Annotated in this window: 79 protein-coding genes, 2 tRNA genes, 1 pseudogene and 1 riboswitch; of the genes and pseudogenes, 43 read left to right on the top strand and 39 right to left on the bottom strand. The window is 72.3% G+C overall.

Going from position 1 to position 87,904, the window contains the following annotated elements; genetic code table 11:
• Nucleotides 1–248: 248 nt before the first annotated feature.
• The gene (locus tag ACZ58X_RS13710) at nucleotides 249–1,328 is read right to left on the bottom strand and encodes a TOMM precursor leader peptide-binding protein (RefSeq protein WP_470333872.1); all 1,080 of its coding nucleotides are present in this window, start codon (nucleotides 1,326–1,328) and stop codon (nucleotides 249–251) included.
• Nucleotides 1,329–1,661: 333 nt separating this feature from the next.
• On the opposite strand from ACZ58X_RS13710, the gene ACZ58X_RS13705 reads away from it, so the two are divergent.
• Nucleotides 1,662–2,354 carry a M48 family metallopeptidase gene (locus ACZ58X_RS13705; protein WP_470333837.1) on the top strand — a complete coding sequence of 231 codons (693 nt, stop codon included), beginning with the start codon at nucleotides 1,662–1,664 and terminating at the stop codon, nucleotides 2,352–2,354.
• Between the two features lie 68 nt (nucleotides 2,355–2,422).
• Here the strand turns inward: ACZ58X_RS13705 and ACZ58X_RS13700 are convergent, their stop codons facing one another.
• Both ACZ58X_RS13700 and ACZ58X_RS13695 read right to left on the bottom strand, forming a co-directional pair.
• The gene (locus ACZ58X_RS13700; RefSeq protein WP_470333836.1) at nucleotides 2,423–3,010 is read right to left on the bottom strand and encodes an NUDIX hydrolase; all 588 of its coding nucleotides are present in this window, start codon (nucleotides 3,008–3,010) and stop codon (nucleotides 2,423–2,425) included.
• Complete coding sequence (locus tag ACZ58X_RS13695; protein WP_470333835.1) at nucleotides 3,007–4,557, bottom strand: zinc-dependent metalloprotease; 1,551 nt, start codon at nucleotides 4,555–4,557, stop codon at nucleotides 3,007–3,009. The genes ACZ58X_RS13700 and ACZ58X_RS13695 overlap by 4 nt, the downstream gene beginning before the upstream one ends.
• Nucleotides 4,558–4,757: 200 nt before the next feature.
• Between ACZ58X_RS13695 and ACZ58X_RS13690 the strand changes: the two genes are divergently transcribed.
• The 4 genes from ACZ58X_RS13690 to ACZ58X_RS13675 all read left to right on the top strand — a co-directional run bounded on the left by ACZ58X_RS13690 (nucleotide 4,758) and on the right by ACZ58X_RS13675 (nucleotide 8,133).
• Nucleotides 4,758–5,906: an NAD-dependent epimerase/dehydratase family protein gene (locus tag ACZ58X_RS13690; RefSeq protein WP_188303064.1), complete on the top strand. Its 1,149-nt coding sequence runs from the start codon at nucleotides 4,758–4,760 to the stop codon at nucleotides 5,904–5,906.
• Nucleotides 5,907–6,099: 193 nt separating this feature from the next.
• Complete coding sequence (locus ACZ58X_RS13685; protein ID WP_470333834.1) at nucleotides 6,100–6,540, top strand: molybdenum cofactor biosynthesis protein MoaE; 441 nt, start codon at nucleotides 6,100–6,102, stop codon at nucleotides 6,538–6,540.
• A gap of 246 nt (nucleotides 6,541–6,786) precedes the next feature.
• A complete protein-coding gene (locus ACZ58X_RS13680) occupies nucleotides 6,787–6,978 on the top strand; it encodes a hypothetical protein (protein WP_470333833.1) in 192 nt (63 codons plus the stop codon).
• A 42-nt stretch (nucleotides 6,979–7,020) separates the two neighbouring features.
• Nucleotides 7,021–8,133, top strand: a complete 1,113-nt coding sequence (locus ACZ58X_RS13675; RefSeq protein WP_470333832.1) for a YlbL family protein — start codon at nucleotides 7,021–7,023, stop codon at nucleotides 8,131–8,133.
• 30 nt (nucleotides 8,134–8,163) lie between these two features.
• On the opposite strand, the gene ACZ58X_RS13670 is transcribed toward ACZ58X_RS13675, so the two are convergent.
• Nucleotides 8,164–8,736, bottom strand: a complete 573-nt coding sequence (locus tag ACZ58X_RS13670) for a PPA1309 family protein (protein WP_470333831.1) — start codon at nucleotides 8,734–8,736, stop codon at nucleotides 8,164–8,166.
• Between the two features lie 212 nt (nucleotides 8,737–8,948).
• Between ACZ58X_RS13670 and ACZ58X_RS13665 the strand changes: the two genes are divergently transcribed.
• From ACZ58X_RS13665 to ACZ58X_RS13650, 4 genes are all read left to right on the top strand, one after another.
• A complete protein-coding gene (locus tag ACZ58X_RS13665; RefSeq protein WP_470333871.1) occupies nucleotides 8,949–11,963 on the top strand; it encodes a UPF0182 family membrane protein in 3,015 nt (1,004 codons plus the stop codon).
• Between the two features lie 66 nt (nucleotides 11,964–12,029).
• Nucleotides 12,030–12,103: transfer RNA gene (locus tag ACZ58X_RS13660), tRNA-Met, on the top strand.
• A gap of 158 nt (nucleotides 12,104–12,261) precedes the next feature.
• Nucleotides 12,262–12,335, top strand: a tRNA-Met gene (locus ACZ58X_RS13655).
• 366 nt (nucleotides 12,336–12,701) lie between these two features.
• Nucleotides 12,702–14,675, top strand: a complete 1,974-nt coding sequence (locus ACZ58X_RS13650) for a tetratricopeptide repeat protein (protein ID WP_470333830.1) — start codon at nucleotides 12,702–12,704, stop codon at nucleotides 14,673–14,675.
• 19 nt (nucleotides 14,676–14,694) lie between these two features.
• Here the strand turns inward: ACZ58X_RS13650 and ACZ58X_RS13645 are convergent, their stop codons facing one another.
• Nucleotides 14,695–15,120: a Fur family transcriptional regulator gene (locus tag ACZ58X_RS13645; RefSeq protein WP_470333829.1), complete on the bottom strand. Its 426-nt coding sequence runs from the start codon at nucleotides 15,118–15,120 to the stop codon at nucleotides 14,695–14,697.
• Nucleotides 15,121–15,225: 105 nt separating this feature from the next.
• On the opposite strand from ACZ58X_RS13645, the gene ACZ58X_RS13640 reads away from it, so the two are divergent.
• Nucleotides 15,226–16,701, top strand: a complete 1,476-nt coding sequence (locus ACZ58X_RS13640) for a catalase (protein ID WP_470333828.1) — start codon at nucleotides 15,226–15,228, stop codon at nucleotides 16,699–16,701.
• An 81-nt stretch (nucleotides 16,702–16,782) separates the two neighbouring features.
• Here the strand turns inward: ACZ58X_RS13640 and hisN are convergent, their stop codons facing one another.
• The 5 genes from hisN to ACZ58X_RS13615 form a co-directional block, all read right to left on the bottom strand.
• The gene (gene hisN / locus ACZ58X_RS13635; protein ID WP_470333827.1) at nucleotides 16,783–17,580 is read right to left on the bottom strand and encodes a histidinol-phosphatase; all 798 of its coding nucleotides are present in this window, start codon (nucleotides 17,578–17,580) and stop codon (nucleotides 16,783–16,785) included.
• Nucleotides 17,581–17,624: 44 nt separating this feature from the next.
• Entirely contained in the window at nucleotides 17,625–17,948 is a 324-nt protein-coding gene (locus tag ACZ58X_RS13630) for a DMT family transporter (protein WP_188303055.1), read from the bottom strand.
• A gap of 129 nt (nucleotides 17,949–18,077) precedes the next feature.
• A complete protein-coding gene (gene rsgA, locus ACZ58X_RS13625; RefSeq protein WP_470333826.1) occupies nucleotides 18,078–19,133 on the bottom strand; it encodes a ribosome small subunit-dependent GTPase A in 1,056 nt (351 codons plus the stop codon).
• 15 nt (nucleotides 19,134–19,148) lie between these two features.
• Nucleotides 19,149–20,480: a 3-phosphoshikimate 1-carboxyvinyltransferase gene (aroA, locus tag ACZ58X_RS13620; RefSeq protein ID WP_470333825.1), complete on the bottom strand. Its 1,332-nt coding sequence runs from the start codon at nucleotides 20,478–20,480 to the stop codon at nucleotides 19,149–19,151.
• 228 nt (nucleotides 20,481–20,708) lie between these two features.
• Complete coding sequence (locus ACZ58X_RS13615; protein WP_375894136.1) at nucleotides 20,709–21,434, bottom strand: M50 family metallopeptidase; 726 nt, start codon at nucleotides 21,432–21,434, stop codon at nucleotides 20,709–20,711.
• A gap of 264 nt (nucleotides 21,435–21,698) precedes the next feature.
• Here ACZ58X_RS13615 and ACZ58X_RS13610 point away from each other — a divergent pair, with 264 nt between their 5' ends.
• From ACZ58X_RS13610 to ACZ58X_RS13565, 10 genes and pseudogenes are all read left to right on the top strand, one after another.
• A complete protein-coding gene (locus ACZ58X_RS13610; RefSeq protein ID WP_470333824.1) occupies nucleotides 21,699–22,451 on the top strand; it encodes an SOS response-associated peptidase in 753 nt (250 codons plus the stop codon).
• An 18-nt stretch (nucleotides 22,452–22,469) separates the two neighbouring features.
• Complete coding sequence (locus ACZ58X_RS13605; RefSeq protein ID WP_470333823.1) at nucleotides 22,470–23,108, top strand: alpha/beta hydrolase family protein; 639 nt, start codon at nucleotides 22,470–22,472, stop codon at nucleotides 23,106–23,108.
• Between the two features lie 204 nt (nucleotides 23,109–23,312).
• A complete protein-coding gene (locus ACZ58X_RS13600) occupies nucleotides 23,313–24,218 on the top strand; it encodes a sigma-70 family RNA polymerase sigma factor (RefSeq protein WP_375894128.1) in 906 nt (301 codons plus the stop codon).
• Nucleotides 24,215–24,508 (top strand): annotated as a pseudogene (gene rsrA, locus ACZ58X_RS13595) (mycothiol system anti-sigma-R factor); the annotation flags it as partial. The gene ACZ58X_RS13600 and the pseudogene rsrA, both read left to right, overlap by 4 nt.
• A gap of 618 nt (nucleotides 24,509–25,126) precedes the next feature.
• Nucleotides 25,127–26,560, top strand: a complete 1,434-nt coding sequence (locus ACZ58X_RS13590) for an HD-GYP domain-containing protein (RefSeq protein WP_470333822.1) — start codon at nucleotides 25,127–25,129, stop codon at nucleotides 26,558–26,560.
• A gap of 128 nt (nucleotides 26,561–26,688) precedes the next feature.
• A complete protein-coding gene (locus ACZ58X_RS13585; RefSeq protein ID WP_470333821.1) occupies nucleotides 26,689–28,155 on the top strand; it encodes an HD-GYP domain-containing protein in 1,467 nt (488 codons plus the stop codon).
• 340 nt (nucleotides 28,156–28,495) lie between these two features.
• Entirely contained in the window at nucleotides 28,496–29,482 is a 987-nt protein-coding gene (locus ACZ58X_RS13580; RefSeq protein ID WP_360233351.1) for a tetratricopeptide repeat protein, read from the top strand.
• Nucleotides 29,483–29,534: 52 nt separating this feature from the next.
• On the top strand, nucleotides 29,535–30,173 hold the full coding sequence (gene def / locus ACZ58X_RS13575; RefSeq protein ID WP_470333820.1) for a peptide deformylase: 639 nt from the start codon (nucleotides 29,535–29,537) through the stop codon (nucleotides 30,171–30,173).
• A gap of 541 nt (nucleotides 30,174–30,714) precedes the next feature.
• Entirely contained in the window at nucleotides 30,715–31,554 is an 840-nt protein-coding gene (locus ACZ58X_RS13570) for a tRNA-dependent cyclodipeptide synthase (RefSeq protein WP_470333819.1), read from the top strand.
• Between the two features lie 41 nt (nucleotides 31,555–31,595).
• Complete coding sequence (locus ACZ58X_RS13565; RefSeq protein WP_470333818.1) at nucleotides 31,596–32,840, top strand: cytochrome P450; 1,245 nt, start codon at nucleotides 31,596–31,598, stop codon at nucleotides 32,838–32,840.
• Nucleotides 32,841–32,909: 69 nt separating this feature from the next.
• Here ACZ58X_RS13565 and ACZ58X_RS13560 read toward each other — a convergent pair whose 3' ends face one another.
• Nucleotides 32,910–33,953 (bottom strand): ferritin-like domain-containing protein, encoded by a 1,044-nt coding sequence (locus ACZ58X_RS13560; protein ID WP_470333817.1) that lies wholly within the window; start codon nucleotides 33,951–33,953, stop codon nucleotides 32,910–32,912.
• Between the two features lie 144 nt (nucleotides 33,954–34,097).
• Complete coding sequence (locus ACZ58X_RS13555; RefSeq protein ID WP_470333816.1) at nucleotides 34,098–34,739, bottom strand: TetR family transcriptional regulator; 642 nt, start codon at nucleotides 34,737–34,739, stop codon at nucleotides 34,098–34,100.
• Between the two features lie 83 nt (nucleotides 34,740–34,822).
• Here ACZ58X_RS13555 and ACZ58X_RS13550 point away from each other — a divergent pair, with 83 nt between their 5' ends.
• On the top strand, nucleotides 34,823–35,755 hold the full coding sequence (locus tag ACZ58X_RS13550) for an oxidoreductase (protein ID WP_470333815.1): 933 nt from the start codon (nucleotides 34,823–34,825) through the stop codon (nucleotides 35,753–35,755).
• Between the two features lie 299 nt (nucleotides 35,756–36,054).
• Here ACZ58X_RS13550 and ACZ58X_RS13545 read toward each other — a convergent pair whose 3' ends face one another.
• On the bottom strand, nucleotides 36,055–36,201 hold the full coding sequence (locus ACZ58X_RS13545; protein WP_470333814.1) for a hypothetical protein: 147 nt from the start codon (nucleotides 36,199–36,201) through the stop codon (nucleotides 36,055–36,057).
• A 174-nt stretch (nucleotides 36,202–36,375) separates the two neighbouring features.
• Nucleotides 36,376–37,677, bottom strand: a complete 1,302-nt coding sequence (locus tag ACZ58X_RS13540) for a helix-turn-helix domain-containing protein (RefSeq protein ID WP_470333813.1) — start codon at nucleotides 37,675–37,677, stop codon at nucleotides 36,376–36,378.
• Nucleotides 37,678–37,859: 182 nt separating this feature from the next.
• Between ACZ58X_RS13540 and ACZ58X_RS13535 the strand changes: the two genes are divergently transcribed.
• The 3 genes from ACZ58X_RS13535 to ACZ58X_RS13525 all read left to right on the top strand — a co-directional run bounded on the left by ACZ58X_RS13535 (nucleotide 37,860) and on the right by ACZ58X_RS13525 (nucleotide 39,007).
• The gene (locus ACZ58X_RS13535) at nucleotides 37,860–38,048 is read left to right on the top strand and encodes a hypothetical protein (RefSeq protein WP_470333812.1); all 189 of its coding nucleotides are present in this window, start codon (nucleotides 37,860–37,862) and stop codon (nucleotides 38,046–38,048) included.
• 22 nt (nucleotides 38,049–38,070) lie between these two features.
• On the top strand, nucleotides 38,071–38,277 hold the full coding sequence (locus tag ACZ58X_RS13530) for a hypothetical protein (protein WP_470333811.1): 207 nt from the start codon (nucleotides 38,071–38,073) through the stop codon (nucleotides 38,275–38,277).
• Between the two features lie 307 nt (nucleotides 38,278–38,584).
• A complete protein-coding gene (locus ACZ58X_RS13525; protein ID WP_470333810.1) occupies nucleotides 38,585–39,007 on the top strand; it encodes a cupin domain-containing protein in 423 nt (140 codons plus the stop codon).
• A gap of 57 nt (nucleotides 39,008–39,064) precedes the next feature.
• Here the strand turns inward: ACZ58X_RS13525 and ACZ58X_RS13520 are convergent, their stop codons facing one another.
• Both ACZ58X_RS13520 and ACZ58X_RS13515 read right to left on the bottom strand, forming a co-directional pair.
• Nucleotides 39,065–39,346, bottom strand: a complete 282-nt coding sequence (locus ACZ58X_RS13520) for a hypothetical protein (RefSeq protein ID WP_470333809.1) — start codon at nucleotides 39,344–39,346, stop codon at nucleotides 39,065–39,067.
• Nucleotides 39,343–39,756, bottom strand: coding sequence for an ATP-binding protein (locus ACZ58X_RS13515; RefSeq protein ID WP_470333808.1), 414 nt, complete (start codon nucleotides 39,754–39,756; stop codon nucleotides 39,343–39,345). The genes ACZ58X_RS13520 and ACZ58X_RS13515 overlap by 4 nt, the downstream gene beginning before the upstream one ends.
• A gap of 215 nt (nucleotides 39,757–39,971) precedes the next feature.
• Here ACZ58X_RS13515 and ACZ58X_RS13510 point away from each other — a divergent pair, with 215 nt between their 5' ends.
• Together ACZ58X_RS13510 and ACZ58X_RS13505 are read left to right on the top strand one after the other, a co-directional pair.
• On the top strand, nucleotides 39,972–40,826 hold the full coding sequence (locus tag ACZ58X_RS13510; protein ID WP_470333807.1) for a helix-turn-helix domain-containing protein: 855 nt from the start codon (nucleotides 39,972–39,974) through the stop codon (nucleotides 40,824–40,826).
• Nucleotides 40,827–40,843: 17 nt separating this feature from the next.
• The gene (locus tag ACZ58X_RS13505) at nucleotides 40,844–41,032 is read left to right on the top strand and encodes a DUF397 domain-containing protein (protein WP_470333806.1); all 189 of its coding nucleotides are present in this window, start codon (nucleotides 40,844–40,846) and stop codon (nucleotides 41,030–41,032) included.
• A gap of 53 nt (nucleotides 41,033–41,085) precedes the next feature.
• Here ACZ58X_RS13505 and ACZ58X_RS13500 read toward each other — a convergent pair whose 3' ends face one another.
• The 3 genes from ACZ58X_RS13500 to ACZ58X_RS13490 all read right to left on the bottom strand — a co-directional run bounded on the left by ACZ58X_RS13500 (nucleotide 41,086) and on the right by ACZ58X_RS13490 (nucleotide 45,101).
• Entirely contained in the window at nucleotides 41,086–41,562 is a 477-nt protein-coding gene (locus tag ACZ58X_RS13500) for a hypothetical protein (RefSeq protein ID WP_470333805.1), read from the bottom strand.
• A 117-nt stretch (nucleotides 41,563–41,679) separates the two neighbouring features.
• Nucleotides 41,680–42,696 carry a ribonucleotide-diphosphate reductase subunit beta gene (locus ACZ58X_RS13495; protein ID WP_470333804.1) on the bottom strand — a complete coding sequence of 339 codons (1,017 nt, stop codon included), beginning with the start codon at nucleotides 42,694–42,696 and terminating at the stop codon, nucleotides 41,680–41,682.
• Nucleotides 42,696–45,101, bottom strand: a complete 2,406-nt coding sequence (locus ACZ58X_RS13490) for a ribonucleoside-diphosphate reductase subunit alpha (protein WP_470333870.1) — start codon at nucleotides 45,099–45,101, stop codon at nucleotides 42,696–42,698. Before ACZ58X_RS13490 ends, ACZ58X_RS13495 begins: the two co-directional genes overlap by 1 nt.
• 194 nt (nucleotides 45,102–45,295) lie before the next feature.
• A riboswitch (cobalamin riboswitch) is annotated at nucleotides 45,296–45,436 on the bottom strand.
• A 451-nt stretch (nucleotides 45,437–45,887) separates the two neighbouring features.
• Here ACZ58X_RS13490 and ACZ58X_RS13485 point away from each other — a divergent pair.
• The 5 genes from ACZ58X_RS13485 to ACZ58X_RS13465 all read left to right on the top strand — a co-directional run bounded on the left by ACZ58X_RS13485 (nucleotide 45,888) and on the right by ACZ58X_RS13465 (nucleotide 52,128).
• A complete protein-coding gene (locus tag ACZ58X_RS13485; RefSeq protein ID WP_470333803.1) occupies nucleotides 45,888–46,820 on the top strand; it encodes a hypothetical protein in 933 nt (310 codons plus the stop codon).
• A gap of 139 nt (nucleotides 46,821–46,959) precedes the next feature.
• The gene (locus ACZ58X_RS13480) at nucleotides 46,960–48,414 is read left to right on the top strand and encodes a glycoside hydrolase family 26 protein (protein WP_470333802.1); all 1,455 of its coding nucleotides are present in this window, start codon (nucleotides 46,960–46,962) and stop codon (nucleotides 48,412–48,414) included.
• 122 nt (nucleotides 48,415–48,536) lie between these two features.
• Nucleotides 48,537–49,376 (top strand): hypothetical protein, encoded by an 840-nt coding sequence (locus ACZ58X_RS13475; protein ID WP_470333801.1) that lies wholly within the window; start codon nucleotides 48,537–48,539, stop codon nucleotides 49,374–49,376.
• Nucleotides 49,377–49,466: 90 nt separating this feature from the next.
• Entirely contained in the window at nucleotides 49,467–50,918 is a 1,452-nt protein-coding gene (locus ACZ58X_RS13470; RefSeq protein WP_470333800.1) for a glycosyltransferase family 2 protein, read from the top strand.
• A 16-nt stretch (nucleotides 50,919–50,934) separates the two neighbouring features.
• The gene (locus tag ACZ58X_RS13465; protein ID WP_470333799.1) at nucleotides 50,935–52,128 is read left to right on the top strand and encodes a glycoside hydrolase family 113; all 1,194 of its coding nucleotides are present in this window, start codon (nucleotides 50,935–50,937) and stop codon (nucleotides 52,126–52,128) included.
• Nucleotides 52,129–52,362: 234 nt separating this feature from the next.
• Here the strand turns inward: ACZ58X_RS13465 and ACZ58X_RS13460 are convergent, their stop codons facing one another.
• Both ACZ58X_RS13460 and ACZ58X_RS13455 read right to left on the bottom strand, forming a co-directional pair.
• Complete coding sequence (locus tag ACZ58X_RS13460) at nucleotides 52,363–54,498, bottom strand: acyltransferase family protein (RefSeq protein ID WP_470333798.1); 2,136 nt, start codon at nucleotides 54,496–54,498, stop codon at nucleotides 52,363–52,365.
• 193 nt (nucleotides 54,499–54,691) lie between these two features.
• A complete protein-coding gene (locus tag ACZ58X_RS13455; protein ID WP_470333797.1) occupies nucleotides 54,692–55,186 on the bottom strand; it encodes a GNAT family N-acetyltransferase in 495 nt (164 codons plus the stop codon).
• Between the two features lie 421 nt (nucleotides 55,187–55,607).
• On the opposite strand from ACZ58X_RS13455, the gene ACZ58X_RS13450 reads away from it, so the two are divergent.
• Nucleotides 55,608–56,567, top strand: coding sequence for a helix-turn-helix domain-containing protein (locus ACZ58X_RS13450; protein ID WP_470333796.1), 960 nt, complete (start codon nucleotides 55,608–55,610; stop codon nucleotides 56,565–56,567).
• A gap of 38 nt (nucleotides 56,568–56,605) precedes the next feature.
• Here the strand turns inward: ACZ58X_RS13450 and ACZ58X_RS13445 are convergent, their stop codons facing one another.
• The 4 genes from ACZ58X_RS13445 to ACZ58X_RS13430 form a co-directional block, all read right to left on the bottom strand.
• Nucleotides 56,606–57,463 (bottom strand): histidine phosphatase family protein, encoded by an 858-nt coding sequence (locus tag ACZ58X_RS13445; RefSeq protein WP_470333795.1) that lies wholly within the window; start codon nucleotides 57,461–57,463, stop codon nucleotides 56,606–56,608.
• A gap of 155 nt (nucleotides 57,464–57,618) precedes the next feature.
• Nucleotides 57,619–59,229 (bottom strand): monocarboxylate uptake permease MctP, encoded by a 1,611-nt coding sequence (mctP, locus tag ACZ58X_RS13440; RefSeq protein ID WP_470333794.1) that lies wholly within the window; start codon nucleotides 59,227–59,229, stop codon nucleotides 57,619–57,621.
• Nucleotides 59,226–59,489: a DUF3311 domain-containing protein gene (locus tag ACZ58X_RS13435; protein ID WP_470333793.1), complete on the bottom strand. Its 264-nt coding sequence runs from the start codon at nucleotides 59,487–59,489 to the stop codon at nucleotides 59,226–59,228. Before ACZ58X_RS13435 ends, mctP begins: the two co-directional genes overlap by 4 nt.
• A gap of 312 nt (nucleotides 59,490–59,801) precedes the next feature.
• Nucleotides 59,802–60,593, bottom strand: coding sequence for a GntR family transcriptional regulator (locus tag ACZ58X_RS13430; RefSeq protein ID WP_375894047.1), 792 nt, complete (start codon nucleotides 60,591–60,593; stop codon nucleotides 59,802–59,804).
• A gap of 337 nt (nucleotides 60,594–60,930) precedes the next feature.
• Here ACZ58X_RS13430 and ACZ58X_RS13425 point away from each other — a divergent pair, with 337 nt between their 5' ends.
• The 7 genes from ACZ58X_RS13425 to ACZ58X_RS13395 all read left to right on the top strand — a co-directional run bounded on the left by ACZ58X_RS13425 (nucleotide 60,931) and on the right by ACZ58X_RS13395 (nucleotide 70,795).
• Nucleotides 60,931–62,214, top strand: coding sequence for an extracellular solute-binding protein (locus ACZ58X_RS13425; protein WP_470333792.1), 1,284 nt, complete (start codon nucleotides 60,931–60,933; stop codon nucleotides 62,212–62,214).
• 90 nt (nucleotides 62,215–62,304) lie between these two features.
• Entirely contained in the window at nucleotides 62,305–63,333 is a 1,029-nt protein-coding gene (locus tag ACZ58X_RS13420) for a carbohydrate ABC transporter permease (protein ID WP_470333791.1), read from the top strand.
• Nucleotides 63,330–64,157 (top strand): carbohydrate ABC transporter permease, encoded by an 828-nt coding sequence (locus tag ACZ58X_RS13415; protein WP_470333790.1) that lies wholly within the window; start codon nucleotides 63,330–63,332, stop codon nucleotides 64,155–64,157. Before ACZ58X_RS13420 ends, ACZ58X_RS13415 begins: the two co-directional genes overlap by 4 nt.
• Before the next feature lie 6 nt (nucleotides 64,158–64,163).
• Nucleotides 64,164–65,717, top strand: a complete 1,554-nt coding sequence (locus ACZ58X_RS13410; RefSeq protein WP_470333789.1) for a glycoside hydrolase family 3 protein — start codon at nucleotides 64,164–64,166, stop codon at nucleotides 65,715–65,717.
• A 418-nt stretch (nucleotides 65,718–66,135) separates the two neighbouring features.
• Complete coding sequence (locus ACZ58X_RS13405) at nucleotides 66,136–67,449, top strand: extracellular solute-binding protein (RefSeq protein ID WP_470333788.1); 1,314 nt, start codon at nucleotides 66,136–66,138, stop codon at nucleotides 67,447–67,449.
• Between the two features lie 287 nt (nucleotides 67,450–67,736).
• Nucleotides 67,737–68,795 (top strand): SIS domain-containing protein, encoded by a 1,059-nt coding sequence (locus tag ACZ58X_RS13400; protein WP_470333787.1) that lies wholly within the window; start codon nucleotides 67,737–67,739, stop codon nucleotides 68,793–68,795.
• 479 nt (nucleotides 68,796–69,274) lie between these two features.
• A complete protein-coding gene (locus ACZ58X_RS13395; protein WP_470333786.1) occupies nucleotides 69,275–70,795 on the top strand; it encodes a sensor histidine kinase in 1,521 nt (506 codons plus the stop codon).
• A 489-nt stretch (nucleotides 70,796–71,284) separates the two neighbouring features.
• Here the strand turns inward: ACZ58X_RS13395 and ACZ58X_RS13390 are convergent, their stop codons facing one another.
• Nucleotides 71,285–71,536, bottom strand: a complete 252-nt coding sequence (locus tag ACZ58X_RS13390) for a WhiB family transcriptional regulator (RefSeq protein ID WP_014138019.1) — start codon at nucleotides 71,534–71,536, stop codon at nucleotides 71,285–71,287.
• A gap of 370 nt (nucleotides 71,537–71,906) precedes the next feature.
• The gene (locus ACZ58X_RS13385; protein WP_470333785.1) at nucleotides 71,907–72,878 is read right to left on the bottom strand and encodes a diacylglycerol/lipid kinase family protein; all 972 of its coding nucleotides are present in this window, start codon (nucleotides 72,876–72,878) and stop codon (nucleotides 71,907–71,909) included.
• Nucleotides 72,879–72,928: 50 nt separating this feature from the next.
• On the opposite strand from ACZ58X_RS13385, the gene ACZ58X_RS13380 reads away from it, so the two are divergent.
• Nucleotides 72,929–73,345: a hypothetical protein gene (locus ACZ58X_RS13380; protein ID WP_470333784.1), complete on the top strand. Its 417-nt coding sequence runs from the start codon at nucleotides 72,929–72,931 to the stop codon at nucleotides 73,343–73,345.
• Between the two features lie 83 nt (nucleotides 73,346–73,428).
• On the opposite strand, the gene ACZ58X_RS13375 is transcribed toward ACZ58X_RS13380, so the two are convergent.
• The 7 genes from ACZ58X_RS13375 to sodN form a co-directional block, all read right to left on the bottom strand.
• A complete protein-coding gene (locus tag ACZ58X_RS13375; protein WP_360233449.1) occupies nucleotides 73,429–74,421 on the bottom strand; it encodes an RNA polymerase sigma factor SigF in 993 nt (330 codons plus the stop codon).
• A gap of 154 nt (nucleotides 74,422–74,575) precedes the next feature.
• Nucleotides 74,576–74,986, bottom strand: a complete 411-nt coding sequence (locus ACZ58X_RS13370) for an ATP-binding protein (protein ID WP_360233452.1) — start codon at nucleotides 74,984–74,986, stop codon at nucleotides 74,576–74,578.
• 137 nt (nucleotides 74,987–75,123) lie between these two features.
• Complete coding sequence (locus ACZ58X_RS13365; RefSeq protein ID WP_470333783.1) at nucleotides 75,124–75,600, bottom strand: GNAT family N-acetyltransferase; 477 nt, start codon at nucleotides 75,598–75,600, stop codon at nucleotides 75,124–75,126.
• A gap of 59 nt (nucleotides 75,601–75,659) precedes the next feature.
• The gene (locus ACZ58X_RS13360) at nucleotides 75,660–76,655 is read right to left on the bottom strand and encodes an ABC transporter substrate-binding protein (RefSeq protein ID WP_470333782.1); all 996 of its coding nucleotides are present in this window, start codon (nucleotides 76,653–76,655) and stop codon (nucleotides 75,660–75,662) included.
• 27 nt (nucleotides 76,656–76,682) lie between these two features.
• Nucleotides 76,683–77,483 carry an ABC transporter ATP-binding protein gene (locus ACZ58X_RS13355; RefSeq protein ID WP_470333781.1) on the bottom strand — a complete coding sequence of 267 codons (801 nt, stop codon included), beginning with the start codon at nucleotides 77,481–77,483 and terminating at the stop codon, nucleotides 76,683–76,685.
• Nucleotides 77,480–78,532 (bottom strand): FecCD family ABC transporter permease, encoded by a 1,053-nt coding sequence (locus tag ACZ58X_RS13350; RefSeq protein ID WP_470333780.1) that lies wholly within the window; start codon nucleotides 78,530–78,532, stop codon nucleotides 77,480–77,482. Before ACZ58X_RS13350 ends, ACZ58X_RS13355 begins: the two co-directional genes overlap by 4 nt.
• A 342-nt stretch (nucleotides 78,533–78,874) precedes the next feature.
• Complete coding sequence (gene sodN / locus ACZ58X_RS13345; RefSeq protein WP_045699892.1) at nucleotides 78,875–79,270, bottom strand: superoxide dismutase, Ni; 396 nt, start codon at nucleotides 79,268–79,270, stop codon at nucleotides 78,875–78,877.
• A gap of 210 nt (nucleotides 79,271–79,480) precedes the next feature.
• Between sodN and sodX the strand changes: the two genes are divergently transcribed.
• Entirely contained in the window at nucleotides 79,481–79,924 is a 444-nt protein-coding gene (sodX, locus tag ACZ58X_RS13340) for a nickel-type superoxide dismutase maturation protease (RefSeq protein WP_360233467.1), read from the top strand.
• Nucleotides 79,925–79,941: 17 nt separating this feature from the next.
• Here sodX and ACZ58X_RS13335 read toward each other — a convergent pair whose 3' ends face one another.
• From ACZ58X_RS13335 to ACZ58X_RS13315, 5 genes are all read right to left on the bottom strand, one after another.
• A complete protein-coding gene (locus ACZ58X_RS13335) occupies nucleotides 79,942–80,529 on the bottom strand; it encodes a CGNR zinc finger domain-containing protein (protein WP_470333779.1) in 588 nt (195 codons plus the stop codon).
• Nucleotides 80,530–80,665: 136 nt separating this feature from the next.
• Nucleotides 80,666–81,469: an amino acid ABC transporter ATP-binding protein gene (locus tag ACZ58X_RS13330; protein WP_470333778.1), complete on the bottom strand. Its 804-nt coding sequence runs from the start codon at nucleotides 81,467–81,469 to the stop codon at nucleotides 80,666–80,668.
• A complete protein-coding gene (locus tag ACZ58X_RS13325) occupies nucleotides 81,466–82,440 on the bottom strand; it encodes an amino acid ABC transporter permease (RefSeq protein ID WP_470333777.1) in 975 nt (324 codons plus the stop codon). The genes ACZ58X_RS13330 and ACZ58X_RS13325 overlap by 4 nt, the downstream gene beginning before the upstream one ends.
• Nucleotides 82,441–82,477: 37 nt before the next feature.
• Nucleotides 82,478–83,407, bottom strand: coding sequence for an ABC transporter substrate-binding protein (locus ACZ58X_RS13320; RefSeq protein WP_470333776.1), 930 nt, complete (start codon nucleotides 83,405–83,407; stop codon nucleotides 82,478–82,480).
• 465 nt (nucleotides 83,408–83,872) lie between these two features.
• A complete protein-coding gene (locus tag ACZ58X_RS13315; protein WP_470333775.1) occupies nucleotides 83,873–84,799 on the bottom strand; it encodes an ABC transporter substrate-binding protein in 927 nt (308 codons plus the stop codon).
• A 582-nt stretch (nucleotides 84,800–85,381) separates the two neighbouring features.
• Here ACZ58X_RS13315 and ACZ58X_RS13310 point away from each other — a divergent pair.
• Complete coding sequence (locus tag ACZ58X_RS13310) at nucleotides 85,382–86,575, top strand: NAD(P)-dependent malic enzyme (RefSeq protein ID WP_470333774.1); 1,194 nt, start codon at nucleotides 85,382–85,384, stop codon at nucleotides 86,573–86,575.
• A gap of 278 nt (nucleotides 86,576–86,853) precedes the next feature.
• Nucleotides 86,854–87,816, top strand: coding sequence for a zinc-binding dehydrogenase (locus ACZ58X_RS13305; RefSeq protein WP_470333773.1), 963 nt, complete (start codon nucleotides 86,854–86,856; stop codon nucleotides 87,814–87,816).
• Nucleotides 87,817–87,904: the final 88 nt, after the last annotated feature.

Raw genomic sequence — 87,904 nt, 5'->3', positions numbered from 1 at the left:
ACCTTCCCCCCCCCCCCCCCCCCCCCCCCCCCCCCCCCCCCCCCCCCCCCCCCCCCCCCCCCCCCCTCCCCCCCCCCCCCCCCCCCCCCACCCCCCCCCCGGGCCATGGGCTCACTTGGCCATGGGCTCACTTGGCCGGGCGTCTTGCCCGTGTCGGCCCCGGGCGTCGGGTCGGGTGGCTGCTGAGCCCCGCAGCCGCCCGGGCCCGTGCCCGGTGCGTTCCTCGTACCTCCTGTCCTCCTCGCGTCTCAGCCCGGCGGCAGCGGTTGCCACAGGCAGCCGCAGTCCGGGTGTCCTCGGAGCCGCAGGCGGCGGGGCATGCCGTCGCCCGCGGAGATCTCGCACCAGCCGTCGACGCTCGGCGGTCGGCCGCCGTCCAGGTACACCTGGACGTGCAGCGCCGCCAGTCCGGCGACGGCCGTGGCCAGCGCCGTGTCGCAGGCCGGGGTGCGGGCCCGGCCCGGGCCGTCGTCCGCCAGCTGGGCGAGGACCCGCGGCCAGGCGGTGTCCTCGTCCTCCCGGCGCAGTACCAGGCAGTGCCCGCAGGCCGACCGCCCGGGGATCACCAGCGGCCCGACGATGCCGAACTCCTCGACCACGCCCACGTACAGGTGCGGCACCCCGGCCCGGAGCAGCAGCCGAGCCTCGTACGTTCCGCCCGCGAAGGCGGCGCTGCCGTCCCGGGGTGCGAGGACCACGAAGTCGGGCGGTGGGTCGTCGCTCTTGGGGCGGGGCACCGGGGCCAGCGGGCGGCCGGTGGCGCGTTGCACCGCCTCCCGGGCGACCGTTGAGCGCAGCCGCCCGATGTCCGAAGGCGGCAGCCCGGCGGGGGAGCAGTCGTCGGGCCGGACCCGGCCGCTGTCGGCCACGGTGACGGTGCCGGCGCCGCCGGCGGCGAGCACGGCCGCCACGGCCGCGCCGACCCGGCCCGCGCCGCGCACCTCGATCCTGGCCCTGGCGCGCCGGACCAGGACGGCCGGTGCGGCGCCGGGCCCGGAGTGGACCAGGGAGAGCGAGGCGAGGTCGGGCCCGAGGACGTCCTGGTGGGGCCGGGGGAAGTGCGACAGCGCCCGGCCGGTCGCCTCCGCGTCGTCCAGCAGCCCGGTCTCCTCCAGTTCGCTCAGCAGGGTGTCGGTGGGCTCGCGGCCGAGCCCGATCCGTTCGCCGGCGGAGAGGAGCTCGGGTCGTTCGCGCGTCCCGTCGAGCAGGTCGAGGAACTCGCACAGCGTCTTGTCGGCGTTGCCGAGCACCCCGGCGAACCGGGTGACGGTACCGAACTGCAGGGTCTCGGAGTCCCGCCAGCTGCGGGACAGCGCGGGCTTGAGCATGAGGCGCACGGTGGTCTCCCTTCCGATCGTTTCCGGACGGCTGACCGCAGCATGCCCCATGGCGGCGGGGGCGTGCGGAAAGTTATCCACAGGACCGGGCGCATGATCAGACCATCTGTTCGCGAGCCCTGTGGATAACTGCCCATCCTTCCGGGCGTCGGTTTCCGGACACCCTCCGTCGGCCTTTCGTTCCCGATCGCTCCATGAAAGATTTCGGCCACGGCACCGGACTTCTGTCAGTGGTACCGGGTAACGTCGTGTGCCATGGCAGCCGAGCGGGACTCCCATCCACCGGCGTCGCGTCGGCGTGCCCGTGCAGCGTCCGGGTCGCAGATGGCGGCGCCGAGCACGCGCGGGCGCCCGGACGAGAAGCAGCGCGAGAAGCCGCACGACAAGCAGCAGGCGAGGCCGCAGTACCCGCCCGCCGGGGCGGTGCCCCCGGAGGCGCACGACCGCAGCCGGGTCGAGGTGCGGCGCAGCGCCCGGCGCAGCCGTACGGTCTCCGCCTACCGCGAGGGCGACCGCACCGTCGTGCTGATCCCGGCCCGGATGTCGCACGCCGAGGAGCAGCGTTGGGTCGCGCAGATGCTGGAGAAGCTCGCGGCCCAGGAGCGTCGGCGGATCCTCGGGGACGACGCCCTGATGTCACGGGCCCGGGAGCTGTCGGCGGCCTACCTGGAGGGTCGGGCCCAGCCGGTGCAGGTCCGCTGGGTGACCAACCAGAATTCGCGGTGGGGTTCGTGCACTCCCAGCGAGGGGACGATCCGGCTGTCGCACCGGCTGCAGGGCATGCCGGAGTACGTGCTGGACTACGTGCTGCTGCACGAGTTGGCGCACCTGCTGGTGCCGGACCACGGTCCGGCGTTCTGGGCGCTGCTGGAGGCCTATCCGCGGACGGAGCGGGCTCGCGGCTACTTGGAGGGTGTGGTGTCGGCGGCCCGGCTGCCGCACATTCCGGGGGCCCGGCACGGCGCGCCGGGTCCGGGGGAGGGTCCGGGGTCGGATCCGGGGGCTTCCTGCGGGTGAGGGTGGACGACGAGAGGGGGCGCGGACCGTAAGGTCCGCGCCCCCTCTTCGTGTCGCACTTCGGTCGGTCAGGCGGTGAGCCGCCGGGCCCGGGCGACGAGGTCGCGCACCGAGTGGTCGGTCAGCTCCGGCAGCCGGTCGTAGTCGAACCAGCGCAGGTCCAGCGACTCCTCGCTGATCAGCTCCTGGGCCCCGGCCGGGGCCAGCGCGATGTACTGGACGTCCAGGTGGGTGTTCTCCGGCTGGTCCTTGCCGGTGCAGCGGACCTGGTGGCGGTCCAGCTTGGCGGGGACGGGCACGCCGTCCTGCCGCAGCAGGGTGAGGTCGGGGATGCCGGACTCCTCGACGGCCTCGCGCAGGGCGGCGGAGGCGAGGTCGGCGTCGCCGGGCTCGCAGTGCCCGCCCATCTGCAGCCAGATGCCGACCTTGGGGTGCAGGGTGAGCAGCACTCGCCCGGCGGAGGGGTCGACGACCGCCGCGCTCGCGGTGATGTGGGCGGGCAGGCAGGACCGGTAGAGGCCCTCGGGCTGCTCGGCGAGGTGCGCGAGGTAGTCGAGGCGCAGCTGTTCCTGGTCCTGGTCGGCGGGCCGCCAGTCGGTCAGGGTGCGGACGGCGTCCGCGTGGAGGGTGGACGTGCCCGTCCCGGTGGCCGTCATGCGGTGGGCTCGCCCTTTCCGTCGGTGCCGTCCTGGTCGCCCTTCGGAGCGTCGCCCTTCGGCGATTCGCCCTGGGGCGGGTCGTTCTTGGTGAGGTCGGGCTTGCCGGCCGCGGCCTCGCCGAGCAGCTTGTCGAGGGCGTCGAAGTCGAAGCCGCCCTCCAGGTCGCCGCTGCCGCGGTGCACGAAGGCGTCCGGGTCGTCCAGGTCGGCGGCGGTGGGCAGCATGTCGGGGTGCTCCCAGAGCGCGTCGCGGCCCTCGACGCCGCGGGCGTCGGCGAGCAGCGCCCAGAGCCGGGCGGCGTCGCGCAGGCGGCGCGGGCGCAGTTCCAGGCCGACCAGGGTGGCGAAGGTCTGTTCGGCGGGCCCGCCGGCGGCGCGGCGGCGGCGGACGGTCTCGCGCAGCGCGCCGGCCTGCGGCAGGTGGGGTTCGGCGGCGGCGTGCACGACGGCGTCGACCCAGCCCTCGACCAGGGCGAGCGCGGTCTCCAGGCGGGCGAGCGCGGCCTTCTGCGCGGGGGTGTCCTCGGGCTGGAGGAGGCCGCCGGCCAGTGCCTCCTGGAGGGCCTCCGGGTTGCTCGGGTCGAGCTGGCCGACGAGTTCCTCCATGCGGGAGGTGTCGACCTTGATGCCCCGCGCGTAGGCCTCGACGGCGCCCAGCAGGTGGGCCCGCAGCCACGGGACGTGGGCGAAGAGGCGCTGGTGGGCGGCCTCGCGCAGGGCGAGGTAGAGCCGGACCTCGTCGGCGGGCACGTTCAGGCCCTCGCCGAACTCGGCGACGTTCTGCGGGAGCAGGGCGGCCTTGCCGGCCGGGGCGAGCGGCAGGCCGACGTCGGTGGAGCCGACGACCTCGCCGGCCAGGGCGCCGAGCGCCTGGCCGATCTGGGTGCCGAACATGGCGCCGCCCATGGAGCGCATCATGCCCATCAGCGGGCCGGCCATGGCCTGCATCTCCTCGGGCAGGACGCCGCCCATGGCGTTGCCGACCCGCTCGGCGACCGGGTCGACGAGGTCCTTCCAGACCGGGAGGGTGGCTTCGATCCACTCGGCGCGGCTCCAGGCGACGGCGGTGCCGGCGCCGGAGGGGAACTCGGTGACACCGTCGAGCCAGAGGTCGGCCAGGCGCACGGCCTCGACGACGGCGGAGCGTTCGGCGTCGCCGACCGAGCGGTCCTTGCTCTTGCCCTCGGCGGGTTCGGCGACGACGCTCTGCCGGGCGATGTTCTGGGCGAGTTCCCAGTTCACCGGGCCGCCCTCGAAGGAGAGCATCTGGCCGAGCTGCTGGAAGGCGGCACCGAGGTCGCCGGGGTTCAGGCCGCCGAACATGGCGGCGAAGGGGTTGTCGGCTCCGGCGCCGCCGGGGCCGCCCGGGGTGCCGGGCAGGCCGAACATCGCGCCGAAGGGGTTGCCGGTTCCGAAGCCGAACGGCTGGGCGCCGCCGGTGCCTTCCTGGCCCTGCTCCTTCTTCTTCTGCGCGTCGTCGGGCTTGGCCTTGCCGTCCTCGGGCTCCTCGGGGGGAACGCCGAATCCGAAGGGAAGGTCGCTCACGGGGTCCTCGATCCGGTCGGCCGTCATACGGGTGTGGCGGGCAGTGCGGTCCGCCCGGGTCTCCGGTGGAGCGGGGGACTCGTGGGCGGCTCCCGAGGGCCAGGCCCGCGCCGGGTGCACCGCCGGGCCTTCGCCTCGGGCAGGATGGACGTACGTGACACACGTCCGTACGCACATAAGCTAACCGTGGAGGATGGCCGGTGAGTTCCCCGCCTTCGGACGTTCGCTCTGGGCTGACCGCTGGAGAGGACGATCCGGACGCCACGGCGTCGCCGCCTCCAGCCTACGGCGGGCGGCCGTTGACCGTGGCCGTGACCGGTGCGGCGGGGGTGCTGGGCGAGCGGGTCGCCGCCCGGCTGGTGGCCTCCCCGCACGTGCGCAGGGTGCTGGCGGTGGACGACCGCCGCGGTGAGGTCCCGGGCGTGCAGTGGCGGGTCCTGGACGTGCGGGACCCTGCGGTGGCCGAGCGGCTGGCCGGGGTCGACGTGGTGGTGCACCTGGCGATGGACTTCGGCATGGAGTCCGATCCGCGGGCCCGCAGCGCCTACAACGTGCGCGGCGCCCAGACGGTGCTGACCGCGGCGGCGGCCGCCGGGGTGCACCGGGTGGTGCTGTGCACCTCCGCGATGGTCTACGGCGCGCTGGCCGACAACGAGGTGCCGCTGGCCGAGGACTCGGAGCTGCGGGCGACCGAGGAGGCCTCGCTGGTCGGGGACCTGCTGGAGATCGAGCGGCTGGCCCGGCGGGCGCCGCGCGCCCACCCGGGGCTGCAGGTGACGGTGCTGCGCCCGGCCGTGGTGGTGGGCCCCGGTGTGGACACCGTGCTGACCCGGCACTTCGAGGCGCCCCGGCTGCTGGTGGTGGCCGGTTCGCGCCCCTGCTGGCAGTTCTGTCACGTCGACGACCTGGCGGCGGCGCTGGAGTACGCGGCGCTGGGCCTGGTGGAGGGCGAGGTGACGGTCGGCTGCGACGGCTGGCTGGAGCAGGAGGACGTGGAGCGGCTGTCGGGGATCCGGCGGATGGAGCTGCCGGCGGCGCTGGCGCTCGGCACCGCGGCGCGGCTGCACCGGCTGGGGCTGACCCCGGCGCCGGCGGGCGACCTGGCGTACACGATGTACCCGTGGGTGGTGTCCGGGAGCAGGCTGCACGAGGCGGGCTGGCGTCCGGAGTTCACCAACGAGCAGGTGCTGGCCGAGCTGCTGGCGCAGGTGTCGGGCAAGCACGCGGTGGCGGGGCGCCGGCTGGGCGGCAAGGAGGCCGCGACCAGTCTGGGGGCGGCCGGGGCGACGGTGGCGCTGGTCGGTACGGCGGCGCTGGTGCGCCGGGCCCGCAAGCGGCGCCGCTTCTGAGCCGCCGCTTCTGAGCCGCTTCCGAGTCACCGCTTCCGAGTCGATGCTGTCGGGGTCCCGCTGCCGGGGCGCCGCCCGGAGGTGACGCTCGGAGGTGCCGCCCGCGGGCACTGGTTCTCACGATGCGAAATTTCGAAATCGTGATGCGGAAGACCCTTGCCCCGATCGGCCCCCGATGAGGAATCATGGGGTCATGTCCGAGAACCACGACCCCATCCGCCTGCTCGCCATCCGCGACACCCCGCTCTCGCTGGACGAGGTGTACGAGGCGGTCGGCGACGACGCGGCCGGCGGCACCACCGTCTTCGTCGGGACGGTCCGGGACCACGACGGCGGCAAGTCGGTCTCCGCGCTGGAGTACAGCTGCCACCCCACCGCCGAGGCGGAGATGCGCCGGATCGCCGAGAAGGTCGTCGCGGACTTCCCGGTACGGGCGCTCGCCGCGGTGCACCGGGTGGGCCGGCTGGAGATCACCGACAAGGCCGTGATCGTCGCCGTCTCCTGCGCCCACCGCGGTGAGGCCTTCGCGGCCGCCCGCCGGCTGATCGACGACCTCAAGCACGAGGTGCCGATCTGGAAGCACCAGGTCTTCGCCGACGGCGAGGAGGAGTGGGTCGGCGCCGGGAGCTGCTGACCGGGCTCCCGGTCCCGGGGCGGTGAGCGGCCGTCCGTCCGCGCGGGCGCGGTGCAACCGCCCGCACACGGAGCACGTCCTTCCGGGCAGGCGCGCCGCGGCCTCACCCGAACGGGTCCGGCCGGGGGCGCCGGATACTCCCTGGAAGTGAGCCGATCGGCCGTCCCGTAACCCGGATGGCGCCGGCCGCGTTGTCCGCCGGAGTGGTTAATCTGCTCATAGACCCGAGGAGCTGGGAGTACTGACATGGGTGCGCTCGCCTGGCTGATCATTCCGGTTGTCGCCGTCCTGGTCGCGGCCGCCTGGGCGGGGTGGGCCCAGCGGGCCCCGAGGGCCACCGGCGATCCGGCCTCGCTCGCCGAGCACCGGCGCTTCATGGCCGCGATGGAACGGACCACCGCGGGCTCGGCCGCCCCCGGGGAGCCCTCCGGCCGGTAGCCCGGCGGGCGCCGCGTCACGGGCGTCCCGTACTGTCGAGGCATGCCACGCCGCTCCGCGACGATGCTCGCTGCCACCCTGCTGCTCATAGCGCTGCTCTGCGTCTCGGTGCTGATGAAGGTGCCGTACACGGAGATGAGCCCGGGCCCGACGTACAACACGCTCGGCGAGCAGGGGGGCAAGCCGGTGATCACCATCACCGGCCACGACTCGTACCGGACGAGTGGTCACCTCAACATGACCACCGTCCAGGTCACCGGCGCCAAGTACGAGCCCAGCCTGGTCAATGCGGTGGTCGGCTGGATGCGGGACGACGTGCTGGTGGTGCCGCACGACAACGTCTACCCCAAGGGGCAGTCGGACGCCGACGCCAAGAAGCAGAACGCCGAGGAGTTCGCCTCCTCCGAGGACAGCGCCCGCACCGCCGCGCTCAAGCAGCTGGGCGTCCCGGTCGGCAACGAGCTGATCGTGAAGTCGGTCACCGCGGGGGCCCCGGCCGAGGGTCGGCTGCACGCGGGGGACCAGATCGTCGCGGTGGACGGCGCCGCCGTCGACTCGGTGGACCAGGTGGTCGCCGCCGTCACCAAGCACAAGCCCGGCGAGTCGGTGGTCTTCACCGTGGTGCCGCGGGCCAAGGACACCTCCGGCAACGGCTCCGCCACCCCGGGGACGAGGACCGACGTCACCGTGCCGACCGTCCGGGCGAAGGACCTCGACCCGAAGGCGCCGGCCGAGCGGGCCGAGCTCGCCGTGGTCGGCATCGGCACCGGGATCCGGCACACCTACCCGTTCCAGATCGACATCGGCCTGCAGGACGTCGGCGGCCCGAGCGCCGGGCTGATGTTCTCGCTCGGCATCGTCGACAAGCTCACCCCGGGCGGCGACCTCACCGGCGGCAAGTTCGTCGCGGGCACCGGCACCATCGACGACGACGGCAAGGTCGGCCCGATCGGCGGGATATCGATGAAGCTGATCGCCGCCCGGGACGCCGGGGCCGAGTACTTCTTCACCCCGGCCTCGAACTGCGCCGAGGCCACCAAGAACGTGCCGTCCGGGCTGACCCTGATCAAGACGGACACTCTGGACGGCGCGCTCAAGTCGCTGGAGCAGATCCGCTCCGGGCAGGCTTCGGCGCTGCCGTCCTGCCCCCGCTAGGCGGGGCCTCGGCGGGGGCGGGAGCGGGGGTCAGGAGAAGGTCGCCAGCAGCGCGTCGGTCAGGCCGGGCACCAGGTCCGGGCCGGTCAGCACCTCGCGGGCGACGTCCTTGGAGCGCAGCCGCAGGGCGATCTCCTTCTTGCCGTCGCGCAGCACCGCGGCGGTGATCCGCACCTCCTCGCGCTTGGGGTGGTTGGCCACCCACTCGGCGAGCTGGGCGTCGCTGGCACCGCGCGGGCGGGACTGCTCGGCGCCCGGCGGCAGCATCAGCCGCTCGACGACCAGGGCGCAGCCGGCCACCGCGTCGGGCCAGGCGATGGTGCCGAGGAACTTGTCGAGCTCCATGCCGGCCGGGAGTTCGTCCTGCTCGACCGGGGTGAGGCCGGGCTGGTCGCTGTCGGCGAGGCCGAGCTGCTTGGCGATGCGCGGGTCGGCCTTGCGCAGGGCGGCGCTGTCCACCAGGGCGAACAGCCGGGCCGGGAGGTCCCAGCCGAGGGTGGCGGCGTACTCGTCGATCTCCAGCGCGGCCCGGGTGAGGGGGGTGGCGGCGGGGAGCTTGGAGACGTCGTCGGGGGAGTTGTTCAGATCAGGCGCGTCGGACATGACTCAATCCTCACACGCCGGGCGGCGCCCGCTCGCCGGGGCGGCCCCGGGGGGCCGGGGGCGGGGTATCGGGGCGGGGCCGCGGGGGGTTGCGGGGGAACGGCGTCGTAACCGTCTGCTAACGATGGGAACTCGGTCGAAGACTGGTTAAGTTGCTCTGACGACCGACCGATTCCAGACGACACAGCTGAGGTGCCACCGTGGTATTCCAGATGCCGGAACGCTCAGGGCCGGGTTTCCGGCGGAGGGTGGGCCCGCCCTCCCGGCGGGCGCGGGTGGCCCTGCTGACCCTGGGCGTACTCGCGGTGCTGTTCCTGTTGTTCGTCATGTTCGCCGGGTTCTGGACGGACTGGCTGTGGTTCAGGTCGGTGCGCTACTCCTCGGTGTTCACCACCCAGCTGTGGACGAAGGTCGGGCTGTTCGGGGTCTTCGGCCTGCTGATGGCGGTGATCGTCGGCTTCAACGTGTGGCTGGCGCACCGGCTGCGGCCGCCGCTGTCGGCGATGTCGGTGGAGCAGCAGAGCCTGGACCGCTACCGGGCGGGCCTGGCGCCGTTCAAGCGCTGGGCGCTGATCGGGGTCTCGCTGGTGATCGGCCTGGTGGCGGGCGCGGCGGCGTCCGGCCAGTGGCGGACCTGGCTGATGTGGACGAACGCGACGTCCTTCGGTGAGAAGGACGCCCAGTTCGGCATGGACGTCTCGTTCTACGCCTTCGACCTGCCGTTCTACGAGTTCGTGCTGGGCTTCGCGTTCAGCGCGGTGATCGTCTCGCTGCTGACCTCGGCGCTGGTGCACTACCTGTACGGGGGGCTGCGGCTGCAGGGCCCGGGCCGCCGGGCGAGCGCGGGCGCGCAGGGGCACCTGGCGGTGCTGCTGGGCGTGTTCGTGCTGTTGAAGGCGGTGGCGTACTGGCTGGACCGGTACGCGCTGGCGGTGAAGACCGGCGCCTACAAGGGCGTCTCGGGCTGGACCGGCCTGCGCTACGTGGACGCCAACGCGTTCCTGCCGGCGAAGACGATCCTGTTCTTCGTCGCGATCATCTGCGCGGTGCTGTTCTTCCTGACCCCGATCCGCCGCACCTGGGCGCCGGCCCTGATCGGGCTGGGGCTGATGGTGCTGTCGGCGGTGCTGATCGGCGGGCTGTACCCGGCGATCGTGCAGCAGTTCCAGGTCAAGCCGAACGAGCAGGCCAAGGAGACGCCGTACATCCAGAAGAACATCGACGCGACCCGGCAGGCGTACGGGATCGCGGACGCGCAGACCACCCCGTACAGCCCGCAGGGTTCGACCACGGGTGACGCGTTGAAGCCGGACGCGCAGACCATCGCGGACGTGCGGCTGCTGGACCCGAACATCGTGTCGCAGACCTTCCAGTCGCTGGAGCAGCAGCGCAACTACTACGCGTTCCCGAGCACCCTCTCGGTGGACCGCTACAGCACGCCCACGGGCAAGCAGGACACCGTGATCGGCCTGCGCGAGCTGGACCTCAACGGGGTGCAGCGGAACTGGATCAACGACCACTTCAAGTACACCCACGGCTACGGCGCGGCGCTGGCCAAGGGCAACCAGGTCGACGACAAGGGCGGGCCGGTGTTCACCGAGTCCGGCCTGCCGGCCACGGGTGCGCTGGGCGACTACGAGCAGCGGATCTACTACGGCGAGAAGACGACGACGTACTCGATCGTCGGCGGCTCGAACAAGGAGATCGACTACACCGACGTCAAGACCGGTCAGAACGTGGAGTACACGTACACCGGTGACAGCGGTGTCTCGCTGGACAACCCGATCACCCGGGCCGCGTACGCGGTGCGCTTCGCCGAGCCGCAGATGCTGTACGCGGGGGCGATCACCGACGGCGCGAAGGTGATCTACAACCGGACGCCCAAGGAGCGGGTGGAGAAGGTCGCGCCGTGGCTGTCGATCGACGCCGACCCGTACCCGGTGGTGCAGGACGGCCACGTGGTGTGGGTCGTGGACGGCTACACCACCTCGGACGGCTTCCCGTTCTCGTCGAAGACGACGCTGGGCACGGCGACCAAGGACTCGCTGACCAACCAGCGCGGTGAGCTGCTGACCGCCGCCAACCAGGTCAACTACATCCGCAACTCGGTCAAGGCCACGGTGGACGCCTACACCGGCGAGGTGAAGCTCTACCAGTGGGACGAGAAGGACCCGGTCCTCAAGACCTGGATGAAGGCCTTCCCGGGCACGGTGGAGCCGAAGGCGGACATCCCGGCGACGCTGCTGCCGCACCTGCGCTACCCGCAGGACATGTTCAAGGTGCAGCGCGACCTGCTCGGCCAGTACCACGTGACGGACGCCAACTCCTTCTTCAACGGCAGTGACATCTGGCAGGTCCCGGTGGACCCGACCAGTGACACCAAGCAGGTCCAGCCGCCGTACTACGTGACGGTGCGGATGCCGGACGCCCAGGCCGCGAGCTTCTCGCTGACCAGCACCTTCGTGCCCAACCAGCGGCCGAACCTGGCGGCCTTCATGGCCGTCAACGCGGACCCCGGGGACGACTACGGGAAGATCCGCATCCTCAAGATGACCGGCGAGAGCGGCGCCCCCGGCCCCGGCCTGGTGCAGTCGAAGTTCAACTCCCGCCAGGAGGTGGCGAACCAGATCTTCGCGTTGAAGAGCGGCGGTGACACCGAGCTGGAGTACGGCAACCTGCTGACCCTGCCGGTGGGCGGCGGGCTGTTGAACGTCGAGCCGGTGTACGTGCGCGGACGCGGCGCCAAGTACCCGACGCTGCAGAAGGTCCTGGCGGTGTACGGGGACGACAACGTGGCGTTCGAGAACACCCTGGACGACGCGCTGCGCAAGCTGTTCGCCGGTCAGGCCCCGCCGGCCACGCCGGTGGCGCCGTCCAGCCAGGGCGGGGTGACGCCGGGCACCGGGACGTCCCCGGGCACCGGGACGACGCCCGGCGGCGGCAGCACGCCCACGCCGACGCCCACCGCGCCGGGCACCCCGGCGCCGGGCGGGACGATCTCGCCGGAGCTGCAGAAGGCGCTCGGGGACGCGGAGAAGGCGTACAACGACAGCCAGACCGCGTTCAAGAACGGCGACTGGGTGGCGTACGGCAACGCCCAGAAGGCGCTCGGCGACGCCTTGAAGGCGGCCGAGGCGGCCCGGGCGGGCGGCCAGGCGCCGGCGCCCCCGCCGGCGCCCCCGACGGCGACGCCGACCGGCTCGGGGGCGGCCAGTCCGCACCCGTAGTCCCCGCTGAGCTGCGGTGACCGTTTTTGGTTCCACCCCGCGTCCGTGCTACGGTTCTCTTACCGACGCGGGGTGGAGCAGCTCGGTAGCTCGCTGGGCTCATAACCCAGAGGTCGCAGGTTCAAATCCTGTCCCCGCTACTCAGTAGCAGGAAGCCCGGAGGATCATTCCTCCGGGCTTCTGTCGTTTCCGGGCTCCTGCCGTCCCGGGGGGCGGTGGCTGTGATGGCCGCGGTGGCCGGGGGTCAGGGCCGGTGGCGTCGGGCCCCGTCGAAACCGTGCTAAGGTTTGATCAACGACGCGGGGTGGAGCAGCTCGGTAGCTCGCTGGGCTCATAACCCAGAGGTCGCAGGTTCAAATCCTGTCCCCGCTACTCGGTGTCAGAGGCCCGGAGGATCATTCCTCCGGGCCTCTGTCGTACCCGGACGTTTCCGTCCGGAAGCGGCGGGAACCGCTCCGGTACTATCGACCGTCGCCAACGGGGACGGCACCGGGGTTTGTGGGGCGGGAGTGTCGGGAAATCGACAAAGCGCCGAAGCAATTTCGTCGGCTTCGGGTCTGCCCCACCCGAATTCGGCCGGGGCAGGTGTACGCGGGTAGCGGGTGATGCGACGATGGGACACATGGGGGACGGTGCACGGCCGCTGACGGGCCGTCCGGTCCGGCGCCTCTCCTGGGAGTCCCCCCGGCCGTCGGCCGGGGCACGATGCCGCGACACTCTGGGGGAGCGGGAGTCGGCATGAGGCTGATCGGCAAGTCAGGCACCAAGTCCGGTGCGGCCGTCGAGGCGGACACCGACGCCTGGGCGGAGAGCGCCGAGAGCCCCGAGAGCCGTCCCGGAGCCCTGCCCGCCCAGCGCACCAGCGGGCTGTCCGAGCGCCCCGCGGTCGGCGGCTCCGGGCCCGACAGCCTCGTGCACGTCTCCACCCGGCAGTTCTCCGCCGCGGTGGGCCCGTACGGGGCGGGCGGCGAGGAGGCACCGGCCGGCGCCGCGCTGGACCCGGCCGGGCTGGACCCGACCAGCTTCGAGACCGCGCTGGCCGCCCGGGAGTCCGCCGCCCTGGAGGCCCGGCACCGGCAGGCCGCCGACGACGGCGACCCGGACGCCGCGAGCCGCCTGGGCACCCTGCTGCTGCGCCGCGGCGACCTGGAGGACGCCGAGCCCTACCTGCGCGCCGCGGCGGCCGCCGGGGTGCGGGCCGCCGCCAACAACCTGGGCGTCCTGCTGCACCAGCAGGGCCACCGGGCCGAGGCCGGCCAGTGGTGGCGCCACGCGGCGGTGGCGGGCAGCGCCCCGGCCGCGCACGCGCTCGGGCTGCAGCTGCGCGACCAGGGCGAGGAGGAGGCCGCCGAGTACTGGCTGCACTACGCGGCCGACCACGGCCACCCGCTGGGCGCCTACGCCCTCGGTGATCTGATGGAGCACCGGCGCGACGTGCGGGCCGAGCGCTGGTTCAAGGTCTCCGCCGACGCCGGGCACCGCGAGGCCGCCTACCGGCTGGCCCGGATGCGCGAGGCCGCCGGGGACAAGGAGACCGCCGAGGCCTGGTACCGCACGGCCGCCGCCCGCAGCCACGCCCGGGCCGCGCTGCGCCTGGGCGTGCTGCTGGAGGAGCGGGCCCGCACCGACCGGGCGCTGTTGGAGGAGGCCGCCCGCTGGTACCGGCAGTCCGCGCAGAACGGGGAGCCGCGGGCCGCCTGCGCGCTCGGCTTCCTGCTGCGCGACTCCGGTGACGTCGCCGCCGCCGCCGAGTGGTGGCAGGAGGCCGCCGAGGCCGGTGACGGCAACGCCGCCAACGCGCTCGGCGCCCTGCACGCGAGCCGCGGCGAGGCCAAGGCCGCCGAGCACTGGTACCGCACCGCGCTGGACGCGGGCGACCACAACGGCGCCTTCAACCTCGGCCTGCTCTGCGCCGGCACCGGCCGCGACCAGCAGGCCGAGCAGTGGTACCGCCGGGCCGCGTACGCCGGGCACCGGGAGGCCTGCAACGCGCTGGCCGTGGTGCTGCTGCAGCGCGGCGACGAGTCCGGTGCCGAGCCGTGGTTCTCCAAGGCGGCCGAGGCCGGCAGCGTGGACGGCGCCTTCAACCTGGGCGTGCTGCACGCCGGGCGCGGCGAGGCGCGGCAGGCCCAGGAGTGGTACGCGCGGGCGGCGGCCGAGGGGCACGGCGAGGCGGCGCTGCAGCTGGCCGTCGCCCAGGAGCAGCGCGGCAACCTGTCCGGCGCGCTGGAGCGCTACCGGCAGGCGGCGGCCGGCGGTTCGGCGGAGGGCGCCTTCCGGCTGGCCTCGGTGCTGGACCGGCGGGGGGACGCGGACGCCGAGGCCGAGCACTGGTACGCGCTGGCGGCCGACGCCGGGCACCGCCGCGCCCAGGTGCGGATGGGGGTGCGGGCGGCCGAGCGCGGGGCGCTGGAGATCGCCGAGAGCTGGTACCGGCGGGCGGCCGAGGCGGGCAGCCGCAGTGCCGCGTTCAACCTGGGGCTGCTGCTGGCCCGGCAGGACAGCGAGGCGGAGGCGATGCTCTGGTACACCCGGGCCGCCGACGCCGGGCACGGGCGGGCGGCGCTGCGGCTGGCGCTGCTGGCGCTGCGCCGGGGCGAGCCGGTGCAGGCCGAGAACTGGTGCCGGCGGGCGATCGACTACGGGCCGGCCGAGGTCGCGGAGCGGGCCGGGCGGCTGCTGGGCGCGCTGCACGCCGAGCTGAGCGCGTAGGGCGCGCCCCGGCGGGTAGTCAACTGTCTTGCCGGGCGCGGCAGTCGGGGCACAGGCCGCGGTAGGTGACCTCGGCGGTGGTGACGGCGAAGCCGAAGCGTTCGGCCGCGGGGAGCGCGGCGAGCGGGTCGCCGTGCGGGTGGACGTCGCGGATCGCGCCGCAGCCGGAGCAGATCAGGTGCTGGTGGGCGCGGTGGGCGTTGGGGTCGTAGCGCTTGGCGCGGCCGTCGGTGGCGACCTCCAGCACCTCGCCGAGGGTGACGAGTTCGCCGAGCGTGTTGTAGACGGTGGCGCGGCTGATCTCGGGCAGGCGGGCGGCGGCGCGGGCGTGCACCTCGTCCGCGGTGAGGTGGACGTGCTCGCCGTCGAGGACCTCGGCCACCACGCGGCGCTGTGAGGTCAGCCGCCAGCCGCGTCCGCGCAGTCTCTCCAGCAGATCACTCATGGGACCAGAATAAGTCACGCTCCGAGATTAGGACCAGTGTTGACTTAGACGAAGTCCAAGTTAGGATCGTGTCATCACGATCGGATCCCCCGGAGGCAACCCGCCATGACCACGCAGGACGAGCTTCGCCCCACCCTCACCACCGAGGCGGGTGCCCCCGTCGCGGACAACCAGAACACCGAGACCGCCGGCCTCGGCGGCCCGGCCCTGATCCAGGACCAGCTGCTGTTCGAGAAGCTCGCGCACTTCAACCGCGAGCGGATCCCGGAGCGCGTGGTGCACGCCCGCGGCGCCGGCGCGTACGGCACCTTCACGGTGACCGCCGACGTGACGCCCTTCACCCGGGCGGCGTTCCTGTCCGAGGTCGGCAAGCAGACCGAGGTCTTCCTCCGGTTCTCCACGGTGGCGGGCAACCTCGGCGCGGCCGACGCGGTGCGCGACCCGCGCGGCTTCGCGCTGAAGTTCTACACCGAGGAGGGCAACTACGACCTCGTCGGCAACAACACCCCGGTGTTCTTCATCAAGGACGCCATCAAGTTCCCCGACTTCATCCACACCCAGAAGCGGGACCCGTACACCGGCTCGCAGGAGGCCGACAACGTCTGGGACTTCTGGGGCCTGTCGCCCGAGGCCACCCACCAGGTGACCTGGCTGTTCGGCGACCGCGGCATCCCCGCCTCGTACCGCCACCTGAACGGCTACGGCTCGCACACCTTCCAGTGGCAGAACGAGGCCGGCGAGCACTTCTGGGTCAAGTACCACTTCAAGACCGACCAGGGCATCCGCAACCTCACCCAGGCCGAGGCCAACCGGCTCGCCGGCGAGGACCCGGACAGCCACCAGCGCGACCTGCGCGAGTCGATCGAGCGCGGCGAGTTCCCCAGCTGGACGGTGCAGGTCCAGATCATGCCGGCGGCCGACGCGGCCGGCTACCGCTTCAACCCCTTCGACCTGACCAAGGTCTGGCCGCACGCCGACTACCCGCCGATCGAGATCGGCCGGCTGGAGCTCAACCGCAACCCGGAGAACGTCTTCGCCGAGGTCGAGCAGTCGGTCTTCTCCCCGGCGCACTTCGTGCCCGGCATCGGCCCGTCCCCGGACAAGATGCTCCAGGGCCGGCTGTTCGCCTACGCGGACGCCCACCGCTACCGCGTCGGCATCAACGCCGACCACCTGCCGGTGAACCGCCCGCACGCCACCGAGGCCCGCACCAACGGCCGCGACGGGTCCCTGTACGACGGCCGCCACGGCCGGCAGAAGAACTACGAGCCCAACAGCTTCGGCGGCCCGGTGCAGACCGGCCGTCCGCTCTGGGCCGCGACCGCGGTCGACGGCCTCACCGGCACCCACGCGGCGCCCTCGCACGCCGAGGACGACGACTTCGTGCAGGCCGGAAACCTCTACCGGCTGTACTCGGAGGACGAGAAGCAGCGGCTGATCGCCAACCTGGCCGGTTTCATCGCCAAGGTCTCGGCCGACCGCGAGTCCATCGTGGAGCGGGCGATCGACAACTTCCGCAAGGCCGACGCCGACTACGGGCAGCGGCTGGAGACGGCGGTCCGGGAGCTGCGCAAGCAGTAGGACGGGCCGGAACGAGCGGCGGGCCCTGTGACCAGCTCCCACTGGTCACAGGGCCCGCACCATTGCCCGCCCGGGGGCGACTCAGACGGAGAGCCGCCGCAGGGCCTCGTCGTGCAGCAGGCCGTTGGTGGCCACCGCGTCGGCGCCGCCCGGGCCGGGGACGCCGTCCAGGCCGGTGAAGCTGCCGCCGGCCTCCTCGACCACGATGCAGGGCGCGGCCATGTCCCAGAGCGACAGCTCGGGCTCGGCGGCGATGTCCACGGCGCCCTCGGCGACCATCATGTAGGACCAGAAGTCGCCGTAGGCGCGGGTGCGCCAGCAGGCCCGGGTGAGGTCCAGGAACGGGTCGAGCCGGCCGCGGTCCTCCCAGCCGGTCAGGGAGGAGTACGAGAAGGACGCGTCCTCGATCCGGGACACCCCGGAGACGTGGATCCGGGAGGCCTTGGCCAGGCTGCGGCCGGCGTAGGCGCCCAGGCCCTTGGCGGCCCACCAGCGGCGCTGCAGCGCCGGGGCGGAGACGATGCCGACCACCGGGCGCTCCACGCCGTCCGGGCCGTCCTCCAGCAGGGCGATCAGGGTGGCCCAGACCGGGACGCCGCGGATGTAGTTCTTGGTGCCGTCGATCGGGTCGATCACCCAGCGGCGCGGGCCGGAGCCCTGGAGGCCGAACTCCTCCCCGAGCACGGCGTCGCGCGGGCGGGCGCGCTGGAGCACGCTGCGCACGAGTTCCTCGGCGGCCTTGTCGGCGTCGCTGACCGGGGTCAGGTCGGGCTTGGTCTCGATCTTCAGGTCGAGGGCCCGGAAGCGCTCCAGGGTGACCGAGTCGGCCGAGTCGGCGAGGACGTGGGCGAGTCGGAGATCGTCGTGGTAGTCGGCCATGCCCGAAACCCTAGCTCAGCGGGCCGGCCGGGAGGGGTGGGCGCTCAGTGGGCGGAACCGCTGAGCTGGAGGCCGATCACGCCGGCGATCACCAGGGAGATGGAGACCAGTTTGAGCACCGAGGTGGTCTCGTCCAGGAAGGCCATGCCGTAGATGGCGGTGCCGGCGGCGCCGATGCCGGTCCACACCGCGTAGGCGGGACCGACCGGCAGGCTCTTGAGCGAGAGGGTGAGCAGCCCGAAGCTGCTGAGGGCGAACACGCAGAAGCTGATGGTGGGCCAGAGCTTGGTGAAGCCCTCGCTGAGCTTGAGGTTGATCGCGAAGCCGGTCTCCAGCAGGCCGGCCAGGATCACCAGGGCCCATGCCATCGCGCGCCCCTCCCTGTTGATCGACGGACGGGCCGTGTCCGGCCCGACTTTCCTATGATCGCCAGGGAGGGGCGGTCCGACACCTCGAACGGGCCACGAGCCTCGGGGAAGGGCGGGGTCCCACGGGGCTCAGTCGCCCTCGCGGGCCTCCTTGCTGGCCAGCAGACGGCGCAGCGAGTAGAGCCGGGCGGCCTCGGCGTGGCCGTCGGCGACCCAGGCGTCCAGGGCGCAGTCCGGCTCGTCGTGGCTGCAGGCGCGCGGGCAGTCGACCGTGCCCGGCTCCAGGTCCGGGAAGGCGAGGATGACCCGGGACGGGTCGATGTGGGAGAGGCCGAAGGAGCGGAAGCCGGGCGTGTCGATCACCCAGCCCGGGTCGAGCGCCTTCTTGGAGCCGGGCTTGACGCCGGGCGGCGGGGGCAGCCGCAGGGCCAGCGCGGAGACGGTGGTGTGCCGGCCGCGGCCGGTGACGGCGTTGACGTGGCCGGTCTGCCGCCGCCGGTCCGGGACGAGGGCGTTGACCAGGGTGGTCTTGCCGACGCCGGAGTGGCCGATGAACACCGTGGAGAGCCCGCGCAGGTGCTCCCGGACGGCCTCGGCGCCGGCGGTCTCCAGCTCGTCCCGGCGGGTGACGACGTAGTCGATGCCGAGCGGGGCGTACGACTCCAGCAGCGGTTCGGCCGGGGCGAGGTCGGCCTTGGTGAGCACCAGCAGCGGTTCCATGCCCGCGTCGTAGGCGGCGACCAGGCAGCGGTCGATCAGCCGGGGGCGGGGCTCCGGGTCGGCCAGCGCGGTGACGATGGCCAGCTGGTCGGCGTTGGCGACGACGATCCGCTCGTACGGGTCGTCGTCGTCGGCGGTGCGCCGCAGTACGGAGCTGCGCTCCTCGACCCGGACGATCCGGGCGAGGGTGTCGTTGTCCCCGGAGAGGTCGCCGACCAGGTTGACCACGTCGCCGACGACGACGCCCTTGCGGCCCAGCTCGCGGGCCTTCATGGCGACGACCTCACGCTCCTGCTTCGTCCCCGGGTCGACCAGGCAGGTGATCCGGCCGCGGTCGACGGTCAGCACCATCGCCTCGTCGGCGTCCTCGTGCTTGGGCCGGATCCGGGTCCGCGGCCGGGAGCCCCGGCGGGCGGGGCGGTTGCGGATGTCGTCCTCGTCGGCGTCCTTGCCGTAGCGGCGCATGGTTCAAGTCTCCGCTCAGGCGTCCGCGGCCGCTCCGCCGAGCAGCTCCGCCCACATCTTGGGGAAGTCGGGCAGGGTCTTGGCGGTGGTGCCCACGTTCTCCACCTCGACGCCGGGCACGGCCAGGCCGAGCACCGCGGCGGCGGTGGCCAGGCGGTGGTCCTCGTAGGTGTGGAAGATGCCGCCGTGCAGCGGGCGGGGGCGGATCCGCAGGCCGTCCTCGGTCTCGCTGACGTCGCCGCCGAGGTCGTTGATCTCCTTGGCGAGGGCGGCGAGCCGGTCGGTCTCGTGCAGGCGCAGGTGGGCGATGCCGTACAGGTGGGACTCGGAGTCGGCGAGGGCGGCGACGGCGGCGATCACCGGGGTGAGCTCGCCGACGTCGTGCAGGTCGGCCTCGATCCCGTGGATCCGGCCGGTGCCGGTGAACTGGAGGCCCTCGTCGGTGGACTCGCAGGCGCCGCCCATCCGGGAGTAGAGGTCGCGCAGCTGGTCGCCGGGCTGGGTGGTGTGGCGGGGCCAGTCGCGCACGGTGACCCGGCCGCCGGTGACCAGGGCGGCGGCGAAGAACGGGGCGGCGTTGGACAGGTCCGGCTCGACGACCAGGTCGCGGCCGAGCAGGGCGCCGGGGGTGACCCGCCAGACGTCCTTCTCACCGCCGTCCTCGGGGGCGTCGACCTGGGCGCCGGCCAGGCGCAGCATCTCGACGGTCATCCGGATGTGCGGCAGCGACGGGACGGGGCCGCCGACGTGCCGGACCTCGACGCCGTGGTTGTAGCGGGCGCCGGAGAGCAGCAGGGCGGAGACGAACTGGGACGAGGAGGAGGCGTCCAGCTCGACCGGGCCGCCGTCGAGGCCGCCGGTGCCGTGGACGGTGAGCGGGAAGCTGCCGCGGCCGCCGTCCTCGATCCGGGCGCCGAGCGCGCGCAGGGCGTTGATCACGCCGTGCTGGGGGCGCTCGTGGCTGCGCGGGTCGCCGTCGAAGTGGACCGGGCCGTCGGCGAGGGCGGCCAGCGGGGGCAGGAAGCGCATGACGGTGCCGGCGTTGCCGACGTCGACGTTGGCGGGGCCGCGCAGCGCGGGGGCGGGGATGACCCGCCAGGCCTCGCCGCCGCCGGTGCCGCCGGAGTCGTTGTTGACCTTCTCCTCGATGGTGACCCCGAGGGCGCGCAGGCCGTCGGCCATCAGCTGGGAGTCGCGGCTGCGCAGCGGGCGGCGCACCCAGCCCGGTCCGTCGGCGAGGGCCGCCAGCACCAGGGCCCGGTTGGTGACCGACTTGGAGCCGGGGATGGTGACGGTGGCGTCGACGGGGGCGGTGGCGACGGGGGCGGGCCACAGGGTCTCGGTCATGGGGGCCAGTCTAGGGGCCGTACCGGAACGGCCCCTGCTGCGGCCGGATGGCGGAACGGGACCGGTCTAGGGCGTGTCTGACAATTCGCGTCGGATCAGCGTGCGGCGTTGGGGTGCGTGCATCGCAAGGCGGAGGAGGGAGTCCATGCGGAGCATCGGCGACTGACGACAACGCGGCGAGGTGCGTGCCCCGGCGTCGCGCGCCCGGCGGGAATTGTCAGACACGCCCTAGTGGAGGGGTTGCAGCAGCCAGGTGGCGCCGAGGGCGAGGCAGGCCAGGGCGGTCAGCAGGAAGACGGTGACCCAGGCCAGGGCCGGGACGTGGGTGAGCCGGGCGAGCTGGTCAGCGTCGGAGTCGCGGGCCCAGCCGGTGCGGCGCTGGTGCTGGAGCTCCAGGACCGGGCGGACCGCCCCGAACAGCAGGAACCAGCAACCGAGGTAGGCGAAGCCGGCCTGGACCTGGGCGCTGCCGAACCAGGAGACCAGGAAGAAGGCGCCGCCGGCGACGAGCACGGTGAACAGGCCGAAGGCGTTGCGGATCCGCAGGAGCAGCGCCAGCAGCAGGGCGATGGCGAGCCAGAGCAGCAGGGTGATCCGGTCGGCGGCGAGCAGGGCGGCGCAGCCGAGGCCGAGCAGGGCGGGGGCGGTGTAGCCGGCGGCGGCGGTGAGGACCATGCCGGGGCCGGTGGGGCGGCCGTAGGAGAGGGTGAGGCCGGAGGTGTCGGAGTGCAGCCGGATGCCGGCGAGCTTGCGGCCGGTGGCGAGCGCGGCGAGGCCGTGGCCGCCCTCGTGGGCGATGGTGACGGCGTTGCGGGTGACGTGCCAGAGCGGGCGGGCGAGGACGGCGAGCAGGGCGGCGCAGCCGGTCGCGAGGACCAGCCAGCCGGGCGGGGCGGCCTGGGTGCCGGTGACCCGGTCCCACAGTTCGCCGAGGTTCTGGTTGTTCGGGTTCATCGGCGGGCTGCGCCTCCGTTCGCTGTGCTGGGCTGTGTTCCGTTGCCGCGTTCCGTGGCTGCGTTCCGTCGGGTCGGGCCGGTCGGGCCGGTCGGGCCGGTCGGGCCGGTCGGGCCGGTCGGGCCGGTCGGGCCGGTCGGGCCGGTCGGGCCGGTTGGGCCGTTCGGGGCAGCCTCCCATGCGGGGACGGGCGGAGGGGAGCGGGCGGTTCTGCTCCGTGGATGAGGAAGTCCTGAGCGCGCCCGGTGTGGTTGGCTGGCCCGCATGTGCGGTCGCTTCGCAGCCAGCAGCAAGCCGGAGGACGTCGTCGAGCTGTTCGACGTGGAGTTCTGGGACCCGGAGGAGTCCCTGGACCCGAACTGGAACGTGGCGCCGACCAACAGCGCGTACGTGGTGCTGGAGCGGTTGGCCAAGGGGGCCGAGCGGCCGGTGCGGCAGTTGCGGGCACTGCGCTGGGGGCTGGTGCCGCAGTGGTCGAACTCCGCCGAGACGGCGGTGAAGATGATCAACGCGCGATCGGACACGGTGCACGAGAAGCCGGCCTACCGGCAGGCCTTCGCCGCGCGCCGGTGCATCCTGCCGGTGGACGGCTACTACGAGTGGCAGACGGTGCCGGGGGAGCGGGGCAGGGCGCGCAAGAAGCCGTTCTTCGTGTCCCGGGCGGACGGCGCCCCGCTGGCGCTGGCGGGGCTGTACGAGTTCTGGCGCAACCGGGCGGTGCCGCCGGGGCACCCGGAGGCCTGGCTGGTGACCTTCACGATCGTGACCACGGACGCCGAGGAGTCGCTGGCGCCGATCCACGAGCGGATGCCGCTGTTCCTGGACCGGGGGGACTGGGGGGAGTGGCTGGACCCGGGGCTGACCGACCCGGAGGAGGTGCGCCGGCTGCTGATACCCCCGCCGCCGGGGGCGCTGCTGGCCACGCCGGTGTCGCCGGCGGTCGGGAACATCCGCAACAACGGTCCGGAGCTCAAGGAGCCGTGGACCGAGGTCGAGTACGAGACCACACTGTTCTGAGACTTGGGAGCTGCCGGGATGACCACCTCCGAACTCGTCACCACCGGGGCCGGGGACGCCCGGATCACCTACCACCGGGCGGCCGCGCCGAGGGCGGTGCTGGCGCTGGGCCACGGGGCGGGCGGCGGGACCGGCGCGCGGGACCTGGTGGCGCTGGCCGGGCGGCTGCCGGCCCGGGGGATCACGGTGGCGCTGGTGGAGCAGCCGTGGCGGGTGGCGGGGAAGAAGCTGGGCCCGGCGCCGAGGACGCTGGACGTGGGCTGGCTGCCGGTCGCGGAGCGGCTGGCCGGGACCGGGCTGCCGCTGGTGGTCGGCGGGCGCAGCGCCGGGGCGCGGGTGGCCTGCCGGACGGGGGCGGCGAGCGGTGCGGTGGGGGTGGTGGCGCTGGCGTTCCCGCTGCACCCGCCGGGCAGGCCGGAGAAGAGCCGGGCGGAGGAGCTGCTGGGGTCGGGGCTGCCGACGCTGGTGGTGCAGGGGGCGGCGGACCCGTTCGGCGGGCCGGCGGAGTTCCCGGAGCTGCCGGCGGGGCACGAGCTGGTGGCGCTGCCGTCCGGGAACCACGGGTTCGAGGTGCCGAAGCGGGCGTCGCCGGGGCAGGACGAGGTGCTGGAGCTGATCTGCTCGGCGGTGGGGGACTGGGTGCTGGGGTTGCTGTGACGCCGGTGCCGCTCCGGGGGTCCGGGGGTCCGGGGTGGTGGCGGGGTGGTGGCAGGACTGCGGTGGGGCGGTGGCGGGGCCGTGAGCAGGGCGTTTCCGCTCGCTCGCTCGTGCGAGTGAACGGCGGGTGCGGGCGGGAATGCGGGCGGGGCCGGTGTGGTTGTCGTGTCCGTCAGCATGAGTCACCGGTGAGAGGTAGGGCAGATGGGTTCGATCGCGTGCCCCGAACGGCCGGAGGAGCGCGAGGCCGCCGCGGCGTTCGCCCCCTCCTGGTCGGACTGGCTCGACGCGGGCGAGAAGCCCGTCAGCCCGATATCCTCCATTTCTGGGCGGCCCGCGGTGGGCCGTGCCCGTCATGCCGAGGAGGTGGGTCCGGTCGTCGGGACCGAGCACGAGGCCGATCCGGGCCGTGGCCCGGACGAGGCCCTGCCTGCGGGCGAGGCGCTCACCGGTGAGGAGCTGGCCGAGGCGATCGGTGAGGACACCTTCCGGGTGTCGGCGGAGGAGTCCGAGGAGGCCCGGCGGGAGCGCTTCGAGCGCGACGCCCTGGGCTACCTCGACCCGATGTACTCGGCGGCGCTGCGCATGACGCGCAACCCCGCGGATGCGGAGGACCTGCTCCAGGAGGCGTTCGCGAAGGCGTACGCGTCCTTCCACCAGTTCCGTGAGGGCACCAACCTCAAGGCCTGGCTGTACCGCATCCTCACCAACACGTTCATCAACTCGTACCGCAAGAAGCAGCGGGAGCCCCAGCGCACCGCGGCGGAGGAGATCGAGGACTGGCAGCTGGCCAGGGCCGAGTCGCACATGTCGACCGGTCTGCGCTCGGCCGAGACCCAGGCGCTCGACCACCTTCCCGACAGCGACGTGAAGGACGCGCTCCAGGCGATCCCGGAGGAATTCCGGATCGCCGTGTATCTCGCGGACGTAGAAGGCTTTGCGTACAAGGAGATCGCGGACATCATGGGTACTCCCATCGGTACGGTGATGTCCCGGCTGCACCGCGGCCGTCGTCAGCTGCGCGGCATGCTGGAGGATTACGCCCGTGAGCGCGGGCTGGTCCCGGCCGGCAGCGGGGCAGGGCAGGAAGCGAAGGGCTCGGGCTCATGAGCTGCGGCGATCCGCACGAAACCGAGTGTGGCGAGGTCCTCGACCACCTCTATGAATTCCTCGACAACGAGATGGCCGAGGGCGACTGCGCCAAGCTGCGCGTGCACTTCGAGGAGTGCTCGCCCTGCTTGAAGCAGTACGGACTGGAGCAGGCGATCAAGGCGCTGATCAAGCGCTCCTGCGGCTGCGACGACACCCCGACCGACCTGCGCAGCAAGGTGCTGGCCAGGATCGACTCGATCCGGGCCGGGCAGCGCTCGGGCGAGCCGGTGGTGGTCGCGGTGGAGTCGACCGTCGAGGTGCACGTCGAGGCGGCCCGTCCGGCGCCCAGACCGGTGCAGGCGCACGAGGGCGCGGACGACGAGCCGGGCGTGCGCCCCGGCGCGCCGGTCGAGGCCGGAGCGCCCGCCGAGTAGTCCGGCCCGGTGGTCCGTGCGGTCCGTCGGCGAGGGCGGGCGACGCGGTTCGGACCGGGAGTCCAGCGGCCCCGGGAGCATGCGCTCCCGGGGCCGCTACCCCCCCCTCCCTACTTGACCCTCCCCCCTCTTGAGGGATGGGGGTTCGTAACCCACCCCCCTCCGCGCGTCCTCACCTCCCCCCCCCCCCCCCCCACCCCCCCCCCCCCCCCCCCCCCCCCCACCCCCCCCCCCCCCCCCCCCCCCCCCCCCCCCCCCCCGCTCCCGTTCTGCTCGCATGCGCCCTCACTCGTTCGAGTGAGTTGGCGGTGCGCCAACTGCGCCATCGCGCGATCATGCGTCCCCACGCCCGGACGGCGGCCTATTCTCCTGACGGACGCTCACCGCCGGTCAGCCCGGCGCGCTGAGGCAACAGGGCCCGGACGCGGGGAGGCCGAGATCGCTACCGACAGTGGAGGCGCGACCCTGCCGCAGGGGGCTGCGCGCTACCTGGTGGCCGTCCCGGTGGCGGCCCTGTGCTGCCTGCTGCCGCTGCTGCCCGAGGCCGTCACGCCCGGGGTGCCGCGCTGGCTCGGCCACCCGGCGGACTGGCCCAAGATCGGACTGCTCGGCTTCCTGCACGGCTGCTGGGAGTCGCTCGCCCAGGGCCTGCCCACCCCCTGCTCGCTCCTGCTGCGCCGGCTGCTGCGCCGCCCCGCGCCCACCGGACGGGTCCCCGCCCGCCCCGGGGTGAACGCCTTCTTCCCGGTGCTGTTCGCCGGAGTGCTGATGCTCCCGCCGGCCGCCGCCGCGCTGGTCGCCGCCCCCGCCGCCCTGCTCGGCGGCCCCACCGGCCCCGGCTGCCGCGGCCGCCAGCTGTTCAACGGCTCCCAGCTCGCGCTGTGCGCCTTCGTCTCCTCGGTCGCCTTCCACCTGCTGCACGGCCCGCAGCTGCTGCTCGGCTCCCGCTTCCCCGCCGCGCTGCTGCCCGGCTTCGCCGCCGTCGGCGCGTTCTGCCTGGTCAACGGGCTGGTAGTGGGCGTCATGGTGGTGCTCAGCGAGAGCCGGCCGGCCACCGAGGTGCTCCGCGGCGCCTGCGCGGTGTGCGGGCTGCCGGTGCTGGTGCACGCGGCCGGCGGACTCATGGTCGCGGTGCTCTGGCAGGGCCCGTACGGGGCGTTCGCCGCCCTGCTGGCCCTGCTGCCGCTGTCCATCTCGGCGTGGGTCTTCGCCCAGGGCCAGCGCGAACGGGACGCCCACCAGGCCACCGTGCAGTCGCTGGTGCAGGCGGTGGAGATCAAGGACGCCTATACCCGGGGGCACAGCGAACGGGTCGGCCGCGCCTCGGTGCTGATCGCCGATCAGCTCGGCATGGAGCCCGAGCGGCTGCGCACCCTGCGCTTCGCCGGGATCCTGCACGACGTCGGCAAGCTCGGCGTGGCCACCGAACTGCTGCGCAGAAACGGTCCCCTCGACGAGGACGAGCGCCGCGCCGTGGAGATCCACCCGGTGTACGGGTACGAGCTGGTGCGCGGGATCGACTTCCTCGGCGAGGCGCACGCCGGGATCCTGCACCACCACGAGCGGATGGACGGGCGCGGCTACCCGAGCGGACTGGTCGGCGAGCAGATCCCCGAGTTCGCCCGGATCATCTCCGTCGCCGACGCCTTCGACTCGATGACCTCCACCCGCTCCTACCGGCGCGGCCGCCCCGTCGCCGAGGCGGTGACCGAACTGGAGCGCTGCTCCGGCAGCCAGTTCGACCCGGTGATGGTGCGGGCGCTGATCGACGCGCTGGCCGTGCACGACTGGCAGCCGGTGGTGCACTCCGAGGACTGCGTACGGGCCGTCCCGGACATCCCGCTCGGGGTGCCCGAGCCGGTGCGGGCCGCACCCGGACGGGTGCCCGCCCAGGGTGGGACCCGCCCCGCGGCCGGGCAGTCGTGACCGGGCGCGCGGCCGGAGGCGGGTCGGCGCACGGGAGCGGGAGCGGGAGCGGGAGCGGTTCGGGGCGCGGGGCCGGTTCGGGGAGCGGTCGCGGGGGCGGGGCGGGACGTGGGCGTACCGCGCGCGGTGTGCACGCGGCCGCCGCCGCGCTGCTGGTGCTGGCGCTCGGCGCGGTCGCGGCGCGGGGGATCGCCGAACCGAGGGTCGCGCTGGCGTTCACCGCGCTGATCGCGCTCGGCGAATGCGTCCGGATCACCCTTCCGGGTGACCGCGAGCAGGCGCCCATCGGCGCGGCCGGTGCGCTGGCGTACGCCCTGCTCGGGCCACTGCGCGGGGTGCCGACCGCGCACGGCACGCTCCAGGTCGTCGCGGTGACCGGAGTCGGCCTGCTGCTGGGCTGGCTGCCCGGGCTCGCCCTGCCGCACCGGCCCGGGCGCCCGCACCGGCGGCCGCCCTGGGCCGACCCGGCCCGGCGGGACAGCGCAGCCCGCCGGCTGCTCGCGGTCGGCTTCGCCGCCGCCGTGTTCCAGCCGCTCTACAACGGCGGCCTGGTCGACCGCTTCTCGCCCGAGGGCCCCGCCTACGGGGCCTTCCTGACCGCCGTCGCCGCGCTGGCCGCGCTCTGCGACGCCACCCTGGCGGCGCTGCTGCGCTCCTCGGGCCCGGCCTCGCCCTCCCGCCGTTCGCCCGGAGGGCGGAGGGGATCCGGGCACGGGCGCAGGTGGGCGCCGCCGTCGTGGGGGCGCCTCCCCGGGGCCGGTCCGGGGGCCGTCGGCGACCGACCGCGGCGCGGCACGGCGTGCGCCCCGGTGGCGGCCCGTGGGCGGGAGTCCGAGGACGGCCCCGGGGCCGTCGGGCCGCGGTTCCCGGCCGCGCTGGAGGACGAGCTGCGCTCGCTGTTCGGGATCGGCTCGGCGATCGTCGCCACCGGGATGCTGGTCAGCCTCGCGGCCGGGGAGGTCGGGCTGTGGGCGCTGCCGCTGTTCTGCACCCCGCTGCTGCTCGCCCAGGTCTCCTTCCGGCGGGCCGCCGCCGTGCGGGCCACCACCGGGCAGACCATCGCCAGCCTGGCCCGGGCCACCGAGGTCGCCGGGTACACCCCGCACGGGCACGCGCGCCGGGTCGCGGACACGGCGTGCGCGCTCGGCCGCGAGCTGGGGCTGGGCACCCGCGAGCTCGCCCTGCTGGAGTACGCGGCGCTGATGCACGACGTCGGCCAGCTCTCCCTGGTCGAACCGGTGCCGGACGGCGCCACCGCGCTGCTGCCCGCCGTCGAGCAGCAGCGCATCGCCCGGCTCGGCAGCGAGGTGATCAGCCGCACCGGGGTGCCCCGGCAGGTCGCCGAGCAGGTCGCCCGACTGGCCGACCCCTGCCCCGGGCCGGTGGGCGGCGAGGGCCCGGTGCCGCTCGCCGCCCGGATCATCCGGGTCGCCAACGCCCACGACGACCTGCTCACCGCCGCCCGGGGGAAGGGCCTGGGCGAGGCGGTGGGGCGACTGGAGGCGCTGGAGGTGCTGCGGCTGGGGCGCGGGCGGGTCTACGACGCCCGGGTGGTGGACGCGCTCGCCCGGGTCGGCGGGCAGGGGCGGGGCTGAGGGTCGGCGGGCCGGGGCGGGGTTCGATCGCCGAGGTGCGGTCCTCGGGAGGGGTGCGGCGGCGCCCGCCCGGGGGCGTGCCCGTCCGCCGGGGCGCGGCGGTGCGGCCGGGGCGCGGCCGGGCGGCGCCCGTCCGGGGTTGAGGAGGTGCGCTCCGACGGGCAGGCTGGGGAGGGGCGGTCCCCAACCTCGGCGGTGGGGAGCGCGGGCGGGGGCGGGCGTGGTTGGATGCGGTCGTAGCGTGGAACACCGACCCGGAGCACCGGGACCCGGGCCCCGTCGAGGACGGGACGGGCCCGGCGGCAAGGGACTTGAGCGGACGACGACGGCAGGGACGAACGTGAGGATCTTCCACCGGGCACGGCACCGGCCGTCCGCCACCTGGCGGCAGACGACCGACCGGGCCTTCACGCTGATCGGCGACGGCCGCTACGAGGACGCCGGCGCCCTGCTGGTGATGGCCGCCGACCTGGAGCCCTGGCTGTCCGACTCCTGGTTCAACCTCGCCCTGCTGCACAAGTTCCGCCGCGACTGGGAGCAGGCCCGTTCGGCCGGCCTGCGCGCCGTCGCCCTGCTCGACCGCGAGCAGGGCGCCCCCGACTGGTGGAACCTCGGCATCACCGCCACCGCCCTCCAGGACTGGCCGCTCGCTCGCCGCGCCTGGCAGGCCTACGGGCTCAAGCTGCCCGGCGGCCCCGGCGGGGACGGCCCGGTCAGCCTGGAACTGGGCACCACCCCGGTGCGGCTGTCCCCCGACGGCGAGTCCGAGGTGGTGTGGGGCCGGCGCCTCGACCCCGCCCGGATCGAGGTGCTGTCCATCCCGCTGCCCTCCTCCGGCCGCCGCTGGGGCGAGGTCGTGCTGCACGACGGCGCCCCGCACGGCGAACGGGTCACCGACGGCGTCGCCTACCCCGTCTTCGACGAGATCGAGCTGTGGGCGCCCTCCCCGGTGCCGACCTACGTGGTGCTGCTGCAGGCCGCCACCGCCGGCGACCGGGACGCGCTGGAGCGGCTGGTCGCCGACGCCGGCTACGCCGCCGAGGACTGGACCTCCTCGGTGCGGCTGCTGTGCCGCGCCTGCTCGGAGAGCCGGATGGCCGCCGACGACGGGATCGTCGCCCACCACGATCCCCACGACGACGGCGACGCCGCCCACCCCGGGCACCTCAGCCACCTCAGCCAGGGCGGCGCGGCCGGGATGTCCTGGCTGGTCGAGCGCGAGTGCGGGCTCGCCGCCCCGGCCCACCTGGTCCGCTCCCTGCTCGACCGGTGGGTCGCGGCCGCCCCCTCGACCAGGGCCTACCGGGATCTCGAAGAGGTCTGCTGATCCCGCTGAGTACCCTGGTGAGGTACGCGTAGACCTATGGGAGCGGAAGACAATGGCGGAGCAGCACGACCACCAGCACGAGCACGACGTGGAGGGGGCGGCGCCCGAGGCCCCCGCGAAGGTGATCGGTGAGGAGCCCGACCTCACCAAGGGCACCGCGCGCCCGATCACCGTGGTCGGCAATCCCGTCCTGCACCGCGAGGTCAAGGACGTCACCGCGTTCGACGCCGAACTGTCCGCGCTGATCGACGACATGTTCCAGTCGATGTACGCCGCCGAGGGCGTCGGCCTGGCCGCCAACCAGATCGGCGTCGACCTCAAGGTCTTCGTCTACGACTGCCCGGACGACGAGGGCGTGCGCCACATCGGCCACGTGATCAACCCGAAGCTGGAGGAGTACCCGGCCGACCGGCGCCGCGTGCTCGACGACAGCAACGAGGGCTGCCTGTCCGTCCCGACCGCCTACGCCGAGCTGCCGCGCCCGGACTACGCGGCCGTGACCGGCGTCGACAAGGACGGCACCCCGATCCGCGTCGAGGGCACCGGCTTCTTCGCCCGCTGCCTGCTGCACGAGACCGACCACCTGTACGGCACCCTCTACATCGACAAGCTGTCGAAGCGGGACCGCAAGGACGCCCTCAAGCAGATGGCCGAGGGCACCGCGAAGTACGCGACGGTGCCGAACGAGTGACCGCTCAGCGGTAGCGGTAGTCGGCGAAGGCCGGTGCGGATCCTCCGCACCGGCCTTCGCCGTTTCCGGAACGGTTTCCGGAGCGGTTTCCGGAACGGATTTCGGAACGGGTTCCCGGGCGGATTCCCGGTGGTGTGGAACTTCCAGAACAATTCCCTTTTCGCGGGGGGATGTTGGAGGATTTCACACTGGCGCGGGCGGCCGCCCGGGCGATATCCGGCGAGCGCCGGGAAATCTTCGTGAACACACTCCCGGCGGGAAGTACAGGTGGATCCGGCCGCCCGATGATCACATTCCGCCAACCCCCGGTCGGGGCTTGCGGAAGCCCCGAACCGCAGCGGTAACTTCATGTGGTCGCAGCCCCACCATGTGCACACGGCATCCGGGGACGGGCCGCCTGAACAGGCGCGTCACCTCCACCGCGGCGAGCGGCCCGGCACCTCCGGGTGAACTCCGCGCGCCCGCCGTGCACTTCTGCGAACCCCCCACGTCACCCCGAAACACCTTTTCCGTGACCACCGCTGCGATGTGGAGGCAAGGCATGCGCGACGCCCTTCGGGACGAGTGCCCGACGGTGATTCCGTCGGACGGGTACGAGGCACTTCCGTATTCCCGCCGCTGCCAGGAGATCTGGCGGCGCGGGGAGCACCTGCTCATCGGCGTCAGCTCCGGCAACAGCTATTTCAGCGCCCGGCGGATCACCGAACTCGTCGGGTGGGGGAGCGAGTTCTTCGAGCGGATCGACATCGTCTACGCCGACCTGCTCGTCGGCACCCAGTTCGAGACCTTCGGCTACGCCCCCGAGCAGGCCGAACGCCGGGCCCGCAAGGAGGTCAAGGCCACCGCCCGCCGGATCGAGCGGGGCGTCGAGGAGGCCGGCCGGCGGGGCGAGATCGGGGGTGCCCGGGACGTCCGGGTGCACGCCCTCTCCACCTTCACCGGCGACCGCACCTACCAGCGGCTGCACCGGCGGGCCGTCGACGCCCTGCGGACCGACCCGGAGTTCCGCGAGGCCGCCGAGGGCATGGCCCGCGGTTTCCTGGCCGCCCGGCTGGACGAGGGCCTCGCCCCCAGCGAACCCCAACTCGCCGCCGGGCTCCGGTACATCGTCGCCGAACTGCCGTTCTTCCTGGACACCCCGGCGCTGCTCGGCGTGCCCTCCTCGGTCAGCTGCTACCACCTGGAACTCCCGCTCACCCCCGTCCTGTTCGGCCGGGACGAAGGCCTGCGCGCCGGGGTGGACCAGGCCTACGCGGTGATCCGTCCGGCTGCGACGTCGGCTGCGGTCGAGGCTGTTGGGGGCGTCGAGGCCGTCGAGGCCGTTGGGCCCGTGCCCGTGCCCGTGCCCGGGCGCGCCGCTGTGGCCGGGCGCGCCGCGTAGGCGACCGTCCGGACCGTGAACTTTCCCGAGGAGCCCTGCCCGTGACCGAGACCGTGACCGCGACCGAGACCGTGACCGCGACCGAGACCCATTGCCCGACCACCGACACCGCCTTCCCGCTCTCCCGCCGGGGCGATGTCCTGCCCGCCGAGGCGAACCGGCTGAGGGAGGAGACCCCGATCGCCAGGGTCCGGACCCTGACCGGCGATCCGGCCTGGCTGGTCAGCAGCTACGCCCTGGCCAAGCAGGTCCTGGAGGACGAGCGGTTCAGCCTCAAGGACACCGCCAACCCCGGCGTCCCCCGCCAGTACGCGCTGACCATCCCGCCCGAGGTGGTCGACAACATGGGCGGCATCAACAGCGCCGGACTGCGCGACGCCGTCATGAAGACCCTCTCCCCGCGGGCCGACCGCGACCTCGACGGCTGGCTCCGGGCCGAGGCCCACCGGCTGATCGACCGACTCACCGCGCAGGGCGCCCCCGGCGAACTCCGCGGCGACTTCGCCGACCCCTACTCCGCCGCACTGCACTGCCGACTGCTCGGCATCCCCGCCGACGACGGGCGGCGGTTGATGGCCGGCGTCGACATCGCCTTCCTCACCAGCCCGGTGCCCTTCGCCGGTGCGGCTCCCAACTGGTACAAGGACCTCGGCCACGTGCTCGGGCGGCTGAACGCCGACCCGGAACCTGTGGACGGCCTGCTCGGCCGGTTCGCCGCGCTGCGCCGTTCCCCGGACACCGCCGACCGGGTCGGCGACGAACTGCTCGCCACCGTCGCGCTGTCGCTGTTCGGCGCGGGCGCGGTGTCGACCTCGGCGTTCCTGCTGAACGCGGTCGTCTACCTGTGCGAGCGGCCCGAACTCGCCGACCGGCTCCGGCGGGAGCCGGCGCTGATCGGGCGCGCGGTGGACGAGTTGCTGCGGGTGAACCTGTCGATCGGCGACGCCCTGCCGCGGCTCGCGCTCGCGGACGTCCAGCTGGGTGAGGTGCTGGTGCAGAAGGGCGAGCTCGTGCTCGTCCTGGTCGAGGGCGCCAACCACGACCCGGCGGTCTTCCCGGACCCGGAGCGGATCGACTTCGACCGGCCGGGCAACCCGCACCTCGCCTTCGGCGCGGGCCGGCACTTCTGCCCGGCCTCGGCGCTCGGCCGCACCCACGCCGAGGTCGCCATCGCCGCGCTCGTCGAACGGCTGCCGGGGCTGCGGCTCGCCGTTCCCGCCGATCAGCTGGCCTGGCGGCCGGGGTTCATCAAGCGGCTGCCGGAGCGGCTGCCGGTGGTGTGGTGACCCGAGGGCTTAGGGGCCGGTGCGGACCGTCCGCACCGGCCCCTCCGCACCGGCCCCTCCGTCGTCGGGTCACACCAGGAGCCACTCCGGGCCGTAGGTGAAGCGCGGGTCGGCGGGCAGCTTGACGCCGACGATCTGCTGGGCCGTGTCGCGCAGTTGGCCCATCAGGCCGATCGCGGTGCCGATCTGGGACGGGTCGTCGCCCCAGGCGTGTTCGAGGGCGCGCAGCATGTCGCCGTAGTGCTGGTTGAAGGCGTCCAGCAGCTCGGCGGTGGGCTGGTCGGGCGAGTTGGGGTCGCCCTGGCGGGGCCAGCCGCCCCGGGGCACCCGGGCGACCGGGAAGGTGTCCGGCAGCGGGACGTCGGCGCCGGTGAACTCGTACTTCTTCGTGGTGGGGTTCTGGACGAGCTTCTTGCCGACGGCGATCTCCTTGAAGGCGTAGTAGTGGGCGAGTTCGCCCGGCGCGCTGGGGAAGGGGTCCTGGGGGGAGGCGGTGGTCCCCTCGCCCTGGGTCTGGATGACGTGGATCGCCTGGAGCACGTCGTCGATGGTGTTCATCGCGACGATGGTGCGGTTCGTCCCGAGCGAGAACTTCACCTGGTGGTGACCGGTGAGCAGGTGGGCGTACGTGGGGAAGACGTTGGCGATGCGCTGGTAGAAGGCGCCGATCGTGTTGCCGTCGGCGGCGTAGGAGAGCGGGTTCTCGGGCTTCTCGATGGCGGCGAAGAGCCCCGCCGAGTCGCGGGAGAGCCCGCTGAGGTGGACCACCAGGCCCGGGTTGACGCCGCCGGGCAGCTCGCCCGGGTACTTGGGGACGGTGAGCGGGTCGGTCAGGACGACGGTGCCGCTGATGCTGGTGAGCATGTTGCAGACCAGTCCGAAGTGGAACATCTCGTCGAAGAGGATCTCCTGGACGGAGTCCTGGACCGGCTGGCCGCCGTTCCGGGCGGTGATCGACCACAGGGCGGTCGCGTACGGCGGGATGGTCGACACCTCCAGCATGATCGCCCGTTGGAGCGCCTCCCTGAGTTCCTGCTCGGTCCAGTCCTCCTCCGCCATGCTCATGAGCTGGGTGATCGCGTCGCTCTCGTAGTCGAGCACTCCGGTCGTCATGGGAGACCCCTTTTGTTCGGCTGTGCGCCGGACCGTAGCGGGGGTCGGGTCGTGCGTATGCGTGTGATGCCGGTGTGGCCTGGGAGTTCAGTCGGACGGGCGGCGTGCGGCGGGGGTGGGCGGCGCGGGTGGACGCGGTGACCGTCAGCGCGGGGTGGTGTCGACGGGCGTGGCGTCGAGGGCCGGGGCGATGGCGGCGAAGGCCTGGTCGGTCAGGGCGGCCGGGTCCTGCGCGCCGTCGCTCGCGCTCCAGCACTGGAGCACGACGTCGAAGGCGGTCAGGGCCATTCCGGCCGCCATCCGGGGGTGGAGACCGGTCGCGGGGTCCACTCCCAGACGGTCGGCGAGTTCGGCGGCCAGGTCCTCGCGCCACTGCGACTGGTGCTCCAGGAAGCGGGCGCGCAACGCGGCGGTGCCGAGGATCAGTTGGACCACGCGCAGGGTCTGCTCGGAGTGGTCCGCTTGGCCGGCGCAGGCGTCGATGGCGGCCCAGACGGTGTTCCGCAGGGCGGTGGAGGGGCTCTCCCCGGCGGGCCGCCCGGCGAGTTCGGCGCGCATCCCGTTGCCGAGGTCCGCCAGGAAGCGGACGACCACGTCCTCCTTGGAGGCGAAGTAGCGGAAGAACGTCCGCTTGGAGATGCCGGTGGAGGCGGCGATCTCGTCGACCGTGACCGCGTCGAACCCCTGCTCGGCGAACAGGCTCAGCGCGGCCTTGGTCAGCTCGTCGGCGACGAGTCGACGCTTGCGTTCGGCCAGGCTCGGGGCGGGGACGGGGACGGTGGTCATGGCCTGGATGTTACCCGCGGGGTCGACATTGGCGCGCAGAGTCTGTCTTGACACTTGGTGACAGTATGGGCAGTGTGTGGCGCATGACGAAGAATCAGACGTGGGGTGCCGAACGGATTCCGGACCAGGCGGGGCGGCTGTTCGTCGTCACCGGCGCCAACAGCGGCCTCGGGCTGGCGACCACCCGCGCCGTGGCCCGTCGCGGCGGACGGGTCATCCTCGCCGTCCGCGACGAGGCCAAGGGGCGGCGCGCGGTCGCGGAGATCACCGCCGCGCAGCCCGGGGCGTCCCTGGAGGTGCGCCGCCTCGACCTGGCCGACCTCGACTCCGTCCGCGCCTTCGCCGACCGGCTGCGCGCCGACGGCCTCCGCCCGGACGTCCTCGTCAACAACGCGGGTGTGCTGGCGCCGCCGCGCACGCTCAGCGCGCAGGGGCACGAGCTCCAGTTCGCCGCCAACCACCTCGGCCACTTCGCGCTCACCGGGCTGCTGCTCGACCTGCTGGCGGAGGGTGCCGATCCGCGGGTGGTCACGGTGAGCTCGGCCAACCACCGGCAGGGGTGGATCTCTTTCGAGGACCTCGCCGGTGAGCGGACGTACTCACCGATGGGCCACTACAACCAGTCGAAGCTCGCCAACGCCGTCTTCGGATGGGAGCTCCACCGGCGCCTCGCCGCGGCCGGCAGCCCGGTCCGCAGCCTGCTCGCCCACCCCGGGTACGCCGCCACCAACATCCAGGCCGGCTCGGTCGGCCCGGTGAAACTGCTCTTCGGCCGCCTCCTGATCCCGCTTGCCCAGGCCCCGGACCGGGGCGCACTGCCCCAGCTGTTCGCGGCGACCGCCCCCGAGGCGGTCGGCGGGCAGTTCATCGGCCCGGGCGGGGTGGGAGAGCTGCGCGGCGCCCCGAAGGTCGTGCGGCTCGCCCCGAGGGCCGTCGACGCGGAGACGGGCCGGCGGCTCTGGGAGCTGTCGGAGCGGCTCACGGACGTCCGGTTCGGCCTCCCGGCGGCTGTCTGAGCCGGCCCGCCTCCGGGTTCGGCGGCGAGCGTTCGCACGGCGAGCAGGTAGAACTCCGCCTTTGCGGTGGGCATGGCGGAGAGGAAACGACGTTCGACCTCGATCCGGACGCGTTCCACCCGGCGGAGCAATTTTTGCCCCTCTGAGGTGAGTTGGAGGAGGTCACGGCTGCGGCCCCCGGGGACTGAGGTGGTGCGCAGGAAGTCGGCCGTGCCGACTTCCTGCGCACCGGGCCTTACGCGGGTGTGGTCGTCCCGCCCGGCGTGAACGCCGGGCGGGAGCGGGGCGCAGGCTCTGGCCTACTGTTGCGGCATCGGCTCCAGGACGAAGCCGCGGAGCGGCACGTCATCGGCGGGCAGGCCGTAAGCGGGAGTTTCAGGCGCTTCCTGCTGCCGTCGGTAGCAGGCGACCAGCTCCGCATACCGAGGGTCGATCCACTCGTCCATCCGAGCACCTCCTGTCGGCTGGTCGGCAGAGTACGCCGCTCATGCCACCTTCGGCTTGTGGCAAGGGTGTTCGGGCTTCGGCATCGGCTTGATCGGCCCGTCGTCAAGAGGAGCCGGCGTGGCCGGGGAGGGCGACCCGGGAGCGTCGCCGGTGTCGAACACCATTGGATGCGTCTACACCACTCCCGTGCGGCCGGCGAACTCTCGTACGCCGGCTACAGTCACCGGCGCATAGAGGAGGTCGGCCGTCAGCGCTCGTAGCGCAGGCCGGCGGACTTCCTCCGGGGCCGCCTGCTCAGTGAACCGCAGCGCTTCCAACGTGCGCCGATGATCACCGAGGTGATGCCACATGCGGGCGCAGTCCGTGCCGTACCGGGCTCGGCGTTCAGCGGTGGGCAGCCGGTTCGGGTCGATCCGTGCCGCGTACTGGACTCCTTCGTTGGGCGTGCCCAGGGCCGTGTGAACGCCGATCCAGTACAAGTCTGCTTGCCCTGTGGTGGCGTCGACCGTGAACAGCTGCCCCCGGGGCCGCTGCCCGGTTCTGTCGATGCGGTCGATGGCGTCCACTGCGCCCGCCATGAGGTCGAGGGCGTCACCGCGTCGCTGGCTGCACGCGGCCGTGTACGCGGCGGTCATCAGGAGTGTCGCCCCCACGGCACAGGACACGTCGTCCCCGTTCTGCGCGAGCGAGCAGGCAGTACGCCGCAGGAGGTCGACGCCGGCGGCCGGTCGCCCGGCGCGCCGCATGGTGATCGCTAGCACCCGTGCGGCCTCGCCCTCGACAACCGGGTCGCCGCTCGCTTGTGCTGACGACAGGGCGCGGTCGGCAGCTGGCCAGGCCACGTCCGAGTGCTGTTTCAGTGCCAGTTCCGTGGCCAGGACCCATGCTCTGGCCACACACGTGTGGGCTTCCTCCCGGGACTGCCCGGCGAGGGCGTCGCGCGTCGCCTGAGCCCTGCCCAGCAGGCCGGGCAGGGCCTCGCCAAGATCCTGGTACCGGGCTGCGGTGAACTGAGCGCGGGCATCGGAGAGAGCGCGCCGAAGCTGCCGCAGGGAGGTGGGTGCGCCGACCTGAGGCTCGTACAGGGCCCCGACGATCCGGGCCCCGGTGTCCGGGTACGCGGCAGCGGACGCCGACGGCGGAAGCACCGAGGCTCCGGCCGCCGCCATGCCTGCCAGGAGCAGCTGCCTACGGCGCATCGCGTCCTCCTGATCCAGGGTCACATCTGGCGCCAGGGTAGCGGCTGGGGTGGCCCCGACGGCGCTCAGAGGAAGGCCGAGGGCGCGGGCCATCAATAAGAGCGACTGCTTTTCGGGGCGGAGCGTCCCGGCTTCGACCCGGCTGATTGCGGACGCCGAGTAGCCGCAGGCGCGGCCCAGCTGGGACTGGGTCATCCGTTGGGCGCACCGGGCCATTCTGATGATCATCCCGAGATCGCGTGGATTCATCGACACTGTGCTGCCCTTCGACTGCACGGAGTAGCCAGCCTACTGGGAGGGCGGTGACCGCAGGCAGGGCGTGCGCACGGTATGCGGGGTGCGCACAGGGCGTGCGGGGGCGGCTCATGGGCCTCCACATCCGGGGCTCCGCAGGGTTGTCTGATGGAGCCCCCGGCCGGGCGCGTCCCAGTGTCGATCCTCACCCGGAGGAGTACGCCATGAGCGCGAACCTGCTCGATCCGCCCGCCGTCACGATCCGCCCCCACGCCAGCCCGTCGCCCGGTAACCTGCCGGACGGCGACGGGGAGGCCGCCGCCCGCGTGTGCCCGGTCTGCGGGTCGGGCGCCACGTACCAGACGATGGACGGCCGTTGGGGCTGCACGTCGTGCGGCTCCACCTTGGCCTGAGACAGCGAGGAGGGCCGGCAGCATGCCGATCTGCGCGGAGTGCCGCACTGCTGAGGCGGTCATCGAGGACCTGGACGTGGATCCGCCCCGGCCGTGGTGCGTGGCGTGTGCGGCCGCCCTGGTCAGGGCCGGTGACCCGGTGCTCAACTACCGCGCCCTGACCCGCGAGGCCGCTGACTACTCGCGCGTCCTGTCCCGGCGCAGTACGGCGGTTCTCCCGTTCGGATGACAGCGCATCAGGCGCGACGAAGCGCCCCCTCCCGGCGTGAACGGCGGGAGCGGGCGGGGGAGTTCGGGGTCGGCGTGTCTCGCTTGGCGCCTCCGCCGCCTCCGGCAGTCGCAGGGGCGGCCAAGCGCAGGAAGTCGGCGGGGTCGACTTCCTGCGCACTGGTGTGTGGGTCCCGCCCGGCGTGAACGGCGGGCCGGGGTGGGGTGGTGCATCGCGGTGTTGTCCGGGCAAGTGGAGGCGCAGCTGCCGGAGGCCGGGTCACGGACCGGTGTCCCGGCGAGGGCGCAGGCCGTCGAGGGTGAGGACGATGAAGCGGTCCCGGTCGTTGCCACCCGCGTTCGTGGTCAAGGCGATGGCCGACGACACGGAAGGCCGGCTCTCGCTGCTGGAGGTGACCGTGGCGAAGGACATCCCGCGGCACACCCACCATCAGGCGGACGAATGCATCTACGTGCTGGACGGCGTCCTCGAAGTCGAGTTCGACGACCGGACGTACTCGGCGCCGAAGGGGACCTTCGTCCTGCTGCCCCACGGCGTCCCGCACGCCCTGCGCCGCGCCTCCGACCCGCCCCCGCGAGTCCTGCAGATCTCCTCGCCCGGCGGCTGGGAGCACTACGTCGAGGACCTGATCGAGGCAGGGCCAACGGTCCTCACCGACGGTCGACTGGACCCCGCGAAGATCAACCCCATCGCGGCCCGACACCACATCAGCTACCACGAGCAGGAATGAGTGCGTTCGTACGGCGGGCGTCCCGGTCGGGATGAAAGCCGGGCGGGGACGGGGAGTTCAGGGGTGGTGGCGGGTGGTGATGGTGATCGGGTGGGCGGTCCAGTCGGTGAGGTCGCCGATGTAGAGGGTGACGGACCAGCGGCCGCTGCGGGCGAGGCGGTGGGCGACGCCGGTGCCGCCGCCCGGGCCGATGCAGAGGCGGATGAAGTCCCGATGCGCGGCCCGGACCGGGCGCCGGCGGACGTGCTCCCAGAGGATCGGGAGGGCGTGGTCGAGGCTCGGGAAGACGGTCGGCAGCATGATGCCGGTGATCCCGGCCCGGACGGGGCCGGGGCTCACGCGGCGGCCCCGGCGGCGGGGGCGGTGATGTGGCACCAGATGACCTTGCCGATGCCACCCCGGCGCGGGCAGCAGCCCCACTCGGAGGCCAACTCCTGGACGAGGAACAGGCCTCGGCCGCTCTCGGAGGTGAGGGAGACGGGGAGGGGCTTGGGCTTCTCGCTGTCGGCGTCGTGCACCTCGATCCGGAGGGTGCCGTGGGGGAGGAGCTGGAGGCGGACGAAGATCAGGCGGTCGCGCGGGGTGCGGGCGTGGGTGACCGCGTTGTTGACGAGTTCGCTGAGGAGCAACTCGCCGGTGGGGAGGAGGAGTTCGCTGGCGGGGTGAGGGAGGAGGAACTCGCGGAGCTCCTGGCGGGCGTTGCGGGGGGACTTCGGGTGCCGGGGGAGCCAGCAGGTCTGTTCGCGCATGGCAGGGCCACCTCTGGAGTGTGCAGGTGAGAGCGCTGGAGAGGGCATGGGGATGCCCGGGTAGTACGGCGCCATGGTCACTCAGTGGTGACTGTGCGACTACATGCAGTAGCTTGCATCCGCACGTGTTCTGTTTGCAACTGAGACTTTGGAACTCGTTCCAAGATTCTTTGGCGGCGGTACGCTGATGGTGGTCCAAAGTGAAAGGGCGTCAAATGAGCGATGTGCGGCCGACGGTGCGCCGTCGAAGGCTGGCTGCCGCGCTGGTCAAGCTGAGGGAAGAGTCGGGTAAGACGCCCGAGGAGGCGGCTCAGCGGATCGGTTGTCACCGGACCAAAATCAGCCGGATCGAGAACGCCAGATTGGGAATCTCACTCGGCGAACTGCGTGACCTGTTGGCCTTCTATGGCGTTGACGACCAGGCCTACGTCGAGGATCTGGTGGGCTTGGCTCGTCGAGGCCGTGAGCCTGGTTGGGTGCAGCGTGCGAGCTTGGCGAGGCCGTCGTACTCGGACTTCATCGGCTACGAGGAGACGGCTGACTACATCCGGTCGTTCCAGAATGTGCTGGTGGCAGGCCTTTTGCAGACCCCGGACTATGCCCGAGCCGTGCTCCAGGCGCGACCTTCCACGCTGAGCAAGGATGAGGTCGAGGCCCTTGTGGCTGCTCGGATCGCGCGGCAGGAAGTGCTGAATCGGGCCAACCCGCCGCGTCTTTGTGTGATCGCTGGGGAAGCGGCGCTGCGAGTCCAGGTGGGAGGCGCAAAGGTCATGAGTCAACAGCTCGACCGGCTCCTGGAGATGGCGGAGCGACCCAACATCGAACTGCAGATACTGCCTGACCGAGCGGGAGCTCATGCCGGGCTCATGGGGTCGTTCGTACTGTTCAGTTTTCCTGTGCCGACGTACTCGGACGTCGTGTGCGTCGAACATCGAACGGGGACGCTTTACATGGAGACGCCGGCGGAGACTGAGGACTACACGCTGATCTTCGATTCGCTTCGGTCGATCGCCTTGAGCCCTGCTGACAGTCTCGACATGATCGCTCGGGTAGGGCAGGAGCATCGCTAAGCGGTAGAGAGGTAAGCATGTTGGTGTGGCGTAAGAGCAGTTACAGCGGGCAGGGCGGCGACTGTGTTGAGGTGGCTGACGGTGTGCTCGGCCTTGTGCCGGTGCGGGACTCGAAGGACCCGGATGGGCCGGCGCTGTTGTTCGCGGCTGAGGCCTGGGCCTCGTTCCTCGCGGGGGTCAAGGGCGGGGAGTTTTCGGCCGACTGAAACAACAGGGGTGCCCCGCGCGGGCTGTGGCCGTGCGGGGCACCCCTGCTCTCTCAGCTGAGGTTGTCGTACCAGAAGAAGATGGTCCGCAGGATGATGCCCGGGGCGCCGGCGCCGAAGCCCAGGACCATGGCCTGGCCGACCGCGACGTCCGTCGGGTCGATGCCTCGGGACCAGGTGACCTTGGCGTCGAGGCCGGGGATCGTACGTCCCGGGGCGTACGACCGGAACGTGCCCCGGGCGTGGGCGATGAGGGTGCCGTTGCGGCGCAGCTCCGCCCGACGCAGGCCCCTGGGCCGCAGTTCGTAGGTGCGGTCGCCGACGACAGCCGTCCGCGTGCGGTTGCGGGCCCGGCTGGTCGGGATGGGGTGCCCGCCCATGTTCATGGCGCCGTGGTCGCGGTCGGGGACCACCGTGACGGCGGGGATCCCGGCCCCCTGGACGCGCGCTACGACGGACGGCCAGCGGTCGTGGCTGATCTGTATCGGGCCGAACGGGCCGTCGATCACACGCTGTTGGAGCTTGGGCATGCCTGTGCTACTCCCCCTGAACACCTGAACACCTGAACACCTGAACACCTGAACACCGGATATCACACAGCGGAGCCGCCATGACGGCAGCTCCGCTGTGTGCTGAACGATATCGACCTAGAAGTCGTCGTCGAAGGAGACGGAACCCTCGACCGCGACCTGGTACGCCGACACGCGGCGCTCGAAGAAGTTGGTCAGCTCCTGGACGTTCTGGAGCTCCATGAAGCCGAACGGGTTGGTCGACCCGTAGCGGATCGGCATGCCCAGGCGGGCGAGGCGCTGGTCCGCGACGGCCTGGAGGTACTCGCGCATCGAGGCGGTGTTCATGCCGGGCAGGCCGTCGCCGCACAGGTCCTGGGCGAACTGGAGCTCGGCCTCGACGGCCTCCTCCAGCATCTCGGTGACCTGCTTGGCCATCTCGTCGTCGAAGAGGTCGGGCTCCTCCTCGCGGACGGTGTCGACCACGGAGAACGCGAAGTCCATGTGCATGGACTCGTCGCGGAACACCCAGTTGGTGCCGGTGGCCAGGCCGTGCAGCAGGCCGCGGCTCCGGAACCAGTACACGTACGCGAAGGCGCCGTAGAAGAACAGGCCCTCGACGCACGCCGCGAAGCAGATCAGGTTGAGCAGGAAGGCCCGCCGGTCTTCCTTGGTCTGCAGCGAGTCGATGTGGTCGACCGCGTTCATGTACTTGAAGCAGAACTGGGCCTTCTGGTGGATGGAGGGGATGTTCTCCACCGCGGCGAAGGCCGCGTTGCGGTCCTCCGGGTCCGGAAGGTAGGTGTCCAGCAGCGTCAGGTAGAACTGGACGTGCACGGCCTCCTCGAACAGCTGGCGCGACAGGTACAGCCGCGCCTCCGGGGAGTTGATGTGCTTGTAGAGGCTCAGCACCACGTTGTTGGCGACGATCGAGTCGCCGGTCGCGAAGAACGCCACCAGCCGGCCGATCATGTGGCGCTCGCCCTCACTCAGCTTCGCCAGGTCGGCGACGTCCGAGTGCAGGTCCACCTCTTCGACGGTCCAGGTGTTCTTGATCGCGTCGCGGTAGCGGTCGTAGAACGACGGGTACCGCATCGGGCGCAGGGTCAGCTCGAAGCCGGGGTCGAGCAGCATCTTGCGGTCGTCGGCAGTCATTACTGGCAGGCCTCGCAGGACTCGGGGTTCTCCAGGGAGCAGGCCAGCGCGGCCTCTTCCTCGGGGGTGAGGGTCGGGGTGTTGACCGGCACGGGCGCGGCGGCGCGGGCGGCGCCGGAGGCGGCCTGGGCGATCCGGGTCGCGGGGCGCGAGCGCAGGTAGTAGGTGGTCTTGAGACCGACCTTCCACGCGTAGGCGTACATCGAGCTGAGCTTGCCGATGGTCGGCGCGGCCATGAAGAGGTTCAGCGACTGGCTCTGGTCCAGGTACGGCATGCGGGCCGCGGCCAGGTCGATGAGGGCGCGCTGCGGCAGCTCCCACGCGGTGCGGTACAGCGACCGGACCTGCTCCGGCAGCCAACCGAGCTCCTGGACGGAGCCGTTGGCGTCGCGCAGGGCGTCGCGGGTCTGCTGGTCCCAGACGCCGAGCTCCTTGAGCTCGCGCACCAGGTACGGGTTGACCTGGAGGAACTCGCCGGAGAGGGTCTCGCGCTTGAACAGGTTGGACACCTGCGGCTCGATGCACTCGTAGACGCCGGCGATGGAGGCGATGGTCGCGGTCGGGGCGATCGCGAGCAGCAGCGAGTTGCGCAGGCCGGTCTCGGCGATGCGGGCGCGCAGCGCCGTCCAGCGGTCGGTCCACTCCGGGGCGGCGCTCGGGAAGTGGTCGATGTGCAGCTCGCCGCGGGCGGCGCGGGTCTCGCCGTAGGCCTCGTGGCGGCCGAGCTGCTCGGCCAGGTCGGCGGAGCGCTCGTACGCGGTGAGCATGATGCGCTCGGCGATCAGCGTGGACAGGCGGGCGGCCTCGGCGGAGTCGAAGTCGATCCGCAGCTTGAAGAAGACGTCCTGGAGGCCCATCACGCCGAGGCCGACCGGCCGCCAGCGGGAGTTGGAGGTGCCGGCCTCGGTGGTCGGGTAGAAGTTGATGTCCACCACGCGGTCGAGGAAGGTCACGGCGGTGCGGACGGTGGCGTCGAGGCGCTCCCAGTCCATGGCGCCGAGCAGGTCGTCGGCCGTGGCACCGGGGGCGACGTGCGCGCCGAGGTTGACCGAACCCAGGTTGCAGACGGCGGTCTCGGAGTCGTCCGTGACCTCCAGGATCTCGGTGCACAGGTTGGAGGAGTGCACCGTGCGGCCGGGCAGCGCGGTCTGGTTGGCGGCGCGGTTGGAGGCGTCCTTGAAGGTCATCCAGCCGTTGCCGGTCTGCGCGAGGGTGCGCATCATGCGGGCGTAGAGGGTCTGCGCCGGGATGGTGCGGACGGCCTTGCCGGCCAGCTCGGCCTTGCGGTAGGCCTCGTCGAAGTCGGCGCCCCACAGGTCGACCAGCTCGGGGACGTCGGCGGGGGAGAACAGCGACCAGTCGGCGTTGGCGTTCACGCGGCGCATGAACTCGTCCGGGATCCAGTGGGCCAGGTTGAGGTTGTGGGTGCGGCGCGCCTCCTCACCGGTGTTGTCGCGGAGCTCCAGGAACTCCTCGATGTCGGCGTGCCAGGTCTCCAGGTAGACGCAGGCCGCGCCCTTGCGGCGGCCGCCCTGGTTGACGGCGGCGACCGAGGAGTCGAGGGTGCGCAGGAACGGGACGATGCCGTTGGACTTGCCGTTGGTGCCGCGGATCAGGCTGCCGCGCGAGCGGATGCGCGAGTAGGACAGGCCGATGCCGCCGGCGTGCTTGGAGAGGCGGGCGATCTGCGCGTAGCGGTTGTAGATCGAGTCCAGGTTGTCCAGCGGGGAGTCCAGCAGGTAGCAGCTGGACATCTGCGGGTGCCGGGTGCCGGAGTTGAAGAGCGTCGGCGAGGAGGTGAGGTACTCCAGGCGGCTCATCAGGCCGTACAGCTCGGACACCTCGCGCACGGACTGCTCGGTGTCGCCGACCGCCAGGCCGCAGGCGACGCGGAGCAGGAAGTGCTGCGGGGTCTCGATGACCTTGCGGGTGATCGGGTGGCGCAGCAGGTAGCGGGACTGGACGGTGCGCAGGCCGAAGTACTCGAAGCGGTCGTCGCCCTCGGTGTCGACGAGCGCGTTCAGGGCGTCGGCGTGCTTGGCGACGAAGGCCGCGGTGGTGTCGCCGATCAGGCCCTCGGCGTGGCCGACGGCGATCGAGGCGGAGAAGGAGACCGAGCCCTGGCTGTTCGCCTCGTCGACGATCTCCAGGGCGAGCAGGCGGGCGGCCAGCTTCGAGTACTGGGGGTCCTCGGCGATCATCGACGCGGCGGCGTCCACGGCCAGCCCGCGCAGCTCGGCGAAGTCCGAGCCGGCGTGGCGGCCGCGCAGCGCGGCGGCGGCGACATGGCCGGGGTCGACCTCGGTGAGGTCGGCGCTGCGGTCGGTGAGCAGCCGCAGGAGAGCACCGCCGGGGTCGGAGACCGTCGGGTCGGTGAAGGCGGTACCGGAGCCCTGGGCGGGCAGGGTGACTGAGGCAGCGGTGGTCAAGGCGCTCTCTCCTGGCGGCGATCGTGCGGCGGTGATCGGGGTCACCCGGGCCGATCTGGGCAGGGGAGCACGGCGCGAACGCGGAAAGCGTCGCGCGAGGTGTCTCCCCGGCCCGCCCGCGAGGCCCGGAGGGGTGGTGCTGGTGCTTGGCGCGGCCTCTGCGGGAGGGCCGTGGCGCACGCTGTTCGGCAGGTACTCGGACTCGCGGTACGGCTGCTGGAGCCGCCCGCACACCGCTGCGGGGCAGTCCCGGATTCCCACCGGGTTCCCCTGCATCGACAGCAGAAGCGAGCATACATGTAGTGGTGTCTCCTCGATGCGACACCACATGTAGTACGGCGTGGTGTGTTGTCGCGATGACGGGTTGTGCCCGGGCCACTGGCGGTTCGTGGTCGTCCGAGGCCCGGAAGCACGCTCCGGACGTGTCGCGGACGCCCGCCGGACGCCCCGGATCCGGGTGCCGGACACCCGGGGCCGGCGCGCCGGGCGTCCTGGTTTCGATACGGAACGGTCACCGGGCCGAGGGACGGTGGGGGTGATGCCCTACGATCTGGGCGCATGAGCGACGGAACTGGTGTACCTGGGCACGGGCCGCAGGGGACGCCTCCCGCCGGGTCGGGGGGCGCGCAGAATCAGCAGCCGGTGGGGCCGGGTCCGGTGCCGCCGCCGGGCGGTGGGTTCGGCCCGCCGCCGGCCTCGTACGGACCGGTGGCGCCGGCCGCGCAGCCGTTCTCCCAGCCCGTCCCGCCGGTGCCCCAGCCGGTGCCCCAGCCGGTTCAGCCGCCGGCTCCGCAGCCGCAGTGGCAGCAGCCCCCGCAGCAGTCGGTTCCCCCGCAGCAGCCGGTCGCGCCTCAGCAGCCGGTTCCGCCGCAGCGCGTCGAGCCGGACTGGGCGGCGCTGGCGGACCGCAACGAGGCCGATGGCAGGCGCAAGCGCCGGGTGAAGATCATCGGCGGCGCGGTGGCCGTCGTCCTGGTGGGCGGTCTGGTCACGGGCGGAGTGCTGCTGTTCGGCAAGAAGGACGACCCGGGCAAGCGCGGTGGCGGTGCGGTCGCGTCCGTGTCCGCCTCGGGCAAGCCGACCCCCGGCCCGTCGACCGGCGGCGCGACCCAGGGCGGGCAGCCGGACGACCCGTCGAAGCCGATCTGGGAGGTCGCCACCGACCCGGCTCCGCAGGACGCGGGGGCGCTGTTCTCCGCGCTGCAGGTGACGGTCAATGGCGCGTCCTGGAACCGGACCGTGGTCGCGCTGGACCAGCCCTGCTGGGACGGCAACTCCACCACCGGCGGGCTCGGCAAGGTCCTCGGGGACCAGGGCTGCCAGAAGGTGCTCCGGGCGACGTACGTCTCCGGCGACAGCGCGGTGACCGTCGGCGTCGCGGTCTTCGACCACAAGATCCAGGCCGAGACGGCGATGAAGAACTACGCCGGGCAGCTCAAGGGCCTGCCCGCGCCGGGCGCCCCGGCGTTCTGCGCCAACCCCGGCTGCACCGGCACGCACAGCAGCCTGGGCCGGTACGCCTACTTCACCGTCGAGGGCTCGGCGAAGGGCGGCAACGCCCCCGATGCCACCGCGACCGCGGCGTCCTCCGGGTTCGCCGAGCACGTGAAGGCCCAGCTGCTCCAGCGGGCCAAGGCAGCGGGCTCGGCCACGCCGGGTTCGCAGGGCACGCCGACGGCCGCCGCGACCGGCTGACCCGCTGCGACACCCCGGCCCCGGCGGACCCGTTCGCCGGGACCGGGGGAGTGTGGCAGGCTCTCGTCGGAGTCATTCGTACGCGTGTTCCGGTTGCGTCCGTGGGGGTCGGCGCCGGCGAGAAACCGGAGGAGCGGTCGTGGCCCTGCCCAGAGCCCTGCGCGGTAAGCCGGCCGTCCTGGCCGCGGCCGGCATCGTGGTCGCCGCCGGCAGCCTCGCGCTGCTGGACCGCGACGACCGGACCGGTGCCGGACTGCCCGTCCGGGTCCCCGTGTCGGTCGGCGCCCCCGGCCGGACCCTGCCGCCGGACGTGGGCCGGGACCTGCTGGCCCGGGACCCGCAGGCCTCGCCGAACGCCCGCGCCGTCCAGCAGTTCCTCGCGGACCTGGAGGCCCAGGCCCGTACCGGGCACAGCGGCGGCACGGTGATCGGCCAGCACGTCGAGGCGCACAACGAGCGCAACAACCCGGAGTACGGCGACTACCGGGGCACCAAGCAGGTCGGCTACTACTACAAGAAGGCCGCCGACATCACCGGCCGGCTGCCCGGCTTCCTGGAGACCGACCTCGGCCCCGGCTACGGCCAGAACGCCTGGGGCGTCGGCAACCCGCGCTCCTACTCGGCCGGCCGCTGGCCCACCTGCCGCACCGGCTGGCAGTACACCGACGACGCCGTCGACCTGATGACCGCTGTCTGGTCCGGGCACCCGCGCGCCGACGACGGCACCTACGACGGCGCCGGTGTCCAGCAGAACTGCGACGGCAGCACCACCGAACTGCCGGACAACGGCGGGGCCCCGGCCGGGATCGTCGGCATGTCCTTCCACGAGCCCTATCCCGGATCCGGCGTCAAGTCCTTCGACCGGGTGCTCTGTTCGAACTCCCCGGCGGCCAAGGACCCGGGCTGGTTCGGCCGGGTCGTGGACGCCGGGGGCGACACCCCCGAGTACCGCGCACTGATCACCGACCTGTCCTACCTGGCCGACCACCTGGAGTACCTGGCCGCCCACGACGTACCGGTGCTGCTGCGGCCCTACCACGAGATGAACGTCCAGGACTGTGCCAGCCGGTTCTGGTGGGCGGGCCAGAAGCCGGCCGACTACCAGGCGCTGTGGCGGATCACCTACAAGTACCTGGTGGAGACCAGGGGCCTGCACAACCTGCTGTTCGTCTGGACACCGGTGTCCTGGGACGGCGCCCCGGGCGTGGACCCGTGGGACTACTACCCGGGCTCCCAGTACGTCGACGTGGTGGGGGTGGACGACTACAGCGGCAGCCCGGCGCACCCGATCGGCACCGGCGAGGTGTGGACCAAGCGGTACTACGACGGGCTCGCCGCCTACCACAAGCCGCGGATGCTCGCCGAGTCCTTCGCCGTGCCGGTCAACGCCCGCCAGCCGGACACCCTCAGCCGCACCCCCTGGACGATCTGGACGGTCTGGGGGCAGTCCCTCACCTCCGACAACCTGGCCCCGGACCAGCCCCGGAACTCCGGTGCGGACGTCAACGCCACCTACCACAGCCCGCTGGCGATCACCGGCGGCTCCGGGCCGTCCGGCGGGAGTCTCGACTGGGGCGGGCTGCACGTCCGCTGATCGGTCCGGAACCGTTGAACCGGCGGAATTCCGGGTCCGTTGTGCCGTGTGGCATCCTGTGGCGGCGAAACCCGAGGGTTCGGCGGACGGTCGGGAGAGGACCGGAGGGGCGGGGTGCGGGGATGACACAGGCACGTCCGATACGCGGGGCCGGTGGCCTGGCGGTCGGCTGGGGCGTGGTGCTGCTCGGCTGGGCGGCCTACAACTGCTTCGGGCAGGTCGGCTTCGCGACCTACCTCAAGGGCATCTTCTACTACGGCGGGACCTCGGTGGACGCCGAGACCGGGAGCCTCAACTACGGCCTGCTGTACCTGGCCGCGGGCATCCTGCTGCTGCGCGGGCGCGACTGGGCGCTCGGCGTGGCGGCGGGCGTGGCACTGGTCGAGGGCTACAACCGGGTGCGCAGCCTGACCGGCGCGCTGCTGGACGAACCGCAGCGCCAGTGGTTCACGGGGACGACCGAGGGCGGGCTGAAACTCGCCACCTTCGCGCTCGGCGTGGTCGTCACCGCGACGTTGATCGTGCTGCTCGCCCGCTCCAAGTGGCGGGAGCAGCCGGAGGGCTCTTCGGCCGGTACGCCTTGGCCGCTCGCGCAGAGCGCTGCTCCGGCCGCGCCGCTGCCGGGTCCGTACGGAGTGCCGCAGCCGGGGCAGCCTCAGCCCGGGTGGCCGGAGCAGCCGCCGGCCCAACCGGTGTGGTACCAGCAGCCGCAGGCCCAGCCCGCCGCCTGGCCACCTGCGCAGCCCCAGCCGGTGCAGTCCCAGCCGGCACCGCCCGTGCCGGGCCCGTACGCCCAGCAGCCGCCCCAGGCGGCGCCGACGTACCAGCCGACCGCGGTCCAGCAGCAGTGGCCCGCCGCCCCGCCCGTGCCCGGCCCGCAGGCCGCCGGCCCGGTGGCCCCCGGCCCGGTCGTGCCGCCGCCCGCCGACGCGCCGCCGACGCAGCGGCCGCCGCAGGCCTGACCGCCCGCCGCTCGGCCGCGCCCCGTACACCGGGGCCGGACCGACCGGACCGACCGCCCGCCCGACACCAGACGAGGAACGACTTCCGCCATGACGTCCACAGCCCCAGCGCGGACGGTGCTCACCACGTCCCGCGAGGCCGCCCGGCTCGCCGAGCGACAGATGTCCTGGAAGCCCCGGGTGCTGCCGTTCTACATCGCCTTCGCGATCATCTTCGCCTTCTCGATCTGGGCGTACGTGCCGAACCCGACCCCGCTCGGCTGGGCGATCACCATCCTGTGGGGCATGCCGGTGTTCGGCGTGCTGATCGGCTTCCAGGGGGTGCTGATGGTCCGCCGACGGCTGCGGCAGGTGGACCGGATGACCCCGCCCGCGCCGGCCGAGGACGACTTCCTGATCGTGCTGGTGCCGACCATCGGCCGGCACGACACCTACCCGGCGCTGGAGCGCTCGGTGCTCTCGTACGTCGAGCACCTGCCGCCGTACTTCCCCTGGATGAGGGTGGACATCCTCACCGAGGAGGGCTGCGCCGCTGCCGAGAAGATCGACGAGCTGGCCGAACGCCACCCGCTGATCCGGGTGGTGACCGTGCCGAAGGCGTACGAGACGGCCAACGGCACCAAGTTCAAGGCCCGCGCCAACCACTACTCGCACGAGCTGCGGATCGAGGAGGGTGAGGCGCAGGACGACGTCTGGGTGCTGCACATGGACGACGACACCGGCGTCGGGCCGGACACCGCCGCCGCCGTCGCCCAGTTCGTCAACCGGCAGCGCCGGGCCGGGGACGACGCCAAGCACATGGCGCAGGGCATCCTGACGTACCCCCGGGAGAACGCCGTCTCCACCTTCACCTGGCTCGCCGACGCGATCCGCCCGGCCGACGACATCGCCCGCTTCCGGGCGATGACCGGCACCGGTACCCCGATCGCCGGCGTGCACGGCGAACTGCTGATCGTGCGCTCCTCGGTGGAGGCCACCATCGGCTGGGACTTCGGGCCGAAGACCATCGTCGAGGACGCCCAGATGGCGCTGAACTTCTGCCAGCGCTACCCGGGCCGCAGCGACTGGTTCAACGGGCGCTGCTACGGCGCCTCGCCGGCCGGCGTCAAGGACTTCCTCAAGCAGCGCGAGCGCTGGGCCTGGGGCCTGGTCGCGCTCTGCTTCAACAAGACCATCCCGCTGCGGTACCGGCTGTTCATCGGGATGGGCATGGTCAGCTGGGTGCTCGGCCCGCTGCAGCACGTCGGCCTGGTGCTGATGGTCGCCTGGTTCACCGGCACCTGGAACACCTCACCGGTCACCCAGTCCGTGGTGCTGCTGTGGGCGATCAACTTCGCCTACGTGATCTGGACCTACTGGGAGGGGCTGCGGCTGAACGTGGTCGCCTCGGCCAACCACCGGCGCAAGTGGTGGGAGCCGATCGTCGTGGTGGCCTGCATCCCGGTGTTCTCCTTCCTGGAGGGCTGGGGCGGGCTGCGGGGGCTGATCAAGTTCCTCAAGCGCGAGGAGAACAAGTTCGTCGTCATCGCCAAGCCGGCCTGATCGGAAGTCACGACCGTTGAAGCGCCCCGCCATCTTCATCCTGCCGACCGTCGTCGTCGCCGTCGCCGTGACGGTCCCCGTGGTGTGGGGGGACCACCCGATCCGGTTCGACCACCAGCGGCCCACCACCGTGCACCTCGCCGCCCCCACCGAGCAGGGCCGGGTCTGGGGTTTCGGCAAGGACACGCCGCCGGTCGAGGACACCGGCCCCAAGGTGGCCCGTCCGTGGACCAAGGGGAGCCCCGAGTGGGGCGTACAGGTGTACTGGCTGGACGACCCGGCGGACCCGGACAACTTCGTCCAGGGCAAGGTCGACCGCATCGTCAAGTACGTGGTCGGGCTGAACGCCAATTCCCTGTCGGTGACGTTCCCGTACTACACCACGGGTACCAAGTCGAACGCCGTCGCCGCCCGGCCGACCTCGCCCACCCCGGAGCGCCTCGCCCTGCTGCTGGACGCCGCCCACCGGGCGGGTCTGCGCACCACCGTGCGTCCGATCATGGACGAGGACGTGTTCGACTACGTCCACACCCTCAAGTGGCGCGGCAACATCACGCCGACCGACCGGGACGCCTGGTTCGCCAGCTACGCCGCCTTCCTCGCGCCGTACCTGAAGACCGCCCAGGAGCACTCCGTGGCGGAGTTCACCCTCGGCACGGAGTTCAACTCACTGGAGGGCGACCCGCACTGGCAGGGCCTGGTCGACGAGGCCAGGAAGACCTTCCACGGCGAGCTGGCGTACGACGCGAACTTCGACAACTGGGCCAAGGGCCCGATCGCGGTACCCGTCGACGGGACGGGCGCGGACGCCTACCCGCCGGCCAAGAACTCCGACGACGACGCCCCGATCGCCGACCTGAAGGCCAGCTGGAACGCCTGGCTCGACAAGCGCGGTACGGGCCCGCAGCCGACCACCAAGCTCACCGAGGTGGGCATCCCGGCGCAGAAGGGCGCGTACAAGACGCCCGGTGAGTACTACAAGAAGACCGAGGTGAACGAGGCCGTCCAGGCCACCTGGTTCACCGCGGTCTGTCAGGTCGCCCAGGAGCGCAAGCTGCGCGGGGTGTACTTCTGGTCGCTGTACTTCGGCATCGACCCGACCCTGCCGGTCACCCCGGACACCCCGCGGATGGACTACGCCGGGCGCCCGGGCTCAGAGAAGGCGATCCGCGACTGCTTCGCGCAGACCTACCAGATCCCGCAGTCGTAGGGCCCGTCTTCAAACCCCCGCCTGCGGGCCGACGCTGGGGCACGCACCTCGCCGCGTTGTCGTCGGTCGCCAATGGCCCCCAGCCTTCGGCCGGGAGGTGCCCCCACCGCATGGACTCCCTCCTCCGCCTTGCGATGCACGCACCCCAACGCCGCCCCGCCCGCCCTCCGGGCGGACGACGGGGGCTTGAAGACGGGCCCTAGCGGGCCCCTGGTGGGGCCCGGCGCAGGTCCGCTAGGGCTGGGGCTCGGCCGGGTGTTCGCCGGCGCCCGGGGTTCCCTTGGGGGTCGGCGTCCGGGCCGGCTTGGCCGGGGTCGGGCGGCCCGTCGGCCGGGTGCTCGCCGTCGGCGTGGGGGTGGGGGTGGGCGTCGGGGTGGAGCTGGGCGTCGCGGTCGGGGTCGGTGCGGGCGCCGGTGCGGCCGGGGACTGCGGCTGGGCCCCGGACAGCCCGTCCGCGATCTGCTTCTCCAGCCACGGGGTCACGAACCGCATGCCGGCTGGGGTCAGGTGCACCCCGTCGTTGGCCGGGGTGACCCAGTGGCCGTCCTTGTCCTTCCACACACAGGTGTCGTACGGGCAGTAGAAGGTGTCGAGGTCGACCAGTCGGACGGTGCCGCCGGCGGCCTTGACGAAGTCGCCGACCTGCTGGTTGTAGCAGGTGCCCCAGGTCTTGCCGATGGCGCCGTTCTCGACGCGCTCGTTCATCAGCAGCACCCGGGCGGCGGGTGCCCGCCGGCGGACCTGCTCGACGGCCTGGGTGAGCTCGGTGCGGTACCGGCTGCGGTAGTCGTCGTCGCAGGGGTTGAGCCAGGTGCCGTCCAGGTACTGCTCGGCCGCGTCCCAGCCGAGGTGGATCACCACGGCCTCCGGCGCGGCGGAGGCGACCTGGCGGTCCCACTCGGCCGCCCGGTTCCGGCAGTCGGAGCTGGTCTCGAACTCCGTCCCGGAGACGGTGCGCACCTTGTCCGGGTCGAACACCCCGCAGCCGCTGATGCCGCCGTCGACCACCCGGTAGCGGTCACCGTCCCGGTACAGGCCGGTGGCGAGGTCCTGGGCGAAGGAGTCGCCGAGCACCAGGACCATCGGCTTGCCGCTCGGCCCGGACCGCATGTCGTGGGTGACCCAGGCCGGCAGGTACCAGGCCCCGGCGGTGGCCACCGCGGTCGTGACGGCCAGCAGCGGGATGGCCGGGAAGGCCCGCCAGCGCAGCACCCGCAGCTTCTCCGTCGCGGTGTGCAGCAGCCAGGCCAGCACCCAGGAGACCGGGCCGCCGATCAGCAGCAGCTTCTGCGGCGAGATGTCGTCGACGTAGTGCTGCAGCAGCCAGTACACCGGCAGATGGAGCAGGTAGAGGCTGTACGAGATGGTGCCGGTGAGCCGCAGCGGGGGAAGCGACAGCAGCCGTACCAGGGGGCCGCGGTCGTGGCAGAGCGAGGCGGTCAGCACGGCGGCGAGCGCCGCGACCAGGGCCAGTCCGCCCTGGTAGAGCCAGGGTTCGTGGTAGCTGCCGACGGACAGGCTGGCCCAGACCAGGCCGCCGAGGGCCGCCGTGCCGACCAGGGTGGGCAGGGCGGTGCCGCCGCGGCGGGCCGAACGGGGGGCGTCGGCGGTGGCGCGGGCCTTGCGGCGCAGCCACAGGTGGACCGCGAAGGCGGCGGTGGCGCCGGCCGCGAAGCCGACGGCGCGGGTCTCGGTGCCGAGGTAGAGACGGTCGCTGTTGCCGCCGTTCCACATCAGCGGGGCGACGAGCGCGGAGGCCGCGAACAGGACGGCGGTGGCGATGCCGGTGGCACGCAGCGAGCGGCGGCACAGGCCGAAGACCATCAGGAGCAGCAGCGGCCAGACCGCGTAGAACTGCTCGGTGATGCTGAGCGACCACATGGCCGCCAGCGGGTCGATCGAGGCGAAGTGCTGCCAGTAGGCGTCGCCGCGGGACAGCTGGGCCCAGTTGGCGACCTGGGCGAGCGTGGCGAGAGCCTGCGGGCGCAGGTCCCGGACGTCCCGGAGCGGGCTGACCAGGGCGGACAGTCCGACGACCAGGATGATGGTGGCGAGCAGTCCGGGCAGCAGCCGCTTGGCGCGGCGGCGGTAGAAGACGCCGAGCCGGATGCCGTCGGTGCGGTCCAGCTCGCGGATCAGCACCAGGCTGACCAGGAAGCCGGAGAGCACGAAGAAGACGTCCACGCCGAACAGGCCGTTCTGGAACCAGTCGGTGTGGTACAGCAGCACCGAGGCGATCGCGAGGCCGCGCAGCCCGTCGACCGCCTTGAAGCGGACCGAGGGCGGCAGCGGGCCGCGTGGTACGGGGGGCGGTGCGGGGATCGCGTAGCGGCTGGAGGTCGGGGCCTCGATGCCCCGTGCCTCGCGCATGTCCTGGAGCGTCGGGCCGCTTCCGGGCATGCTGAGGCCGGGCCCGTCGTCCATGTGGTGCGTCCCCCCGGTCGATCGACTGTCGCGACGTGTCGAAGACATGTCTTGATCTGTGGTTTATATCAAAAGACGCCTGTTGATCGTCTGGCCGTCACCGGGCCGGGGGAGGGGCCGGTGAACTGCTGCCGGGTCCTCAGAACGCCATGGTGTAGACCATCAGGTCCATCCCCGGGTACGGGGCCCAGTCCCGTTCGGGGGTGCGGCGGAAGCCGACCCGCTCGTAGACGCGGTGGGCGGCGGTCATCTCGGGGCGGGTGGAGAAGGCCATGCCGGCCAGGCCGAGTTCGCGGGTGCGGGTGACGCAGGCGCGGACCAGGGCTTCGCCGACGCCGCGGCCGCGGGAGGCGGCGGCGGTGGCGAGCATCCGTATCTCGCCCTCCCGCGGGGTGGCGATGTCGGCCCACTCGGTGCCGCCGACGGCGAAGGTCACGCAGCCGAGGACCCGCTCGTCGGCCCCGTCGACGGCGACCAGGAGCTCGGCCTCGCGGGAGCGCCGCCCGGCGTCGCGGAGCAGCTCGACGTAGCCGCTCGTGGGCTGGGTGTAGCCGTCGCCGACGAAGGCCTCGACGGTGATCCGGCCGGCGTCTTCGAGGTCCCGGGGGAGGGCGTGGCGGATGAGGTAGTCCATCGGGCCAGTGTGCCGGAGCCCGGTGCGGCGACCGGGCCGGGGGTCGGGCGGAGCGGCAGGTCAGCGGCGTCGGCGGCGGGGGTGACGGCGGTGGGGGTGACGGCGGCGGGGCCGGCGGCCGGGGCGCCGTGCAGCCGGTCGGCGCGGTGCGGGTCGGCGGGGTAGCCGCCGGGGCGGTGGTAGTTGTCGCGGCCGGCCGCGGGGCCGCGGGAGAGCTCGCGGCCGATCAGGGTGCCGAGCAGGCCGAAGCCGCCGACCGCGCCGGCCAGGGCGAGTGCGCTTGCGAGGGTGCCGGATTCCATGGCCACCACTGTGGCCGGGCGGCGCCCGGGCCGACGAGTGGCAGGAACGCCGGGTTGCCTCGAAATCCTGCCAGCCGGGGGCTTCCCGGCGCCCGGCCCGGCGGGGCATCCTGGGCGGCATGCTGAGGAACGTGGTCGCGGTGGTGCTGGAGGAGGTCCACCCCTTCGAACTGGGCGTGGCCTGCGAGGTGTTCGGCCTGGACCGGACCGCGGACGGGCTGCCCGGCTACGACTTCGCGCTGGCCGGCGCCCACCCCGGGCCGCACGCCACCCACTCCGGGTTCACGGTGGACGTCCCGTACGGCCCGGAGCGGCTCGCCGACGCGGACCTGGCGGTGGTCACCGCCTCGGGGATCCGCGACGCCTACCCGGAGCCGCTGCTGGCGGCGCTGCGCGCGGTGGTGGCGCGCGGCGGCCGGGTGCTGTCCATCTGCAGCGGCGCCTTCGTGCTGGGCGCCGCCGGGCTGCTGGACGGCCGCCGCTCCACCACCCACTGGCGCTACACCGACGACCTGGCCGACCGCTTCCCGGGGACGGCGGTGCAGCCGGACGTGCTGTACGTGGACGACGACCCGGTGGTGACCTCGGCCGGTACGGCGGCCGGCATCGACGCCTGCCTGCACCTGGTGCGCACGTTCCAGGGCGCCGAGGTGGCCCGGGGGATCGCCCGCCGGATGGTGGTGGCGCCGCACCGGGAGGGCGGACAGGCGCAGTTCGTGAACCGCCCGCTGCCGGAGGGCGGCGGCGACTCGCTGGCCCCGCTGCTGGACTGGATGCGCCACCACCCGGACCAGGAGGCGACCGTCGAGCAGCTGGCCGCCCGGGCGCACATGTCGCCGCGCACCTTCGCCCGGCGCTTCCAGCAGGAGACCGGCACCACCCCGCACCGCTGGCTGGTGGGGCAGCGGGTGCTGCTGGCCCAGCGGCTGCTGGAGTCCACCACCGAGTCGGTGGACGCGATCGCGGCCCGCTGCGGCTTCGGCAACGCCGCGGCGCTGCGGCACCACTTCGGGCGCCGGCTGGGCACCACGCCGCTGGCCTACCGCCGCTGCTTCGCCGACCCGGCGGTCGCGCGGTGACCCGGCGGTCGTGCGGTGACCCGACGGCCGACGGTCCGTCAGTCGTCCTCGCCCGTCAGGTGGTCGACGCCGTTCCAGCGGTCCGGCCGCAGCCGCCCGTCCTGGGCCCGCCACAGGCTGGTGGAGCAGTTGTGCACCGCGCCGAGTTCGGTGAGCTGCCGCTCGGTGAGCCGGTCCAGCGCGTAGCGCAGCATCAGCACCGTGCAGTCGTGGGCGACCAGCAGGACGGGCCGGCCGGCCTCCTCCTCGCAGACGTCCCGCAGCAGGCTGCGCACCCGCAGGGCGACGTCGGCCCAGGACTCGCCGCCGGGCGGGCGGTAGTACAGCTCGCCCATCTTGCGCCGCCGGGCGGCCTCCTCCGGGTGCTTGGCCTCGATGGCGGCCTTGGGCAGCATCTCCAGGATGCCGAGTTCGCGGTCGCGCAGCCGCTCGTCGTAGCGGACGGCCAGGGTGACGGGCACGGCGCCGAGGCCGGCGGCCTGGGCCAGCGCGATCCGGGCGGTCTCGGCGGTGCGCACGTACGGCGAGCACCAGACGCTGCGCGGCCGGTCGGCGCTGGGCAGGGCGGCCCACCAGCGGCCGAAGGCCTGGGCCTGCTGCTGGCCGCGCAGGGACAGCGGGATGTCGGCGTCCCGGCAGCTGATCGGGACGCTGAGCGCGCCGACGGCCTCGGCCAGCTGGAACTCGACGTTGGCGGTGGACTCGCCGTGCCGGGTGGCGATCAGCACGGACGGCAGCCGGGTGGCCGCCGCCGGGCGGTGGGCGGTGACGTGGGGGTGGTGCTGGCCCTGGGCGGACTGGCTCTGAGCGGTCTGGTGCTGGCCGTTCTGGTGCTGGGCGTTCTGGTGCTGGGTGGACTGGTGCTGGCCGTTGAGGGTGGTGCCGAGTTCTGCCATGGCCGCGAGCTCCCCGTGGGTCGATCAGGTTCCGGCCGGATGCCGGTCCGGTCTGGTGGTGCCCGGCGTGCACGCCTGTTCATACATATGATCGCGCCGCCTTCTCCAGTGTTCACGGAGAAGGCGGCGCGATCACAGGGCGCGCGCACGGCCAATCAGTGCGCCGCTACGGGCTCCGGCGCGTTCTCCCGCTCGTCGCCGGCGGCCTCGGCGCTGTAGTCGGAGGGCTTGGTCTCGTCCGGGCCGTCGGGCGTCCTGAGCGCGCGCAGCACCACGGTGAGCACCACCGCGACGAGCAGGTTGAGCACGAAGGCGGTCAGGCCGATGTAGCCGATCTCGCCGATGCCGGGGATCTCGGCCGCGTTGCCGCCGAAGTGCTTGGTGGCCGGGCTGGCCAGCCCGTACGCCGTCCAGGTGCCGTAGCCCATGCCCACCGCCCAGCCGGCGAACAGCGCCCAGTGGTGGAACCAGCGGGTGAACAGGCCGCCGACGATCGCCACGAAGGTCTGCAGGATCCACAGGCCGCCCAGCAGCTGGAGGTTGATCGCGGCCTGCTTGTCCATGCCGAGCACGAAGACCAGCGCGCCGACCTTGACCAGCAGCGAGACCAGCTTGGCGACCCGGGTCTCGTCGGCCGGGGTGGCGGCGGGCTTGAGCCACTCCTTGTAGACGTTGCGGGTGAACAGGTTGGCGGCGGCGATGGACATGATGGCGGCCGGCACCAGCGCGCCGATCCCGATCGCGGCGAAGGCCACGCCGGTGAACCAGTCCGGGAACATGTTCGCGAACAGCTGCGGCACCGACAGCTGGGCGTTGTAGCCCTTGACCCCGCTGCCCACGCCCGCCGCGATCGCCATGAAGCCGAGCAGCGCCAGCAGCCCGAGCATCAGCGAGTACGCGGGCATGATCGCCATGTTGCGGCGCACGGTGTTGCGGGACTTGGAGGCCAGCACGCCGGTCACCGAGTGCGGGTACATGAACAGCGCCATCGCCGAGCCGATCCCCAGCGTGGCGTACGTCCACTGCTTGTTGTCCGGGAGGGTCAGCCCGCCGGCCTTGGTCTGCTTGAAGTGCGCCGCGGCCGCGTCGAAGATGTGCCCGTAGCCGCCGAGGCGCAGCGGGATGTAGATCACCGCGACGATGATCACGATGTAGACCAGGGCGTCCTTGACGAAGGCGATCAGCGCCGGGGCGCGCAGGCCGGAGGAGTAGGTGTAGGCGGCCAGTACGCCGAAGGCCAGGAACAGCGGCAGGTCCTTGACGAACCAGTTGGCGTCCGCCCCGCCGCCGAGGCCGAGCACGTCCAGCACCGCCTGGATGCCGACCAGTTGCAGGGCGATGTAGGGCATGGTGGCCAGGATCCCGGTCAGCGCGATGACCAGGGACAGCGGCCGGGAGCCGTAGCGGCCGCGGACGAAGTCGGCCGGGGTGACGTAGCCGTGGACCCGGGAGACCGACCAGAGCCGGGGCAGGAACAGGAAGACCAGCGGGTAGGCGATGATCGTGTACGGCACCGCGAAGAAGCCGGCCGCGCCGGTCGCGTACACCGCCGCCGGGACGGCGACGAAGGTGTAGGCGGTGTAGAGGTCGCCGCCGAGCAGGAACCAGGTCACCCAGGTCCCGAAGCTGCGCCCGCCCAGGCCCCACTCGTCCAGGTGGGCCGCGTCGTCCGCGCGGCGCCAGCGGGAGGCGAGGAAGCCCATCACGGTGACCAGCAGGAAGAACAGTACGAAGACCACGAGGGCCGGCACGTTGACGTCCTTCATCGCGCACCGCCCGTGCGGGCCGCGCTGCGGGCCTTCTCGTCCCGGTTGATCAGCAGGTAGGCGGCGACCGTGAAGACGGCCGAGACCGGCACCCAGAGCAGTTGGTACCAGTAGAAGAACGGCATCCCGGCTATCGCCGGGTCGGTCTTGTCGTAGGAGGAGACCCAGAGCATCGCCACGATCGGCACGAGCAGGGCGAGTCCGGCGAGCACCCGCTCGGGGGTCACGGCCGGGATCGGACTCCCGGCCGGCTCGGGCATGACAGCTTCGCTGGGGGCTTGGTCAGACGGCATCTTCTGCTCCGCTCCGGAGGGTTCCGTCGGCGCCGCAGCCCCGGAGGTGCCGGGCACCCCCGTGAGCCCGCCGGGCAGCACCATCGGTGATCGGCAGTCAGTACGGCTGCGCAATCTAGAGCATGGGGTGATCCATGTCACCCGATATGACGCAACTTTCCGCCATCCGGACACGAACGGGCACCGGCGCGCGGGTCGCGCGCGCCGGTGCCCGTGGTGAGGGAGGAGGGTCCTGTCCGGGGTTCGCGCCCCGAACGCGGTCGGCCGCCCCGGTTGCCGCTACTCCGGCCGCTGGAGCCGGGTGATGAACTTGTAGCGGTCGCCGCGGTAGATGGAGCGCACCCACTCGACCGGGTCGCCGTCCGCGTCGAAGGAGTGCCGGGAGAGCTGGAGCATCGGCAGGCCCAGGTCGGAGCCGAGCAGGCCGGCCTCCCGCGGGTTGGCGAGGGTGGTCTCGATGGTCTCCTCGGCCTCGGCCACGGTGACCCCGTAGACCTCGCGCAGCGCCGCGTACAGCGAGTTGTGCTTGGCCAGGTTGCGCCGCAGGGCGGGGAAGCGCTTGGCGGAGAGGTGGGCGACCTCGATGGCCATCGGGTCGCCGTTGGCCAGGCGCAGCCGCTCGATCCGCAGCACCCGGCCGCCGGGCTTGATGTCGAGCAGCGGGGCGAGCCGGTCGTCGGCGGTGATGTAGCCGATCTCGATCAGCCGGGAGGTGGGCTCCAGGCCCTGGGCGCGCATGTCCTCCGTGTAGGAGGTGAGTTGCAGCGCCTGGGCGACCTTGGGCTTGGCCACGAAGGTGCCCTTGCCCTGGATGCGCTCCAGGCGGCCCTCGACGACGAGCTCCTGGAGGGCCTGGCGCACGGTGGTGCGCGAGGTGTCGAACTGGGCGGCCAGCGCGCGCTCGGGCGGGACCGGGGTGCCCGCGGGCTGGGTCTCGGTGAGCTGGAGGAGGTGGCGCTTGAGGCCGTAGTACTTGGGGACGCGCGCGGTCGGATCGGCGCCGGCCTGCGTCGGGAGGTTCTTCACCTCGGGGTCGTCGGCCTGGGCGGTGGATCCCCCGTCGCTGCTCATCGGACCTGTTCTCCCGCTTCTCGCGGGGCCTTTTACCGCCCCGCCACATCGTTAACGGATCACATCGTTGCATGTATGGCTACGGAACGAATACCTCATCACGCGATGAACGATGTGCGGTGTCGGCTTGATAACGGGTGGTCGAGATCGGTCGAACAGCCGTTGACAGGCCCATTGGTCTAGGCCAAGCTCCAGGCATCTGGTCTACACCACTAGGCCGGTAACGATGAATCCCCCCACCCGCTCGAAGGGGTCCGCGGCACCTGTTCTCCCGCTTTGCGTGGGTCTGCCGCTGCCGCCCGACGGGGGTAACCCAGGCATCCCTCAGGAGGATGGCGTGAAGCGTCAGCTCATCGCGGCGGTCGGCGTCGCAGCAATGGTCGTCGGTCTCGCGGCCTGTGGCTCGGACGGCAAGAAGGACGACGGCGGTTCCTCGTCCTCCACGTCGGCCGACCGGTACAAGGGCAAGACGCTCAAGGTGTGGACCATGACCGGCTCCGCCCCCAAGGGCTGGACCGACTCGGTCAAGGCCGAGTTCGAGAGCACCTACCCGGGCTCCAAGGTCGACTTCCAGGCCCAGGAGTGGACCGACATCGGCCCGAAGATCACCGCCGCACTGTCCGAGGGTTCGGTCGACGTCCTGGAGCTGGGCAACACCCAGACCTCCGGCTACGCCGCCACCGGTGGTCTGCTGGACATCACCAAGGACAAGTCCGCGCTGGGTGGCGACGCTTGGGCCGCCAACCAGAACGAGGCCGCGATGCTGGACGGCAAGCAGTACGCCGCCCCGTGGTGGGTCTCCAACCGCGTGGTCGCCTACAACAAGGACCTCTGGAAGGCCGCCGGCCTGACCGACGCGCCGAAGACCCTGGACGAGTTCTACGCCGACCTGGACAAGCTCAAGGCCACCCCGGGCGTCGTCGACCCGATCTACCTGCCGGGCCAGGAGTGGTACACCTACTTCGGTCTGCTCACCGGCGAGGGCGGCAAGATCGCCAAGCAGGAGGGCGGCAAGTGGGTCGGCGGCCTGGAGTCGCCCGAGGCGCAGCGCGCCTTCGAGACCTACAAGACGCTGCAGAGCCACTCGCTCACCGGTCCGAAGGACAAGGACGAGGCCACCCCGCAGCAGAAGGACGTCTTCGCCAAGGGCAACGTCGGCACCATGATCGCCCTCGGCTGGGAGCTCCCGCTGGAGAAGGAGATGCCGAAGGACAAGATCGGCTTCTTCCCGATCCCGGGCAAGACCGCCGACAAGCCGTCCGGCGTCTTCATCGGTGGCTCGAACCTCGCGATCTCCGCGCAGAGCAAGAACACCGCCATGGCGAAGGACTTCCTGAAGATCGCCCTCAACGACAAGAACGAGGGCCTGGTCGCCGCGGCCGGCAACATCCCGAACAAGCCGGCGCTGAACAGCCAGCTCACCGGTGACTTCGCGAAGGCCGCCCAGGCCGCCACCGCGGTCGGCGGGATCACCCCGAACACCCCGAACTGGGCCAGCGTCGAGAACACCCCGAACCCGATCAAGGACTTCCTGACCGCGGTCCTCCAGGGCGGCGACTACGCGTCCACCGCGAAGAAGTACGACGACGAGATCGCCAAGCGGCTCAACCAGAAGAACTAAGGCATTGAGCGGCGTCGCTCACCGGCCCCCGGCGGGGGGTCGGTGGGCGGCGCCCGTCCGTCGTGGCCGGGTTGTGAGGAAGTGAGAACGATGGCTGTGCATTCGGACCGGGTGCAGACGCGGTCCCCGGAGTCAGGGGAGGCTGCGGTGGCCGAGATTGACACCAGTGCCGCCGGCGGCGGAGCCAAGGGCCCCGCGCCGAAGGGCACCAGATCCGCGAGCGGCCCCGGTCTCGGCGCCCGCTCCGCGCCGTACCTGCTGCTGCTGCCGGCCATCGTGGCGACCATCGTCCTGCTCGGCTGGCCGCTGCTGAAGACCTTCCTGCTGTCGTTCCAGGACCTCAACCGGCGCCAGCTGGTGATGCACCTGACCGAGTGGACCGGCTTCGACAACTACAAGGAGCAGCTGAGCGACCCGGAGTTCTGGTCGGTCACCGGTCGCACCGTCGCCTTCACCCTGGTCAACGTGGTGCTGATCATGGTCGGCGGCACCCTGGTCGGCCTGCTGCTCAACAGCCTCGGCAAGAAGATGCGGCTGGCGCTGTCGATCGCCCTGCTGATGGCCTGGGCGATGCCGGTCGTCGCGGCGACCACCGTCTACACCTGGCTGTTCGACGAGCAGTGGGGTGTCGTCAACTGGTGCCTGGACAAGCTGGGTTGGCACTCGATGGCGAACTACAACTGGATGAGCGACGAGTACTCGACGTTCTTCGTCGTCATCCTGCTGATCGTCTGGATGTCGATCCCCTTCGTGGCGTTCAACATGTACGCCGGGCTGACCACCATCCCCAAGGAGCTCTACGAGGCCGCCCGGATGGACGGCGCCGGCTCCTCGAAGATCTTCAGCTCGGTGATCTTCCCGAACCTGAAGCCGTTCTTCCTCGCCACGACCTTCCTGGAGGTCATCTGGGTGTTCAAGTCCTTCACCCAGATCTACGCGATCAACGGCGGCGGCCCCGAGAAGCTCACCCGGACCCTGCCGGTGCACGCCTTCCTGGAGGGCTCGGGCAGCCAGCACTACGGCGTCGGCGCCGCGATCGCGGTGCTCACCATCCTGATGCTGGGCGTCCTGATGGCCTACTACTTCCGCATCATGATCAAGCAGGAGGACGAGCTGTGAGGCGCTCTCTCTTCGGACGTACCTGGCCGAACGTGATCGCGGTCGTCCTCATCGTCTTCTTCATCTTCCCCGTCTACTGGATGATCGCGACCGCGTTCAAGCAGAACAACGACATCATCAGCAAGACGCCGGTCTTCATCCCGTTCGACGCGACCTTCGAGCACTTCACCACCGCGGTCAACGCGCCGGACTTCTGGACGTACGTCACCAACAGCCTCACCGTCACGGTCGGCGCGGTGCTGATCTCCCTGGTGATCGCGACCCTGGCGGCCTTCGCCGTCGCCCGGATGAGGTTCCGCGGCCGCAAGGCCTTCGTGCTGGTCATCATGCTGGCCCAGATGGCGCCCTGGGAGGTCATGACCATCGCGGTCTACATGATCTCCCGCGACAACGACATGCTGAACAGCCTGCTGCCGCTGACGTTCTTCTACATGATGATGGTCCTGCCCTTCACCATCTGGACGCTGCGCGGCTTCATCGCCGCGGTGCCGAAGGAGCTGGAGGAGTCGGCCATGGTGGACGGCTGCACCCGCACCCAGGCCTTCGTGAAGGTGATCTTCCCGCTGCTGGCCCCGGGCCTGATGTCGACCTCGCTGTTCGGCTTCATCACGGCGTGGAACGAGTTCCCGCTCGTCCTGATCGTCAACAAGGAGCAGGGCAAGACCCTCCCGCTCTGGCTGTCGTCCTTCAAGACGGCCTTCGGCAACGACTGGGGCGCGACCATGGCGGCCTCCACGATGTTCGCCGTCCCCGTGCTGATCCTGTTCGTCTTCCTGCAGCGCAAGGCGGTCGGTGGTCTGACCGACGGCGCCGTGAAGGGCTGAGCCACCGTGAGCATCCTCGTACCCACCGTCCCGGACAGCGACCAGCTCCACCGGGACGCCCTGACCGTCCTGCAGCCCGGCTTCGTCGGCACCGAGCCGCCCGCCTGGCTGCGCCGCCACCTGGCCGCCGGGCTCGGCTCGGTCGCGCTGTTCGACCGCAACGTGGTCGACCTCGACCAGCTGTCCGCCCTCACCGGCGCGCTGCGCGCGGAGAACCCCGACCTCCTGATCGCGATCGACGAGGAGAGCGGCGACGTCACCCGCCTGGAGGCCGGCTCCGGCTCGTCCTGGCCGGGCAACCTCGCCCTCGGCGCGATCGACGACCCGGCGCTGACCCGGGACGTCGCCCGCGAGCTGGGCCGGGCGCTGGCCGCGGCCGGCGTCAACTACAACTGGGCGCCCACCGCGGACGTCAACTCCAACCCGCGCAACCCGGTCATCGGGGTGCGCTCCTTCGGCGCCGACCCGGAGCTGTGCGCCCGGCACACCGCCGCCTGGGTGGAGGGCCTCCAGTCGGCCGGCGTGGCCGCCTGCTCCAAGCACTTCCCCGGCCACGGCGACACCGCGGTGGACTCGCACCACGGCCTGCCGGTGATCGACGTCGACCTGGACGTGCTGCGCACCCGTGACCTGATCCCGTTCCAGGCCGCGATCGCGGCCGGCACCAAGGCCGTGATGACCGCCCACATCATGGTCCCGGCGCTGGACCCGAAGCTGCCCGCCACCCTGAGCCCGACCGTGCTGCGCGACCTGCTGCGCGCCGCCCCGGCCGACGGCGGCCTCGGCTACCAGGGCCTGATCGTCAGCGACGCGATCGAGATGGGCGCCATCGCCGACACCTTCGGGATGGGCGAGGGCACCGTGCTGGCGCTCGCGGCCGGCGCGGACGCGATCTGCGTCGGCGGCGGGCTGGCCGACGAGGAGACCGTGCTGATGCTGCGCGACGCCATCGTGGCGGGCGTGCGCTCCGGCCGGCTCACCGAGGAGCGGCTGGCGGACGCCGCCGACCGGGTCCGGGCGCTGGGCAGCTGGGGCCGGATCGCGGCCCAGGGCGAGCAGGCCGAGCCGGACCTCGCGGTGGGCCTGCGGGCCGCGCGCCGGGCGCTCAAGGTGGTCCGGGCGCCGGGCCGCGAGGTGCTGCCGGTGAGCGAGCGCCCGTACGTGGCCTCGTTCTCGGACGAGCCGAACATCGCGGTCGGCGACGTGACCCCGTGGGGCGTGGCCGGCATGCTGGCCGACCGCTTCCCGGGCACCCGCACCCGTGCGGTGGCCGCGGCCGAGGCCGCGCCGGAGCTGCTGGAGGCCCTGGTGGCCGAGCTGGTTGCCGGGGCGGAGGGCCGCCGCCTGGTGCTGGTGGTCCGGGACGCCCACCGGCACGCCTGGATGGCCGCCGCGCTGGCCCGCCTGGTGGCGGCCCGGCCGGACGCCGCGGTGGTGGAGATGGGGCTGCCCCAGTCCGAGCCGGTCGGCGCGCTGTACATCGCCACCCACGGCGCCGCCCGGGTCTGCGGGTTGGCGGCCGTGGAGGTGCTCACCGGGCAGCCGGGAGCGGTCGGCTGAGACCGTACGGGCGTCGCCGGCCGGAGCCGGGGACGCCCGCCGACGGGCCCGTCATGCGCATGTCGCATGGCGGGCCCGTCGCGTTTCCCCGGTGTCGACCCGGGCGTCCGCCGGGTGACCGTGTTCCCTCAAGACAGCCTTAAATCCACCTTAAGTCCCACTGAGGGTGACGGCCCGACAACTGATCGCCACGCGGTACAACGGGTCGGCAACGGCCTTGGTTACAAGGCCTGTTGGCCGTTGACACCACAGTTGGTCTAGGCCAGAGTCCATGCAACCGGTTCGAAATCGAACTCACCGGTTGTGGTATTGCGCCCTCCTCGAAGCTCTTCGCCGCCCCCGCCAGGACTCTCCGCCGCGGGCGCCAATCACGCTGTCGGCGGGCACCACCGTTCTTGGACAACCCTCGGAGGATGGCGTGAAGAAGCGTCAGCTCGTTTCGACGCTCGGGATCGTGGCGCTGGCCGTCGCACTGACGGCCTGTTCCTCGACCGGATCACCCTCGGGCGACGGCCGGAGCTCCGCCGCGGATCCGAAGGCCGCCGCCGGCACCGTCACCGTCTGGCTGATGGACGACGCCCAGAAGAACTGGCCGGACCTGGTCCAGCGGGTCAACGACGAGTTCGCGGCGAAGTACCCCAACGTCGCCCTCAAGCTGGTCTACCAGGGCTGGGCCGACAAGGTCGGCAAGCTCGACAAGGCGATCGGCGACGGCAGCGCCCCCGACGTGGTCGAACTCGGCAACACCGAGACGATGAAGTACGTGCTCTCCGGCGCGCTGGCCCCGGTGGACCGCACCACCTTCGACAACTCCGACAGCTGGATCAAGGCGCTCGCCAACACCTGCACCTACCAGGACAAGCTGTGGTGCGTGCCCTACTACGCGGGCGCCCGGGTCGCGGTCTACAACTCCACCACCTTCCAACAGGCCACCGGCAGCGCGGAGTTCCCCAAGACCGAGGGCGAGCTGATGACCGCCCTGGACAAGATCGCCGACAAGAACAGATCGGACCGGACCTTCTCCCCGCTCTACCTGCCCGGGCCGTACTGGTACGCCGCGATGAGCTACGTGGCCGCGTACGGCGGCAGCATCGCCAAGTTCGACAGCTCCGGCAACTGGCACGGCACCCTGCACGACGCCAAGTCCCAGCAGGGCATCGGCCACTTCGTGGACCTCGTCCGCAAGTACAACAAGGGCGACCTGACGCAGAACGAGCAGAACCAGTTCGAGGCGATGGCGCGCGGCCACGCCGCGTCCTTCTACGGCAACGGCTTCGAGGCGGCCAGCGTGATCGCGCCGGTCACCGGCGACTCGGGCCTCAAGGACAGCGTCAAGGTCGCCACCATGCCCGGCCCGGACGGCAAGCCGCTGCCCACCTTCATCGGCGGCTCCGACCTCGCCGTCACCGCCAAGTCCCAGCAGGCGGCGGCGGCCGCCGACTGGATCCGGATGTTCACCAGTACCAAGTCCGAACAGGCACTGGCCGACAAGGACATCCTGCCGAACAACCTCAACCAGCTGAACCCGTTGAAGAACAAGCCCACCACCGCCGCCGCGGCCAACGCCGTCCCGGACGCCTGGTTCACCCCGCTGGCCCCCGGCTGGGGCGCGGTCGAGAAGCAGAAGATCATCCCCGACATGCTGACCGCGATCCTCAAGGGCAAGTCCGTCGACCAGGCCACCAAGGACGCCGACGCGGCGATCGACCAGCTGATCAACAACCCGTCCTGACGCCCGGTCCGCCCCGCCGCCGCGGTCCGTCTCCGGGCTGCCTCCCGCCCGCCTCCGGGCCGGTGCGGCGCCGGGCCGGTGCGGCGCCGGGGCGGTGCGGCGCCGGGCTCGCCGCCGGGTCCGGCTCCGGGGCCGGTTCGGGGCCGGTTCGGGGGTGCCGCGGCGGTGGCCCGCTCGTAGGATTGCCCAGCAAGAACCGCAGCGAGTGTGCGGACTCGCCGCCGTAGAGGTCCCCGCCGGGCAACCCGCCCGGGCGGGGTCGACCCATCTCATCGGAGGCAATCCAGATGTCCGACCCGCAGACTGTTTCCGTCCCCGGCCGGATCATGGCGGCGGAGATGGCCGAGCAGCCGGCCGTCCTCCAGCGCATCCTCGACGAGGGAGCCCCGAAGATCCGCGAGATCGCGGCCGGGATCGCCGCCCGCAGCCCCCGCTTCGTCCTGCTGACGGCGCGCGGCACCTCCGACAACGCCGCGCTCTACGCCAAGTACCTGATCGAGATCCTGCTCGGCAAGCCGGCCGGCCTGACCTCGATGTCCACCACCACGGCGTACGGGGCCCAGCCGGACCTCACCGACGTCCTGGTGATCACCGTCAGCCAGTCCGGCGGCTCGCCGGACCTGGTCGCCTCGACCAAGGCCGCCCGCGAGGCCGGGGCGATCACCCTCGCCGTCACCAACAACCCGGACTCCCCGCTGGCCGAGGTGTCCGAGTTCCACATCGACGTGCTGGCCGGGCCGGAGAAGGCGCTGCCGGCCACCAAGACCTACACCGCCGAGCTGCTGGCGCTCTACCTCCTGGTCGAGGGCCTGCGCGGCGGGGACGGTTCGGCGGCCAAGGAGCTGCCGGGCCTGGCCGCCGGGGTGCTGGCCCGCCAGGCGGAGGTGAAGGCGCTGGCCGAGCGCTACCGCTTCGCCCAGCGCCTGGTGATCACCTCGCGCGGCTACGGCTACCCGACCGCCCGCGAGGCGGCGCTCAAGCTGATGGAGACCACCTACATCCCGGCCACCCCGTTCTCCGGCGCCGACCTGCTGCACGGACCGCTGGCCATGGTGGACAACGTCTCGCCGGTGATCGCGATCGTCCCGGACGGCAAGGGCGGCGAGGCCCTCCAGCCGGTGCTGGACCGGCTGCGGGGCCGTGGCGCGGACCTCGTGGTGATCGGGCAGCAGGCGCAGGTGGACGCCGCCTCGGCGGGCTTCGCGCTGCCGGCCGGCGTGCCCGAGGAGGTCCAGCCGATCCTGGAGATCCTGCCGCTCCAGCAGCTCGCCTACGAGGTCACCATCGCCCGCGGCCAGGACCCGGACGCCCCGCGCGCCCTGGCCAAGGTCACCGAGACGCACTGATCTTCGCCCGGGCGCACTGATCTTCGCCCGGACGCGCTGTTCTTCGCCCGCTCGCCTCCGGGGCGCTCCGACCCGGCGGGTGCTCGCCCGGCGGAACGGAACCGGCCCCCGTCCACAGGCTGTGGACGGGGGCCGGTTCGCTGAGCGGCGGAAACGGGTCCGGAAAGCACTACGGGCCACGGCGCCGACACGGGACCCTCAACCCATGCGGCACCGCAGCCCGGAGCTGTCGTCGGGCGCCGGTGTCGATCGAGGACTGTGCGGGGTCCTCGTTCGGCGGCGTCCGACCGAGGAGAAGCCGCGCGCGGTCAGGGCAGTTGCGCGGTGGGCCTCTCCTTGGTGCCCTTTCATTGTGGACTAGACCAATCTGGGTTGTCCAGGCCGGTCGGCAAATTGGTCTAAACAACTCCGGACAGTCATCCACCGCCAGCGGACAGTCCGCCGAGCCCGCCGCCGGGCCTCGGCGCTACGCTCGCCATGTGCCCTCGCTGAACGAACTCGTCCGCCGCCACACCACCCTGACCGGGGCCGACGTGGAATGGCTCCACATGCTGGTCTCGGAGTGGCAGCTGCTCTCCGACCTCTCCTTCGCCGACCTGGTGCTGTGGATCCCCACCTGGGACGGCATCCGCTACGTCTCGGTGGCACAGATGCGGCCCAACACCGGGCCGACCTCCTACCAGGACGACATGGTCGGCCACCTCGTCCCGCGCGGGCGCCGCCCGCTGCTGGACGCCGCCTTCGACGAGGGACGGATCGTGCGCGAGGGCGATCCGGAGTGGCGCGAGGAGGTCCCGGTCCGGGTCGAGTCGATCCCGGTCCGGCGCGAGGGCAAGGTGCTCGGGGTGATCGCCCGCAACACCAATCTGCTGACCGTGCGCACCCCCAGCCGGCTGGAGCTCACCTACCTGCAGAGCGCCTCCGACCTGGCCCAGATGATCGCGGCCGGCAGCTTCCCGTTCCCCGGCGTCGAGCAGGCCGACATGGACGCGGCGCCCCGGGTCGGCGACGGCCTGATCCGCCTGGACGCGGACGGCATCGTCACCTACGCCAGCCCCAACGCGCTCTCCGCCTACCACCGGCTCGGCCTCACCGCCGACCTGGTCGGCAGCCACCTCGGCCGGGCCACAGCCGACCTCGTCCCGCCGTCCCGTGCGGCCGTCCACGAGGCACTGGTCAAGCTGGCCAGCGGCTGGGCGCCCCGGCAGACCGAGGTGGAGGTGCAGGGGGGAGTGGTGACCCTGCGCGCGATCCCGCTCAAGCCCAAGGGGACGCTGACCGGTTCGCTGGTGCTCTGCCGGGACGTCACCGAGCTGCGCCGCCGTGACCGCGAGCTGATGACCAAGGACGCCACCATCCGGGAGATCCACCACCGGGTGAAGAACAACCTGCAGACGGTCGCCGCCCTGCTGCGGCTGCAGTCCCGCCGGATGGAGTCCGAGTCGGCCCGGGCCGCGCTGGACGAGGCGGTGCGCCGGGTCGGCTCGATCGCGATCGTGCACGAGACGCTCTCCCAGGCGCTGGACGAGCAGGTCGCCTTCGACGAGATCGCCGACCGGGTGCTGGCGATGGCGATGGAGCTGTCCCAGGACGGCCGGGTGGCGACCCGCCGCAGCGGAAGCTTCGGCATCCTCTCCGCCGAGGTGGCCACCCCGCTGTCGATGGTGCTGACCGAGCTGCTGCAGAACGCGCTGGAACACGCCTTCGGTCCGACGGCCTCCGGCAACCTGGAGGTCAGCGCGCTGCGCGGACGGGCCCCGGCGACCGGCATGGGCTGGTCGGACAGCTGGAACGGCGGTGCCAAGCCGGAGGAGTACCTGCTGATCACCGTGCAGGACGACGGGCGCGGCATGCCGGAGGGCTTCGACCCGAAGACGGCCGGCAACCTCGGTCTGCAGATCGTCCGGACGCTGGCCACCGGTGAGCTGGGCGGGACCTTCGACATGGTGGCCGGCCCGAACGGCGGCACCAAGGTGATCCTGGAGATCCCGGTGCGTTGATGCGTCGGGTTGCGCGACGGGGGCGTGCGCGTGGTGGAAGCGCCGGGTGCACGCTCCGCGCGCCCGGCGTGCGGGGCCGAGGCGGAGGCGGGGCGGAGCCGGGACGGAGCCGGGGTGGAGAACCGGCGGAGGCGCGGTGGAGACGCGCGGAAACAGAAACGAGGCCCTGTCGACCGGGGGGGGTGGGTCGACAGGGCCTCTCAACCCGTTCCGGCCGTCGGGGGGAGTCGGCCGGAGCGGGGGCTCTGGGTGGTGCGACACCTCACATGTGCATTGCACACGGTGAGCGCCTCAGCTCCACGATATTGCTCTCAGTGAACAGTATCAAGTGGCTGGACGGTTCGGTGTCGCGGGACCTCGCACAGCAAGGCCCTTGGTGCGGAAGGCTTCACCAGGAGGTGCAGGGAAGCCTTTGATCATGTGTTGATCGGTTGTTGATCGGTACTACGGTTACTGCTGGTGCTACGGCGTGTGACCAGATGCTGCTGATCAGGCGGTGCGGGCGCGGTTGCGGGCGGCACGGCGCTTCATCGCGCGACGCTCGTCCTCGCTCATGCCGCCCCAGACGCCGGCGTCCTGGCCGGTCTCGAGGGCCCACTGGAGGCACTGCTCCATCACCGGACAGCGGCGGCACACGGCCTTGGCTTCCTCGATCTGCAGCAGAGCAGGACCGGTGTTCCCGATCGGGAAGAACAGCTCCGGGTCCTCTTCGCGGCAGACAGCGCGGTGGCGCCAGTCCATGGTCGTCCAACTCCTCCTGCCGCGGGGGGTGGCCCGATCGGCATAATCGAATGGCTTGTGAATGTGAACGCTTTCACGAATCCCACAACAGCAAAAGAGACCAAAGGCCCATCGGGCCCGGGTGGTCTGTGCTGGGAGGGGATTCGGCGATTCGAGGGACACCCCGCGGTCGGTGCTCCTGTGGTTCCGGAGTCGCCGTCGCTGCGATGTGTCCCGATCGCCATGTAGAGGTTCGCAAACCTCGGGCTCGGATACAACCCCCTTCGGGGAGGAATTTTTGATTCTTCGGTGTCGCCTAGCTCACAGCCAGTACTTCTATGGAGTGAAGGGGGCTTGTGCGTTCGAGAAGAAGGGCGAACCCCCCTTCCGGTCACACAATCACACGCAGTGCCCGCCGAACGCCTGTGAAACTGACGCGACTCCGGTCTCCAAGATGGTCCCCGTCGACCTGGAACGGCACGGGTTCCTGGGAAACCAAGGTGAAGTGTCTGACGTCGTGATAGGAGACGACGTGCTTTCCGGAGGGCCCGGCCGGCGGGGCGCCGTCGCTCGAAGGCGCGTACGACCGCAGGATCTGACGGATCGTTCGAGCAGTACCGAACGCCGTCATCCGGGTGATGCCGAAGACGTCGAGATCCGTGTCGAAGGAGGCGAGGGGCGACGGGTAGACCGGACGGTTGCCGAGGAACGTCCACGGCGAGGTGTTGCTGACTATGGTCAGCGCCAGGCCCGGAACGGCCTCGCGGCCCGGCATTTCCAAGGCCACCGGGCCCGAGCGGCGCTGCTCACGCTGGGTGAAGTAGTGCCGGAGGGCCTGCCCGACGTACAGGGCGTGGGTGGACCTGCGCCCGGCCCTGCGCTGCTCCTCGACCCGGCCCACCACACCGGCGTCGAAGCCGAGGCCGGCGGTGAAGGTGAACCAGCGGTCCGGCAGTCCCTCGGTCATCGCCTTGCCCAGTCCGATCGGCCGCTCGTGCCCGCGCTCCAGCGCGTTCAGCAGGGCGCCGGTGGCCTCCACCGGGTCGTTGGGCAGGCCCAGCGCGCGGGCGAAGACATTGGTCGAACCGCCCGGCACCACGGCCAGTCGCGGGACCTTCTCGCCCGGGCCGTGCGCCAGCAGCCCGTTCACCACCTCGTTGACGGTGCCGTCCCCGCCCAGCGCCACCACCAGGTCGACCGTGCCGTCCTGGGCGGCGTCCCGGGCCAGGTCGTGCGCGTGCCCCCGGTACTGGGTCTCGGCGACGTCCAGCTTGAGGTCGCTGCGCAGCGCGTGGATCAGTACGTCCCTGGTCCGGCCACTGGTGGTGGTGGCCTTGTGGTTCACGACCAGGAGAGCGCGCATGGGGAAAGCCTACGGGGCCGTACGGACCGACCGGCGGCTACCCTGCTGGAGTGACCGCAGAATCCTCCGCACCCGCACCCACCCGCCCGGTGCCGCTCACCCTGGGCGCCGCCATCACCGCCCTGGAGGGCGCCGCGCTCGCCGTCGTCGGCGTCTCGGACATGGTGTCCGCGCTGTCCGGCCAGGCCAAGCAGCTGGCCCTGAACGAGTTCGGCGGCCTGGTCATCGTGCTGCTCGGGGTGCTGCCGATACTGGCCGCCCGCGCGCTGCTCAAGGAGCGCCGCTGGGGCCGCAGCCCCGCCGTGCTGACCAACTCGATCTGCCTGCCGGTCGCTTACTACATGATCCAGAGCGGCGGCGCGATGATCGCGGTCGGTGCGCTGGTCGGGCTGCTCGGCCTGGGGGGCATCGGCGCGCTGCTGAACCCGAGGTCGACGGCGGCCCTGTACGCGCAGCCGGAGGGCTGAGCGCCCGCACCACACCCCCCCGCACACGAACGGACGGCCGCCGCAGCACCCGCTGCGGCGGCCGTCCGTCCGTACCGCTCCCGCTACTCCTCCACGAGGAGCTTCTCCCGCAGCTGGGCCAAGGTCCGGGCCAGCAGTCGGGACACGTGCATCTGGGAGATCCCCACCTCGGCGGCGATCTGCGACTGGGTCATGTTCCGGAAGAACCGCAGCACCAGGATCTTCTGCTCCCGGGGCGGCAGTTGGGCCAGCAGCGGCTTGAGCGACTCGCGGTACTCGACGCCCTCCAGCGCCTCGTCGGTGGCGCCCAGGGTGTCCGCCACGGCCGGCGACTCGTCGTCGCTGTCCGGGACGTCCAGGGACAGCGTGGAGTACGCGTTGGCGGACTCCAGGCCCTCCAGCACGTCCTCCTCGGAGATGCCCAGGTGCTCGGCCAGTTCGTGCACCGTGGGGGAGCGGCCGTGCCGCTGGGAGAGCTCGCTGGTCGCCGTGGTGAGCGACAGCCGCAGCTCCTGGAGGCGGCGCGGGACGCGCACCGCCCACCCCTTGTCGCGGAAGTGCCGCTTGATCTCGCCGACGATGGTCGGCGTCGCGTAGGTGGAGAACTCGACCCCGCGCTCGTGATCGAAGCGGTCCACCGACTTGATCAGTCCGATGGTGGCGACCTGGGTCAGGTCGTCCAGTGGCTCGCCCCGGTTGCGGAACCGCCGGGCGAGGTGCTCGACCAGCGGGATGTGCATCCGGACCAGCTGGTTGCGCAGCTCCACGCGCTCCGGGGAGCCCTCGGGCAGCGCGGCCAGCCGGACGAACAGCGCGCGGGCGGCCTCCCGGTCCGGCGCGCCGGTGCGGTGCGAGCCCTGGGCGGGCACGGCGCCGTGCAGGTCCGCGCCCTCCTCCGCCGGTTCCGCCGGGGGAGGGGAGGCGGGCGTCGGCTCAGACGTCGGCTCGGTCGGGTGGCTCATCCGGTGGGCGTCCTTCGGGTGCGCTTCGTCGTTGGCGGCGAGGCCGGAAACGCTCGCCTGGGTCGGTACGGCAGGTCCCGCCGTCGCGAGGCCGGTACGGTCCAGATCACTCACGGCCATTCCCCCGTTCCGTTCCGGGAGCACCGGGGCCGTCGGCCCCGGCATCGTCTCGTTGGTCGTACCGCCGGTGGGGCGGTACCGGGAGCCGCCCACCGGCCCCGGGTGGGGTGCGGCGGACGGCCCTTGCAGGGTGCTGCTCGGTGCCCGGTCAGTGGGCGGCGGACCCGCCGCGCTTCTTGTGCAGGCTGATCGTCACGGTGTTGTCCTCGGCGACCGAGGAGTCCACCTCGCCGGCCAGTGCGGAGAGCACCGTCCACGCGAAGGTGTCGCGCTCGGGCGCCTTGCCGTCCGTGGTGGGAGCGGAGACGGTCACCTTGAGCGAGTCGCCGACCAGCCGGAACTCGCAGGACAGGACGGAGCCGGGCACCGCCTGCTGGAGCAGGATGGCGCAGGCCTCGTCCACCGCGATCCGCAGGTCCTCGATCTCGTCGAGGGTGAAGTCCAGCCGGGCGGCAAGCCCGGCCGTCGCTGTTCGCAGCACGGAGAGGTAGGCCCCCGCCGCGGGCAGCCGGACCTCCACGAAGTCCTGAACTCCGAGATCGCTGTCGATCTGGGACACCCTTGCCTCCTGGGTGACGCGCTGTGCTTGCTTGGTACCCCCGAGGGGGCGTCCTCCGCACCCGGTGCGGGAGTTACTCATGGTAAGGCATTGCGACGCAGGGTGGCAGGGGCTTTGCCCGTACTCCGTGCGTGGATTCAACGCTTCCCGGCGGCCGTGAGTGCCTCGTCGGTGAGCCGGTAGACCGACCACCCGTTCATCGGCACCGCGCCGAGCGAGCGGTAGAAGTCGATCGAGGGCTGGTTCCAGTCGAGCACCGACCACTCGACCCGGGCGTAGCCGCGCTCGACGGCGATCCGCGCCAGCTCCAGCAGGAGCGCCTTGCCGTGGCCGCCGCCGCGGGCCTCCGGGCGGACGTAGAGGTCCTCCAGGTAGATCCCGTGGGTGCCGCGCCAGGTCGAGAAGTTGAGGAACCAGAGCGCGAAGCCGACCGGCTCGCCGGTGGCCGGGTCCTCGGCGATCAGGCCGAACAGCGCCGGGGCGGCGCCGAACAGGGCCTCGCGCAGCTGTTCCTCCGTGGCCACCGCCTCCTGGGGGGCCTTCTCGTACTCCGCGAGGTCGCGGATCATGGCCAGGATGACGGGAACATCGGTGACGACGGCGGTGCGGATCATGCCGCGAGCCTACTGCGCGAGCCCCGCCCGGGCCCAGGGCCGATCGGTCGGTGGACGGTTCAGCGGGCCGGGACGGTGCGCAGGAACCCGGCCAGGGTGCTGATCGCGGCCGGGTTGCGCGGGCTCTCGACCAGGTCGACGTAGTCCATGACGAAGATCCGGTCGTTCCTGATCGCGGCGACGTTCGCCAGCGGCGGGAAGGACTTGAGGAACGTCCGCTTCTCCTCGGCGCCCGGCGTCGCGTAGTTGTTGATCACGATCACCTCGGGGTCGCGCCGCACCACGCTCTCCCAGCCGGCGGTGACCCAGGTGTCCGCGAGGTCGCCCATGACGTTGGTCCCGCCGGCCTTGGCGATGATCTCGTTGGCGGCGGCGAACTTCCCGGCGGTGTACGGCTTGTCCTGCCCGCTGTCGTACAGGAAGACGGACGGGCGGCGCTCCGGCTGCGGCACGGCGGCGATGGTGGCCCTGGACTCGGCGATCAGCCTGTCGGCGCGGTCCTCGACGTCGAAGATCGCGCCCAGGTTGGCCAGGTCGGTGTAGAGCGCCTCCAGCGGGTCCATCACCCCGCGCTCGGAGCCCTTGCCGCTGTGGCAGGACTCGCTGAGCACGTAGGAGTCCACGCCGAGCGCCTTGAACGCCTGCGGGGTGACCCCGCTGCCCTCGTCGAAGCCGTAGTGCCAGCCGGCGAACACCAGGTCGGCCTTGGCGTCCAGGGCGATCTCCTTGGTGAGCACCTTCTTGGAGAGCCAGGTGGTCTGCTGGTAGCCGTCCTTCCAGGCCACCTTGTCGACCTGCCCCTTGTCGTCGGGCATCACGTAGCCGGCCATCCGGTCGGCGAGGCCGAGGGAGAGCATCAGTTCGGTGATGTTGACGTCGTTGGTCACCACCCGGGCGGGCTTCCGCGCGAAGGTGAGCCGCTCGCCGCAGTTCGTCACGGTCACCGGGTAGTGGGCGGAGGCGGTGGTGGCGCCCGGCCCGGGGGCGATCTCGGCGCCGCAGGCGGTCAGCCCGAGGGTGAGCAGGGCGGTGGCGGCAACGGCCTTGGTGCGCATACGAGTTCCTCGGGGATTCGCGGGGGGTCAGGTGAGACGGTCGAACAGCAGCTGGAGGGCGCCGGTCCCGGGGTGGCGGACGGGGGTGGCCCGGACGCCGAACACCTCGGCCAGCAGCTCGGGCCGGAGCACCTCGTGGGGCTCCCCGGCGGCGACGATCCGGCCGGCCTCCAGCACGTACAGCCGGTCGCAGTGGCCCGCCGCGAGGTTGAGGTCGTGCAGCGCGGTGAGCACCGTCGGCCCGGCCTCGCGGGCGAGCGCCAGCACCTCCAACTGGTGCGCGATGTCCAGGTGGTTGGTGGGCTCGTCCAGCACCAGCAGGCGCGGTTCCTGGACGAGGGCGCGGGCGATCAGCACCCGCTGCTTCTCGCCGCCGGACAGGCTCGGGAAGGCGCGTTCGGCGAGGTGGTCGGCCCGGACCCGGCGCAGCGCGGCGGCGCAGCGCTCCCGGTCCCCGGCGGTCGGGCCGGCGCCGAGGCCGCGCCGGTGCGGCAGCCGGCCCATGGCGACCACCTCGGCCACCGTGAACTCGAACTCGGCGGGGTGCTCCTGGGTCAGCGCGGCCACCCGGCGGGCGGTGTCCCGGGCGGTGAGCGCGTGCAGGTCGTCGCCGGCCAGCCGGACGGTCCCGCCGGCCGGGCGCAGCACCCGGTAGACGCAGCGCAGCAGGGTCGACTTGCCGCTGCCGTTCGGGCCGATCAGCCCGATCACCTGCCCGGCGGCGGCCGCCAGGCTGACCTCGTGGACCAGCCGGGCGCCGGCCAGTTCCACCGAGACGCCGTCGACGCGCAGTTCCTCCGCGCCGGTCGACGGGGTCGGGGCCGTCATCGCCGGCCTTCGAAGGCCTGGCCGCGGCGGCGCATCATCAGCAGGAAGGCGGGCACCCCGAGCACCGCGGTGAACACCCCGACGGGCAGTTCGGCGGGCGCCAGCAGGGTGCGGGAGGCGATGTCCACCCAGACCAGCAGCAATGCCCCGGCGAGCGGCGCGATCACCAGCACCCGGCGGTGCCCGGCGCCGACCAGCATCCGGGCCAAGTGCGGCATCAGCAGTCCGACGAAGCCGATCGCCCCGCTGACGGCGACCACGGTGCCGGTGACGGCGGCGGTGACCACGAACAGTTCCCGGCGCAGCCGGTCCGGGTCGACGCCGAGCGAGGCGGAGGTCTCGTCGCCCATCGCGAGCGCGTCCAACCGCCCGGCGGCGCAGGCCAGGTAGGCCAGTCCGGCCAGCACGGTGCCGGCCGCGATCGGCACCGAGCCCCAGGTGGCGCCGCCGAGGCTGCCGAGCAGCCACATCATGGCGTCCCGGGCGGCCTCGGCGTGGTCGGCGGAGAAGACCATCAGGGTGGTCAGGGCGGAGAAGCCGTAGGAGAGCGCGGTGCCGGTGAGCACCAGCCGCAGCGGGGTGAGCCCGTACGCGGTGCGGGCGGCGAGGTAGACCAGCACCATGGCGAGCAGCGCGGAGCCGAACGCGGAGACCGAGATCGCCCACACCCCGAGCGAGGCGAAGGCGCCGAGCAGCAGGACGGCGTTGGCGCCGACGGCGGCGCCGGAGGAGATGCCGAGCACGAAGGGGTCGGCGAGGGCGTTGCGCACCAGGGCCTGGACGGCGACCCCGGTGGCGGCGAGCCCGCCGCCGACCACGGCGGCCAGCAGGGTGCGCGGCAGCCGGAGTTCCCAGACGATCGCGTACGCCGCCGCGTCGCCCGCGTCCAGCCGGCCGCCGGTCAGTCCGGCGACCAACAGCCGCAGGACGTCCGGGAGTTCGATCCCGGAGGCGCCGAACGCGACCCCGCAGACCAGGGAGAGCAGCAGGGCGGCGGCGAGGCCGAGGGCGAGCGGGAGGGTCGGTATTCGGCGGACGGGGTCACTCACGTGCGGGCGCGCCTTGCCTCGGGCCGCGGGTGTGCCGGGGCGGGCGCCGGCCGGGGGCGGCCCCGGGCGCCTTCCCCTCGCAGTCCACGGCGAGTTGTCGGGAGTTCAGCGGCCGGGGGCGATCGGGCTGGCCCGGCCCCGGGACCGCGGGCCGTGCTCACCGTTGCGGGTCAGCGCCGGACTCTCACCGGACTTCCCCCTCGGACGCCCTGGCAGCATAACAGCCACTCAGGCTAGGCAACCCTTACCGGGGTCCGTTTCCGGGGCGGGCCGGCCCGGGAACGCACGACCGCCCCCGTCCGACGGTGCGGACGGGGGCGGCCGGGTGGCGACGCGTCAGGCTCAGGCCTGCTTGGTCTCCCAGAAGATCTTGTCGACCTCGGCGATCAGGTCCAGCAGGGCCTGGCCGGTGGCCGGGTCGGTGGACGCCTTGGCGGCCGAGGCGGCCTTCAGGGTGTCGTTGATCAGCTGGTGCAGCTGCGGGTACTTCTCGAAGTGCGGGGCCTTGAAGTAGTCGCTCCACAGCACCGAGATGTGGTGCTTGACGGCCTCGGCGCGCTGCTCCTTGATGATGATGGCGCGGGCGCGGAAGTGCGGGTCCTCGTTGGCCTGGTACTTCTCCTGGGTGGCCTTGACCGACTCGGCCTCCAGCTTGGCCTGGGCCGGGTCGTAGACACCGCACGGCAGGTCGCAGTGGGCGTGAGCAGTGGCACGCGGTGCAAACAGACGAGAGAACATGGGAGTCCTTCCTTAGATCGTCTTCCCGCGCCCGAGATTACCCTTCCGGCCTCCGGGTTTCGCGGCCGGGCGGTGGGCCTAGGGCAAAAGACGGACCCGGAACCGGGGTAATCCGGACATCGAACGGAGCGGTGGCCGGAGTCGTCCGGACATCGAACGGATGACGGTCCGTACGGCAGACTGGGGGCGGTCGGTCCGGGAGGAGGAGCCATGGCGCGGAGCACGGAGCCGCAGGGCGGCGGGCCGGGCGGCGCGGTGCCGTTCGGGCTGGTCGACGTCTCGGGCCCGTCGATGGTCCCGACCCTGCGCGAGGGCGACCAGCTGCTGGTCCGCTACGGCGCGCCGATCCGGCCCGGTGCGGTGGTGCTGTTCCGGCACCCGTTCCAGCAGGACCTGCTGGTGGTGAAGCGGGCCGCCGAGCGCCGTCCGAAGGGCTGGTGGCTGCTGTCCGACAACCGTCCGGTGGACAGCGACAGCCGCAGCTACGGCCCGGTCCCGGACGAGCTGGTGCTCGGCCGGGTGCTGCTGCGGCTGCGGCCGAGCCCCGCCTGGCTGGCGCCGGGCCGCGGGCTGGAGCGGCTGCTGCTCGGCCCCCGGCTGGCCCGGGTGCCGGGCCTGGCCCGCCGGTTCGGGGTCTTCGTCGACGAGCCCTGAGGGCGGCAGGCCAGGGCCTACCGTCCGTTGCCGAGCGCGGCCTCGGCCTCCAGCCGCTTGCGGGCCCGGTACGCGGCGACGTTGGCGCGGGTCGCGCAGCGGTCGGAGCAGTAGCGGCGGGAGCGGTTGGTCGAGGTGTCCAGGTAGGCGTTGCGGCACGGCGCGGCCTGGCAGATGCCGAGCCGGTCGGCGCCCAGCTCGGTGAGGTGCACGGCCAGGCCCATGCAGGCGACGGCGCTGAAGTGCGCGGTGGCGGTGGGTGAGTTGTCGGCGAGGTGCAGGTGCCAGCGCGGCCGGCCGGCGTCGTCCAGGTAGTCGTGCCCGGAGACCAGCGGGCTGACGGGGTACTCCATCAGCAGGCTGTTCAGCAGGTCGACGGACCGGATCTCGTCCCCTTCGGCGGCGGCCTCGAACACCCCGCGCAGCCTGGTCCGCACCGCCCGCAGCCGGGGCACGTCGGACTCGTCGGCCAGCGCGGCGGCGCGGGAGGAGTCGGAGAACAGGGCGCGTACGGCGTCCACCGAGGTCAGCGTGTCGGTGCCGCGCTCGGGTTCCTCGGTGTTCACCAGCCGAACGGCGAGATCGGCGTACGAGGCGAGCTCCACGGCGGTCCTTCCAGTGGTTGCGGTAACGGGCCCGGATCGTTTCGGTAACGGGCTGAGTGCTTCCAGCCTATTACCCGGCTGGGGAAAACGTCGGCGCCCGGCAGGAAGTCGTCTGCCGGGCGCCGACCGTACGGGCTCAGAGCACCTTGGAGAGGAAGGCCCTGGTGCGCTCGTGCTGGGGGTTGGTGAGCACCTCGCGGGGGTTGCCGGACTCGACCACCACACCGCCGTCCATGAACACCAGCGCGTCGCCGACCTCGCGGGCGAAGCCCATCTCGTGGGTCACGACCACCATCGTCATGCCCTCCTCGGCCAGTCCGCGCATGACGTCCAGGACGTCGCCGACCAGCTCCGGGTCGAGCGCCGAGGTGGGCTCGTCGAAGAGCATCAGCTTGGGCTTCATGGCCAGCGCGCGGGCGATCGCCACGCGCTGCTGCTGGCCGCCGGACAGCTGCGAGGGGTAGTTCTTCGCCTTGTCGGCCAGGCCGACCCGCTCCAGCAGGGCCATCGCGCGCTCCCGGGCCTCGGCCTTGCTCTCGCCCTTGACCTGGACCGGCGCCTCGATGACGTTCTCCATGGCGGTCATGTGCGGGAACAGGTTGAAGCGCTGGAAGACCATGCCGATGTCGCGCCGCTTGAGGGCGACCTCGCGGTCCTTGAGCTCGTGGAGCTTGTCGCCCTTCTGCCGGTAGCCGACCAGTTCGCCGTCCACCCAGAGGCGGCCGCCGTTGATCTTCTCCAGGTGGTTGATGCACCGCAGGAAGGTCGACTTGCCGGAGCCGGACGGGCCGATGAGGCAGAACACCTCGCCCTGCTTGACCTCCAGGTCGATGCCCTTGAGCACCTCGACCAGGCCGTAGGACTTGTGCACGTTCTCGGCCCGGACCATCGGCTCACCGGTGGGCGCGGAGTCGGTGGGGGTCTTGCTCAGATCGGTCATACGTGACCACCTCCCTCGAGCCCCGGGACGACGTCGGCGGTGGTCTTCGGGGCGGGCTTCCCGGCGAACAGGCCCCGCAGTCGCTGCAGCGGCGTGGGCGGGAGGGTGCGGTTGGAACCTCGGGCGTAGTGGCGCTCGATGTAGTACTGACCGATGGTCAGCACCGAGGTGAAGAACAGGTACCAGAGGCTGACCACGATCAGCAGCGGGATGTTCTGGTAGTTCCGGGAGTAGATGACCTGGCCGGCCCGGAAGATCTCCTCCAGGGAGATCACGGAGACCAGCGAGGTGGTCTTGAGCATCGAGATGGTCTCGTTGCCGGTCGGCGGGATGATCACCCGCATGGCCTGCGGCAGGACGATCCGCCGCATGGTCTGGAACCGGCTCATCCCGAGCGCGTGGGCGGCCTCGGTCTGGCCCTCGTCGACCGACTGGATGCCGCCGCGGACGATCTCCGCCATGTAGGCGGCCTCGTTGAGGCCGAGGCCCAGCAGGGCGGCGACGAAGGTCGGGATCAGGACGTTGGTCTCGCCGGACCAGAACTCCGGGCCCCACGGGACGCCGATCGACAGCTTGGCCCAGATCAGGCCGAGGAAGTTCCAGAACACCAGCTGCACCAGGACCGGGGTGCCGCGGAAGATCCAGATGTAGACCCAGGCGGTGCCGGCCAGCAGCGGGTTCGGGGAGAGCCGCATCACCGCGAGGATGACGCCGCCGACCACACCCATGAGCATGGAGAGGGCGGTCAGCTCCAGCGTCACGAGCAGCCCGTGCATGATGCTGTCGTGGAACAGGTACTGCCCGACGATGTCCCACTTGAAAGCGGGGTTGGTGAAGAGGGCGCTCAGCAGCATCGCCGCGAGCAGGGCGATGACGACGGCGCCCGCCCAGCGTCCGGGGTGGCGGACCGGGACGGCCTTGATGATCTCAGGCCGTCCCTTCGGCGCCGTCCCCTTGTCCAGAGAGTTCACGGTGTGGCCTCGGGGGAGAGATGAAGCGTACGAGGGGTCAGCTGACGGCGCCGTTGACGGTCGACTTGTCGATGGCACCGGACTCGACGCCCCACTTGGCGAGGATCTGCTTGTAGGTGCCGTCGTCGATCAGCGACTGGATGGCGCCCTGGACGGCCGGGGTGAGCTTGGAGCCCTTGGCGAGGGCGACGCCGTAGGGGGCCACGCCGTAGGTGTCGCCGAGCTTCTCCAGCTGCCCGCCGGACTGCTTGATCGCGTAGTCGACGACCTGGGAGTCGGCCATCATCGCGTCGTCGCGGCCGGAGACCACGGCGTTGGTGACGTCCGTCTGGAGGTCGAACTTGTCGCCCTCGTTCTGGATGCCCGGCTTGCCGGCCTTGGTGCAGTCCGGGTTGCGGGTGTCCTTGATCTCGTCGGCCTGGGTGGTGCCGGTCTGGACGGCGACCTTCTTGCCGCAGAGGTCCTTCGGGTCGACCTTGCCCGGGTTGCCCTTCTTGACCGCGATGGCGCTGCCCGAGTTGAAGTAGGTCACCATGTCGACGACCTGCTCGCGCTCCTTGTTGTCCGTGAAGGACGACATGCCGAGCTGGAACTTGTTCGACTGGATGCCGGGGATGATCGCGGTGAAGCCGGAGTCCTGGACCTCGGCCTTGAGGCCGAGCTTGGCGGCGATCGCGTTGGCGAGGTCGACGTCCATGCCGATGACCTTGCCGCTGTCGTCCTTGAACTCGTCCGGCGCGTACGAGGCGTCCGCGCCGACCAGGAGCTTCCCGGCCGACTTGACGTCGGCCGGGACGAGGGCGGCCAGCTTGTCGTCGGCCTTGACCGTGTTCACGGTCGCGGAGGCGTTGGGGGCGCCACTGCCGTCGCTGCTCTTGCTGCTGCTACAGCCGGTCAGCGCCAGGGACACGGACACGGCAGCCACGCCGGCCGCGAAGAGGCGGGTGCGCTGGGTACGGACGGTCATGAGGGGGATCTCCTCCTGGGGAGAGAAATCGGGCGGAGCGCGCCGCGGGAGCGGCGCACCGGGGCAGCTGGCCGTACGGAGCCGTACGGGTGGTCACTCGCTGTACGTCGTCGTACGTGCGTTGCCGGGTGGTGCAGTTGCCTGGGCGCAGGTGGCCGCCCAGGGTGGTGCGGGTACTGCTTCCGCCACCCTCCGCCGAGGTGGACGTCGACCTGAACCGCCTCGACCGGTGGTCGGCTCGATCCGAGATGGGGGGAATCCTGCCATCTGATGACGGTCAGGTGGCCCTCATCCAGATCAAAATCGGATAACGAGGGCTCGTGCTGTCCGCTATTCGGACGGATCGCGTGCCCCTGTCACCCTGCGTATAAGTATGCAGATCCGGCTGTGCTGTTCCCGGACGCCCCGCCGCTGCCCCGCCCGTTCCCCGCCCGTTCCCGCCCGTGCCCCGCCGCTCCGCTCCGGTCAGATGCCCCCGTTGACCACCGCGTTCTGCGCCGCGCCCGCGCTCACGTTCCACTTGGCGAGGATCTTGTCGTACTCGCCGCTGCGGATCAGCTGGTCCACCGCCTTGGAGAGGGTGTCGCGCAGCTCGGTGTCCTCCTTGCGGACCGCGATGCCGTACGGGTTGGAGGTGGACTGGGCCCCGGTCACCTCGAAGCGGCCCCCGCCGTCGGTGGTCTTCGCCGCGTAGGCGGCCACCGGGAAGTCGTTCAGCCCGGCCGCGGCGGTGCCGGAGGCGACCTCGGCCAGCGCCTTGGCGTCGGTGTCGAAGCGGTGCACGGTCAGCTGCTTGCCGGCGCGCGAGCAGACGGCGACCTGCCGGGTGGCGATCTCGTCCTGGGTGGTGCCCTGCTGGAAGGCGATCGTCCGGCCGCACAGGTCGTCCAGGGTCCGGATCCCCTTGGGGTTGCCCTTCGGGACGACGATCGAGGTCCCGGCGATGAAGTAGTCGACGAAGTCGACGCCCGGGTTGACCTGCTTGCCGTCGGCGTCCAGGCCCTCGCGGCGGGCGCGGACGTCGCTGAGCGCGGACATCGCCACGTCGAACTGCTTGCCCTGGAGGTTCGGTATCAGCTTGTCGAAGGGGGTGTCCACGAACTCGACCCGCACGTCGAGGATCCGGCCGAGGGCGGCGGCGAGCTCCGGGTCGAGGCCGGCCGGCTTGCCGTCCGGACCGCGGAACTCCACCGGCGCGTAGTTGACGTCCATGCCGACGCGCAGCACGCCGGCGGAGCGCTGGGCCTTCGGCAGCTTGCCGCGGACGTCCTTGACCGGGTCGCTCGCGGCGGCCTGCCCGCCACCGCCGCAACCGGTGAGCAGCAGGGCGCCGGCGGCGGCCAGGGCGGCCGCGGCGAAGGCCGGGCGACGGGCGGGAGGGAGGTGAGGCATGAGGGTGCTCCTGAGGGCGGAACCGTGGTCGCCGCGGTGTCGCGCGGGTGTACGCGGAACGGCGGACAAGCGATCCTGCCATCCCGCCCTGCCGGGCCCGGCAGCGGGTGTGTCAGAATTCGGTACCGGGTGACCCCCGAACGCTCGAACCAGACCGACGAGCCCCGACAGGCTCGGGGTGTCCAGGACCGGAAGTCATCACGTGGCTCCGTATCCGGGGCACCGATCCCCTGCGGATCTGCGTTCACACTTGCGGGTGCGCGTGCCTCAGCGCCGTTGCCGCCGCCGGAGCCCGGCGCTTCCGACACCGGGCCCCAGCCGACGCGACAGCACGGCGATGAACTGCGCGTGACGAGGACGAAAAGGCATAGGTGCGATGCCTTGGTCCGACCTACGCTCGGCCCGGTAGCACAAGCGGACAACACAAGACCCCATAAAAACCCTCATCCGAGGGCGCCACCCGACGGCAGCGCCCCCGCCCCGACCCCGGGTCCGCTCAGGCGTACCCGGTTTCCGGCTTACGGCCGGGGCGCCCAGTCCGTCGGCCGCGCACCTCGCCGGAACAATGACGAAGAGGTCATCGTGGCAGCGGAGATCATCAGCAGCACCCAGGACACCGACGATCCGGTCGACGCCGTTTTCGCGCTCCACCGCGGCGGCAAGATGGAGATCCGGGCGACCGTGCCGGTGCGCGACGCGGACGACCTGTCCCTCGCCTACACCCCCGGTGTCGCCCGGGTCTGCACGGCCATCGCCGAGCAGCCGGAGCTGGTCAACGACTACACCTGGAAGGCCAACACCGTCGCGGTGGTCACCGACGGAACCGCCGTGCTGGGCCTGGGCGACATCGGCCCGGAGGCCTCGCTCCCCGTGATGGAGGGCAAGGCCATCCTGTTCAAGCAGTTCGGCGGGGTGGACGCGGTGCCGATCGCGCTCGCCTGCACCGAGGTGGACGAGATCGTCGAGACGGTGGTCCGGCTGGCCCCGTCCTTCGGCGGCGTCAACCTGGAGGACATCTCCGCGCCCCGCTGCTTCGAGATCGAGCGCCGGCTCCAGGACGCCCTGGACATCCCGGTCTTCCACGACGACCAGCACGGCACCGCGATCGTCACCACCGCCGCCCTGTGGAACGCCGCCAAGGTGACCGGCCGGGAGATCGGCTCGCTGCGGGCCGTGATCTCCGGCGCCGGTGCGGCCGGCATCGCCATCGCCAAGATGCTGCTGGCGGCGGGCATCGGCGACGTCTCCGTGTGCGACCGCAAGGGCGTGGTCTACCGGGGCCGCGAGGACCTGACCGACGTCAAGGCCGAGATCGCCGAGCTGACCAACCGTTCGCAGCTCAAGGGCTCGCTGGCCGATGCGCTGGCCGGCGCCGACGTGTTCATCGGCGTCTCCGGCGGCACCGTGCCGGAGGAGGTCGTGGCGACCATGGCCGAGGGCGCGTTCATCTTCGCGATGGCCAACCCCAACCCGGAGATCCACCCCGAGGTGGCGCACAAGTACGCGGCGGTCGTCGCCACCGGGCGCAGCGACTTCCCGAACCAGATCAACAACGTGCTGGCCTTCCCGGGCATCTTCGCCGGCGCCCTCCAGGTGCGGGCCTCCCGGATCACCGAGGGCATGAAGCTGGCCGCCGCCAAGGCGCTGGCCGCCGTGGTGGCCGACGAGCTGACGCCGCAGAAGGTCATCCCCTCGCCGTTCGACGAGCGGGTCGCCCCGGCGGTCACCAAGGCCGTGGCCGAGGCCGCCCGCGCGGAGGGTGTCGCCCGGATCTGACGACCGGGCACCAGCCCCCGGGGCCGGGGGAGCGGGCCGGCCACGACGGCCGCTCCCCCGCCCCCCGAGCCGAAGGGCGCGCCGCTGCCGAAAGGATGGGCCCCTCCTGCCCGCCGGCGGGCAAGGAGGGCGAGCGACGAGCGAGGCACGAGCGCCGGAGCGACGACCGTCGGCAGCGGGTCCGAGCGCCCGGAGGCGAGCGGGGGAGTAACAGCCGGGACACGCGTCACACCCACGCGTGGTTCCCGGCCCCGGCCGTCCCGGCTAGTGTCCGGGGCATGTTTGCTGCCTATGCCGCCCGTATCGACGCCGACGACCCGCTGAGCGGGCTGGAGTTGGGCGAACTCCCCGAGCCGCAGGCCCGTCCCGGGTGGAGCGTGGTCACGGTCCGGGCCGCCAGCCTCAACCACCACGACCTGTGGTCGCTGCGCGGAGTCGGCCTGCCCGCCGAGAAGCTGCCGATGATCCTCGGCTGTGACGCCGCCGGTATCGACGAGGACGGCAACGAGGTGGTCGTCCACTCGGTGATCGGCCAGTCCGGCCACGGGGTGGGCCCCGAGGAGCCCCGGTCCATCCTGACCGAGCGTTACCAGGGCACCTTCGCCCAGCGGGTGGCCGTGCCCACCTGGAACCTGCTGCCCAAGCCGGCCGAACTGAGCTTCGAGGAGGCCGCCTGCCTGCCCACGGCCTGGCTGACGGCGTACCGGATGCTGTTCACCAACGCCGGGGTCAGGCCCGGGGACACGGTGCTGGTGCAGGGCGCCGGCGGCGGGGTGTCGACCGCGCTGATCGTGCTCGGCAAGGCGGCCGGCCTGCGGGTCTGGGTCACCGGACGGGACGAGGCCAAGCGTGACCGGGCGGTCGGGCTCGGCGCGGACGCGGCCTTCGAGAGCGGCGCCCGGCTGCCCGCCCGGGTGGACGCGGTGATGGAGACGGTCGGCGCCGCGACCTGGTCGCACTCGGTGAAGTCGCTGCGCCCGGGCGGCACCATCGTCATCTCGGGTGCCACCTCCGGCCCCAGCCCGAAGGCCGCCGAGCTGAACCGGATCTTCTTCCTGGAGCTCAAGGTGGTCGGTTCGACCATGGGCACCAAGGAGGAGCTGGCCGGGCTGCTGGCCCTGTGCGCCAACACCGGGGTCCGCCCGGTGATCGACTCGGTGCTGCCGCTGGCCGAGGCCCGGGACGGCTTCGCCCGGCTCGCCAAGGGCGAGGTCTTCGGCAAGATCGTGCTCAACCCCTGACGCGCGGCGGGGAGGGGGGGGGGGGGGGGGGGGGGGGGGGGGGGGGGGGGGGGGGGGGGGGGGGGGGGGGGGGGGGGGCGAGGTTTGT

Source organism: Kitasatospora sp. NPDC040550, assembly GCF_055594965.1.
This window is presented reverse-complemented; position numbering and strand designations above follow the sequence as displayed.

Bases quoted from the DNA above. Each gene is read 5' to 3' on its own strand.
- ACZ58X_RS13365 (WP_470333783.1), bottom strand. From the start codon at position 75,600: ATGATCCGCACCGCCGTCGTCACCGATGTTCCCGTCATCCTGGCCATG.
- ACZ58X_RS13685 (WP_470333834.1), top strand. From the start codon at position 6,100: ATGTCCGAGAACCACGACCCCATCCGCCTGCTCGCCATCCGCGACACC.
- ACZ58X_RS13445 (WP_470333795.1), bottom strand. From the start codon at position 57,463: ATGGCAGAACTCGGCACCACCCTCAACGGCCAGCACCAGTCCACCCAG.
- ACZ58X_RS13315 (WP_470333775.1), bottom strand. From the start codon at position 84,799: ATGCCTCACCTCCCTCCCGCCCGTCGCCCGGCCTTCGCCGCGGCCGCC.
- ACZ58X_RS13670 (WP_470333831.1), bottom strand. From the start codon at position 8,736: ATGTCCGACGCGCCTGATCTGAACAACTCCCCCGACGACGTCTCCAAG.
- ACZ58X_RS13455 (WP_470333797.1), bottom strand. From the start codon at position 55,186: ATGGACTACCTCATCCGCCACGCCCTCCCCCGGGACCTCGAAGACGCC.
- ACZ58X_RS13650 (WP_470333830.1), top strand. From the start codon at position 12,702: ATGAGGCTGATCGGCAAGTCAGGCACCAAGTCCGGTGCGGCCGTCGAG.
- ACZ58X_RS13630 (WP_188303055.1), bottom strand. From the start codon at position 17,948: ATGGCATGGGCCCTGGTGATCCTGGCCGGCCTGCTGGAGACCGGCTTC.
- aroA (WP_470333825.1), bottom strand. From the start codon at position 20,480: ATGACCGAGACCCTGTGGCCCGCCCCCGTCGCCACCGCCCCCGTCGAC.
- ACZ58X_RS13530 (WP_470333811.1), top strand. From the start codon at position 38,071: ATGCCGATCTGCGCGGAGTGCCGCACTGCTGAGGCGGTCATCGAGGAC.
- ACZ58X_RS13475 (WP_470333801.1), top strand. From the start codon at position 48,537: ATGACACAGGCACGTCCGATACGCGGGGCCGGTGGCCTGGCGGTCGGC.
- def (WP_470333820.1), top strand. From the start codon at position 29,535: ATGGCGGAGCAGCACGACCACCAGCACGAGCACGACGTGGAGGGGGCG.
- ACZ58X_RS13640 (WP_470333828.1), top strand. From the start codon at position 15,226: ATGACCACGCAGGACGAGCTTCGCCCCACCCTCACCACCGAGGCGGGT.
- ACZ58X_RS13500 (WP_470333805.1), bottom strand. From the start codon at position 41,562: ATGCCCAAGCTCCAACAGCGTGTGATCGACGGCCCGTTCGGCCCGATA.
- ACZ58X_RS13680 (WP_470333833.1), top strand. From the start codon at position 6,787: ATGGGTGCGCTCGCCTGGCTGATCATTCCGGTTGTCGCCGTCCTGGTC.
- ACZ58X_RS13305 (WP_470333773.1), top strand. From the start codon at position 86,854: ATGTTTGCTGCCTATGCCGCCCGTATCGACGCCGACGACCCGCTGAGC.
- ACZ58X_RS13460 (WP_470333798.1), bottom strand. From the start codon at position 54,498: ATGCGCGAGGCACGGGGCATCGAGGCCCCGACCTCCAGCCGCTACGCG.
- ACZ58X_RS13420 (WP_470333791.1), top strand. From the start codon at position 62,305: ATGGCTGTGCATTCGGACCGGGTGCAGACGCGGTCCCCGGAGTCAGGG.
- ACZ58X_RS13450 (WP_470333796.1), top strand. From the start codon at position 55,608: ATGCTGAGGAACGTGGTCGCGGTGGTGCTGGAGGAGGTCCACCCCTTC.
- ACZ58X_RS13705 (WP_470333837.1), top strand. From the start codon at position 1,662: ATGGCGGCGCCGAGCACGCGCGGGCGCCCGGACGAGAAGCAGCGCGAG.
- ACZ58X_RS13430 (WP_375894047.1), bottom strand. From the start codon at position 60,593: ATGAGCAGCGACGGGGGATCCACCGCCCAGGCCGACGACCCCGAGGTG.
- ACZ58X_RS13330 (WP_470333778.1), bottom strand. From the start codon at position 81,469: ATGACCGATCTGAGCAAGACCCCCACCGACTCCGCGCCCACCGGTGAG.
- ACZ58X_RS13385 (WP_470333785.1), bottom strand. From the start codon at position 72,878: ATGCGCGCTCTCCTGGTCGTGAACCACAAGGCCACCACCACCAGTGGC.
- hisN (WP_470333827.1), bottom strand. From the start codon at position 17,580: ATGGCCGACTACCACGACGATCTCCGACTCGCCCACGTCCTCGCCGAC.
- ACZ58X_RS13550 (WP_470333815.1), top strand. From the start codon at position 34,823: ATGACGAAGAATCAGACGTGGGGTGCCGAACGGATTCCGGACCAGGCG.
- ACZ58X_RS13605 (WP_470333823.1), top strand. From the start codon at position 22,470: ATGACCACCTCCGAACTCGTCACCACCGGGGCCGGGGACGCCCGGATC.
- sodN (WP_045699892.1), bottom strand. From the start codon at position 79,270: ATGTTCTCTCGTCTGTTTGCACCGCGTGCCACTGCTCACGCCCACTGC.
- ACZ58X_RS13645 (WP_470333829.1), bottom strand. From the start codon at position 15,120: ATGAGTGATCTGCTGGAGAGACTGCGCGGACGCGGCTGGCGGCTGACC.
- ACZ58X_RS13710 (WP_470333872.1), bottom strand. From the start codon at position 1,328: ATGCTCAAGCCCGCGCTGTCCCGCAGCTGGCGGGACTCCGAGACCCTG.
- ACZ58X_RS13665 (WP_470333871.1), top strand. From the start codon at position 8,949: ATGCCGGAACGCTCAGGGCCGGGTTTCCGGCGGAGGGTGGGCCCGCCC.
- ACZ58X_RS13610 (WP_470333824.1), top strand. From the start codon at position 21,699: ATGTGCGGTCGCTTCGCAGCCAGCAGCAAGCCGGAGGACGTCGTCGAG.
- ACZ58X_RS13435 (WP_470333793.1), bottom strand. From the start codon at position 59,489: ATGCCCGAGCCGGCCGGGAGTCCGATCCCGGCCGTGACCCCCGAGCGG.
- ACZ58X_RS13675 (WP_470333832.1), top strand. From the start codon at position 7,021: ATGCCACGCCGCTCCGCGACGATGCTCGCTGCCACCCTGCTGCTCATA.
- ACZ58X_RS13535 (WP_470333812.1), top strand. From the start codon at position 37,860: ATGAGCGCGAACCTGCTCGATCCGCCCGCCGTCACGATCCGCCCCCAC.
- ACZ58X_RS13515 (WP_470333808.1), bottom strand. From the start codon at position 39,756: ATGCGCGAACAGACCTGCTGGCTCCCCCGGCACCCGAAGTCCCCCCGC.
- rsgA (WP_470333826.1), bottom strand. From the start codon at position 19,133: ATGCGCCGCTACGGCAAGGACGCCGACGAGGACGACATCCGCAACCGC.
- ACZ58X_RS13615 (WP_375894136.1), bottom strand. From the start codon at position 21,434: ATGAACCCGAACAACCAGAACCTCGGCGAACTGTGGGACCGGGTCACC.
- ACZ58X_RS13470 (WP_470333800.1), top strand. From the start codon at position 49,467: ATGACGTCCACAGCCCCAGCGCGGACGGTGCTCACCACGTCCCGCGAG.
- ACZ58X_RS13505 (WP_470333806.1), top strand. From the start codon at position 40,844: ATGTTGGTGTGGCGTAAGAGCAGTTACAGCGGGCAGGGCGGCGACTGT.
- ACZ58X_RS13600 (WP_375894128.1), top strand. From the start codon at position 23,313: ATGGGTTCGATCGCGTGCCCCGAACGGCCGGAGGAGCGCGAGGCCGCC.
- ACZ58X_RS13700 (WP_470333836.1), bottom strand. From the start codon at position 3,010: ATGACGGCCACCGGGACGGGCACGTCCACCCTCCACGCGGACGCCGTC.
- ACZ58X_RS13555 (WP_470333816.1), bottom strand. From the start codon at position 34,739: ATGACCACCGTCCCCGTCCCCGCCCCGAGCCTGGCCGAACGCAAGCGT.
- ACZ58X_RS13355 (WP_470333781.1), bottom strand. From the start codon at position 77,483: ATGACGGCCCCGACCCCGTCGACCGGCGCGGAGGAACTGCGCGTCGAC.
- mctP (WP_470333794.1), bottom strand. From the start codon at position 59,229: ATGAAGGACGTCAACGTGCCGGCCCTCGTGGTCTTCGTACTGTTCTTC.
- ACZ58X_RS13360 (WP_470333782.1), bottom strand. From the start codon at position 76,655: ATGCGCACCAAGGCCGTTGCCGCCACCGCCCTGCTCACCCTCGGGCTG.
- ACZ58X_RS13525 (WP_470333810.1), top strand. From the start codon at position 38,585: ATGAAGCGGTCCCGGTCGTTGCCACCCGCGTTCGTGGTCAAGGCGATG.
- ACZ58X_RS13400 (WP_470333787.1), top strand. From the start codon at position 67,737: ATGTCCGACCCGCAGACTGTTTCCGTCCCCGGCCGGATCATGGCGGCG.
- ACZ58X_RS13320 (WP_470333776.1), bottom strand. From the start codon at position 83,407: ATGACCGTCCGTACCCAGCGCACCCGCCTCTTCGCGGCCGGCGTGGCT.
- ACZ58X_RS13390 (WP_014138019.1), bottom strand. From the start codon at position 71,536: ATGGACTGGCGCCACCGCGCTGTCTGCCGCGAAGAGGACCCGGAGCTG.
- ACZ58X_RS13570 (WP_470333819.1), top strand. From the start codon at position 30,715: ATGCGCGACGCCCTTCGGGACGAGTGCCCGACGGTGATTCCGTCGGAC.
- ACZ58X_RS13495 (WP_470333804.1), bottom strand. From the start codon at position 42,696: ATGACTGCCGACGACCGCAAGATGCTGCTCGACCCCGGCTTCGAGCTG.
- ACZ58X_RS13545 (WP_470333814.1), bottom strand. From the start codon at position 36,201: ATGGACGAGTGGATCGACCCTCGGTATGCGGAGCTGGTCGCCTGCTAC.
- ACZ58X_RS13510 (WP_470333807.1), top strand. From the start codon at position 39,972: ATGAGCGATGTGCGGCCGACGGTGCGCCGTCGAAGGCTGGCTGCCGCG.
- sodX (WP_360233467.1), top strand. From the start codon at position 79,481: ATGGCGCGGAGCACGGAGCCGCAGGGCGGCGGGCCGGGCGGCGCGGTG.
- ACZ58X_RS13560 (WP_470333817.1), bottom strand. From the start codon at position 33,953: ATGACGACCGGAGTGCTCGACTACGAGAGCGACGCGATCACCCAGCTC.